General features: G+C 71.6%; 102 protein-coding genes and 1 pseudogene (2 of these 103 cut by a window edge). 57 read left to right on the forward strand and 46 right to left on the reverse strand.

Going from position 1 to position 113,954, the window contains the following annotated elements; genetic code table 11:
- The 4 genes in view from I4J89_RS14580 to I4J89_RS14595 are tightly spaced (each overlapping or abutting the next) and all read right to left on the reverse strand, a layout consistent with a single transcriptional unit that may run on beyond the window.
- Positions 1-247, reverse strand: the 5' portion of a protein-coding gene (locus I4J89_RS14580; RefSeq protein WP_196414485.1) for a VOC family protein. The gene continues 695 nt to the left of window position 1, outside the view; the window shows 247 of its 942 coding nt (coding positions 1-247); it begins with the start codon at positions 245-247; the stop codon falls past the left edge of the window.
- Entirely contained in the window at positions 240-1,292 is a 1,053-nt protein-coding gene (locus I4J89_RS14585) for a 4-oxalomesaconate tautomerase (RefSeq protein ID WP_196414486.1), read from the reverse strand. Before I4J89_RS14585 ends, I4J89_RS14580 begins: the two co-directional genes overlap by 8 nt.
- On the reverse strand, positions 1,289-1,972 hold the full coding sequence (locus I4J89_RS14590) for a 4-carboxy-4-hydroxy-2-oxoadipate aldolase/oxaloacetate decarboxylase (RefSeq protein ID WP_196414487.1): 684 nt from the start codon (positions 1,970-1,972) through the stop codon (positions 1,289-1,291). The genes I4J89_RS14585 and I4J89_RS14590 overlap by 4 nt, the downstream gene beginning before the upstream one ends.
- Entirely contained in the window at positions 1,969-2,691 is a 723-nt protein-coding gene (locus I4J89_RS14595) for a PIG-L deacetylase family protein (RefSeq protein WP_196414488.1), read from the reverse strand. The genes I4J89_RS14590 and I4J89_RS14595 overlap by 4 nt, the downstream gene beginning before the upstream one ends.
- 93 nt (positions 2,692-2,784) lie before the next feature.
- On the opposite strand from I4J89_RS14595, the gene I4J89_RS14600 reads away from it, so the two are divergent.
- Complete coding sequence (locus I4J89_RS14600) at positions 2,785-3,546, forward strand: NAD(P)-dependent oxidoreductase (RefSeq protein ID WP_196414489.1); 762 nt, start codon at positions 2,785-2,787, stop codon at positions 3,544-3,546.
- Here I4J89_RS14600 and I4J89_RS14605 read toward each other — a convergent pair.
- The 3 genes from I4J89_RS14605 to I4J89_RS14615 are packed head-to-tail and all read right to left on the reverse strand — an operon-like array spanning position 3,535 to position 5,947.
- Complete coding sequence (locus tag I4J89_RS14605) at positions 3,535-4,593, reverse strand: amidoligase family protein (RefSeq protein ID WP_196414490.1); 1,059 nt, start codon at positions 4,591-4,593, stop codon at positions 3,535-3,537. The two genes, I4J89_RS14600 and I4J89_RS14605, sit on opposite strands and share 12 nt — an antisense overlap.
- Positions 4,590-5,432 (reverse strand): hypothetical protein, encoded by an 843-nt coding sequence (locus I4J89_RS14610; RefSeq protein ID WP_196414491.1) that lies wholly within the window; start codon positions 5,430-5,432, stop codon positions 4,590-4,592. Before I4J89_RS14610 ends, I4J89_RS14605 begins: the two co-directional genes overlap by 4 nt.
- A complete protein-coding gene (locus tag I4J89_RS14615) occupies positions 5,429-5,947 on the reverse strand; it encodes a SigE family RNA polymerase sigma factor (protein WP_196414492.1) in 519 nt (172 codons plus the stop codon). The genes I4J89_RS14610 and I4J89_RS14615 overlap by 4 nt, the downstream gene beginning before the upstream one ends.
- A 115-nt stretch (positions 5,948-6,062) precedes the next feature.
- Between I4J89_RS14615 and I4J89_RS14620 the strand changes: the two genes are divergently transcribed.
- From I4J89_RS14620 to I4J89_RS14630, 3 genes are read left to right on the forward strand one after another with little or no spacing between them, the layout of a single operon-like run.
- On the forward strand, positions 6,063-6,395 hold the full coding sequence (locus I4J89_RS14620) for a PadR family transcriptional regulator (protein WP_196414493.1): 333 nt from the start codon (positions 6,063-6,065) through the stop codon (positions 6,393-6,395).
- Positions 6,392-7,210, forward strand: coding sequence for an ATP-binding cassette domain-containing protein (locus I4J89_RS14625; protein ID WP_196414494.1), 819 nt, complete (start codon positions 6,392-6,394; stop codon positions 7,208-7,210). The genes I4J89_RS14620 and I4J89_RS14625 overlap by 4 nt, the downstream gene beginning before the upstream one ends.
- Positions 7,207-7,881: an ABC transporter permease gene (locus tag I4J89_RS14630; protein ID WP_196414495.1), complete on the forward strand. Its 675-nt coding sequence runs from the start codon at positions 7,207-7,209 to the stop codon at positions 7,879-7,881. Before I4J89_RS14625 ends, I4J89_RS14630 begins: the two co-directional genes overlap by 4 nt.
- A 22-nt stretch (positions 7,882-7,903) precedes the next feature.
- On the opposite strand, the gene I4J89_RS14635 is transcribed toward I4J89_RS14630, so the two are convergent.
- Both I4J89_RS14635 and I4J89_RS14640 read right to left on the reverse strand, forming a co-directional pair.
- Entirely contained in the window at positions 7,904-8,350 is a 447-nt protein-coding gene (locus tag I4J89_RS14635) for a sporulation protein (protein WP_196414496.1), read from the reverse strand.
- A gap of 50 nt (positions 8,351-8,400) precedes the next feature.
- Positions 8,401-9,387, reverse strand: coding sequence for a LacI family DNA-binding transcriptional regulator (locus tag I4J89_RS14640; protein WP_196414497.1), 987 nt, complete (start codon positions 9,385-9,387; stop codon positions 8,401-8,403).
- A gap of 192 nt (positions 9,388-9,579) precedes the next feature.
- On the opposite strand from I4J89_RS14640, the gene I4J89_RS14645 reads away from it, so the two are divergent.
- From I4J89_RS14645 to I4J89_RS14660, 4 genes are read left to right on the forward strand one after another with little or no spacing between them, the layout of a single operon-like run.
- Entirely contained in the window at positions 9,580-10,449 is an 870-nt protein-coding gene (locus I4J89_RS14645) for a carbohydrate ABC transporter permease (protein WP_196414498.1), read from the forward strand.
- Complete coding sequence (locus I4J89_RS14650) at positions 10,446-11,351, forward strand: carbohydrate ABC transporter permease (RefSeq protein ID WP_196414499.1); 906 nt, start codon at positions 10,446-10,448, stop codon at positions 11,349-11,351. Before I4J89_RS14645 ends, I4J89_RS14650 begins: the two co-directional genes overlap by 4 nt.
- 31 nt (positions 11,352-11,382) lie before the next feature.
- A complete protein-coding gene (locus I4J89_RS14655) occupies positions 11,383-12,726 on the forward strand; it encodes an ABC transporter substrate-binding protein (protein ID WP_196414500.1) in 1,344 nt (447 codons plus the stop codon).
- A complete protein-coding gene (locus tag I4J89_RS14660; RefSeq protein ID WP_196414501.1) occupies positions 12,723-14,717 on the forward strand; it encodes a beta-galactosidase in 1,995 nt (664 codons plus the stop codon). The genes I4J89_RS14655 and I4J89_RS14660 overlap by 4 nt, the downstream gene beginning before the upstream one ends.
- 111 nt (positions 14,718-14,828) lie before the next feature.
- Here I4J89_RS14660 and I4J89_RS51945 read toward each other — a convergent pair.
- A pseudogene (locus tag I4J89_RS51945) lies at positions 14,829-15,134 on the reverse strand (AbfB domain-containing protein); the annotation flags it as partial.
- Positions 15,135-15,174: 40 nt separating this feature from the next.
- On the opposite strand from I4J89_RS51945, the gene I4J89_RS49530 reads away from it, so the two are divergent.
- The 3 genes from I4J89_RS49530 (at position 15,175) to I4J89_RS14675 (ending at position 17,652) form a co-directional block, all read left to right on the forward strand.
- Positions 15,175-15,609, forward strand: a complete 435-nt coding sequence (locus I4J89_RS49530; RefSeq protein ID WP_230858957.1) for a hypothetical protein — start codon at positions 15,175-15,177, stop codon at positions 15,607-15,609.
- Between the two features lie 247 nt (positions 15,610-15,856).
- Entirely contained in the window at positions 15,857-16,984 is a 1,128-nt protein-coding gene (locus I4J89_RS14670) for a hypothetical protein (protein ID WP_196414502.1), read from the forward strand.
- A gap of 62 nt (positions 16,985-17,046) precedes the next feature.
- A complete protein-coding gene (locus tag I4J89_RS14675; RefSeq protein WP_196414503.1) occupies positions 17,047-17,652 on the forward strand; it encodes a class I SAM-dependent methyltransferase in 606 nt (201 codons plus the stop codon).
- Here the strand turns inward: I4J89_RS14675 and I4J89_RS14680 are convergent.
- Positions 17,645-18,220, reverse strand: a complete 576-nt coding sequence (locus tag I4J89_RS14680; protein WP_196414504.1) for a TetR/AcrR family transcriptional regulator — start codon at positions 18,218-18,220, stop codon at positions 17,645-17,647. The genes I4J89_RS14675 and I4J89_RS14680 overlap by 8 nt on opposite strands.
- An 85-nt stretch (positions 18,221-18,305) precedes the next feature.
- On the opposite strand from I4J89_RS14680, the gene I4J89_RS14685 reads away from it, so the two are divergent.
- Complete coding sequence (locus I4J89_RS14685; RefSeq protein ID WP_196414505.1) at positions 18,306-18,677, forward strand: nuclear transport factor 2 family protein; 372 nt, start codon at positions 18,306-18,308, stop codon at positions 18,675-18,677.
- Positions 18,678-18,839: 162 nt separating this feature from the next.
- On the opposite strand, the gene I4J89_RS14690 is transcribed toward I4J89_RS14685, so the two are convergent.
- On the reverse strand, positions 18,840-20,042 hold the full coding sequence (locus I4J89_RS14690; protein ID WP_196414506.1) for a WD40 repeat domain-containing protein: 1,203 nt from the start codon (positions 20,040-20,042) through the stop codon (positions 18,840-18,842).
- 59 nt (positions 20,043-20,101) lie between these two features.
- Between I4J89_RS14690 and I4J89_RS14695 the strand changes: the two genes are divergently transcribed.
- Genes I4J89_RS14695 through I4J89_RS14705 form a run of 3 tightly spaced genes read left to right on the forward strand, consistent with a single transcriptional unit; the run spans position 20,102 to position 22,458 of the window.
- Positions 20,102-20,674 (forward strand): RNA polymerase sigma factor, encoded by a 573-nt coding sequence (locus I4J89_RS14695; RefSeq protein ID WP_309238317.1) that lies wholly within the window; start codon positions 20,102-20,104, stop codon positions 20,672-20,674.
- On the forward strand, positions 20,667-21,404 hold the full coding sequence (locus I4J89_RS14700; RefSeq protein ID WP_309238318.1) for a hypothetical protein: 738 nt from the start codon (positions 20,667-20,669) through the stop codon (positions 21,402-21,404). Before I4J89_RS14695 ends, I4J89_RS14700 begins: the two co-directional genes overlap by 8 nt.
- A 40-nt stretch (positions 21,405-21,444) precedes the next feature.
- A complete protein-coding gene (locus I4J89_RS14705; RefSeq protein ID WP_196414508.1) occupies positions 21,445-22,458 on the forward strand; it encodes a glycoside hydrolase family 6 protein in 1,014 nt (337 codons plus the stop codon).
- Between the two features lie 7 nt (positions 22,459-22,465).
- Here I4J89_RS14705 and glxA read toward each other — a convergent pair whose 3' ends face one another.
- Both glxA and I4J89_RS14715 read right to left on the reverse strand, forming a co-directional pair.
- Complete coding sequence (gene glxA / locus I4J89_RS14710) at positions 22,466-24,415, reverse strand: radical copper oxidase GlxA (RefSeq protein ID WP_196414509.1); 1,950 nt, start codon at positions 24,413-24,415, stop codon at positions 22,466-22,468.
- Between the two features lie 5 nt (positions 24,416-24,420).
- The gene (locus tag I4J89_RS14715) at positions 24,421-26,157 is read right to left on the reverse strand and encodes a glycosyltransferase family 2 protein (RefSeq protein ID WP_196414510.1); all 1,737 of its coding nucleotides are present in this window, start codon (positions 26,155-26,157) and stop codon (positions 24,421-24,423) included.
- A 366-nt stretch (positions 26,158-26,523) separates the two neighbouring features.
- Between I4J89_RS14715 and I4J89_RS14720 the strand changes: the two genes are divergently transcribed.
- From I4J89_RS14720 to I4J89_RS14730, 3 genes are all read left to right on the forward strand, one after another.
- The gene (locus tag I4J89_RS14720; RefSeq protein ID WP_196414511.1) at positions 26,524-28,131 is read left to right on the forward strand and encodes an SLC13 family permease; all 1,608 of its coding nucleotides are present in this window, start codon (positions 26,524-26,526) and stop codon (positions 28,129-28,131) included.
- A gap of 19 nt (positions 28,132-28,150) precedes the next feature.
- Entirely contained in the window at positions 28,151-29,197 is a 1,047-nt protein-coding gene (locus I4J89_RS14725) for a tartrate dehydrogenase (protein WP_444876222.1), read from the forward strand.
- A gap of 141 nt (positions 29,198-29,338) precedes the next feature.
- On the forward strand, positions 29,339-29,623 hold the full coding sequence (locus I4J89_RS14730) for a hypothetical protein (protein ID WP_309238319.1): 285 nt from the start codon (positions 29,339-29,341) through the stop codon (positions 29,621-29,623).
- A gap of 45 nt (positions 29,624-29,668) precedes the next feature.
- Here the strand turns inward: I4J89_RS14730 and I4J89_RS14735 are convergent, their stop codons facing one another.
- The 3 genes from I4J89_RS14735 to I4J89_RS14745 all read right to left on the reverse strand — a co-directional run bounded on the left by I4J89_RS14735 (position 29,669) and on the right by I4J89_RS14745 (position 32,127).
- A complete protein-coding gene (locus tag I4J89_RS14735) occupies positions 29,669-30,406 on the reverse strand; it encodes a hypothetical protein (RefSeq protein WP_196414513.1) in 738 nt (245 codons plus the stop codon).
- 105 nt (positions 30,407-30,511) lie between these two features.
- A complete protein-coding gene (locus I4J89_RS14740) occupies positions 30,512-31,720 on the reverse strand; it encodes an MFS transporter (RefSeq protein ID WP_196414514.1) in 1,209 nt (402 codons plus the stop codon).
- 38 nt (positions 31,721-31,758) lie between these two features.
- Positions 31,759-32,127 (reverse strand): DUF2203 domain-containing protein, encoded by a 369-nt coding sequence (locus I4J89_RS14745; RefSeq protein ID WP_196414515.1) that lies wholly within the window; start codon positions 32,125-32,127, stop codon positions 31,759-31,761.
- A 164-nt stretch (positions 32,128-32,291) separates the two neighbouring features.
- Here I4J89_RS14745 and I4J89_RS14750 point away from each other — a divergent pair, with 164 nt between their 5' ends.
- Entirely contained in the window at positions 32,292-34,286 is a 1,995-nt protein-coding gene (locus tag I4J89_RS14750) for an acyl-CoA dehydrogenase family protein (RefSeq protein ID WP_196414516.1), read from the forward strand.
- Between the two features lie 12 nt (positions 34,287-34,298).
- Here the strand turns inward: I4J89_RS14750 and I4J89_RS14755 are convergent, their stop codons facing one another.
- From I4J89_RS14755 to I4J89_RS14765, 3 genes are all read right to left on the reverse strand, one after another.
- The gene (locus tag I4J89_RS14755) at positions 34,299-35,240 is read right to left on the reverse strand and encodes an RNA polymerase sigma-70 factor (RefSeq protein WP_196414517.1); all 942 of its coding nucleotides are present in this window, start codon (positions 35,238-35,240) and stop codon (positions 34,299-34,301) included.
- Positions 35,241-35,281: 41 nt separating this feature from the next.
- Positions 35,282-36,442, reverse strand: a complete 1,161-nt coding sequence (locus I4J89_RS14760) for an NAD(P)/FAD-dependent oxidoreductase (RefSeq protein ID WP_196414518.1) — start codon at positions 36,440-36,442, stop codon at positions 35,282-35,284.
- Between the two features lie 120 nt (positions 36,443-36,562).
- Positions 36,563-37,495 carry an isocitrate lyase/PEP mutase family protein gene (locus I4J89_RS14765; RefSeq protein WP_196414519.1) on the reverse strand — a complete coding sequence of 311 codons (933 nt, stop codon included), beginning with the start codon at positions 37,493-37,495 and terminating at the stop codon, positions 36,563-36,565.
- Between the two features lie 56 nt (positions 37,496-37,551).
- On the opposite strand from I4J89_RS14765, the gene I4J89_RS51495 reads away from it, so the two are divergent.
- Together I4J89_RS51495 and I4J89_RS14770 are read left to right on the forward strand one after the other, a co-directional pair.
- Entirely contained in the window at positions 37,552-37,680 is a 129-nt protein-coding gene (locus I4J89_RS51495) for a hypothetical protein (RefSeq protein WP_309238320.1), read from the forward strand.
- Positions 37,655-38,284 (forward strand): DUF2461 domain-containing protein, encoded by a 630-nt coding sequence (locus tag I4J89_RS14770; protein ID WP_196414520.1) that lies wholly within the window; start codon positions 37,655-37,657, stop codon positions 38,282-38,284. Before I4J89_RS51495 ends, I4J89_RS14770 begins: the two co-directional genes overlap by 26 nt.
- A gap of 60 nt (positions 38,285-38,344) precedes the next feature.
- Here I4J89_RS14770 and I4J89_RS14775 read toward each other — a convergent pair whose 3' ends face one another.
- Positions 38,345-38,557 (reverse strand): hypothetical protein, encoded by a 213-nt coding sequence (locus I4J89_RS14775; RefSeq protein ID WP_230858959.1) that lies wholly within the window; start codon positions 38,555-38,557, stop codon positions 38,345-38,347.
- Between the two features lie 61 nt (positions 38,558-38,618).
- Here I4J89_RS14775 and I4J89_RS14780 point away from each other — a divergent pair, with 61 nt between their 5' ends.
- The 3 genes from I4J89_RS14780 to I4J89_RS14790 all read left to right on the forward strand — a co-directional run bounded on the left by I4J89_RS14780 (position 38,619) and on the right by I4J89_RS14790 (position 43,286).
- Positions 38,619-39,269 carry a TetR/AcrR family transcriptional regulator gene (locus I4J89_RS14780; protein ID WP_196414522.1) on the forward strand — a complete coding sequence of 217 codons (651 nt, stop codon included), beginning with the start codon at positions 38,619-38,621 and terminating at the stop codon, positions 39,267-39,269.
- A gap of 198 nt (positions 39,270-39,467) precedes the next feature.
- The gene (locus tag I4J89_RS14785) at positions 39,468-42,032 is read left to right on the forward strand and encodes a M14 family zinc carboxypeptidase (RefSeq protein ID WP_196414523.1); all 2,565 of its coding nucleotides are present in this window, start codon (positions 39,468-39,470) and stop codon (positions 42,030-42,032) included.
- 303 nt (positions 42,033-42,335) lie between these two features.
- Positions 42,336-43,286: a lamin tail domain-containing protein gene (locus I4J89_RS14790; protein ID WP_196414524.1), complete on the forward strand. Its 951-nt coding sequence runs from the start codon at positions 42,336-42,338 to the stop codon at positions 43,284-43,286.
- A 30-nt stretch (positions 43,287-43,316) separates the two neighbouring features.
- Here the strand turns inward: I4J89_RS14790 and I4J89_RS14795 are convergent, their stop codons facing one another.
- The 4 genes from I4J89_RS14795 to I4J89_RS14810 form a co-directional block, all read right to left on the reverse strand.
- The gene (locus tag I4J89_RS14795) at positions 43,317-43,988 is read right to left on the reverse strand and encodes a thymidine kinase (RefSeq protein WP_230858960.1); all 672 of its coding nucleotides are present in this window, start codon (positions 43,986-43,988) and stop codon (positions 43,317-43,319) included.
- Positions 43,989-44,108: 120 nt separating this feature from the next.
- On the reverse strand, positions 44,109-45,500 hold the full coding sequence (locus I4J89_RS14800; protein ID WP_196414525.1) for an NAD(P)/FAD-dependent oxidoreductase: 1,392 nt from the start codon (positions 45,498-45,500) through the stop codon (positions 44,109-44,111).
- Between the two features lie 86 nt (positions 45,501-45,586).
- Complete coding sequence (locus tag I4J89_RS14805) at positions 45,587-46,084, reverse strand: MarR family winged helix-turn-helix transcriptional regulator (protein WP_196414526.1); 498 nt, start codon at positions 46,082-46,084, stop codon at positions 45,587-45,589.
- Positions 46,081-46,953: an alpha/beta hydrolase family protein gene (locus I4J89_RS14810; protein WP_196414527.1), complete on the reverse strand. Its 873-nt coding sequence runs from the start codon at positions 46,951-46,953 to the stop codon at positions 46,081-46,083. Before I4J89_RS14810 ends, I4J89_RS14805 begins: the two co-directional genes overlap by 4 nt.
- A gap of 148 nt (positions 46,954-47,101) precedes the next feature.
- Between I4J89_RS14810 and I4J89_RS14815 the strand changes: the two genes are divergently transcribed.
- Positions 47,102-47,542 (forward strand): Mth938-like domain-containing protein, encoded by a 441-nt coding sequence (locus I4J89_RS14815; RefSeq protein WP_196414528.1) that lies wholly within the window; start codon positions 47,102-47,104, stop codon positions 47,540-47,542.
- Between the two features lie 235 nt (positions 47,543-47,777).
- On the forward strand, positions 47,778-48,116 hold the full coding sequence (locus tag I4J89_RS14820) for an L-rhamnose mutarotase (protein ID WP_196414529.1): 339 nt from the start codon (positions 47,778-47,780) through the stop codon (positions 48,114-48,116).
- A gap of 7 nt (positions 48,117-48,123) precedes the next feature.
- Here I4J89_RS14820 and I4J89_RS14825 read toward each other — a convergent pair whose 3' ends face one another.
- On the reverse strand, positions 48,124-49,428 hold the full coding sequence (locus I4J89_RS14825; RefSeq protein WP_230858961.1) for an HNH endonuclease signature motif containing protein: 1,305 nt from the start codon (positions 49,426-49,428) through the stop codon (positions 48,124-48,126).
- 651 nt (positions 49,429-50,079) lie between these two features.
- On the opposite strand from I4J89_RS14825, the gene I4J89_RS14830 reads away from it, so the two are divergent.
- Positions 50,080-50,625: a DUF4142 domain-containing protein gene (locus I4J89_RS14830; RefSeq protein WP_196414531.1), complete on the forward strand. Its 546-nt coding sequence runs from the start codon at positions 50,080-50,082 to the stop codon at positions 50,623-50,625.
- A 347-nt stretch (positions 50,626-50,972) separates the two neighbouring features.
- Here I4J89_RS14830 and I4J89_RS14835 read toward each other — a convergent pair whose 3' ends face one another.
- Positions 50,973-51,788: a PaaX family transcriptional regulator gene (locus I4J89_RS14835; protein WP_230858962.1), complete on the reverse strand. Its 816-nt coding sequence runs from the start codon at positions 51,786-51,788 to the stop codon at positions 50,973-50,975.
- 117 nt (positions 51,789-51,905) lie between these two features.
- Here I4J89_RS14835 and I4J89_RS14840 point away from each other — a divergent pair, with 117 nt between their 5' ends.
- The 14 genes from I4J89_RS14840 to lexA all read left to right on the forward strand — a co-directional run bounded on the left by I4J89_RS14840 (position 51,906) and on the right by lexA (position 65,970).
- A complete protein-coding gene (locus I4J89_RS14840) occupies positions 51,906-53,108 on the forward strand; it encodes an ABC transporter substrate-binding protein (protein WP_309238321.1) in 1,203 nt (400 codons plus the stop codon).
- Complete coding sequence (locus I4J89_RS14845) at positions 53,105-54,058, forward strand: ABC transporter ATP-binding protein (RefSeq protein WP_309238322.1); 954 nt, start codon at positions 53,105-53,107, stop codon at positions 54,056-54,058. The genes I4J89_RS14840 and I4J89_RS14845 overlap by 4 nt, the downstream gene beginning before the upstream one ends.
- Positions 54,055-54,852, forward strand: coding sequence for an ABC transporter ATP-binding protein (locus I4J89_RS14850; protein WP_196414532.1), 798 nt, complete (start codon positions 54,055-54,057; stop codon positions 54,850-54,852). Before I4J89_RS14845 ends, I4J89_RS14850 begins: the two co-directional genes overlap by 4 nt.
- On the forward strand, positions 54,849-55,709 hold the full coding sequence (locus I4J89_RS14855; RefSeq protein WP_196414533.1) for a branched-chain amino acid ABC transporter permease: 861 nt from the start codon (positions 54,849-54,851) through the stop codon (positions 55,707-55,709). The genes I4J89_RS14850 and I4J89_RS14855 overlap by 4 nt, the downstream gene beginning before the upstream one ends.
- Positions 55,706-56,677 carry a branched-chain amino acid ABC transporter permease gene (locus I4J89_RS14860; RefSeq protein WP_196414534.1) on the forward strand — a complete coding sequence of 324 codons (972 nt, stop codon included), beginning with the start codon at positions 55,706-55,708 and terminating at the stop codon, positions 56,675-56,677. The genes I4J89_RS14855 and I4J89_RS14860 overlap by 4 nt, the downstream gene beginning before the upstream one ends.
- A 19-nt stretch (positions 56,678-56,696) precedes the next feature.
- Positions 56,697-57,770: a maleylacetate reductase gene (locus I4J89_RS14865; protein ID WP_196414535.1), complete on the forward strand. Its 1,074-nt coding sequence runs from the start codon at positions 56,697-56,699 to the stop codon at positions 57,768-57,770.
- A gap of 113 nt (positions 57,771-57,883) precedes the next feature.
- Entirely contained in the window at positions 57,884-58,777 is an 894-nt protein-coding gene (locus I4J89_RS14870; protein ID WP_196414536.1) for a hydroxyquinol 1,2-dioxygenase, read from the forward strand.
- A 204-nt stretch (positions 58,778-58,981) separates the two neighbouring features.
- Positions 58,982-60,001, forward strand: a complete 1,020-nt coding sequence (locus tag I4J89_RS14875) for a hypothetical protein (RefSeq protein ID WP_230858964.1) — start codon at positions 58,982-58,984, stop codon at positions 59,999-60,001.
- A 161-nt stretch (positions 60,002-60,162) separates the two neighbouring features.
- The gene (locus I4J89_RS14880) at positions 60,163-61,008 is read left to right on the forward strand and encodes a hypothetical protein (RefSeq protein WP_196414538.1); all 846 of its coding nucleotides are present in this window, start codon (positions 60,163-60,165) and stop codon (positions 61,006-61,008) included.
- A gap of 287 nt (positions 61,009-61,295) precedes the next feature.
- The gene (locus I4J89_RS14885) at positions 61,296-61,484 is read left to right on the forward strand and encodes a hypothetical protein (RefSeq protein ID WP_196414539.1); all 189 of its coding nucleotides are present in this window, start codon (positions 61,296-61,298) and stop codon (positions 61,482-61,484) included.
- Positions 61,485-61,501: 17 nt separating this feature from the next.
- Positions 61,502-62,857, forward strand: coding sequence for a hypothetical protein (locus I4J89_RS14890; protein WP_309238323.1), 1,356 nt, complete (start codon positions 61,502-61,504; stop codon positions 62,855-62,857).
- 64 nt (positions 62,858-62,921) lie between these two features.
- Positions 62,922-63,491: an ArsR/SmtB family transcription factor gene (locus tag I4J89_RS14895; RefSeq protein ID WP_196414540.1), complete on the forward strand. Its 570-nt coding sequence runs from the start codon at positions 62,922-62,924 to the stop codon at positions 63,489-63,491.
- A complete protein-coding gene (locus I4J89_RS14900; protein ID WP_196414541.1) occupies positions 63,488-64,849 on the forward strand; it encodes an MFS transporter in 1,362 nt (453 codons plus the stop codon). Before I4J89_RS14895 ends, I4J89_RS14900 begins: the two co-directional genes overlap by 4 nt.
- Positions 64,850-65,346: 497 nt before the next feature.
- The gene (gene lexA / locus I4J89_RS14905) at positions 65,347-65,970 is read left to right on the forward strand and encodes a transcriptional repressor LexA (RefSeq protein ID WP_196414542.1); all 624 of its coding nucleotides are present in this window, start codon (positions 65,347-65,349) and stop codon (positions 65,968-65,970) included.
- On the opposite strand, the gene I4J89_RS14910 is transcribed toward lexA, so the two are convergent.
- The 5 genes from I4J89_RS14910 to I4J89_RS14925 all read right to left on the reverse strand — a co-directional run bounded on the left by I4J89_RS14910 (position 65,967) and on the right by I4J89_RS14925 (position 70,974).
- Positions 65,967-66,797: a formylglycine-generating enzyme family protein gene (locus tag I4J89_RS14910; protein WP_309238324.1), complete on the reverse strand. Its 831-nt coding sequence runs from the start codon at positions 66,795-66,797 to the stop codon at positions 65,967-65,969. The genes lexA and I4J89_RS14910 overlap by 4 nt on opposite strands.
- The gene (locus I4J89_RS51500; protein WP_196414543.1) at positions 66,776-68,032 is read right to left on the reverse strand and encodes an O-antigen ligase family protein; all 1,257 of its coding nucleotides are present in this window, start codon (positions 68,030-68,032) and stop codon (positions 66,776-66,778) included. Before I4J89_RS51500 ends, I4J89_RS14910 begins: the two co-directional genes overlap by 22 nt.
- On the reverse strand, positions 68,029-69,327 hold the full coding sequence (locus tag I4J89_RS14920) for a lipopolysaccharide biosynthesis protein (RefSeq protein ID WP_196414544.1): 1,299 nt from the start codon (positions 69,325-69,327) through the stop codon (positions 68,029-68,031). Before I4J89_RS14920 ends, I4J89_RS51500 begins: the two co-directional genes overlap by 4 nt.
- A complete protein-coding gene (locus tag I4J89_RS50865) occupies positions 69,314-69,442 on the reverse strand; it encodes a hypothetical protein (RefSeq protein WP_255521640.1) in 129 nt (42 codons plus the stop codon). Before I4J89_RS50865 ends, I4J89_RS14920 begins: the two co-directional genes overlap by 14 nt.
- A gap of 77 nt (positions 69,443-69,519) precedes the next feature.
- Positions 69,520-70,974 (reverse strand): tyrosine-protein kinase domain-containing protein, encoded by a 1,455-nt coding sequence (locus I4J89_RS14925; protein ID WP_309238325.1) that lies wholly within the window; start codon positions 70,972-70,974, stop codon positions 69,520-69,522.
- A 190-nt stretch (positions 70,975-71,164) separates the two neighbouring features.
- On the opposite strand from I4J89_RS14925, the gene I4J89_RS14930 reads away from it, so the two are divergent.
- On the forward strand, positions 71,165-72,997 hold the full coding sequence (locus I4J89_RS14930; RefSeq protein WP_309238326.1) for a polysaccharide biosynthesis protein: 1,833 nt from the start codon (positions 71,165-71,167) through the stop codon (positions 72,995-72,997).
- On the opposite strand, the gene I4J89_RS14935 is transcribed toward I4J89_RS14930, so the two are convergent.
- From I4J89_RS14935 to I4J89_RS14945, 3 genes are read right to left on the reverse strand one after another with little or no spacing between them, the layout of a single operon-like run.
- A complete protein-coding gene (locus tag I4J89_RS14935; protein ID WP_196414546.1) occupies positions 72,962-77,896 on the reverse strand; it encodes a DUF4011 domain-containing protein in 4,935 nt (1,644 codons plus the stop codon). The genes I4J89_RS14930 and I4J89_RS14935 overlap by 36 nt on opposite strands.
- A gap of 56 nt (positions 77,897-77,952) precedes the next feature.
- Positions 77,953-78,576: a TetR/AcrR family transcriptional regulator gene (locus tag I4J89_RS14940; protein WP_196414547.1), complete on the reverse strand. Its 624-nt coding sequence runs from the start codon at positions 78,574-78,576 to the stop codon at positions 77,953-77,955.
- Between the two features lie 14 nt (positions 78,577-78,590).
- Positions 78,591-80,159: an MFS transporter gene (locus I4J89_RS14945; protein WP_196414548.1), complete on the reverse strand. Its 1,569-nt coding sequence runs from the start codon at positions 80,157-80,159 to the stop codon at positions 78,591-78,593.
- A 151-nt stretch (positions 80,160-80,310) separates the two neighbouring features.
- Between I4J89_RS14945 and I4J89_RS14950 the strand changes: the two genes are divergently transcribed.
- Positions 80,311-81,321, forward strand: coding sequence for an aldo/keto reductase (locus I4J89_RS14950; RefSeq protein WP_196414549.1), 1,011 nt, complete (start codon positions 80,311-80,313; stop codon positions 81,319-81,321).
- 213 nt (positions 81,322-81,534) lie between these two features.
- Here the strand turns inward: I4J89_RS14950 and I4J89_RS14955 are convergent, their stop codons facing one another.
- Positions 81,535-81,954, reverse strand: a complete 420-nt coding sequence (locus tag I4J89_RS14955; protein WP_196414550.1) for a MarR family winged helix-turn-helix transcriptional regulator — start codon at positions 81,952-81,954, stop codon at positions 81,535-81,537.
- 128 nt (positions 81,955-82,082) lie between these two features.
- Between I4J89_RS14955 and I4J89_RS14960 the strand changes: the two genes are divergently transcribed.
- From I4J89_RS14960 to I4J89_RS14975, 4 genes are read left to right on the forward strand one after another with little or no spacing between them, the layout of a single operon-like run.
- The gene (locus I4J89_RS14960) at positions 82,083-82,961 is read left to right on the forward strand and encodes an SDR family NAD(P)-dependent oxidoreductase (protein WP_196414551.1); all 879 of its coding nucleotides are present in this window, start codon (positions 82,083-82,085) and stop codon (positions 82,959-82,961) included.
- The gene (locus I4J89_RS14965) at positions 82,958-83,833 is read left to right on the forward strand and encodes an amidohydrolase family protein (protein WP_196414552.1); all 876 of its coding nucleotides are present in this window, start codon (positions 82,958-82,960) and stop codon (positions 83,831-83,833) included. Before I4J89_RS14960 ends, I4J89_RS14965 begins: the two co-directional genes overlap by 4 nt.
- Complete coding sequence (locus tag I4J89_RS14970; RefSeq protein ID WP_196414553.1) at positions 83,830-84,291, forward strand: MaoC family dehydratase; 462 nt, start codon at positions 83,830-83,832, stop codon at positions 84,289-84,291. Before I4J89_RS14965 ends, I4J89_RS14970 begins: the two co-directional genes overlap by 4 nt.
- A gap of 52 nt (positions 84,292-84,343) precedes the next feature.
- Positions 84,344-85,762 carry an acyl-CoA synthetase gene (locus I4J89_RS14975; protein WP_230858965.1) on the forward strand — a complete coding sequence of 473 codons (1,419 nt, stop codon included), beginning with the start codon at positions 84,344-84,346 and terminating at the stop codon, positions 85,760-85,762.
- On the opposite strand, the gene I4J89_RS14980 is transcribed toward I4J89_RS14975, so the two are convergent.
- Positions 85,749-86,504, reverse strand: a complete 756-nt coding sequence (locus tag I4J89_RS14980; protein WP_196414554.1) for an SIR2 family NAD-dependent protein deacylase — start codon at positions 86,502-86,504, stop codon at positions 85,749-85,751. The two genes, I4J89_RS14975 and I4J89_RS14980, sit on opposite strands and share 14 nt — an antisense overlap.
- Before the next feature lie 131 nt (positions 86,505-86,635).
- Here I4J89_RS14980 and I4J89_RS14985 point away from each other — a divergent pair, with 131 nt between their 5' ends.
- Positions 86,636-86,842, forward strand: a complete 207-nt coding sequence (locus I4J89_RS14985; protein WP_196414555.1) for a hypothetical protein — start codon at positions 86,636-86,638, stop codon at positions 86,840-86,842.
- Positions 86,843-86,914: 72 nt separating this feature from the next.
- On the forward strand, positions 86,915-87,823 hold the full coding sequence (locus tag I4J89_RS14990; protein WP_196414556.1) for a class I SAM-dependent methyltransferase: 909 nt from the start codon (positions 86,915-86,917) through the stop codon (positions 87,821-87,823).
- Here the strand turns inward: I4J89_RS14990 and I4J89_RS14995 are convergent.
- Positions 87,719-88,558 (reverse strand): alpha/beta fold hydrolase, encoded by an 840-nt coding sequence (locus tag I4J89_RS14995; RefSeq protein WP_196414557.1) that lies wholly within the window; start codon positions 88,556-88,558, stop codon positions 87,719-87,721. The genes I4J89_RS14990 and I4J89_RS14995 overlap by 105 nt on opposite strands.
- A gap of 119 nt (positions 88,559-88,677) precedes the next feature.
- On the opposite strand from I4J89_RS14995, the gene I4J89_RS15000 reads away from it, so the two are divergent.
- Both I4J89_RS15000 and I4J89_RS15005 read left to right on the forward strand, forming a co-directional pair.
- Positions 88,678-90,348 (forward strand): GMC oxidoreductase, encoded by a 1,671-nt coding sequence (locus I4J89_RS15000; protein WP_196414558.1) that lies wholly within the window; start codon positions 88,678-88,680, stop codon positions 90,346-90,348.
- Positions 90,345-91,844: a flavin-containing monooxygenase gene (locus tag I4J89_RS15005; RefSeq protein WP_196414559.1), complete on the forward strand. Its 1,500-nt coding sequence runs from the start codon at positions 90,345-90,347 to the stop codon at positions 91,842-91,844. Before I4J89_RS15000 ends, I4J89_RS15005 begins: the two co-directional genes overlap by 4 nt.
- A 35-nt stretch (positions 91,845-91,879) precedes the next feature.
- Here the strand turns inward: I4J89_RS15005 and I4J89_RS15010 are convergent, their stop codons facing one another.
- On the reverse strand, positions 91,880-93,286 hold the full coding sequence (locus tag I4J89_RS15010) for a glycoside hydrolase family 43 protein (RefSeq protein WP_196414560.1): 1,407 nt from the start codon (positions 93,284-93,286) through the stop codon (positions 91,880-91,882).
- Between the two features lie 9 nt (positions 93,287-93,295).
- A complete protein-coding gene (locus I4J89_RS15015; RefSeq protein ID WP_196414561.1) occupies positions 93,296-95,791 on the reverse strand; it encodes an alpha-L-arabinofuranosidase family protein in 2,496 nt (831 codons plus the stop codon).
- Positions 95,792-96,127: 336 nt separating this feature from the next.
- On the opposite strand from I4J89_RS15015, the gene I4J89_RS15020 reads away from it, so the two are divergent.
- From I4J89_RS15020 to I4J89_RS15030, 3 genes are all read left to right on the forward strand, one after another.
- Positions 96,128-98,236: a PhoX family protein gene (locus tag I4J89_RS15020; RefSeq protein ID WP_196414562.1), complete on the forward strand. Its 2,109-nt coding sequence runs from the start codon at positions 96,128-96,130 to the stop codon at positions 98,234-98,236.
- Between the two features lie 179 nt (positions 98,237-98,415).
- Positions 98,416-99,933, forward strand: coding sequence for a glycosyltransferase family 39 protein (locus tag I4J89_RS15025; RefSeq protein WP_196414563.1), 1,518 nt, complete (start codon positions 98,416-98,418; stop codon positions 99,931-99,933).
- A gap of 5 nt (positions 99,934-99,938) precedes the next feature.
- Complete coding sequence (locus tag I4J89_RS15030) at positions 99,939-100,877, forward strand: phosphoglycerate dehydrogenase (RefSeq protein ID WP_196414564.1); 939 nt, start codon at positions 99,939-99,941, stop codon at positions 100,875-100,877.
- A gap of 5 nt (positions 100,878-100,882) precedes the next feature.
- On the opposite strand, the gene I4J89_RS15035 is transcribed toward I4J89_RS15030, so the two are convergent.
- Positions 100,883-101,464 (reverse strand): helix-turn-helix domain-containing protein, encoded by a 582-nt coding sequence (locus I4J89_RS15035; protein WP_196414565.1) that lies wholly within the window; start codon positions 101,462-101,464, stop codon positions 100,883-100,885.
- 68 nt (positions 101,465-101,532) lie between these two features.
- Between I4J89_RS15035 and I4J89_RS15040 the strand changes: the two genes are divergently transcribed.
- A complete protein-coding gene (locus tag I4J89_RS15040; protein WP_196414566.1) occupies positions 101,533-103,110 on the forward strand; it encodes a bifunctional NAD(P)/FAD-dependent oxidoreductase/class I SAM-dependent methyltransferase in 1,578 nt (525 codons plus the stop codon).
- A 127-nt stretch (positions 103,111-103,237) separates the two neighbouring features.
- Complete coding sequence (locus I4J89_RS15045) at positions 103,238-108,556, forward strand: DUF3320 domain-containing protein (protein ID WP_196414567.1); 5,319 nt, start codon at positions 103,238-103,240, stop codon at positions 108,554-108,556.
- 3 nt (positions 108,557-108,559) lie between these two features.
- Here the strand turns inward: I4J89_RS15045 and I4J89_RS15050 are convergent, their stop codons facing one another.
- From I4J89_RS15050 to I4J89_RS15070, 5 genes are all read right to left on the reverse strand, one after another.
- Entirely contained in the window at positions 108,560-109,075 is a 516-nt protein-coding gene (locus I4J89_RS15050) for a DUF6879 family protein (protein ID WP_196414568.1), read from the reverse strand.
- A gap of 108 nt (positions 109,076-109,183) precedes the next feature.
- Positions 109,184-109,987, reverse strand: a complete 804-nt coding sequence (locus tag I4J89_RS15055; protein ID WP_196414569.1) for an SDR family oxidoreductase — start codon at positions 109,985-109,987, stop codon at positions 109,184-109,186.
- Between the two features lie 17 nt (positions 109,988-110,004).
- Complete coding sequence (locus I4J89_RS15060) at positions 110,005-111,216, reverse strand: acyl-CoA dehydrogenase family protein (RefSeq protein WP_196414570.1); 1,212 nt, start codon at positions 111,214-111,216, stop codon at positions 110,005-110,007.
- Positions 111,217-111,259: 43 nt separating this feature from the next.
- A complete protein-coding gene (locus tag I4J89_RS15065) occupies positions 111,260-112,114 on the reverse strand; it encodes a MaoC/PaaZ C-terminal domain-containing protein (RefSeq protein ID WP_196414571.1) in 855 nt (284 codons plus the stop codon).
- A gap of 1 nt (position 112,115) precedes the next feature.
- A complete protein-coding gene (locus I4J89_RS15070; protein ID WP_196414572.1) occupies positions 112,116-113,456 on the reverse strand; it encodes a 3-oxoacyl-ACP reductase in 1,341 nt (446 codons plus the stop codon).
- A 52-nt stretch (positions 113,457-113,508) separates the two neighbouring features.
- On the opposite strand from I4J89_RS15070, the gene I4J89_RS15075 reads away from it, so the two are divergent.
- Positions 113,509-113,954: the 5' end (the start) of an acetyl-CoA C-acetyltransferase gene (locus tag I4J89_RS15075; RefSeq protein ID WP_196414573.1), read on the forward strand. Its footprint extends 832 nt past the window's final position; the window shows 446 of its 1,278 coding nt (coding positions 1-446); it begins with the start codon at positions 113,509-113,511; its stop codon lies beyond the right edge, outside the window.

Raw genomic sequence — 113,954 nt, forward strand, 5'->3', positions numbered from 1 at the left:
GCCGGTCCAGGGCCTGCGGGCTGCGGGCCCGCAGCCAGGTCCGGCCGATCCCGGAGGTGTTCCCGCCGGTGATCTTGACGGTGAACCGCTCGTAGTCGTCCCACGCGTGCAGGTAGGCGCTGTCGCCCCGGCGTTCGACGACCTCCATGGCCATCTGGTCGGTGAAGAACCGGACCGTGTCGTCGAGGACCGGCGTCAGCAGCTCCACCGCGGAGACGTGTGCGATGTCCCGGATCTTCTCAGCCATGCGTGATGGCCCCTTCCACAGTCAGACGGGGATGGACCCGCCCCTCCAGGAGCAGGCGGGCGGTGCTGACGATCGCCGAGCGGCCGGCGTCGAGGTCGATGACCACGTCGGAGAAGCCGGTGGGATGCTCCACCCGGATCGTGCCCTCCGCTGCGGTGTGCGCGACGCTGCCGGGCATCGCCACCGCCGTGCCGACGGTGACCGCCGCCAGCACGCCGATCGAGGAATGCACGCGATGCGGGATGAACATCCGCGTGCACAGCGTGCCGCCCTGAGCGGGCGGCGCGATCAGACACATTTTCGGTACGGTCGTCGCGCTCACATCCCCCAGACCCATGAGCCTGCCCGCGGCGAGCCGCAGCTCCTCGACCCGGCGCCGGAGCCGGCCGTCGGCCTCGAGCTGGTCCGGTGTCTCGTAACCGGTGACGCCGAGCGACTCGGCGGTCATGAGCACGACCGGCATGCCGTTGTCGATCAGGGTGGCCGGCACGCCGTCCAGGTCGTCCCGGACCCGGCCGGTGGGCAGCAGCGCCGGTGCGACCGAGCCGGCCGTGTCCTGGAACTCCACCTGGATCCGGGCGGCGGTGCCGGGCACGCCGCTGAGCGCGGTGTCGCCGGCGTAGACCGGCCGGCCGTCGCGCACGGGGACGTGCACTGTCGCCAGCGCACCGGTGTTGACCATGCGGACGCGTACCGGGGTGGTGTCGCCGGCAGCGGCCACCAGGCCGCGCTCGATGGCGAACGGCCCGACCCCGGCCAGGATGTTGCCGCACGGCTGTTCGGCGCTGACCCTCGGCCGGTCGACCTGGACCTGGAGGAACAGGTAGTCCACTTCAGCGGCCGGGTCCCCGGACCGGCTCACCACGGCGACCTTGCTGGTCAGCGGGTGGCCGCCGCCGATGCCGTCGACCTGCCGCGGATCCGGCGAACCCATGACGGAAAGGAGCAGCGCGTTCCGTTCCGTCTCGTCGTCCGGCAGGTCCTCGCGCCGGAAGTAGGCGCCCTTCGAGGTGCCCCCGCGCATGATCATGACCGGGATGCTCATGGCTCGTCCCGGTAGACGACGCCGAGCTCTTCGAGCAGCGGCCGCAGGTGGTACATGTCCAGGCCCAGCTCACCCGCGGCGAGCCGCGCGCGTTTGGTGTCCTCGTTCGCGGTACGCGCTCGCGCCGCCGCCAGGACCGTCGCGGCCCGCTCGTGCGGCACCACCACGACACCGTCGTCGTCGGCGACGATCGCGTCTCCCGGGTTGATCAGCTGGCCGCCGACCACGATAGGCACGTTCACCGACCCGGGGCTGGCCTTGACCGTGCCCTGCGTACTGATCGCCCGCGACCACACCGGGAAGCTCATCGCCCGCAGCTCGGCCACGTCCCGCACGCCGGCGTCGAGGACCACGCCGATCGCGCCGTGGGCCCGCAGCGAGGTGGCGAGCAGGTCACCCAGCATCCCGTCGGTGGACGGCGACGTCGTCGTGATCACCACGATGTCGCCGGGCCGGACCTGCTCCACGGCCGCGTGGATCATCAGGTTGTCGCCCGGGTGGCAGGAGACGGTCACCGCCGAGCCGGCGATCCGCGTACCCCCCTGGATCGGCTTCAGGCCGGGGGAGACCGCGCCGCGCCGCCCGTCGGCCTCGTGCACCGTCGAGGCACCCGCTTCCGCCAGCCCTCGCAGAACGTCTGCGGGAACCCGCTTCCCGGTCCGTACGATCACGTGGCTCACGACAGCTCCCGGGTGACCTGCGGGTAGAGCCGCATGTACGCCTCGGCGTACGTCTCGTTCGGCAGACCCAGGTTGGGCCCGGAGTTGCGGGCCGCCTGGAGGCCGCGCCGGCTGCCCAGCTCGGTGTAGTACCTGTGCAGGTGCTTCTGGGCGGCCAGGATCCGCATCGCCTCGGTCTTGCGCTCCCACACCTCGGTGATGTCCAGCAGTACGTTCGGGATGAACCCGCACTGCTCCGGCTGGTGCGGCTCGAAGCAGAAGACCGGTGGTGCCCCGATGACCTCGCCCGGCCCCTCGACGCCCGGGGCCTGCGCCAGGATCCGCGACTTCAGCGCGATGGCGTGCGCGAACGGGTGGTCGAAGTTGTACGGGTCGGCCGCCGCATGGGTCAGCACGACCGCCGGCTGCACCTCCCGGTACAGGTCGATCAGGCCGCGCAGCAGCTCGGGAGTCTCCACGAGTGGGTAGTCGTCCGCGTCGAAGAACCGGATCTCCGCGCCGAGAACCTTGGCGGCCTGCTCGGCCTCGCCCCGGCGGTGCGCCTTCACCTCGTCGAGCGTGTAGCCCTTGCGCCACAGCGAGGCCGACTCGCCGCGCTCACCGAAGCTCATGCAGCCGATCACCACTCGTCGCCCTCGGGAGGTGGCCAGGGCGATCGCACCGCCGGCACGCCAGACGAAGTCTCCGGGGTGAGCGGTGAGTACCAGGGTCGCGGTCATCGCGTCTTCCCCTCCGCATTACCTACGATATTGTCAACAATCTGCGGACGTCGCTCAGCCTAGGCGACAGCTACCGGTGAAACAATTGGCTCCATGACGACGCTCATCGCCGTGCTCGGTCTCGGGGAGGCGGGCAGCCTGATCGCCGCCGACCTGGTCGCCGCCGGCGCGACCGTGCGGGGCTTCGACCCGAAGGTGCCGCCGCCGCCCGGCGTCCGGGCCGCGGCGAGCGACGCCGAGGCATGCGCCGGCGCCTCGATCGTGCTGAGCGTCAACAGCGCGGCCGACGCCACCGAGGCCCTGCGGGCCGCGCTGCCGGCACTGCGGCCGGCCACCATCTGGGCCGACCTCAACACCGCCACCCCCGGCCTCAAGGAGAGTCTGGGTACGCTCGGCGCCGGCGTGGTACGCGTGGTCGACGTCGCCCTGATGGCCCCGGTACCCGGCCGCGGCCTGCGCACCCCGATGACCATGAGCGGCCCCGCCGCCGGTGAGCTGGCCGCCGTCCTGCGGGGCTTCGGCGCGACCGTCGACGTGCTGGACGGCCCGGTCGGCGCCGCGGCCACCCGCAAGCTGTTGCGCAGCGTCTTCTACAAGGGTCTGGCCGCCGCCGTGGTGGAGTCCCTGGCCGCGGCGAAGGCGGCCGGCCTGGAGGAGTGGTTGCGTGGCAACATCCGCGACGAGCTGATCCGCGGCGACGCCGACACGCTGGACCGCCTGGTGGACGGTTCCCGCAAGCACGCCGTACGCCGCCGCGACGAGATGGCCGCGGCCGCCGAACTCCTCGGCGACCTGGGGGTCCCGGCCCGGATCGCCGGAGCGAGCCGCGACTGGCTGGGCGATCTAATCCCGTAGTGCGAGCATCTCGGCGGCCATCTCCAGCAGCGCGGCCCCCGCGTCGGCCGGCGGGGCCGGGATCGGCTCCGGCTCCAGGCAGCGGTCCAGCAGCAGCTCGACCAGCCCGGCCCGGTCCACGATCTCGCCGGCGTCGATCGCGCCCGGCAGGATCCGGACCTCCACGGTGTCCCGGACGGGTGGGGTGTCGGTCAGCACCTGGGTCAGGTTGACGTCGAAGAACTTGGTCAGCTCGCCCGCCCGCGCCGCCTGCCGCAGCTCGTCGGTCGTGGGATTACCGGACACCGCCGCCACCAGCTGCTCCGGCAGCGGAGCCAGGCGGCGGCAGGCCGGATTGGTGGCCAGCAGCGCCCGCAGCGGCTCCCGCCAGTACGCGAACAGCCGCACCAGGTTGGCCAGCGCGGCCGGCGCGCGGAACGGGCCGCCGTCCAGGTGCAGATGCACGGCCGCCTCGCGGGGCACGGTGAAGCCCAGCTCGCGGGCCGGTTCGAGCAGTTCGGCGAGGGCTTTGTGATGATCGGCGGCGAGCGGCGGGGTGATCAGCTCACACGGCCGCTCCCGCTCCCCGGTCAGGGGCGCCGCCAGGGCGATCGTCGCGCCGCCCGGGTCGTCCAGCCGGTAGACCGACCCGTGCCGCTGTACCTCGGTGCCCCAGAGCCGTGCGGCCGGCTCGAGCACGCCCGCCAGGCTGCCGCCCGGGTCGCACTGGGCGGCGAGCAGCCGCAGCAGCCGCCGGTCATCGGTCAGGAGCCGGAACCAGCCCGGTACGGCGGGAGCGCTCGGGGAGAGCCCGGCGAGCAGGGTGACGTCGTCGACCAGGGTGCAGAGCGGGGTGCCGTCGGCCCGGCGTACCTCGAAGCCCTGGGTGAGATGCAGAAACCGTCCCAGGCCGGGGACCAGGGACGGTTCGCTGTCGTGGTGCCAGACCGGCCGGACGGTGCCCCCGCACCGTCCGGCCAGGTCGAACGCGAGCGTGCGCCGGCTGACGCCGGGTGGCGCCATCAACTCGATCTCGAAGCCGATACGCCGGCGCAGGCGGGCCGTCACGGCTGGATCGGCAGGGTTTCGCCGGCCAGGAGCTTCGCTCCCGCCATGACCTTGGCCTGGTACGTGTCGTCCAGCTTCCAGAGCTTCGCCAGCTTCTCGGCGTCCTCGTAGTCGTACCCGGCCTCCCAGAAGGCGTTCGCCTTCTGAGCCTTCTTGGCCTCCGCGACGTTCTTCGGGTCCGGACGCACCGGCAGCTTCTTGCCGTCCAGCAGCCGCTTGCCGGCCTCGAACTTGGCGCCCGAGGGGTCGTCCAGCTTCCACAGCTTCGCGAGCTCGACCGCGTCGTCCCAGGTGTAACCGGCGTTGAAGAAGGCGTCGAGCTGCTTCTCCTGCTCGGCGGTGAGGTCCGGATTGTCGTCCTGCTCCACCTCCACCTCCGGCAACGGCCGGAGCGGCAGGGTCTCGCCGGCCAGCAGTCGCCGCCCGGCCTCGGCCTTGACCAGCCCGATCTCGTCGGGGTTCATCTTCCAGAGTTTCGCCAGCTCCACCGCGGTCGTGTAGTTGTACCCGGCGCGGAAGTAAGCGTCCCACCGCTTCTGCAGCTCCGCGTCCGTCGACGGAGTCGGGGCCGCGACCGACGGTGAGGCGGGAGCGGCGGCCGGGAGGACCGCGACGGGTACGGTCGCGGCGGGGTCGCCGGGAAGGATGGCGGGCAGGTTCGCCACGCCGGCGATCAGGCCGGCGCTGAGTACCGCACCACCGGCCGCCGTGGCGCTACGGCGGCGCCACTTGTGCTTGCGCGCCAGCACCTCGACCCGGGCGTAGACCAGGGCCGGATCAGGTGTCTGGTTCTCGTGTGTCTCGAAGGCTTCGCGCAGCCGGTTTTCGTGCTCGGTCACGACCTCTCCTCGGCGTATTCCCGCTGCTCCCGCTCGGAGGTGAGCCGGAGTGTCTTGAGTGCCTTCGACGCGTGGCTGCGTACCGTGGCCGCGCTGCAGCCGAGCAGATCGGCGATCGCGTCGTCCTCCAGCTGCTCGTAGTAGCGCAGGACCAGGACGGCCCGTTGCCGCCGGCCGAGCAGGGCCAGGCGGTTCCACAGCGCGTCGGCCTCGACCACTCCGTCGGCGTGGTCGCGTACCCCGCCGCGGGCGTCGTCGATCTCGACCAGCTTCTCGCCGGCGGCGTGCACGTGCCGGGCGGCCCAGCTGCGCCGCCAGGAAAGGTACTCGTTGAGCACCATCCGTCGCACGTACGCCTCCGGTGAGTCGGCGTCGCTGATCCGCCGCCATTTGACCTGGGCCCGGGCCAGCACCTCCTGCACCACGTCCTGCGCCAGGTCGCGATTGCCCGTCAGGACGACCGCGTACCGCAGCAGGCTCGGAAGGCGGGCCACCGCGAATTGCTCGAAGGTCACACCTGAATCGATGCGGCCCGGCCATGGATTGTGCACTCGGACTCCGAACTATTTTCCAGCCGCTTCAGAGTAGCCCCGCTAGGTAGGCGGGCTGCTATGCAGTTAGTCTGCCTACATGACCCCGCGACCGTGGCTGCACGGATTCCTCGACCTCTGCCTGCTCGCCATGCTGCGTGACCAGCCCGATTACGGGTACGGGCTGGCGCACCGGCTGGCCGTGGCCGGCGTCGCCGACGTGCCCGGCGGCACGCTGTACCCGGCCCTGCTCCGGCTGGAACAGCAGGGCCTCGCCGAGCCGAGCTGGGCGCCGTCCGACACCGGCCCGCGCCGCAAGTACTACGCGATCACCCCGGCCGGCCTCGACCTGCTCGCCGCCCAGGCCGACGAGTGGCGCCGGTTCCGCGACGGCGTCGACTCGCTGGTCGGCTCACCCGAGGTGGCCCGATGAGTGACTGGCCGGCTCGTTTCGAGGAGGAACTGGTCCGGCTCGGCCTCCAGCCCGCCCGGGCCCGCCGCCTCAGCGCCGAGACCGCCGAGCAGGCCGGCGAGCACGGCACCGACCCGGATCGTCTCTTCGGCCCCGCCCACCTGTACGCCCGGCACCTGGTCACCGAGTTGCGGGCCCCGGCTCTTGTCTCGGAGCGGCACGTGTCCGGCCCGGTCATGCTGCGGCTGGCCGGCGTCGGCAAGCGTTACCGGCGCCGGACCGTCTTCTCCGGTGTCGACCTGACCGTCCGCGGCGGTGAGGTGGCCGCCATCGTCGGCGCCAACGGCTGCGGCAAGTCCACCCTGCTGCGCGTCTGCGCCGGCCTGATCCGCCCGGACGCGGGCACGGTACACCGGACCCGCCGGGTCGGCTTCGTGCCGCAGGACGGGGGTACGGCGAGCTGGCTGACCGCCGACGAGCACTTCACCCTCTTCGGTGCGGCCGCCGGGATGGTCCCGCGCAAGGCCCGCTCCACCGGTACCCACCTCGCCGCCCGCCTCGCTTGGCGGCCCGCTCCCGGCCAGCCCGTCCAGCAGCTCTCCGGCGGCACCCGGCAGAAGCTGAACCTGGTGCTCGGCGAACTGCACGGCCCCGACCTGCTCCTGCTCGACGAGCCCTACCAGGGTTTCGATCAGGGGTCGTACCTGGACTTCTGGCAGCAGGTCCGGGCGTGGCGGGAGGCCGGCCGGGCGGTCGTGGTGGTCACCCACCTGCTGCACGAGCTGCAGAACGTCGATCACGTGCTCGACCTGGGCGCGGCGGGAGGAAACCGATGACCGCACTGGTGGTGGCCGGGCTGTCGGCCCGGGAGATGAGCCGGCGCTGGACCGCGCTGCTCCTGCTGATCTCGTTGCCGCTCTGGTTCTACCTGGTCCGCCGGGATCTGACCGGGCAGTCGATCCGGATGCTGGCGCTCGGCATCGGCTGGGCCGTCTCCACGCTCACGCTGTTCGTGGTGAACGCGTCCCGGGGCGTCGACCCCCGGCTGCGGCTGTCCGGTGCGTCGGTGACGAGCATCATCGGCGGGCGGCTGATCGCCATGACCGGCGCCGGAGCGATGCTCGCCCTGGGTTACTGGGCGCTCGCCGGGTTCGACCAGGACCTCCCGCACCCCTGGGCGGCCGGGCTGATGATGCTGGTCACCGCCGTGGTGGCGGCGCCGTTCGGCAGCCTGGTCGGCGCGCTGCTGCCGCGCGAGCTGGAAGGCGCGCTGGCCCTGCTGAGCGTCTGCGCCGTGCAGATGCTGGCCGACCCGGCCGGGCTGGTCGCCAAGTTCATGCCGTTCTGGTCGACCCGCGAGATCGGCACGTACGCGGTCGACGGCGGCTCCACCGACATGGTCTGGCGCGGCCTCGCCCACGCGGCGGTGGTCTGGCTGTTCTGCGCCGGCCTGACCCTCGCGGTCTTCGCCCGCCGGCTCCGGGTAGCCCGCTACCCGGAGCCCTGACCTGCTCCGGTCCGTGCCGGGCTCAGCGGTGCCGGCGGCGGCCCCGGCGCTTCAGGATCGAGCGGGTCACCAGCAGTGCGGCGACCAGGACCAGCTGGCCGCCCAGGACGATCTTGTTGACGTCGACGGCCGGCTGCCAGGACACCTGGCCGTTCTTCAGCACGTAGACGCCGGCCGGCCGGGCGGAGTAGCCGAAGCCGCCACCGGAGCCCTCGCCCTCCGGTTCGGAGCCGGCGGAGCCGGTGCCGAAGGACTCGTCGCCGGTCTGCTCGCCGCGGGCCTTGATGCCGGCGGCGCCGGAGCCGCTGCCCGAGCCACCGCCGCCGCCCCCACCGACCACGGCCACCGGCAGGATCAGGACACCGTCCTTCTCCACCGGGGTACCGAACACCCGGCCCACCGTGGCGTTGTCGGTGGCCGCCCGGGCCTTTTCCAGGATGTCGCTGCTGCTGTCGGTCTTGCGCGTCATGGAGATCACCCTCCGTGTCGAGGCCATCCCCCTCAGCCTCCTCCTCCGGGTCAAGCCGGTGCCGGTGCGGTGCTCCCGCGCACGATCAGCCGGGTCGCCACCAGATCGGTGCCCGGGCCGGCCGGCCCGTCGTGGATCTGGTGCAGCAGCGACCGCACGCAGCGCCGTCCCACCTCGGCGAAGTCCTGGTGCACCGTGGTCAGCGGCGGCAGGTAGGAGCCGGCGTCCGCGATGTCGTCGAAGCCCACCACGCTCACCTCGTCCGGCACCCGGCGTCCCCGCTCGTGCAGGGCCCGCAGAACGCCGAGCGCCATCTGATCGTTCGCCACGAAGATCGCCGTGCACTCCGGCACGCCGGCCAGCCGCAGCCCGGCGTGGTAGCCGGAGTCGGCGGACCAGTCGCCGTGCTCGACCGGTGGCACCGGCCGGCCGGCCTCCTCGAGGACGGCACGCCACGCGCTCGCCCGGCGCTCGGCGGCGAACGACTCGGCCGGCCCGGACAGGTGCCACACCGTCCGGTGCCCCAGGCCGAGCAGGTGGCGGACGGCCTGACGGGCCCCGTCGGCCTGGTCGGTGTCGACGACCGGGTAGCGGTCACCGGCGTCGGAGTCCACGACGACCACGTGCACGCCGGGCGGCAGGGCCACCGCGGTGGCGTCCAGCAGGTGCACCTCGATGATCACGATGACGCCGTCGACGGCGAGCTCACCCATCCTGGTGAACGCGCCGAGCACGTTGTCCTGGGTGGGCATGCCGACCGGGATCAGGGTTATCGCGTAGCCCTCGGCGGCGGCGTGGGTGGCTATCGCCTCGACCGTACGGCTGTTGCCGGTGGAGGAGAGACCGAAAAGGATCACGCCGATGGTGTTGAACCGGCCGTACCGCAGCGAGCGGGCCGCGCTGTTGGGCCGGTAGCCCAGCTCGCGCATGGCGGTGAGCACCTGCTCGCGGGTGGACTCGACGACACCGGGCTGGCCGTTGGCCACGCGCGAGACGGTCTGCGAGGAGACCCCGGCGAGCCGGGCCACGTCGGCCATGGAGACGCGCTGTTTGCGGCGCCCGCCCGGGACGTCCGAGCCGGCGCGGAGTCGCTGTGTTTCGATGCCTGGCTCCCTGCGAACCTTGACCGCCCTGGTGACGCGTGCCACTATACGGCACACACGTTTACGTAAACATCTCGTCACGTGTCCGAAATTGTTAACGTAAACATCGACGGAGGGAGCGGCGGTTTGACGCGGCGTTCCTGGATCGGCTGGGGGTTCACCGGGCCGTTCCTCGCGGTGTTCGCGCTGGTCTTCCTCGCGCCGATCGCCTACTCGGCGTACCTCAGCGTGTTTCGCACCCAACTGGTCGGCGGGACCACCTTCGTCGGCCTGGAGAACTACACGAAGGCGCTGAGCGACCCGCAGTTCTGGGAGGCGCTCACCCGGGTGGGGCTGTTCCTGGTGATCCAGGTGCCGATCATGCTGTTCCTGGCACTGCTCATCGCACTGGCCATCGACAGCGGGCGGCTCTACGGCGCGGCCTTCTTCCGGATCTCCATCTTCCTGCCCTACGCGGTGCCGGCCGTGGTGGCCACGCTGATGTGGGGCTTCATGTACGGCTCCCGGATCGGCCTGGTCGGCAACCTCAACGAGTCCTTCGGCTGGGCGATCCCCGACCCGCTCGCCCCCGACCTGATCCTCACCGCCATCGGCAACATCGTGACCTGGGAATTCGTCGGGTACAACATGATCATTCTGTACTCCGGGCTGCGGGTGGTGGACACCGCTCTCTACGAGGCGGCCGCCATCGACGGCGCCGGCCAGTTCCGGATCATCCGGGCGATCAAGCTGCCGGCACTGCGCGGGCCGCTGGTCGTCGCCACCATCTTCTCGATCATCGGCAGCTTCCAGCTCTTCAACGAGCCGCAGATCCTGGACACCCTGGCGCCGAACTCGATCACCACCTACTTCACCCCGAACGTCTACGCGTACCAGCTGTCCTTCGCCGGGCAGCAGGTCAACTACTCGGCGACCATCGCCCTGATCATGGGCGTGGTGACCATGCTGGTCGCGTACCTCTTCCAGCGCCGTGGCATGCGGGGAGCGGAACGATGACCGACACCCTGACCATCCGCCCGGCGGCACGCGGCGCGCAGCGTGACGGCTCGGTGAAGAGACGTCACCGCAGCATCACGCTGACCGTGATCACCGCCCTGGCCCTGATCTACAGCCTGCTTCCGGTGGTCTGGCTGCTGATCAGCTCGACCAAGACCCAGGAGGGGCTGTTCAGTTCCTTCGGGCTCTGGTTCTCCGGCGACTTCGCGCTGTTCGGCAACATCGCCGACACCTTCGCCTATCAGGACGGCATCTTCGCCCGCTGGCTGCTCAACACGTTCCTGTACGTGGTGGTCGGCGCCGGTGGCGCGACCCTGCTGAACGCGCTGGCCGGGTACGGGCTGGCGAAGTTCAACTTCCGGGGCCGCGCCGCGGTGTTCGCCGTGGTCCTCGGCGGGGTCGCGGTGCCGCCCACCGCGCTCGCCGTGCCGACCTTCCTGATGTTCGCCAAGATGGGGCTCACCGACACGCCCTGGGCGATCATCATCCCCGCGCTGGTGTGCCCGTTCGGCCTCTACCTGATGTGGACGTACGCCACCGATGCGGTGCCGGACGAGATCCTGGAGTCGGCCCGGGTGGACGGCGCCGGCGAGTTCAAGATCTTCTTCTCGCTGGCGACGCCGCTGCTCGCGCCCGGCCTCGTGACGGTCCTGCTCTTCAACACCGTCGTGACCTGGAACAACTTCTTCCTGCCGCTGATCATGCTGAAGGATCCCGATCTCTATCCGCTCACCCTGGGCCTCTACTCGTGGGCCGAGCAGGCGAGCACGGTCGGCGGGGACGTCGTCTACAACCTCGTGATCACCGGCTCGCTGCTCACCATCGTCCCGCTCATCGCGGCGTTCCTGCTGCTCCAGCGTTACTGGCAGTCGGGTCTCGCCGCGGGAAGCGTCAAGCAGTAGCACCCTCCCCCATCCCGAAGAAGGGAAGCCCATGATGATCACCCGCCGGCGCGCGCTCCTGGGTGCCGCCTTGTCGATAACCCTGCTGGCCGCCGGTTGCGGTGGCTCCGACGACTCCGACTCCGGCGGCGCGGCCGCCGAGACCACGGTCTCCGAGGCGGACGTGCAGGCCGCCCTGGACGCCGGGGGCGCGATCAAGGTCTGGGCCTGGGAGCCGACCCTGAAGCAGGTCGTCGCCGACTTCCAGAAGAAGTACCCCAAGGTGAAGGTGGAGCTGGTCAACTCCGGCACCGGCAACGACGCGTACACCGCGCTGCAGAACGCGATCACGGCCGGGACCGGGGTGCCGGACGTGGCACAGATCGAGTACTACGCGCTGCCGCAGTACGCCCTCGCCAAGAACCTGACCGACCTGAACACGTTCGGGGCGTCCGGGCTGGACGGCACCTTCACCCCGGGCACCTGGAACTCCGTCCACGCCGGCGAGGCCGTCTACGGGCTGCCGATGGACTCCGGACCGATGGCGCTCTTCTACAACAAGGAGGTCTTCGACAAGCACGGGATCGCGGTGCCGGCCACCTGGCAGGAGTACGCGGCGGCCGCGGAGAAACTGCACGCCGCCGACCCGAAGGCATACATCACCAGCGACAGCGGCGACGCCGGCTTCACCACCAGCATGATCTGGCAGGCGGGGGGAAAGCCGTACACCGTGGACGGCACCAACGTCGGCGTCAACTTCTCCGACCCCGGCACCCAGAAGTTCACCGGGCTCTGGCAGCCGCTGATCGACAAGAAGCTGCTCAACCCGGTACCCGGCTGGAGCGACGGCTGGTACCAGGGCCTCGCCGACGGCACCATCGCCTCGCTGGTGATCGGCGCCTGGATGCCGGCCAACCTGGAGTCCGGTGTGAAGGCCGGCAACGGTAAGTGGCGGGTCGCGCCGATGCCGCAGTGGGAGGCCGGTGGCAAGGCCACCTCCGAGAACGGCGGCAGCTCCATCGCCATCCCGGAGAAGGCCGCCAACAAGACCCTCGCGTACGCGTTCCTCAAGTACGCGACGGTCGACGAGGGAGCGGCCACCCGCGCCGCGAACGGTGCCTTCCCGGCCACCACCAAGGAGCTCGGCTCGACGGAGTTCCTGGGTAAGGAGTTCCCGTACTTCGGCGGGCAGAAGGTCAACGAGGTTCTCGCCGCGTCCGCCGGGCAGGTCGTCCCCGGCTGGTCATACCTGCCGTTCCAGGTCTACGCCAACAGCATCTACGGCGACACCGTGGGTAAGGCGTACCTGGGGCAGGGAACCCTGCAGGACGGACTCAAGTCCTGGCAGGACGCATCGGTCAAGTACGGCCAGGAACAGGGCTTCACGGTTAAATGACATCGAGCAACGTTCAACCGCTCCGGCGCTGGCTCCGCCGCGCCGGAGCGGCGCGTCTGGAGTTCGGCGCCGACTACAACCCCGAGCAGTGGCCGCGCGAGGTCTGGGACGACGACGTACGCGCCATGCGCGAGGCCGGCGTCACGATCGTCTCGCTCGCGATCTTCTCCTGGGCGCGGATCCAGCCCCGCGAGGGCGAGTACGACTTCGCGTGGCTGGACGAGGTGATGGACCTGCTGCACGCCGGCGGTATCGCGGTCGACCTGGCCACGGCCACCGCCTCACCGCCGCCGTGGCTGACCGCGAAGCACCCGGAGATCCTGCCGGTCAACCGGGACGGCAACACGGTCTGGCCGGGTGCCCGGCAGCACTGGCGGCCCACCTCGCCGGTCTTCCGTGCGCACGCGCTGACGCTGGTCCGCGCCCTCGCCACCCGGTACGCCGAGCACCCGGCGCTGGTCGCCTGGCACGTCAACAACGAGCTGGGCTGCCACAACATCTACGACTTCTCGGACGACGCAGCGGCCGCGTTCCGTGACTGGCTGCGGGCGCGTTACGGCACGATCGGGTCCCTGAACGACGCCTGGGGCACCGCGTTCTGGTCCCAGCGCTACGACTGTTTCGACGAGATCCTGCCGCCCCGGATCGCCGCGTCGCATCCCAACCCCACTCAGCAGCTCGACTTCCGCCGGTTCTCCTCGGACGCGCTCAAGGAGCACCTGCGCGCCGAGACCGCGGTGCTGCGTGAGCTGACCCCGCAGGTGCCGGTCACCACCAACTTCATGGTGATGGGCCTGCAGAAACCGATGAACTACGCCGACTGGGCCGCGGACGTCGACTTCGTCTCGAACGACCACTACGTGGTGCCGGGCCCGCAGGCCCGTGACGAGCTCTCCTTCTCGGCCAACCTGACCGGCAACCTCGCCGGTGGCCGGCCGTGGTTCCTGATGGAGCACTCGACGAGCGCGGTCAACTGGCAGCCGGTCAACCTCGCGAAGAAGCCCGGCGAGCTGGCCCGGGACTCGCTCACCCACGTGGCGCACGGCGCGGACGCGGTCTGCTTCTTCCAGTGGCGGCAGTCCAAGGCCGGCGCGGAGAAGTACCACTCGTCGATGCTGCCGCACGCCGGACGCGACAGCGCGGTGTTCCGGGCGGTCACCGAACTCGGGGCGCGCCTGCGGGACCTGGCCCCGGTCGCCGGCTCGTCGCGGCGCCGGGCCGAGGTGGGCATCGTCTTCGACTGGGAGTCCTGGTGGGTGTCCGAGCACGACTCGCACCCGACCGACCGGCTGCGCTACCGGCAGGAGGCCCTGGACTGGTACACGGCGCTGCTCAACCACGGCGTACGCGCCGACGTGGTGCCGACCGGCGGGCCGCTGGAGGGTTACCGGATGCTGATCGCCCCGATCCTGCACGTCGTGCCGGCCGCTCTGGCGCAGCGGCTGCGGGAGTACGTGGCGGGCGGCGGGCACCTGGTCACCACGTACTTCTCCGGGATCGTGGACGAGAACGACCACGTGTGGCTCGGCGGGTACCCCGGCGCCCTGCGTGATCTGCTCGGGATCCGGATCGAGGAGTTCGCGCCGCTGCTCGACTCGGAGAGCGTCGAGCTGGACAACGGCACCACCGGCACGGTGTGGACCGATCGGGTCGACGTCGCCGGCGACACCGAGATCATCGCCCGCTACAAGACCGGTGAGCAGGCGGAACGAGCGGCGGTCACGCGCCGGGTGGTGGGGGAGGGGTCGGCGGCGTACGTCTCCACCCGGCTCGGCGCGGACGGCCTGACCACCCTGTTGCCGGCCCTGCTGGAACCGGCCGCGGTCGGCAGTGAACTGCCGCCCGGATTGCGTGGCCCGGTGGAGCTGGCGATCCGGGGCGACCACTGGTTCCTGATCAACCGCACCGACCGTCCGGTCGATCTGAGCGAACTGTCCGGAGCGCCGGAGACGCTCGAGCCGAGAGCCGTGCTGGTCCTGCGCCGGGACTGATGGGTGGTGGTCCGGCCGGAGGGCCCCGGCCGGACCACCCACGCCAAACGGCGACCCCGGCCGGAACCCGGTGGCCCACTCCGCGGTGCTCTCGCGGAGGAGGAGCCGGTCGCCGTCGGCGACCACGTGCCGGTCCGGAAAATTGACCGAGCGTAACGCCAGTGCGGTGCCCTGACGAATTGTCACCGTGCAGAATGTGGCGTCCTGGTCGAACAGTTCCGTACGCTCGGGCCGATCGATCCGGATTTCGAAGTTCCGATGCCGGAGAAAATAGCCGGGGTAGTTGACAGATTCGAAAGAGAAGCAGTTCGCATTCGCCCGCCCGGTGCGAACCGTGAAGCGCGCGTCGGCACGGTCCAGCTCGCTGCTGGTGGGCCCGACCGGATCGAGCCGGCCCCGGAAGTCGCGATGCCGCACCCGGAAGCCGGGCCGGTCGGCCGCCTCCAGGCCGACGCCGGTGCCAGCCGCCAGTGCGGGTGCCGCCGGTCGCGCGCTCCGGCTCGCTGGCGGCCTGGCCGCACTCGGCTTCCGGGACCGGCTGTGCGCCGCGGTGGCGGCCCGGGAGACCGGCTTCGACGTGCTCGTCGCACTCGGGTTCGGCAGCAGGGAGATCGTCCCGGTCGGAGCGACCGGCTCGTCCGGCGTGGCCGGCCACACGAACTCGCCCGGCGCCGCGACCGGCGCGGCGCTCTCCTCGTCGCCGAGCGCGAACGTCACCGCAGCCGCCGTGGCGCACCCGATCGCCAGCGCGGCGGCCAGCAGGAGGCGGCCGCGCGACTGCCCCGGACGGGTCGGTCCGGCGCCGAGTGCGCGGCGTTCGGCGCCGCGCGGAAGTGCCGGTCGCCGCGCCGGACGGATGCGTGGGGAAGGCGCGGAACCGTCCGGGGAATAGGGCGGAACCCAGCCTCCGACCCGGAGCCCGTCCCGGGTTTCGTCTTCCGGCATCAAATTCGCTCTCTGCAGACCACTTAATGTTTTGATAATGATCTACCGGTATCGGTGACCGAGGGCAAGGGGTTACACGTGGACAATTGATCTGGGAGCGATCCCAGTCGAACCGATCGGGCCTCGGGTCCGTATCTCGTTGCGTAACCCCCGCTCGCCCCCGGCGGCGGGTGGCCGCATCGAGGAGAGCGCGCGTGGACAGTCCAGTTGTTGCCGGAGCCGAGACCGCAGCCGAGACCGCAGCCGACACCGCAGCCGCGTCCGAGGCCGGCGCACCGCGGTTGCCGGACATCTCCGACTACTGGCCGGACGCACCGCAACGCCTCGGACCGCCCGCCGACCACTACGAGCTGCCCGGGGCCGACCCCGACCGGACGACTCCGGCCTGGCACAACCTGGCCGGCCCGGATCCGGCCGGCCCGCCGGCGGGCGGCTACCGGCCCGCGACCGGCCGCACCACCGCGCGCGACCGTGCCACCGTCGACCGTGCCACCGTCGACCGTGCCACCGTGGAGATTCCGGTGGGCGTGCGTCCGCACCGGTCGTTCTGGAGATCCGCCGTGGTCCTGGCCACTCTGCTGGGTGTGGGCGGCACCCTGGCGTGGGCGATCGCGCGGCCGGACCCCGAGCCGCCGGGCCCGCCCACCTTCGCCGGCGGTGCGGCCTCCCCGGTCCCGTCCGCGGCCGTGACCAATCCGCCGGTCGCCATCGGTACACCGCCACCGAGCCGGCCGGCCCCGCCGCCGGTGGTGCCGGCGGCCGCCACCTTCGAGTTCGTCGACAACACCACCGAGCTCAATGTGACGATCGGGGAGGTCGCCGGCGGCTGGTTCCGGGTCACCTCGCCACGGGGGAGCGGGGTGGTGCCGAGCACCGAGGTGGACGGCACGACGCTGCGGGTCGGCATCGAGCCCACCGGGACGAGAGGCTCGGCCCGGGTCGACGTGCTGCTCAGCGAGGAGGTCGACTGGACGGTACGGACGCGCGGCGGCTTCCGGACCGCGGCGCTCGACCTGAAGGACGGCACCGTCGACCGGGTCGACCTGCTCGGCGGCATCGGCCGGCTGGACCTCACGCTGCCCCGGCAGCGGGCGGCGCTGCCGATCGTGCTGGCCGGGGGCGTCGAGCGGTGGCGGATCACCACCGCCGGCGAGGTCCCGGTCCGGGCGGCCTTCCGGCGCGGCGCTGGCACGGTGACCGTCTACGGCGACCGGGACAGGGGCGTGCGGCGGGGCGACGAACTGACCGTGGGAGCCGGTTCCGGCGGGTTGGACCTCAACGCGGAGGAGGGCGTGGGCACGCTGACGGTGTCAGCTCGCTGAGGGTGTTGGGTCGCCGAGCACCCGGTTGGCGCGGCTGCCGGAGCGTTCGGCACAATTCCGGCGTGACACGAGCAGAGGGCGACGCCGTACCGCCGGAGACCACGGTCTCGCTGGACTACTTCACCGGGCTCTACCTGGCGAAGGACGATCCGTGGGACGTCGCGTCCAAGTGGCACAACCAGCGCAAGTACGCGGTCACCCTGGCCAGCCTGCCGCGCGAGCGGTACCGCCGGTGCTACGAGCCGGGCGCCTCCATCGGCCTGTTCACCCGGATGCTCGCCCCGCGCTGCGACGAGATCCTCGCCGTCGACAGCGTCGAGGAGGCCGTCCAGCAGGCCCGCGAGAACACCGCCGACCTGCCGAACGTACGCGTGGAGCGGGCTTTGCTCCCGGCCGAGCTGCCGGACGGTACCTTCGACCTGATCGTCATCGGCGACCTGCTCTACTACCTGTCCGCCGCGGACCTGGAGACGTTCCTGGCCGGCGTGGTGGAGCGGCTCGAACCGGGCGGTGACATCGTCGCCCTGCACTTCCGCGACCGCCAGAACCCCGGCAACTACGACGGCTTCAACGTGCACGCCGCCCTGGCCGCCCGCCCCGGCCTGGAGCCCGTCGTCCACCACGAGGACGACTGGTTCCTGCTGGACACGCTGCGCCGCGCTACCTGACGGCGAGCCGCAGGACGCTCTCCCGATACGCCGCCCCGGCCTGTTCGGGGGTCATCCGCCCGGCTGCCACCTCCTGGCCCGCGGTGTGACCGAGGCTGATCGTCGCGGCCACCAGCCAGCCAGCGGGATGGCCGGTGGTGAACTCGCCGGTCGCCTGTCCGCGCCCGACGATCTCGGTGAGCCGCTCCATGATCGGTAGGTGCCGGTCGTGCTCGCCGGCGGCGTCCCCGGCCGGCAGGGGCACCGTGAGCAGCATCCGGTAGCGGCCGACGACTTCCCAGCTCACGGTCAGCCACTCGCGCAGGGCCTCGATCGCCGGGCCGCCCGGATCGATCGCGTTGAGCGCCGCCACGGTCTCACCGGTGATCCGTTCGACGATCGCCCCGAGTAGTGCCTCCCGCGAGGAGTAGTGGGCGTACACGGTCTGCCGGGCCACGCCGGCCGCCGCGGCGATCTCTTCCATGCTGGCGGCGGGCCGCCGGCCGAGCAGGTCGATAGCCGCGTCGATGATCGCGGCCCGGCTGCGCTCGGCGTCGGCCCGTCGTCGTCGTCCCGGACTCCCGGTCATCTCTGACACGGTTGTCAAGGTTAGCCCATCGGCTTATCTTGGACAGTGCTGTCAGACTTGTAACCGATCATCGCCGGAGGAACCGATGTTCAGCTTCACCGACTATCTGCTTCGCTATCCCGACGAGATGGGCCTCGGCACGGAGCCCGCCGAGGCGGTCTTCGACCGCTACCACGTCCCGGACTTCGTGCTTCACAACGACGGGCTGCCGATGGACCGGGACCGGCTGATCGCGCACGCCCGTCCCGCCCGCCGCAACGCGACGGCGGTCTCCGTCGACATCCACGAGGTGCTGACCGCCGGCCAGCAGGTCGCCGCGCGGTACACGCTCACCGCCCGGCTACGGCAGGGAAGAACCGTGACGACGGAGATCTACACCTTCGGAAGCCTCGCTCCGGACGGGCGACTTGCCCGGCTCGACCAGATCACCCGCACGCCGCGGGCCGGCGCCGAGTGATGCGGCCGGCGCACCACGTGCCCGGGCCCGGCTGGCGCGCTGGGGCGCGCAAGCGGGCAGTCGATCGCGGGCAGGGCGGGACGGGCGGAAAGGATGGGTACGGCCGGAGCGCGTACCCCGAAGGATCGGGACCGGGCAGCGGAGCTTGACCCGGAACCGGGGTCAGAGGACCTGCTTGACCGCGGTCAGGCCGATCACCTCGCGCTGGCCCGCGCGTTTGCCGGAGGTGGCGTCGAGCCAGATCAGGCGGCGCTCCGCGCCGGCGTAGAGGCGGGCGCCGTCGCGGCTCAGCGCCAGGCCCTTGATCGGGGCCGGTAGTTCCCAGCGCGCGATCGGGGTGTGCGCGGCGGTGTCCAGGACCGTCACCGCGTCGCCGCCGCCGATCAGGGTGCGGCCGTCGGTGGTGAGGATCAGGGCGGCGGTGGCGCCGGCGGCGGGGCGCACGTCGACCACCTGCTCGACGGTCAGCGACGACGGGCCGGCGTAGGCGAGCTTGCCGGAGTTGAGGTCCACCACCGCGATGCGGTGCTGGTCGGCGGCGAGGGCGTGCCCGTCCATCCCGCCCTCGCCGAACGGGTGCGGCAGGTCCAGGCAGTACGCCCATCGCTCGGTCAGGTGCAGCACGTGCACGAAGGCGTGCGCGTTGCCGGGCCGGCCGGAGACCAGGTCGCGGGTGTGCCGGTGGCCGGGCTGGTGGGTGTAGAGGGTGAACAGCATCTGCCGGTCGGCGGAGAGCACCGCCTGGCGGCCCTCACCGCGCATCTCCTCCTCGGCACCGGCTGGAACCGGGACCTTGTTGCGGGTGAGCAGCGGTTGCAGCTCGCCGGTGGTCAGGTCGAGCAGGCGCACCCGATAGGTCTCGGGTGCGTTGGCGGGCAGCCAGTCGAGCACGAACAGTCCCTGGCCGTCGGTGGTGAAGGCGTCCGGTTCGATCACGCCGGGCAGGTCGTACTCGCGATCGCCGTCCGGTCCGGTGATCAGCAGCGGGGTCCGGGCGCGCGCCACCGGCCGGACCTCGGCCGGTGTTCGGCCCAGTGCGCACGCCCGGCCGTCCGCGGAGACGGCCCGGGGCAGCCACCCACCCCCGAGCGCCGTACTGCGGGTGGTTGCCCCGGTCGCCGGATCGAACCGGACCAGGTCCGCGTCCTGGCGCGCGTAGACGTGCGCGCCGTCGAAGGCCACCACCGCCGACCCGAGCCGCTGCTCGCCGCCGGGGAACAGCCGCAGCAGGCCGCGGGTGCTGTCGGCGAGGACCACATCGGGCAGGGCGGCCTCGGTGGCCTTGGCGGCGGGTTCGCGGCAGCCGGTGGCCGCCGCGGCGAGGCCGGATCCCGCGAGGAGCAGAAGAGTGCGCCGGGTCGTCATGTAGTGGTGACACCGGCCGGTGGGAACCGGTTCCCGCCGGGCGGTGTCAATAGGGTGTGGTGAGGGGGGCGGCCATCGAGAACGACGAGGCGACCGCTGTGGCGAGAGCCCGTGCGGGCGATCTGGACGCGTACGAGGTCCTGGTCGTCCGGTTCACCGCGCCCGCGCATCGGGCGGCGACGCTGCTCGGCGCGGGTGCGGACGCGGATGACGTGGTGCAGGAGGCGTTCGTCAAGGCGTACCGGCAGCTGGGGCGGTATCGGGGGGAGTCCGGTTTCCGGCCGTGGCTGCTGGCCATCGTCGCGAACGAGACCCGCAACCTGCTCCGGTCGCGCAACCGGCGGGCCGGGTTGCTGATGCGGGCCGCGGTGCGGGAGGACCCGATGCCGCTGGAACCGGATCCGGCCGAGTCGGCGGAGGCGACTGAGCGGCGCCGGTTCCTGGTCGAGCAGTTGCGCGCGCTCGACGTCCGGGACCGGGAGGTGCTGGTCTGCCGCTATCTGCTGGACCTGTCGGAGGCGGAGACGGCGATGACACTCGGGCTGCCGAAGGGGACGGTGAAGTCGCGGACCGCGCGGGCGCTGACCCGGCTGCGCGACCGGCTGCCGGTGAAGGAGGTGCCCGGTGCCTGAGCACGACGACCTGATCGGCGAGCTGCGTGAACTCGGGCGCGCTCTGGCCGTACCGCAACCGGTTGATCAGAGAAATGCGGTCCGGGCGCGCCTTGCCCGGCCGGCGCCCCATCGGCCTCGCGTGCGCCTCTGGCTGGCGGCCGCGGTGGCCGCGCTGACCGCGACGGTCACGCTTGTCGCACCGGCGCGCGCCGCGGTGGTCGAGGTGGTCGGTGACCTGCTGCGGGTCGCGGGCATCGAGGTACGCCGAGAGCACCCGCGCGGTTCTCTCCCGGCCAACCCGAGCCCGCTGCCCTCGACGCGCACCGCCGATCTGGCGGAGGCGGAACGGGCCGCCGGTTTCCGGGTGCTGGTGCCGGAGCTGCTGGGTCCTCCGGAGGAGGTCCTGCTGGCCGACCCGGACCCGGGTGGCCGTCCGCGTGTGGTGACCCTCGTGTTCCGCGGCGGAACGGTCCGGTTCGACCAGTTCGCCGGGAACCTGTCTCCGCTCTTCCGGAAGACCGCGCCGGACGCCCAGTGGGTGGAGCTGGCGGGCGTGCCGGACGGCGCGATCTGGATGGCCTCGCCGCATCCGCTGACGTACGCCGATCGGACCGGGACTGAGTACACCGCGACGGCGCGTCTGGCGGGACCCACGCTGATCTGGGACACGTCCGAGTTGATCACGTACCGGCTGGAGGGATTCGCGACCTTGGAGGAGGCGGTTCGCGTCGCACAGTCGGTGCGCTGAGGATGTAGTGATAAATCCTGATCAAGTAGCGTTGCTGGCGATGAGAAGTCTTCCCGCGCTCCTGATCGGCGGCCTGGTGGCGTTCGGCGCCGCCGGCTGTTCGGCCGGCGGCGACAACCCCGCTCCGACCCCGACGCCCTCGGCCGTCCCGAGCACTCCCGAGGTGATCGGCGCCGGACCGTTCTACGTGGAGCCGGCCGGCCCGGCCATGAACCAGGTCGCGCAGTGGGAGGCCGCCGGGCGCTCCGCGGACGCCGAGGCGGTACGCCGGATCGCCACCTCCCCGGCCGCGGTGTGGTTCGCCGACGCCAACCCCGGCTACGCCGACCGGGCGCGCGGCCTGGTCGCCGCGGCGGCCGCGGCCGGGCGTACCCCGGTGCTGGTCGCCTATCACGTGCCGGACCGCGACTGCGGCGGTCACTCCGGTGGCGGCGCCCCCGACGCGGCCGCCTACCGCGCCTGGGTGAGCGAGCTGGCCACGGCGGTACGCGACTCCGACGCCATCGTCGTGCTGGAACCCGACGCGATGACCCACGTGCTCGAGGGCTGCGTGACCGGCTCCGGCGCCACCGAGCGGTTCGCGCTGCTGGACGCGGCGGTGCGCGAGTTCAAGCAGGGCCCGCGGGTCCGCGTCTACCTCGACGGCGGCAACCCGAGCTGGGTGAAGGACGTCGACCGGGTCGCCGACGCGTTGCGGAAGTCCGGTGTGGAGCGCGCCGACGGCTTCAGCCTGAACGTGTCGAACTTCGAGACCACCGAGGCGAACATCGGGTACGGCGAGCAGATCTCGGACCGGCTGGACGGCGCCCACTTCGTGATCGACACGAGCCGCAACGGCAACGGCCCGGCGAAGATCGGTGCGGGTGACGCGCACTGGTGCAACCCGCCGGGCCGGGCTCTCGGCGAGGCGCCGACCACCGAGACCGGGCATCCGCGGGTGGACGCGTACCTCTGGGTGAAGCGGCCCGGTGAGTCCGACGGCGCCTGCGGGAACGGTGCCCCGCCGGCCGGTCAGTGGTGGCCAGAGTACGCACTGGATCTGGCCACCAACTGACGCCTGCTCAGGCCACCTGGACCCAGCGTGCCGGTGACGGCACCCCGGAGTCGTCGGTCACGAACAGCATGTACCAGCCGGACGGCAGCACGCCGCGTTCCTTCGGCACGGTCACGCGTACCCCGCCCGGAACGGCCGACGCGGTCAGCGCCACCGAGCGCTGGTCGACGTCCGTGCCGTGGGTGACCGCGCTGGGCCGGACCAGCCGGGCGGACCGGACCCGGCCGGCGTCCGGCGAGGTGAAGGTGTACTTACCGCCGTGCTTCACGACGGTCGGACCGCCGGTCACCGCCGGCCGCTCGCCCTTGCCGAACAGGTAGGGCGGGCTGTAGATCTCGATCCGCTGCTCGAAGGTGCCCGGGTCGCGCCCGTTGCGGGCGTAGATCGGGTCGCTGCCCATGGTGAGCACCCGCCCGTCCGGCAGCAGCAGCGCCTCGGAGTGGTAGTTGCGGCCCACCGTCGGCGCGGCGGCGGTGCGGAACTCGTTGCTGTCCGGGTGGTAGATCTGCGCGGTCAGCAGGTCGCTGCGCTTGGCGCCCTGGTACGAGCCACCCCGGTAACCGGACGAGCCGTGGCTGGTGAACACGGTGTCGTCGGGCAGCACCACGGTGTTCAGGTACCGGGTGGGATGCGGCAGGTCCGGGCCCGGCTGGTAGGCCAGTTGCGGCACGTCCAGGTCGACGATCGCGGTCCGGGCCGTGGAGACCGGGGAGTCGCCGACCCCGCCACCGCCGAGGATCATCACCTTCTGCTCCTGGGCCGGCGGCAGCAGCACGGACGCGCTGGTCTCGGTCATGGCCGGATCCCGCAGGCCGGGCACCACCTGGAACTTGTTGGTGCGGGTGTTCCACAGGCCCGGCGTACGGCCCTCGGTGTCCGAGCCGTAGCCCGCGTTGGAGCCGGAGAAGAACAGCCGCTCGTCGCGGGTGACGAACAGCGCCGGGTAGGTGGGGAAGACCCGGGTCAGTTCCGGCGAGGCGACCCAGCGCTTCTCGGCGGTGCGGTAGGTCTCGTTCAGGCCGGGCAGCATCCGGCCGAACTCGTCCAGGCCGGAGACGGCCAGGATGTCCCCGTTCGGCAGCGGCGCCAGCGTCGGGTACCAGCGGTGCTCCACCATGTCGCCGGTACGGACGTAGCGCTCGGTCTCCGGGTCGAACTCGTACGACGTCTTGTCGCCGCCGTACTCCTGCTTCTCGCGGGTGATCTTCTCGGCGACGCCGTACAGGTTGCGGGCGTCCAGGCCGGTCAGGCCGGCGATGGAGTACTGGGCCGGCTCCTTGACGATCGCCGCGTCGCCCGCCTCCTCGGCGTCCACCCAGACCTCGGCCTCACCGGCGTGCACCATGGTGTGCGCGCCGTGCTGCATCTTGGTGGCGGCCGGCACGGTGAGGTCGGCCCGGGTCGCGTACCTGCGGCCGTCCGCCGAGGTGAGGACCGTGCTCTTGGGGAAGGTACGGGCGCCGTGGTCCGGCGACTCGTTCTTGATCTTCATGACCCCGGCCGCGTGGGTGATGTCGGCCTCGAGCACCTCGTACGACTTGGTGCCGCCGGCGACCAGCAGATTGCCGTTCGCCAGGAAGGTGTGCCCGGCGCAGAACAGGTCGGTCGGCGTCGGCACCAGCGAGAACTTGTCGGTGGCCGGATCCCACAGGACGGTCTGGAAGGTGCCGGCCTCGAAGTTGTCCCGGTTGTTGCCGGAACCCGCGATGATCAGCACCTTGCCGGTCTTCAGCAGGGCACCGTGGATCGCGTTGACCCGGAAGCCGGCCGGCACCGGCAGCATCGACCAGTGGCCGTACTTCTCCTTGTAGGCCTGCCGGTTGATGTTGAAGTCGTGGTACTTGTCGGCGGCGAACACGACCATCGGCCGGTTCACCACCACGACGGCCGCGGCGGCGAGCAGGGCCACGACCGCGGTGAGCAGCCGGCGGGCCGGGCTGGGCTTTCGGGGGGTCATGCGGGTCATGCGTACGTCTCCACGGGTTCTTCAGCAGCGGTGATCGGCTCCACCGGCGGCTCGGGCCGGCGGGTGAGCGACTGCAGCGCCCAGATCGCCGGCGGGGTCAGGCAGAGGGTCAGGTTGAGCGCGGGCCACAGCCACATGAAGCCGTGTGCGTGACCGGTGAAGACGGCCACCACCAGCAGCACCGCGAAGAAGGCCGCCCAGCGCAGATGGGTACGGAAGGTGAGCAGGTGATCCGGGCTGGCCGAGTCACCCTTGGGCGTCACCACGAACCCGGCCCGGCGGCGCAGTACCGCCTGCACGAACGAGGTGACGTAGATCGGGGCACACAGGGTGGAGAGCAGCATGCCGGTCAGGCCGGACGAGCCGACCTCCTCGTGCGGGCTCACGTTGTGCCGCCGGTTCCACAGGTAGAGACCGACCTGGAAGAGCGCGGCGTCCACATAGAGCATCAGCCACACCTCCTGCGGCACCTGCACGCCCTTGGCGCCGAGCACGATGTGGCAGACGGCGGTCGCCGCGCCGAGCACCCAGGAGATCGCGGTGAGCGGGTAGTACGCCATCAGCAGCGCGTAGTGCACGGTCCGGCGGAAGCCGAGCCGCCGCACGGTCCGGGCGAAGTTCGCCACGACCACCTCGTCGGTGCCGCGGGACCAGCGGTGCTGCTGGCTGAAGTAGTCGGTCCAGGAGGACGGGCCCTCGCCGACGGCGAGCACGTCCGGGGTGTAGACCGACTTCCACCGCCGGGTGGTGGCCTTGTTGCGGGCGCCGTGCACGGCCAGGCTGGTCGCCATGTCCTCGGTGATCGAGTCCTGGAGGCCGCCGATCGACTTGAGGGCGGCGATGCGTACCGCGTTGTTGGTGCCGACCAGCATCGGGATGCCGAGCCGGTTGCCGGCGCGCTGGAGCAGCGAGTGGAACAGGTACTGCTGCGACTCGGCCCAGCGGGTCACCACGTTGTCGTAGTTGCCGTAGATCTGCGGGCCGATCACGAACGCCACGTCCGGGTCGCGGAAGTAGCCGAGCAGGCGCTCGCAGAAGTTCGGCAGCGGCACGTGGTCCGGGTCGACCGAGACGAAGACGTCGTAGCCGGTCCCGTGCTTGTCCACCCAGGCGTTGTAGTTGCCGTGCTTGGTCCTGGCCTTGAACGCCCCGGCCGGGGTGTTGTACTTGTCGACGCCCTTGCGGCTGAAGTGGTTCACGCCGATCCGCGCGCACATGGCCTTGACGTCGGGATCGTTGCCCTCGTCGAGCAGCCACACGTCGTAGCGCCCGCCGTGCCGGATCTTGCGGGCGGCCCGCAGGGTCTTCTCCACCATCTCGATCGGCTCCTTGCCGGGGACGATCGTGGTGAGGAAGGCGACGCGCAGCCGCTGCTGCGGCCGCACCGGCACCGGATCGCGGGCCCAGAGCGTGGCGAGGCAGAGCGTCACGACGTTGACCAGCCGGAACAGCTCGATCAGCGCGGTCGCGCCGATCATGAACACGGTCGCCGCGAAGAGCCAGGCGTGCATGCGGCGGTCCGGCAATTCGATGGAGGAGAGCAGCCACCCGAAGAAGGTGGCCTCGAAGGCGAACGCGAAGAGCGCGATGAGCAGCGACCGTACCGGGCGGCGGGCGGAGAGCGGCCGCAGCTCGACCCGGTATTTGCCGTCCGGTACGGGTTCCGCCGGGCCGGCGATGCGGCTGAAGCCGTCGTAGTCGTAGTGATGGCTGCCCGGTTGCTGGCCTGTCATCGGACTCCCCTGCGACGGTCTGTCGCTCTAAGTAATTTGGACGGTCGTCATCACCCTGGTGCCGGCAATGCCTGGCGTCACTCTGCTTTCGCTAAGACAGCACGTCAGAGTAGGTATTGGCGATCGATTATGTGATCTTGCGTGGGCAAGGTCACGAATGGCTGGAGTGGCGGGCGGTTACTTTCCGTTTCCTACCTCACTCATTGCACGACAATGGCCGCGCAGTGTAATTAATTCGCTTACCGGGCACAGTGGAACAATAGCTATATTCCCCTAATATCGGGCATACCTCGTACCCGATCGTGTCGGCGAGCCTAAGATCGAGCCAAGCGAATAAGTGATCGGGACCACAGATGGGAGGCCGGCATGTCCACGACCGAGGGTGCGCCCCCAACGCGTACCGATGTCGAGCGCCGCCTGCTGGGCGGCGGCACCTACCGGAGTCTCGGCGAGCAACGGCTCTCGCCCGCGGAGGAGCGCTTCGAGCGCGGCCGCCGGACCATCGGGCTGTTCCTGGCGCCGGTGGTGACGCTGATCTTCGTGGCCCTGCCGTTCGGCCTGCGGCCCAGCCAGCACGTGCTGGCCGGGATCCTGCTCGGCGTCATCGTGCTCTGGGTGACCGAGGCGGTGCCGATCCCGATCGGCGGCCTGATCGGCGTGAGCTGCATTGTGATCTTCGGCGTGGCATCCGCGTCCGACGTCCTGGCACCGTTCGGGTCGTCCACCGTGTTCACCTTCATCGGCGCGTTCATCCTGGCCCAGGCGATGCTCAAGCACGGCCTGGCCCGCCGGTTCGCGTTCCGGATGCTCTCGCTGCCCGGCGTCGGCCGGTCCACGCCCCGCGTGATCATCGCCTTCGGCCTGATCACCTGCGGGCTCTCGGCCTTCGTCTCGAACACCGCGACGGTGGCGATGCTGCTGCCCACCGCGCTGGGCATCCTTTCGGTCATCGCGAAGATGATGCAGGACCGCGGCCTGGTCAGCGCCGACTTCGATCCGACGCGGCTGCGGGTGGGTGCCGCGCTGATGTTGATGCTTGCGTACGGTGCCAGCGTCGGCGGCCTGCTGACGCCGGTGGGCAGCCCGCCGAACCTGATCGGCCGGGGACTCATCGAGGAGGCGACCGGCGAGAAGATCTCCTTCGCCGCGTGGATGGCCATGGCCGCGCCGATCTGCCTCTCGATGTTCGTCGTGCTGGCGGTCGTGCTCCTGCTGCTGAACAAGCCGGAGATCCGCAAGATCGAGGGCGTCGAGGAGTACGTCGCCGCCGAGCGCGCCAAGCTCGGCAAGTTCTCCGTCGCCGAGCGCAACACGCTGATCGCCTTCGTCACGACCGTCACGCTCTGGATCGTGCCGGGCATCGTCGCCGTCATCTGGACGACCGATTCCGAGATCTACGACGTCGTCAGTGGACGGCTCAACGAGGGCATCGTGGCAGTCCTCGGCGCCTCGCTGCTCTTCCTGCTGCCCACCTCGTGGCGCGACCGCGAGTTCACCCTCAACTGGAGCGACGCGGCGCGCATCGACTGGGGCACGATCCTGCTCTTCGGCACCGGCATCATCTTCGGGTCGCTGCTCGCCGACACCGGACTTGCCGAGACCATCGGCACCTCCAGCGCTGACGCCCTCGGGCTGACCAGCACATTCGCGATCTCGGCGTTCGCCGTCGCCCTGGCGATCCTGGTCTCGGAGACGACGAGCAACACGGCGTCCGCCGCCGTGGTGGTGCCGATCATCATCCCGATCGCGGTGGCGGCCGGGGTCAATCCGCTCGTGCCCGCGCTGGCCGCCACCTTCGCCGCGTCGTTCGGCTTCATGCTGCCGGTCTCCACGCCGCAGAACGCGATCGTCTACGGCTCCGGCGTCGTGCCGATCACCACGATGATCCGCTCCGGGATCTCCTTCGACGTGCTTGGCGCGATCCTGATCCTCCTGCTCCTGCCGCTGATGGTCGCCGTGGTGGGGCTCGGCTGATGGACGGGCTCAGCTGATGGTGCAGCGGATAGCCGTCATCCCCGGCGACGGCATCGGGATCGAGGTGACCGCGGCCGCGCGTACCGTGCTGGACGCGGTCACCGCCGGGCACGGCATCGAGCTGGCCTACGACGAGTTCGACTGGTCCTGCCGGCGGTACGCGCGGGACGGGGCGATGATGCCGGCGGACGGGATCGAGCAGCTCCGGGCGTACGATGCCATCCTGCTCGGCGCGGTCGGCTGGCCCGGCGTGCCGGACCACGTCTCGCTCTGGGGCCTGCTCATCCCGATCCGCCGGGCCTTCCGGCAGTACGTCAACCTGCGCCCGGCCCGGGTCTTCGCCGGAGTGCCCGGGCCGTTGCGGGCCGAGCCGGGCAGCGTCGACCTGGTGGTGATCCGGGAGAACGTCGAGGGCGAGTACAGCGAGATCGGCGGCCGGCTCAACCGCGGCTTCCCGGACGAGGTCGCGGTGCAGGAGTCGATCTTCACTCGGGCCGGGGTGAGCCGCATCGCCGACTACGCGTTCGAACTGGCCCGCGGCCGCCGCGCCTACCTGACCTCGGCCACCAAGTCCAACGGCATCGTGCACACGCTGCCGTTCTGGGACGAGGTGGTGGCCTCGCGCGCCGAGCGGTTCCCCGACGTGCGCTGGGACTCCGAGCACATCGACGCGCTGGCGGCCAAACTGGTCCTCGAGCCGGGCCGGTTCGACGTGATCGTGGCGTCGAACCTCTTCGGCGACATCCTCAGCGATCTGGCCGCCGCGGTCGCCGGGAGCATCGGGATCGCCCCGTCGGCGAACCTCGACCCGACCCGTACGTACCCGTCGATGTTCGAGCCGGTGCACGGATCCGCGCCGGACATCGCCGGTCGCGGTGTCGCGAATCCGGTCGGCGCGGTCTGGTCGGCGGCGCTGCTGCTGGAGCATCTGGGTCATCCGGCCGCCGCGGCGCGGATCGTGACGGCGATCGAGGCGACCCTCGCGAATCCGGCGAGCCGTACCCGGGATCTGCACGGCACCGCCGACACCGCGACGGTGGTGGACGCACTGGTGGCGGCGCTCTGATTGCGGACAGTGAGGTTCGGTCGTCGCACACGCGGTGCGTATCCCGAGGTGAGGCTAGGAATATGCCGCAGTGACGTAGAGCGTCGAACCGATACGCGCTGTGAGCCGTTCTCTCTGTCAAGCGGGGCACGACGTCCCGCGGTGACCGACAAGGCGGTGGCGATGCTGATCCTGTCCCTGCTCATCCTGGTCCTGGCCGCCGCCTGCGTGTTCGCGGTGCGCGGGGTGCGGGCGGACGCTCGGGCCGAGGCGGAGCCGCTGAACGTCCCGGAGGCGTTCTTCGGCCCGCAGAGCCTCGAAGGAGTCCTCTGTGCCCAGCTGCTGGAGGGCGACATCACCCAGCGTCAGTACCTGCGGTCCATGGCCGGGATCGCGGCACGCGATGAGGAACGGCACCCGCTCGTGGTGCCCTGGCGCGAGGACTGAATTGTTCCCCGCCTTTGTGTAGCCCGGCACCCGATGGTGCCGGGCTTACTCGTGCGCGGTCGCCCGCCGGGCCGGGGTGGGATCGATGACCCGCAGGCGGGGATGGCCGGCCGGGTAGCCGAGGCGCTTCACCAGGTCGGCGGTGCCGTCCGGGCCGTCGCCGGGGCGCCCGTCCCAGACCACGATCGCGTACGGGTCCGGGTCCAGTTCCCGGGCCAGCTCCACCATCCACGCGTTGGTCCGCGCGAACATCTCGCCGTCCGGTCCGTGCGGCAGCACCTCGACCACCAGGGCGAGCCGCAGCAGCCGGCGGAACCGGGCGGTCCAGACCGTACCGGGCAGGTGCACGGAGACACGCTCGAACTCCTCGGGCGGCAGGGCGAGACACAGGTGCAGGGCGGCACCGCGCGAGTGCGCCTCCTCGGCGATGATGATGTCCGCGCCGCGGGCACCCCCGGTGACCACGGTGGTACCGGCGCCGATCCGCCAGTCGTCGAGGGCGTCCCGGATCCGCTGGGTCACCCACGGCACCCGGCTCTGCGGGAAGCGGGGCGCGGGACGGTCCGCGGGATCGACCAGATGGCCGTAACCCAGCAGGGATCGCGTCCGGTTCACCCGGCCCGCGGTCTCGGACCAGGCCTCCGAGCCGGCCGGTGGTTCGGCGTCCGCGGAGACCTGGGTGCGTCGCCGGGAGGGCTGTGAACGCCGGACGACGTCGGGCAGATCCTCCGGTTCGGGGTCCCGGCCGTGACGATGCGAGCGGCCGGCAGCGCTGGAATCCATCGTGGTCTCCACGGGAGGGGGTCACGAACGACCCGCGGGCGCGGGTCTTGACGCGGTTCGATTGTGGCCATTGGAAGGCCCGCGGTCGAGCCGCCGCGGTTCTAGTCATGTTCGAGGTGGCCGGCCGCTCAGATGGGCGACGGGTGTGGGGAGCCAGCGGTACAGCAGGGTGGCGGCCAGCAGGCCGGCCGAGGCGACGGTCAGTGCGGCCGCGGCCAGGGACAGGGCGGCGGTGACGGCGCCGATCAGCAGTGGACCGCCGCCGTTGCCGATGTCGGCGCACAGCCGCCAGGCGCCGAGGAACTGGGCGCGGCCTTCGGCCGGGGAGACGTCGGAGCCGATGGTCAGGACCAGGCCGGCGCTGAGGCCGTTGCCCAGGCCCATCAGCATGGCGGCGGCGGCCAGGCCGGGCCCGCCGGTGGCCAGCGGCAGCAGCGCGTGGGCGAGGCCGAGCAGTGCCATCGCCGGTACCGCGGCCCAGCGCCGGCCGTGCCGGTCCATCAGGCGGCCGGCCGGGTAGAACAGCAGCATGTCCACCGCGCCGGAGCAGCCGTAGATGAGGCCGATGGTGGCCGGGTCGAGTCCGAGCGAGGCGCCCCACAGCGGCACGATCGCCTGCCGGGAGGCGCGCAGCGCTCCGACCAGCAGTACGCCGAGGCCGAGAGTGCGCAGCGTGCGCCGGTTGTCGCGGATCACCGTCCACAGGCGGGCCGGGGCACCGAGGGTGTGCGCCGGACGGTCGTGCGGCACCGGCGGCAGCAGGGCGAGGAGCGCGGTCGCCAGGCCGGCGCCGGCCATCGCGACCAGGTAGGCACCCCTCAGGCCGGTGAGGTGCATCGCCGCGGCGCCGAGGAACGGCCCGATGAACGTACCGATGCGGGCCACCCCGCCGAGCGTGGACATCGCCCGGGCCCGCAGGGTCGGGTGGACGGCCTCGGTGAGGTACGCGTGCCGGGCCACGATCCAGGCCGCGCCCGCCACGCCGAGCAGGCCGACCGCCGCACCGAGCATCAGCACGTTCCGGGCCAGCATGCAGGCGCCCAGTGCGGGCACGGCGAGGGCGGTCGCGGCGACCATCGTGCGCTGCTCACCGAATCGGGCGATCAGCACGCCGGCCGGCAGCGATCCGGCGATCTGACCCAGCCCGATCATGGCCGCGACCAGCGCCGCCGTGGCCAGCGAGGCGCCCAGACCGGTCGCCGAGAGCACCACCACGGGCGCCACCGCGCCGAGGGCGGTCGAGTAGACGCCCGACGGCAGGTACACACTCGGCCCGAGCTGGCGCAGGGTCAGACCCTCGGCGGTTCCGGTCATCCCGGCACCGTATCCGCCGCCGCAGATCTATTCCGCGTCTATTCCGCGGGCAGCCTTCGGCGGCCGGCGAAGCCGAGGTCGGCGCGGTGATACCAGGCCAGGTCCTGGTCGCCTTCCAGCCAGCAGAACAGCACCGGTACGCCGTCCAGATCACCCGGGAAGTCGACGAGCAACGGCGCCACGCCTTTGAGCTCCGCGCCGGTCTGCTGCACCTCGGTCATCAGCTCGTTGAGCCGGGCCTCGGCGGCCTTGCGTTCCGGCAAACCGCCGAGGTCGGTGGGGGTGCCGCCGGGGGTGAGCGCGGCGGAGAGTTCGACCATGTCGGCCCGGACCGTGACGATCTCGTCGAGGACCGGCCGCAGCCGTGCCAGCTCCGCCCGGGCCTGTGGCAGCGTGAACAACCCCATGAACGCAGTCTGTCACCCACGTGCCGCCGGCTGGTGCTCGGCCGGTGCGCCGAGGTCGCGCTAACTCATCTGTCCGGGGTGATGAGGGCCGGCCGCTCGCCGGTCAGGCTGCCGGCATGGGCGTTCCTGGTTCGGCTGAGGTTACTGATGGGTAATATGGGGGCATGACCCGCGAAGTTGATCCGGCCCGTGTTCAGGAAGTGCTCGACGGGCGTTGGGCGCACATCCGCCAGGCGGTGCGTGACCGGCTGGGCCCCGAGTTCGTCACGGTCCCGGGAGAGACCGGCGACCAGGCACGGGAGCGGATCAGCCGGCTGATCCGCGAGCTGCCCACCGACGTCGGCGTCGCCTCCGCCTTCCCGGCCGCGTACGGCGGGTCCGGCGACCCGGGCGGCTCGGCCGTCGCGGCCGAGATGCTGGCACAGGTCGACCTGTCGCTGATGGTCAAGGCGGGCGTGCAGTGGGGCCTGTTCGGCGGTGCCGTGGTGGCGCTCGGGACGGCGAAGCACCACGACGCGTACCTGCGGGACATCATCTCGGCCGACCTGATGGGCTGCTTCGCGATGACCGAGACCGGTCACGGCTCCGACGTGCAGCAGTTGCGCACCACCTGCACGTACGATCCGGTCTCGCAAACCTTCGACCTGCACACGCCGCATCAGGCCGCCCGCAAGGACTACATCGGCAACGCGGCGCGGGACGGCCGGATGGCGGTCGTCTTCGCACAGCTGATCACTGGTGGGCGGCGGTACGGCGTACACGCCTGGCTGGTGCCGATCCGCGACGAACAGGGCAACCCGATGCCCGGCGTCACGTTGGGCGACGCGGGCGCGAAGGCCGGCCTGCTCGGCGTCGACAACGGGCGGATCTCCTTCGACCACGTCACGGTCCCCCGGGAGATGCTGCTGGACCGGTACGGCCAGGTCGCCCCGGACGGCACGTACAGCAGCTCGATCGAGAACGACACCCGCCGCTTCTTCACCATGCTCGGCACCCTGGTCCGCGGCCGGGTCACGGTCGGCGCCTCCGCCTCGGCGGCCACCCGCAGCGCACTGACCATCGCGGTCCGGTACGGCGACGCCCGCCGCCAGTTCACCCGGCCCGGCGACGACCGTGAGGTGGTCCTCAACGACTACCTCGCCCACCAGCGCAAACTGTTGCCGGCGCTGGCCACCACGTACGCGTACGCCTTCGCCCAGGAGGAGCTGGTCGCCACCCTGGCCGACGTGCAGGGCGGTGTCTCCGGTGGCACCTCCGGTGACGCGGTCGATGAGCACCGCCAGCGGGAGCTCGAGTCCCGGGCGGCCGGCCTGAAGGCGGTGCAGACCTGGCACGCCACCCACACCATCCAGATGTGCCGCGAGGCCTGCGGCGGCGCCGGATACCTGGCCGAGAACCGGCTGCCCGGGCTGAAAGCGGACACCGACGTGTTCACCACGTTCGAGGGTGACAACACGGTGCTGCTCCAGCTCGTCGCCAAGGGTCTGCTCACCGGATACCGCGACGCGTTCGGCTCGCTCGACGGCTGGGGCCGGGCCACCTTCGTCGCCGAGCAGGTGCGCGAGATGGTTCTGGAGCGGACCGCCGCCCGCTCACTGATCCAGCGGCTGGTCGGTGCCGTACCCGGCCGGGACGAGGAGGTCGCGGTCACCGACCGCGGCTGGCACCTGACCGTCTTCGAGGACCGCGAGAAGCATCTCCTCGACGGCGCGATCCGCCGGCTGCGCAAGGGCGCGGCCACCAAGAAGGATCGCCCGTTCGACATCTTCAACGACGTGCAGGACCACGTGCTGAAGACGGCCACCGCGCACATCGACCGGATCACCCTCGAAGCGTTCGTCGCCGGCATCGAACGCACCACCGACCCGGCGGCCCGCGAGTTGCTCTCCCGCGTCTGCGATCTGTACGCGCTGAGCGTCATCGAAGCGGAGAAGGGCTGGCTCATGGAACACGGCCGGCTGACCCCGGCCCGCTCCAAGGCGGTGACCGCGGTGGTCAACGACCTGCTGCGCGAGTTGCGCCCGCACATGCGCACGCTGGTCGACGCCTTCGCCATCCCGGACGCCTGGCTGAACGCGGCGATCCTCCGCGAGGAGCCGGGCCGCCAGGACGCGATGGCGAAGGAGGATGACGCGGTCCGCGCCGTACCCGTCGGCTGACGAGATAGGGGTTTACCTGCGCAGCGTGTGCACCGTTCCGGCGGTCACCGCCGCGAGCTTTTCCGGGTTCGCCACGTTGTGGACCGCCGTGATCCGCCCGTCCGCGCCGAGCTCGACCGTCATGGTGGCCAGCACCCGCCCGGCGCCGTGGAAGACGAGCCCCGGCGCGCCGTTCAACTCGGCGATCTCCACGCGCATGTCGGCCGGCGCGACCCCCTCGTACGCCCGGCCGGCGACCCCGGCCAGCCACGTCGCCACCCGTTCCGCGCCGATCACCGGGCGCAGCGCCTGGCGTACCCGGCCGCCGCCGTCGGTCCACAGCGTCACGTCCGGCGCGAGCAGCTCCATCAGCGTGTTGATGTCGCCGCCCCCGGCGGCGGCGAGAAACCGTTCGGTCACCTGCCGGTGCCGGGCCGGCGTGGCCGGGAACCGGGGGCGCCGGTCCCGCACATGCCCGCGGGCCCGGTGCGCCGCCTGCCGCACGGACTCCTCGGACCGCTCCACGGCCGCCGCGATCTCCCCGTATCCGAAGCCGAACGCCTCCCGGAGCACGAACACCGCCCTCTCGAGCGGGCTGAGACTCTCCAACAGCATCAGCAGCCCGGCCGACACCGACTCGGCCAGGGCGACGTCCTCACCCGCGTCCCCGCTGGTGACGCCATCACCGGTCAGGATCGGCTCCGGCAGCCACGGCCCGACGTACGTCTCCCGCCGCGCCCGCGCCGACCGCAGCCGATCCATCGCCACATTGGTCACGATCCGCACCAGGTACGCCTTCGGCTCGGCCACCTGGGAGCGGTCCGCCGCGGACCACTTCATCCAGGTGTCCTGCACCGCGTCCTCTGCGTCCACGGCCGTGCCCAGAATCCGGTAGGCCACCGAGAAGAGCAGGTTGCGGTAGTCCTCGAACGGTCCGGCCGGGGCGCGGTGCGCCGGGTTCTCTGCGCTGGTCATGTCTGCGCTGGTCATGTCTGCGCTGGTCATGTCTGCGCTGGTCATCGGGTGTACTGGCCGCCGCGGCGCCAGGAGAACAGGCCGGCTGCCGGTGTCCGGGTCAGGCGCTGGAAGGTCTGCCACGGCGATGAGCTCACCGTCTCCTTGTACCAGACGGCCGCCCGGCCGGTGAGGGCCAGCCGCTTGGCGGCGCCGTCCGGCCGGGTGAACTGGATGACCGCGTCCCGGCGGCCCAGGCTCACCGGCAGGTGCACGTAGCCGAACCGGAACCGGCCCGGCTCCCGCCCGTCCAGCTCCCGCATCAGCGAGTACGCCGCGTGCACCGCGCTCGGTATGCCGCCCTGGCAGGTGCCGTGCATGACGCCGTAGTTCTGGCGGATCGCGGCCGCGTCGCCGATCGCGTACACGCCGGGGTGCGAGACGGAACGCAGCGAGCCGTCGGTGACGATCCGGCCCCGGTCGTCGACGGTGAAGCCGGCCGCGGCGGCCAGCGCGGGGACGCGTACGCCACCGGTCCAGACCACGACGTCGGCCGCCAGGCTCTCCCCGTCACTCGTCGTCAGCGAGTCGGGCAGCACCTTGGCGATCCGGGTGCCGGTGCGTACGCGTACGCCGAGCCGGTCCAGCGCCCGGTCCAGGTATGCCCTCGCCCGCCGCCCCATCGCCGCGCCCGGCTCGGCGTCGCCGACCAGCAGTACGTCCAGTCCCGGGTGCCGCTCGGCGATCTCGGTCGCCGCCTCGATCCCGGTCAGCCCGGTACCGCAGACCGCGACGGTGCCGCCGCCCAGCCCGGCCAGGCGCCGCGCGAGCGCGTCCGCTGCGTGAGCGCTGTCCAACGTGTACGCGTACTCGTCCGCCCCCGGGACAGCGGTGGTGTCCGCCGTCGCGCCGAGCGCGAAGACCAGCCGGTCGTACCGGATCTCCCGCTCGTCGTCGATCCGGACCGTACCGGACTCCGGGTCGACGGCGGTGACCCAGCCGGTGACCAGGGCGGCGTTGGTGCCCGCCAGCATCTCCGGGATGCGCAGATCGGCCAGCTGCTGGCCGGTCGCCGTCTGGTGCAGCCGGAGCCGCTCGGTGAAGCGGTCACTCGCGTTGATCACGGTGATCCGTACGTCGTCGCGGCCCTTGGTGCGGCCCGCGAGGACGGTCGCCGCGGCCATTCCGGTGTAGCCCCCGCCCAGAATCACGATCTCGTGCATCGTCCCGTTCCTCTCTCCGCGCCGGTCTCCCCGCCGGCTTCTATCCCGCCGGTTGTCATGCACGAGACGGGGACGGCGCACGGGACGTGAACCGCAGTGGTCCACGTCACAGGATGCGGGTCACGTCTGGAGTCCCCCCGGTACGTAGCGGGCGTCCGGGTCGAGCGCCTCCTCCTGGCCGACCAGCGCGGTGAACGCGGCCCACGGCATCCGGTCGACCGGTTCCGCCGAGCCGCTCTCGGCTATCGCGCGGTAGACCAGTGACGCCGCGCGCATGGCGGCGAGCAGCGCGGAGACCGGGTGCAGGACCAGACGGACGCCGACGGCGGCGAGATCGGCGTCGGTGATCGCCGGGTGGTTGCCGCCGGCCTCCGAGCGGCTGATCACGATCGGTACGCCGGGCATCGCCCGGTGCATCTCGGCCAGCTCGTCGAGGGAGTCGACACCCTCCGGGAGGACCGCGTCGGCTCCGGCTTCGGCGTACGCCCGGCAGCGGACGATCGTCTCGGCGAGACCGTGTGCGGCGTACGTGCTGGTCCGCGCGATAAGCGCGAGCTCCGGCACCTGATCGGCCAGTGCGGAGATCTTGGCGGCCGCCAGGCCGATCCCGGCGATCTCCCTGCCGGCGATCTCTCTGCCAGCCACCGCCCGGCCGGCCCGCTCTCTGCCGCCTACCTGGTTGCCGACCGGTTGTCCGCGGTGATCCGGGTTGACCTGGTCATCCAGGTGCAGCCCGGAGATGCCGGCCCGGGCGTATGCCAGACCGGTCCAGACCGCGTGCAGCGGATCGTCGTATCCGGTGCCCGCGTCGGCCAGCAGCGGCACCCCGCCGAGCGCCGGGATCAAGGTGGTCGCCCGGTCGGCGATCTGGGTGCCGTGCGCGAAGCCGAGGTCGGCGCCGCCCAGTGCGATCGCCGTGACCGCGGCGCCGGACAGATGCACGGCCCGGTGCCCGGCCCGCACCGCGAGCGCGGCCGTCACCGGGTCGTAGACGCCGGGCACGTGGGTGACATGGTCGGAGGCGAGCAGCGCGCGCAAGGCAGTGGCGGTCATGATTGATTGTGCAGCGCGTCGCTTCAGCGATGCGAGGCGCATGGTCGGCCTGGCCGGTGGCAGACTTTCCGAGTGACCTCAGCTTCCAAGTCGAGTTCAGCTTCCCAGTCGAGTTCAGCTTCCCGAAAGCGCTCGGCTTCCTCACCGACGAGCTCGGCAGTGACGTTTCGCGGCTGGCCGAGTGAGGCCCTCGAGTTCTACGACGGTCTCGCCGCCGACAATTCGAAGACCTACTGGGCCGCGCACCGCGACTTCTACGAGACCCAGGTGCGCGCGCCGATGGAGCTACTGCTGGCCGAGCTGGAGCCGGAGTTCGGTCCGGGGCGGATCTTCCGGCCATACCGGGACGTGCGGTTCAGTAAGGACAAGAGCCCGTACAAGACGCACATCGGCGCGTGGCTGGAGTCCGGCGGCTACCTCCAGCTCTCCGCCGACGGCCTGGCCGCCGGCTGCGGCATGTACCAGATGGCCCCCGACCAGGTCGACCGTTACCGACGCGCGGTCGCCGGGTCGTCAGCCGGGCCGGAACTGATCGAATTGATCGCGGCCATCGAGAAGGCCGGCATCGGCGTGCACGGCCACGGCAGCTTGAAAACCGTGCCGCGCGGCTACCCGAAGGACCATCCGCGGGTCGACCTCCTGCGCCACAAGGGCCTGACCACCTGGCAGGAATGGCGGCCGGCCGCGTGGATGGGCACCGCGGCGGCGAAGGACCGCGTGGTCAAGTTCCTGCGAGCCAGCCGCCCGTTGCGCGACTGGCTGGACCATCACGTGGGCCCGTCTCACTAGCTGTCCGTTCCCCCAGCTGTCCGTTCCCCCAGTTGTCCGTTCCCCCAGCTGTCCGTTCCCCTAGCTGTTCAGGTAGACCTCCACGTCGTAGAGCAGGCGGACCGGCTCGCCGTTGGTGACGCCCACGAAGACGGGTTCGCCGGCCGGGGTGCGCCCGTGCCGCCACACCGCCTCGCGGGCCGCGTCCACCGAATCGCGGTCCGACCGGCCGTCCAGGTGCAGAGCCATCACCCGCTTGGCGGTCTTCCGGTCGCTCTCCAGCTGTATCCGCATCAGGGCCATGATGGCTCCCCTTAACGTCGGCAAGCTGACTTACCAACGTTAACCTAACGCTGTGACGTCTTCCATCTGGCTTCGTGACGAGGAACCCCGCCGGCGCCGGGCGCCCCAGCTCACCCGCGAACGCATCGTCGGCGAGGCGGTCGCGCTGCTCGACGAGGACGGCGTCGACGGGCTCACCATGCGCAACCTGGCACGGCGGCTCGGCGTCACGTCGACCGCGCTCTACTGGCACGTCGCCACCAAGGACGACGTACTCGACCTGGCCGTCGACCAGATCTTCAGCGAGGTGCCGATCCCTGAACCGGGGCAGGATTGGCGTGCTGACGTGCGTACCCTCGTGCGGGGTTGGCGGGCTGCCATGCTCGCGCATCCCTGGGCGCCCGCCCTGATCGGGCGTCCGCTGCTCGGGCCCAATGTGCTGGCTCGCACCGAGTTCCTGCAGGCCGCGCTGGTCCGCGGTGGCCGCACCGGCATGGACCTTGCGGTGACCACCCGGCTGCTGGCCAACTACGTGATCGGCGCGGCGGTCACCGAGGCCACCTGGCGGCGCGCCTCCGATGCGCGGGCGCGGGCGGAGACCCGGCGCCGCATCGCGGCGTATCCCACCCTGGACGCGTCCGGGCACCTCGACGCGTCCCGCTGGGACGACGACCTTCTCTTCGACGGCGGCCTCGACGCGATCCTCGGATCAGGCACGCATTGAGGACGCGGTGTGTAAGCCTGAGGCGCTGGTCAGCTCTGGTCAGCGCTGGTCGGCGCTGGTCAGCGCTGATTGAAGGGCAGAAGCGCTGATCAAGCGAGCCGCGATGACCCGAACGATATGGTCAACGGTCCATATAGATCCTTGCGCATCGGTCGGTGATCCGGAGAGGGTTCGAGGGGATCCCAACGGAGGTGCTTTGTGGACTTGTCACGAACGCTGACCGGACTCGGCGCCGCGCTGCTGACCGCGGCGTTGCTCGCCAACCCCGCAGCGGCCGCGCCCGGCGACTCGCCATCCCCGTCGACTCGCGATTTCGGCAACGGGCCGGAACGCAACGAGGTGGCCGCGGCCGCTCCGGAGAACGCCGCCGCGCTACTTCGCGCCGCCGGTGAAGCGGCCGGTGACCCGCAGGCCCGGTGGACGCCGAGACCGCGCGGTTACCCGAGACAGACGACGCTGCCGGTCTACCCGGAGAACCCGGCCGACTCGTCGATCAAGCTCGGGCTCATCCCGTACCACGCCATCGCGCCCACGCTGAATGCCCTGCAGGCGGCCTCCGACAAGGTCTCCGCCGAAGTGATCGGGAAATCGGCCGGAGGCCGCGACCTCTACCTGGTGACCGTGACGGCGCCGGAATCGGCCGCGGAAGCGGCCCGGCAGGACCGCTGGCGCGAGCAGATCGAGGACGACCCGCGTGCCGCGAAGCGGGACAGGTCGCTCGCGCGCGGCTACAAGACCCCGGTCTGGATCAACGCGAACATCCACGGCAACGAGTGGGAGGGCACCGACGGATCGCTGCGCGTCATCGAGCGCCTGGCCACCGCGACCGACGCCGCCACCGCCGCCTTCCTGAAGCGCAGCCGGGTCTACGTGACCGTCACCAACAACCCGGACGGGCGGGTCGCCGGCACCCGGGCCAACGGCGCCGGCTTCGACATCAACCGTGACCACGCCACCAGTTCGCAGCCCGAGTCGCGCGCGGTGCGTGACGTGGTGATCGGCACCCAGCCGTTCGTGATGCTCGACGAGCACGGATACACCGGCACCACGCTGATCGAGCCGGCCACGCCGCCGCACGGGCAGAACTACGAGTACGACCTCTACATCAAGCACGCCCTGCCCAACGCGCTCGGCATGGAGGCGGCGATCCAGCGGCTCGGCTACCCGGAGACCACCCGCGCCGACATCCCGTTCCGGGACTACGCGCCGGGCGACTGGGACGACTGGCCGCCGATCTTCACCCCGATGTACGCCATGTACCAGGGCGCGGTGGGGCACACCGTGGAGATCCCGCTGCAGGTCAACAACAACGCGTACACCACGCTGCCGGTCGAGGAGCTGCGCCGCCGGTCGGCGATCAACACCGATGTCGCGGCCGCGACGATCGAGGCCGCGCTGGCGTACGCCGACACGAACCGCGCCTCGCTGCTCGCCGACCAGATCGAGCAGTTCCGCCGCGGCTGGGCCGGGGAGCCGTCACCGACGATCCCGGACGGGTACGTTCCCGGGTTCGGCCCCGAGGACCGGTACACCACCGAGTTCCCGCGGGCGTACGTGATCCCGTCCGGGACGCCCGCCGCCGCCCGGCTGGTCAACCACCTGGTGGACCACGACGTACGGGTCACCAAGGCCCGGCACACGTTCAGCCTGAACGGCAAGCGTTACCCGGCCGGCACGTACATCGTCGACATGCACCAGCCCAAGCGCGGCCTGGCCAACGTGATGCTCGAGGCCGGCCGGGACATCTCCGACCTGGTCCCGCAGATGTACGACATCTCCGGCTGGAGCCACCGCCTGCTCTGGGGCGCCGCCGTCGACATCAGCCGCAACGCCGCGCCGCGGGTCGCCACCTCCCCGGTGCGCCAGGCCGCGTCCACCGGCTCGGTCGACGCGCCGCGCGGCAAGGATCTCGCCCTGTCGCTGCGCGACGGCAACGACGTGCGCGCGGTCAACGAGTTGCTCAGGCTGGGCGTCAAGTTGCGGAGCGTCGCATCGCAGGGCACCGACGCGGGCACCGTTGTGGTCCCGGCCGAGGCGCGACCCCAGGCTGCCTCGGTGGCACACCGGTTCGGCGTACGCTTCACCGCCGCGCCTCGCGGAGCCCAGGGTGAGGTGTTCGACCAGCCGGTGATCGCCGCAGCGGTCTCCGCCGACGAGCTCTTCGCGCTGAACGAGATGGGGTTCCAGGTCCGGACAGTCTCCACGGCGGTGCTGAACGCCGGCGCGGACCTCTCCGACGTCGACACCCTGCTCGTCTCGTCCGGCCTCTCCTACACCGCGCTGAACGCCACCGGCCGCGCCGCGGTCGACGCGTACCTGGCCCGCGGCGGCGGAGTGGTCACCCGCGGCGCCACCGGTGCCGCGTTCAACGCCGCGGCGGGGCTGCTCCCGGCCACCGCGGTCGCGGCCCGTGGTGACGCGAACGGCGTGGTCAACGTCGACAACGTCGGTCCGGTCGTGGGCGCCGGTTCGCTGCCTCACTCGTTCGTCTACTCGCCGCTGTGGTTCACCGGCAGCGGGTTCACGGTCGAGCAGCGGTACGGCGCGGATCCGCTCGTGGCCGGTCACTGGCTGCCCACCGCCGCCGGCACCAACGGGCAGGCCCAGGCGGCGGGTCAGGCCGCGGTCGTCTCCGGGATTACGGCGCGGGGCGGCAAGACCGTGTTGTTCGGGACTGAGCCGCTGTTCCGGGCGCACCCGAAGGGGCTGTACGCGCAGTACGCCAGGGCCCTTTTCTGGACGGCGGGCGGGTTAGGAATCTGACCCGGTGCACGGCGGGCGTCCGGCCTTGTCCGGATGCCCGCCATCCGGGTCTCTGACCTGCGCTGCTTTCTGACCTGCGCTGCTTTCTGACCTGCGCTGCTTTCTGACCTGCGCTGCTTTCTGACCTGCGCTGCGCCGCCGGTTCGCGGGACGGGCACGTCTGCGTGGTAGGTGAGTGTGCCGGGCCACTATTGGCACTGTCGGCGGCGTCGATCCGGGCCGTGGCGGGAGAGGATGCGGGCAGGGAGTCCGTGACCCGGCAGGACTTCTCATGTGTGCCCGGTCCGGGGCGATGGATGGTGCATGTTCCGCCGTATCGCAGCCACCGCCGTGACCACCACCATGACCGCCGCCCTAGCGTTGGCCGGACTTCCTGCCGCGGCACAGGCGGCCACCGTCGCGTGTTCGCCGGCCGCTGGTAGCCCGCGCTGCCAGGTGTGGACCGGCAAGGTCTCCTGGGTGGCCGACGGCGACACGCTGCGCGTCGACCTCGCCGGGGACGGTACGAAGACACTGAAGTCCATCCGGCTCGTCGGCCTGCAAGCCATGGAACAGACCGTCTACTCACCCAATCCGGCGAAACGGCGCGGCGACTGCCACAGCCTGGCCGCGACCGCGCGGGTCGAGCAGCTGGTCAAGGCCGGTGGAGGCACCGTACGCCTGACCGCACTCCGCTCCTCCAGCTCGAGCGGGAACCGGCCGCTCCGCTCCGCCGCCGTGAAGATCAACGGTAGGTGGCAGGACATCGGGCTGGACCTGATCCGCCGCGGACACGGCCTCTGGCTGCCGTTCTCCGGCGAATGGGCGTGGGACGAGGCGTACCGGGTGGCCGCACAGGCAGCCGCCCGGGAGCGCCGGAACCTCTACGACACCGACAAGTGCGGCAGCGGGCCGGCCCAGAGCGCAGGTCTCGCCCTCTCGATCAACCCCGACCCGGACGGCGCGGACCAGCAGAACCTCAACGGCGAATGGTTCCGCGTCGACAACCCGTCAGCACAGGCCGTTTCGCTCGCCGGCTGGTGGGTGCGTGACTCCGCGCTCCGCCGTTACACGTTCCCGGCCAGCACCGTGGTGCCGGCCGGCGGTTCCGTCCACGTCCACGTCGGTAAGGGCGAGAACACCGCGATCCGCAAGTACTGGGGGTTGAGCTCGCCGATCTTCACCAACTTCGACCCGGCCAACCGCGGTTACGGTGACGGCGGCTACCTCTTCGACCCGAAGGGTGACCTGCGCGCTTGGCGGATCTACCCGTAAGCGGATCTACCCAAAGCAGCGCTGCGCCCGTCACTCCGGGCCGAGCTCGCCCTCGCGCCAGTGCCGTCGGCACAGCACCCGGTATGTGACGTCGGCCGCGTCGGACGTGTCGCCGACCGCGACCTGAGCGCCGAACCGGGCCACCCGGCCGTCCTCGATCCGGGCGTTCTGCCGGCCGGGTCGCCCGCACCAGCAGGTCACCTCTACCTGCAGCGCGACGGTGTGGTCGGCGAGTTCCAGCAGTCGTTGCGAGCCGGGGAAGAGCAGCGACTGGAAGTCAGTGGCGATCGCGTAGCAGTCGACGTCCACGCAGAGTTCGTCGACCGCCCAGGCCACCTGCTCGACCTGCTCCACCCTGAGGAACTGCGCCTCGTCGACGATGACGAACCCGCCGGACGGGACCTCCCCGGCGATCAGCGTGATCAGGTCGGTGCTGTCGGTCACCTCGATGGCGTCGGCCATCACACCCAGCCGCGACGACAACACCCCGCTACCGGCCCGGTCCATGCTGGTCAACAGAATCCCGGGACGCCCCGCCTGCCGCCGGTTGTACGCGTTCTGCAGCGCGAGCGTCGACTTGCCGGCGCCCATGCTGCCGTGGAACAGCGTCAACTCGTGGAAGACCGGCGCCATGGTCCGGGCGCGCGGCGCGATGGACGCGGCGGCGCGGTTCGTCGGCAGCGGACTCGTTACCGGGACCAAGGTGAGCCTTCCTCGGGACTTCAGCGGGCCGGTACACGCTACCTGGCCCGGTCACGGGGTTTCGCACGCCGTGGCCGGGCCGGTACCCGCGCCCAGTGATCAGGAACCCGCGCCCGCTAATCAGGGAACCCGCGTCGCCTCGCCGTCGCCGGCCGGGCCGCTCTCCATGGCTGCTCGGTCGGCTGTCTCTCGGCGGAACGGATCACCGTACGCGCGGATCGCCTGCCGGGCGAACGCCTGCTGCTGCGTCGCCACCCGCTCCGACCTGCCCCGGCCCAGGAAGCTGACCGCCCAGTGCAGCACCGCGGTCACCCGGTTCTTGAACCCGACCAGGTAGAACAGGTGCACCGCGACCCACACCACCCAGGCCGTGAATCCGGACAGGCGCAGCTTGCCGATGCTGGCGACCGCCGAGAACCGGGAGATCGTCGCCAGGCTGCCCTTGTCGAAGTACTTGAACGGCTGCCCGGTCTCCTTGCCGGCGAGCCGGCGTTTGATCTGGTCGGCGGCGTGCCGCCCGCTCTGGATGGCGACCTGCGCCACGCCGGGCAGCGGCCGCCCGTCCTCGCCGGCCAGGTTCATCATGTCGCCGAGCACGAAGATCTCCGGATGGCCCGGGAGCGTGGTGTCCTTCTCGACGAGCATCCGGCCGGCCCGGTCGGTCTTCGCGCCGGTCGCCTCGGACAGCTTGGTGGCCAGTGGCGGAGCGGCGACACCGGCCGCCCACACCTTGGTCATCGATCCGATTCGCTCCCGGCCCCGTTCGGATTCGACCTCGATGCCGGTGGAGTCGACGCCGACCACCTTGGTGTTCACCCGGACCTCGACGCCGATCTTCTCCAACTGCCGCTGTGCCCGCGACGAGAGCCGATCACCGAACGTGTTCAGCACCGCGCCGAGCGCGTCGATCAGGATGATCCGGGCCTTGTGCGGGTCGATCCGGCGGTACTGGCCGGGAAGCGTACGGTGCGCCAGCTCGGCGATCTGCCCGGCCATCTCGGTGCCGGTCGGCCCGGCGCCCACGATCACGAAGGTGAGCCAGCGCTCCACCGCCTCCGGGTCGGTCTGCAGATCGGCCACCTCGAACGCGCCGAAGATGCGCGCCCGCAGCTCGAGGGCATCGTCGATGCTCTTCATGCCCGGCGCGTGGTCGGCGAACTCGTCGTTGCCGAAGTACGACTGGGAGGCGCCGGCAGCCACGATCAGCGTGTCGTACTCCACGGTGTAGTCGATGCCCGGACCGGCCACCGACACCGTCTTCGCCTCGACGTCCACGGCCTGCACCCAGCCGAGACGGACGTCCACGTTCTTCTGCCGCTTCAGCACCTCACGGATCGGCGGCGCCACCTCGCCCTCGGAGAGGATGCCGGTGGCGACCTGGTACAGCAGCGGCTGGAAGAGGTGGTACGCCGTACCGTTGATCAGGGTGATGTCCACATCCGCCCGGCGCAGCGCCTTGATGGCGAACAGACCTCCGAATCCGGCTCCCACGACTACCACGCGATGTCGCATGCTGCACTCCTCCGCTAGGGCACCCAGAAACCACACTGGTATGCCCCGCGCCGATAGGGAAGTACACGCGACCGGAGTGTGGGGAATCAGCCACCTTGTATGGGGGCGGATTGCGTTGTGGCTGGGGATTGAGCGGCGGCGGGTGGGATATTGGCGGGCTGGATAGCGGCGGGTTGGATAGCGGCGGTGTGCGCCAGCCAGCGCACCACCGTGCGTAACTCCTCTGGAGCGAAGCCGTCCGTCAAGTGGGCGTTCAGGTCGCGCACCACCGTGCGAGCGGTCGCCACAGCGTCGCGCCCGAGCGGGGTGAGACCGAGCCGAACAGCGCGGGCGTCGGCCGGATCCGGCGACTTGGTCACGAAACCGCCCTTCTCCAGCCGGCTGATCAACCCGCTCATCCCGGACGGAGACGCGCACAGAGCGGCGGTCACGTCACCCACCAGCGCGTTGTCGTGCGTGGCCAAGTGAAAGAGCACCCCGGCGCCGGCGGCACCGATGCCGGTGCCGCCCGCTCGGGCGTCGATCCACCGCCGAATCGAGCGCTCCGCGCTCATCAACTCGAAGACCAGGCGCGGTTCCGTCATCGTGCGACGCTCGCGGCCTGCTTGTTCAACCAGCCGAGCACCTCGGGCCAAAGCGTGTCGCGTACGCCGCTGCGCAGGAACCCGTGGTGCCCGATCTTCGTGACCCCGCCGTCCGCCGGCGAGTAGGTCCGCCGTTCCACGCTCGCCGCGACGAGCTGGCCGGTCAGCATGTCGATCTGGCCCGGCGTCGCCCACGGGTCGTCGCTGAAGCCCAGCGCCAGGACCGGTTGAGTGACCGTGGCGGCCCGCTCGCTCGCCCGCATCGACGGGTCGTCGAAGAAGTAGCGGGGAAGACGGGCCCACCCACCCCACTGGGTCATCGCGGCCGCCGGAATGTCCTCGCCAAGTCCGAGACGGCGGGCCGGGACATAGCCGAGCGCGGCTCCGAGGGCGGGCCCGAGCAGGTGTAGCACCATGCGTACGCGGAACCGCTCCATCGGATCGGGAATCGCGTTCACGGTGCCGGCGTGTGAGGCGAGCAGCGCGAACGCGGCCAGGCTGGCGGTGCCGTTGCCCAGCGACAGCGCATGCCCGCCGAGGCTGTGGCCGATCGCCAGCTGCGGAAGAGCCGGGAACCGTTCGGCCGTCCAGGCCGCGACGGCCGGCACGTCGCCCTCCATCCAGTCGCGCATTCCCAGGGCGCGGTGCGCGCGCGGCGAGCCGGACCGGCCGGTGCCGCGATAGTCGTACGTGACCGTGGCGAGCCCGTTGTCGGCGAGGAAGCTGGCGAAGCCGGCATAGAACCGCTCGGGCGTCGCGGTGGCGGGGTGGATGACGAGGGCGGCGTGCGGCTCGTCGGCCGGCTCCCGGAGGGTGCCGGTGATCGTGCCGCCATCGCCGACCGCCAACTTGATCTCGCTATTTCGCATGCGAAATAAACTAGCATCGGCGTTCGAGGGAGGGGTAGACGGTCACGCCCGCGGAGATGCTCAGGGTTGAGATGCCAGGCTGGAGATGCCCTACGGTCGAGGCGTGTACAGAGGTATGTCCAGAGTCGTGTACAGGGAGGACGGCGGCATGGAGCGATCCCCGAGAATCGAGTCGGTCTCCTGGGGGCGGATGGAGGTGGAAGGCCTCCCCGCCGGGAAGGACTTCAAGCTGTATCCGGGCGGCGGCCGGGAGTGGGACTGGAACGAGACCGGCACCCGCCACGACCCCGGCATTCAGCCCGCCGACGTGCAGGAACTGCTCGATCGCGGCGCCACGACGGTCGTTCTGTCCAAGGGCATGGAGGGCCGGCTCCGCGTCGACCCGGCCACGCTCGAACTGCTCCGCCAGCGGGACGTGACCGTGCACGAAGCAGAGACGACCGAGGCGGTGCGCATCTACAACGAACTCGCCAACAACGAACCTGCCGACGCTGAGCCGGCGAACGCTGCACCTGCCAACTCTGGCTCCGGTGGCCCTCGCGCCGCGAAGCCTGAGCGAGTCGGTGGCCTCTTCCACTCCACCTGCTGAGCCCGTTCATCACCGCCGTGCCTTGTGGCTGTGCGGTTAGTCGCGTTGCGCCCGTGACAATGCGGCGCTGCGGGTGTGCCAGTCACGGCGCCGCCCGTGACGGTGCGGTCGTGACGGTGTTGCCCCCGACCGTGCGGTCGTGACGGTGTCGCGCCGATGGCGTGGCCGTGGCGGTGCGGGCTGGGGATCGGCATGATGGCCCGCGCAGCGCACTGCCCCGAGCAGAGGAGTTTCGTTGACCCACGTCTGTTTCACCCTTCAGGTCGATCCGGCGAAGCTCGACGCCTACCGCTCCGCCCACGCCGCTGTGTGGCCGGAGATGCTGGAGGCGCTCGCAGCCACCGGGTGGCGTAACTACCGGCTCTTTCTCCGCGCCGACGGGCTTCTTGTCGGCACGTTGGAGACCGACGACTTCGCTGCGGCGCAGGAGGCGATGGCGCGTACTGAGGTGAACGCGCGGTGGCAGGCGGCGATGGCGGAGTTCTTTCCCTCGCTCGGTGAGGCCCGGCCGGACCAGGGCATGGTCGTCCTGGACCAGGTCTTCCACCTCGAGGAGCAGCTGTCCGCCCCCTGAATGGCCCTCATGTCCGCCGGTGGTACGGATTGCGGCGAGGCACCTGCTCCGGGTCGATCCAGGCGGGCGGCATGAACTCGGGGTGACCGTCGGCACCGATGCGGACCTGCCAACCGTTCACGTCGTGGACGGCGCGGTGGTGATGTTCGCAGAGGAGCGCCACGTTCGTCAGGTCGGTCGTCCCGCCGTCGGTCCAGGGGACGATGTGGTGGGCGTCGCACCAGCCGGCGGGCCGATCGCAGCCGGGAAACGTGCAGCCGCGGTCGCGGGCGTTGAGCGCTCGGCGCAGCGGTCCGGTGACGAGCCTGCGACTGCGGCCGGCGTCGAGGATCTGGCTGTCGCCGCCGAAGACGAGCGGCAGGATGCGGGCGTCGCAGGCCATCTGACGTACGGCGGCAGCTGACACCGGCTCACCGGTATCCGTCGTTCCGCCGCCGAGTCGCTGCCGGAGCACGTCGTAAGAAGCCGTGATCACCAGTTGCGGCCGGTCGCCGCCGTTGTCCGGCAGCAGTCCGCCGGCGAGCAGCAACCGGCTGACGTCGACGAGCGCGTCAGCGCGACGCTGCCCGGGTGTGCGCAGGTCTTCGCCTCCGTCGATCCCTGTCGCGTCGGCCCTTTCTGCGTTGGGTCCGCCTCGGTCGGCGATGGGCGGCGCTGTGCCGGGGCGGCACAGGGGATCGATAGCGGCGGTCACGGTGGCGGCTGCCCGTGCATCGAGGATGCCGCGTACCCGCACGCGGCCGTCGCCGATCGGGCTGAGCGTCAGGAAGCGCTGCTCGTAGGCCGCGCGTTCGGCGCGACGAAGGCGCTCCTCCTCGGCGGCGTCGTCGAGGTCTGGCGCCACGTGCATCTGGATCCGTTTGCCGGCCTTGCGGAGTTCAATCGGGTCCAAGTGGGACGTCCACGACATCAGCGTGGTGGTGGCCTTGTTACGAACGTCCGGCTCGAGGTCGCTCGGCAGGTCACCCACGGCTTTGACGATCGAGTCAAGTTGCTCGGCGTTGATCCGGCCGGCGGTGACGGCGGCGTCCAACTCCGGAACGGTGTCCAGGAGGCGGGCCTGTGCAAGCATCCGCAGCGCGGAGCCAATGCCTATGCGCAGTCGTCCGCGGAGCCACACCTGTGGGGAGGTGGCCTGATGTTTGGCCGGGATGGCCCTGCCCTCGACTTCTCGCACCGCGTGCAGCATTGCCGCGTGCAGCATTTGCTGTGCGGTGTGCACCCGGTCGATGAAGGTCAGGAGTTCCTCCTCGGACAGCGGCCACATCGAGGCCGCCGCAGCCTCTGCCGCGACGCTGGTCAACTCCCGCAATGCGTCCTGCATGCCAGCATCATCGAACACATGTACGACAAGAAACGGCGTGCACCGAAGAGGTATGCCCTCTCTTGCGAATGGCGAGGGACGAGCGGCGACGGACGGAGGGCGGCGACCGCGAGGGGCGACGCGCGGAGGACGGGGATCGGACGGCGACCGGGCGGACGGGGAGGGGCGACTGGCGAACGGCGAGGGGCGGACGGCGACCGCGGAGGACGGGGGCCGGACGGCGGCGGGCGGAGGGTGAAGGGCGGTGGGCGAGGGCGAAGACGAACAAGGGGAGAGGAGTACGAAGGGCTGAGGGCGGACGGAGGGCTGAGGGCGGACGGAGGGCTGAGGGCGGACGGAGGGCTGAGGGCGGACGGAGGGCTGAGGGCGGACGGAGGGCTGAGGGCGGACGGAGGTCAGGGTGGAGACAGCGGGCGAAGAGCGAACGGCGAGCAGGCGGCGAAAGTCGGCGTGAGGGGCGGCGGGCGCAGGGCCATGTCGGTCGGAAGGTCAGGCATGGCGGGGCAGGGCGCCAAGGGCCGCGCGCGCCGGAGGCGGGCTGCGCGGGGAACGGGAAACCGCGCACCTGCAGCTGCGAAAACGCGAAAAGTTGTTGTTTATCGTAGATAAGCTGCAATTCCGACCTAAGGAGAGAACAGCATGTTTTTGCGACGAATCGCAACCACCCTCGCCGCCGCTGGGTTGATGGTGCTGCCGGCGACTGCCGCCGTCGCTGCGCCTTCCGCCCAGGACGTCGGGTTCCTGCGGGCTGCGCACCAGGCCAACCTCGCCGAGATTGCCAGTGGGCGGATCGCCTGGGTGAAGAGCACGGATGAGACGGTGAAGAACTTGGCTGCGACGTTCATGCGGAACCACATCAGGATGGATGCGGATCTCACTGAAACGGCGCGGCAGCTGAAGGTCAGCCTGCCGTCGCAGCCGACCGAGGAACAGCAGGCGCTTACCGCGCGCTATGTGGCGGCCGACCCGCAGGCGTTCGACGAATACTTCATCTCCACTCAGTTGGCGGCGCACCGGGACGCCATGCGCCGGGCCGAGGAGCAGGCAAAGAACGGCGCGGATTCATCGGTGTCGGAGCTCGCTGAGAACGCCACGCCGATCATCGCCTCGCACCACGAGCTGCTAGTCGCGGCCGCAGCGGACGCGGGCCTGCCGGGCTACATGAAGCCGGGTGCCCGCACGTAACGAAACCGCCAGAACGAAGTCTGCCAGCACTGCGATTGCCGCCGCGAGCTCGCGGCAAGATCGCCGCACCTACTGCGGCAGCGGCAAGATCGCCGCGCCGAGCGCGGCAGCGGCAGCGGCAAGATCGCGGCACGGAGAACGGCAGCGGCAAGGCCACCGCGAGCGGCGGCGGCAAGGTCGCGGCACGGAGAGCGGCGGCGGCAAGGTCGCCGCACGGGAAACGGCGGCCGCGACGTCGTGGCACCGAGATCAGCAGCGGCAAGATCAGCGCTACCAAGATCGACAGCCGCGCGATCCAGCAGGCAGAACGTCCTGAGCACCCGGCATCAGACGCAAAGAGATCTGGCTCAGGCCTGCTCGTCAGGTTGAAGGTCGAGCAGGCCCGCAGCCACCTCACGTGACGGCTCAAGATATGACGCCTCAAGCTCACGAAACAGCTTCTGAGCCCGCACCGCCGGCCACGCCGCCGGCAGGTGCTCCACCGGCAACCGCGGATCGCGCCGGATCGCGCCGAGCCATTCGGCTATCAAGCTGAGGCGGGCGGCAAGGGGATCCGCCAGCGGCGCGGGGCCGTCCCACCGGTTCAGGAAATCCTCGTAGCGGGCGGCCAGCCCGGCCAGATCGTACGCGTCGCGCACCATCCCCCCGATGTCGGTGAGCTCGTCAGCCCGCGCGTGAAAGACCCGCGCGTGCGCCTCCAGACCGAGGCCGGTGACGATGTCCTGAGCCGCCACCGCGCCCGGCGCGATCCACAGGCCACCCTGGATCGGCCCGAACCCGGCCCATGCGAGCTGGGACCGCAAATCGTGGCGTTGCCGCTGCCAGGACTCCGGCAGTGAGAAGCAGAGCAGCGTCCAGCTGCCGTCCCACCGGTCGTTGACCGCGCCGCTCTGCCAGATGCGCGCCCGGCCGTCGTGCAGGATCGCCGTGGACCGGCAGGTGAGCCCGTAGTACATCCGGCGGCCGTGCCGCTGCCGGCGCAGCAGGCCGCGGTTGACCATGCGGGTCAGCGTGGAGCGGGTGGCGTGCGACGAGACGCCGAGCCGTGCGAAGACGTCGATCACGCTGCCGGAGAAGACGCACACGCCTCGGTCCAGCACGAAGTCGCCGAACAGCATGAGCATCAGCGTCTGAGGACGAGTCGAGTTCTCGGTGTCGGTCAACGGCAGGGCCTCCCGGTGAGCAGCATGAGGAAGATGTTAGGCAGTTCGTTGACGGCTGTGTATAGAACGCCTAACTTCGATGTCTCAGCCCCGGTCCACCTCATCGAGGAGGTCGTCGTGCGCGGAACCGGGCAAGGCCTCAGAACGCTCAGCAGAACGCTCAGCATCGCCACACTCTCTCTCGCGATAACACTTGCCGCGTGCGGCGGCGACGAAGGCAGCGGCGCAGGCGGTGACGACCCGATCCGGGTCGGCCAGATCGTCTCGCTCACCGGCAACTACTCGCCGCTCGGCACCGAGAACCAGAAGTCGGTCGCCCTGGCGGTCGACAAGATCAACGCAGATGGCGGCGTCGGCGGCCGCAAGATCGAGCTGACCGTACGCGACGACAAGAGCCTCCCCGACCAGGCCGTCCTCGCGTTCAACGAGCTGAAGGACGACTCCGACGCCATCATCGGCTCGCCGTTCAGCAACTCGGCGCTGGCCACGATCCCGCTCGTGGACCGGGAGGAGATTCCGTACATCTCGCTCACCCCGGCGGACGAGCAGATCAACCCCGTTCATCCGTACGTCTTCGTGGTCCCGGCGACGTCGGCCACCTATGCCGAGGCGGCGCTCCAGTACTTCCAGGCGAGCAAGCTGTCCAAGGTCGCCCTGGCCTACGACACGAAGAGCAGTTACGCGGTCGCCGGTGCGAAGGGGCTCCAGGCCAAGGCCGGGCAGTACGGCGTGACCGTCAACCCGATCGAGGAGTTCCAGACCACCGCCACCGAGTTCAGCGCGATCTTCACGCACGTCCGCTCGTCCGACGCGCAGGCGCTGATGGTCTGGGCGACCGGCGCACCCGCTGTCGCGCTGACCAAGCAGTACGCCGCCTCCGGCCTGAAGATCCCGCTGGTCCTGACCGGCGCCCAGGCCAGCAAACTGTTCCTGGATCCGGCCGGACCGGCCGCCGAGGGCGTCGTCATCGCCAGTTCCGTCGGCGTGGTCGGCGAGTACCTACCGGCCGGTGAGTTGAAGACCGCGGTCGACGAGCTGACCACCGCGTTCACCGCGAAGTACGGCTACCCGCCGCCGCAGTTCGCGCAGGACGGCTACAGCGGCGTCAAACTGCTCGCCGCCGCGATCGAGAAGGCCGGCGGCACCGACCGGGCCAAGGTCCGTGACGCCCTGGAAGGACTGAGCCTCACCACACCGAACGGCACCTACGCGTATTCGGCGGCCAACCACAGCGGGCTCACCACCGACTTCATCGCGATCAACATGGTGCAGGCCGGCAAGTTCGTCCCGACCGAGTTCTCCCAGGAAAAGCTGAAGTGACGAACGGGGCCGAGCTCACGGTCACCGGCGTGGACCGCGCGTTCGGCGGGGTCTACGCCGTCCGTGACGTCACCCTGAGCGTGGCACCCGGCGAGCTGCGCGCGGTGATCGGGCCCAACGGCGCCGGGAAGTCCACCCTGTTCGCGCTGATCGGCGGCCAGCTGGCACCGCAGGCCGGCGAGGTGCGACTCGACGGCGCACGCATCGACCGGCTGTCCGCGCACCGCCGCGCCCGGCTCGGGATCAGCGTGGTCTTCCAGGCCGCCCGGATCTTCCACGGGATGACCGCGCTGGAGAACGTGATGGTCGGCGCGCACGCCACCAACGGCGCCGGGTTCCTGGCCGGGGCGCTGCGGCTGCCCGTACATCATCGGGAGGAACGCCTGATCCGCGAACGCGCGCTGGAGTGCCTGGCCCGCGCCGGCATCGCGGATTGGGCGGACCGCCCGGCCGAGGAACTGCCGCTCGGCCAGCAGCGCGCGCTTCAGCTGGCGCGGGCGCTCTGCGCCCAGCCCCGGCTGCTCCTGCTCGACGAGCCGGCGTCGGGCCTGCGCGCCGGCGAGCGCGAGCGGCTGGCCACGCTGATCGGCGAACTGCGCGCCGAGGGCCTGACCATGCTGCTGGTCGAGCACGACGTGGCGTTCGTGATGCGCCTCGCCGACCGGGTCACGGTCCTCGACCTGGGCGGCGTGATCGCCGAAGGCACCGCGGCCGAGGTGCGCGCCGATCCCCGCGTCATCGCCGCCTACCTGGGGGCCGCGCCGGAAGAGACAGGCCCAGAGGCAGCGGCAGCGGCAGCAACAGCAACAGCAACAGCGACAGAGACACAGACCGCGACCGGCGGCGAGCGCGACGCGGGCACGGCGGCGCGCGCCGCCGAGGATCAAGGACAGCAAAACGCCGGGGTACGCGAGGACAGCGCATCCGCACGGAAGGGTGCCGAGCCGTGAGCCGCCCGGTCGTCGAGGTCACCGGGTTGACGGTCCGCTACGCCGGTGCGACCGCGCTCGACGGTGTCGACCTGGCAGTCGGCGAAGGCGAGCTCGTCGCGCTGATCGGCGCCAACGGGGCGGGCAAGTCCACCCTGGTCAAAGCGCTTTCCGGCCTGCTCCGCCCGCACGCCGGGACGATCACCGTGCGTGGGCGCCTGGCCCAGGTCCCGGAGGGCCGCGAGATGTTCGGCGACCTCACCGTCGACGACAACCTGCGCCTGGGTGGCTGGCGCAATCCCGAAGGCCGCCGCGGCCGGGACACGAGCCCGATCTACGAACTGCTTCCCGAGCTGAGCGACCTGCGCCGCCGCCGGGCCGGTTCGCTCTCCGGCGGCCAGCAGCAGATGGTCGCCATCGGCCGGGCGCTGATGGCCCGGCCGGACATCCTGGTCGTCGACGAACTCAGCCTCGGCCTCGCGCCCCTGGTCGTGACCACCCTGGTCGGGCATCTGCGCACGCTCAACACCGAGCGGGGACTCGCCGTGCTGCTCATCGAACAGAACGCCCGCCTCGCACTCGACATGTGCGAGCGCGCCTACGTCCTGGAGACCGGCCGGATCGCCCTGCACGGCGCCGCGAAAGACCTGGCCCGCGACCCGCAGGTGACGGCGGCCTATCTGGGCGGCCACGTAGAAGCCGGCGGCGGCCTAGAAGCGGGCGGCCACGTAGAAGTCGGCGGCGGCCAAGAAGCGGGCGGCCGCCTAGAGGCGGGCGGGCACGCATCGGGCGGGCACGTGGAGGCGGCCACATGAGTGACCTGCTCGGCTACATCGTCACCGGGCTCGGCATCGGGGCCGGCTTCGCGCTGGTCGCCAGCGGTCTGGTCGCGATCTACCGGGTCACCCGGGTGGTCAACTTCGCGCAGGGCGCGTTCGCGGTGCTGGCCGCCATGCTGACCGCGTCGCTGCTCGGATCGGGCGTGCCGCACGGTGTCGCGGAACTCGGCGGGGTGGCGCTCGGCGCGATCACCGGGCTGCTGGTCGGTGTCGTGGCGATCGGGCGCCCGGGCACCAGCCCCGGAACGTCGCTCATCGTGACGCTGGGGCTCGGCGTCCTCGCGTACGCAATAGAGATCTTGATCTGGGGTGACCAGCCACGTTCCTACCCGGGCGTGCCCGGGGTGGCCGAGGTGGGCGGCGCCCGCCTTCAGGCGCACTACCTGCTGATCGTCGCGGTGACCGGGCCGGTGTTCGCCGTGATGGCGTGGTTCTTCGCCCGCACCGACCTGGGCAAGGCGCTGTCCGCCTGCGCCTCGAACCGGTACGCGGCGCAGGTCGTCGGCATCGACGTGCGCCGGATGGGGTTGCTCGCGTTCGCGATCGGCGGCGCGCTCGGTGGTCTCGCCGGGGTACTCACCACCCCGGTGCAGCAGGTGACGTTCGACAGCGACGTCGCGCTGATCGTGAACGGTTTCGCCGCGGCGGTCCTCGGCGGTCTCACCCGGCCGGGTGTCGCGCTCGCCGGCGGGCTGCTGCTGGGCGTCGCGCAGACGCTGGTCGCCGGGTACGGCGGCGGTGCCTACCAGGTGGAGGTCGCGCTCGTGCTGATGCTCACCGTGATGATCGTCCAGGCCGCACGCACCGGCCCGGTCGCGGAGACAGCCCGATGAAAAGGCTCGGTTTCGGCGTGCTGGCGCTGCTGCTGGTTGCTCTGCCGCCGCTCCTGCCGGAGCGGCATCTCGCGACGTTCGTGCTGCTCACGCTGGCAGCCGCGGTCACCGTCGGTGTCTCTCTGCTGATGGGGTACGCCGGACAGGTCTCGCTCGGGCAGGCGTCCTTCTACGCGATCGGGGCGTACACGGCCGGCCTGCTCGCCGTGCACGGAACACCGCCGTTGCTCGGACTGCTGGCCGCGCCGGTGATCGCCGCGGTCGCCGCCGTGCTGCTCGGCGCGCCGCTGCTCCGGCTCCGCGGCCACCACCTGGCGTTCGCCACCCTCGCCGTGCAGTTGATCCTGCTGTCGCTGCTGGCACAGGCCGACTGGGCGGGTGGCGCCATCGGGCTGCAGGGCATTCCCCGGTTCTCGGTCGGCGGGTTCGAGCTGCGGAACGACCTCGGGTACGCGTACCTCTCCTGCGGTGTTCTTGCCATCGCACTGCTGGTCGCGCGCAACGTGGTCGCCTCCCGCGCCGGTCGCGGCCTGCGCGCCGCCGCGACGAGCGAGGTCGCCGCCGCGGCCAGTGGTGTCGCGGTCGGCGGCTACCGGCTCGCGGTGTTCGCGCTCTCCGCCGCCTTCGCCGGGCTGGCCGGCGGGGTCTACGCCTTCTACCTGGGCTATCTGGCGCCGGGCTCGTTCCCGGTGCTGCTCTCGATCGAGTACGTGGTGATGGCCGTCGTGGGCGGCCTCGGGACGATCGCCGGCCCGGTCGTCGGAGCGACGGTGATCGTGTTGCTGGTGCAGGTGCTGAACACACTCGGCACCCAGCCGGGAATGCCGGACTACGCGCCCACCGTCCTGAACTACGCGGTGTACGCCCTGCTGCTCGTGGTCTGCGTGCTCTTCCTGCCGAAGGGGCTGGTCCCGGCGCTGGACAGGGTTCGCCGGGGTTCGCTGGACAAGGCGCGCTCGATTAGATAAGCCGGTGGGGGAGGCGCGCATGCCCACTAACTCGTTCGTTCACGACACGCTCGGCCAGCGGGTTGTCCTGGAGGCCGGCGGAGCGGCGAAGAACCTCGCCGCCGAGGTGTCCCGGCTCGGCGCGGACCGCATCATGCTCATCGCGTCCGACGCCGAGGCCGATCTCGCCGACCGGGTCGCCGCGGGCCTGCCGGTCGCGCTGCGCTGGACCGAGGTGATCCAGCACGTGCCGGTCGAACTGGCCGAGCGGGCCCGGGAAGCGGCGGCTTCCGCCGCCGTGGACCTGCTGGTCCCGGTGGGTGGCGGGTCGACGACCGGGCTGGCCAAGGCCATCGCCCTGAGCGCCCGGGTGCCGATCGTCGCGGTGCCGACGACGTACGCCGGGAGCGAGGCGACCGCCGTGTGGGGCCTGACCGAGGGCCGGCACAAGACGACCGGTGTGCACCCCTCGGTGCTGCCGGTGACGGTCGTCTACGACTCGACGCTGACGCTCTCGCTGCCGGTCGGCCTGTCGGTGGCGTCCGGGTTCAACGCGCTGGCGCACTGCGTCGACTCGATGTGGGCGTCCGGCAGTGACCCGATCAACCGGACGCTCGCGCTGGAGGGAATCCGGGTGCTGGCCGCGGGCCTGCCCAAGGTCGTGGCGGACCCGTCCGGCATCGAGGGGCGCGACGAGTGCCTGTACGGGGCGTACCTCTCGGCGGTGGCGTTCGCATCGGCCGGTTCCGGGCTGCATCACAAGATCTGCCACGTGCTCGGCGGCACCTACAACCTGCCGCACGCCGAGACCCACGCCGTCGTTCTGCCGCATGTGCTGGCGTTGAACGCTCCGGCCGTACCGGAGATCGGTCTGCGCATCGGCCGGGCCCTGGGCGGCGATGAGCCGGTCGCGGCGCTGGAGCGGCTGCGTGCGTCGGTGGGAGCGCCGCGGGCGCTCAAGGATGCCGGCTTCGACGAGGCCGACATCCGGGACGCGGCCGCCCGCATCCTGCCGGTCGTGCCGCCGTCCAACCCGGGGCCGGTCGATCGGCGGGTTCTGGAGGCTCTGCTCCGGGCGGCGTGGGCGGGCGAAACGCCGGTGGGTGCCGCATGACCGCTTCGTCGAGCCCTGTCTCTTCGTCTGGCGCTGTCTCTTCGTCTGGCGCTGTCTCTTCGTCTGGCGCTGTCTCTTCGTCTGGCGCTGCTTCTTCGTCTGGCGCTGCTTCCGTGGGGTCCGCCGTCTCTCCTGAGCAGGTCGCTCGTGAGGAGGCTCTCGTTCGCGAGGTGGTGGCGTCGTTCGGCGGTGCCTCCTCGGATCGGCTCCGGGAGTTGCTCACCTCGCTGACCCGGCATCTGCACGGGTTCGTGCGAGAGACCCGGCTCACCGGGGCGGAGTGGGAGGCGGCCATCGGGTTCCTGACCCGGTGCGGCGCGATCACCGACGACAAGCGGCAGGAGTTCATCCTGCTCAGCGATGTGCTCGGCGTGTCCATGCAGACGATCGCGATCAACAACGCGGCCCAGAGCCAGGATCATGCTGACGCGACGGAGGCGACCGTGCTTGGGCCGTTCTTCGTGGCGGACTCACCGGAGGTGCCGCTCGGCGGTGACATCGCCGGCGGCGCGGCGGGCCGGCCGTGCTGGGTGGAGGGGACGGTCACCGACACCGGCGGCAACCCGGTCGCCGGGGCGCGGATCGAGGTGTGGGAGGCCGACGAGGACGGGTTCTACGACGTCCAGTACGCCGACGACCGGGTCGCGGCGCGGGGGCATCTGTTCAGCGACGCGGACGGGCGGTACGCGTTCTGGGGTGTGACGCCGACGCCGTACCCGATCCCGGACGACGGGCCGGTGGGCGACCTGCTCAGAGCGGCCGGCCGGTCGCCGATGAGGGCCTCGCACCTGCACTTCATGGTCACCGCGCCCGGTCTGCACACGCTTGTCACGCACATCTTCGTCCGGGGATGCGAGCACCTTGCCACCGACAGCGTGTTCGGCGTGAAAGAGTCGCTGATCAAGGACTTTGTCGGGCAGCCGGCCGGCACGCCGGGGCCGGACGGGCGGGTCGTTGACGGGCCGTGGACGCGTACCCGCTTCGACATCGTGCTGGCGGCGTCTTGATGAGGGCCCTTTTTTGGGCACAGCCGGCGCTGATCCGAGCTAACGGTCAATCTCCTCTTTTCGGACCCGGCGGCTCTTTTCCGATGACCGGGTCCGATGTCGGATCGAATTATGTAACAGCGGCGATGTAGGTTACCGATCGCCGAATCGATCAGGGGAGTGGTAATCGTGACGACGTCCGTGGAACGGACACAGTCCACGGCGATGGGGACCGTATCGTTCACCGCGCGCGAGCGGTGGGTGCTGCTGGTCGCCAGCGCCTGGCTGGTCATCGGGTTGCAACTGGACGCGTACGCCCACGCCACCATGCCAGAGCTGGAAACCTTCTGGACGCCGTGGCACGGCGTCCTCTACTCCGGCATCGCCGCCTCCGGGTTCACCCTGCTCTGGATCATGCGGTCCCGGCTGCCCGGCATCCCGACGTACCGCTCCCTGCTGGCCCTGCCGAACGCGTTGCGCATCCCGCTCGCCGGCATGGCGTTCCTGCTAGTCGGCGGCGGCGTGGACACCCTCTGGCACAACATCTTCGGCATCGAACGTGACATGGAGATCTTCGTCAGCCCCAGCCACGAGTTCATCATCCTCGGCATGGCGCTGGTCGCGATGGGCCCGACGCTGATGCTCGCCACCGGCCCCGAGCGCCGGCTCGGCATCGGCGGAAGTCTCCTGGTCGGCGTCTCCACGCTGTTCTCGGTGCTGCCGGTGCACATCTACTCGCTGCACGCCTCGTCGATCGGCTTCCGCCACCTGGGCAGCGGCCAGGACCCGGTACCGGTCTTCTCGCCCGACGCGCAGCTCATCCACGGGTACGTCTTCAGCACGATCCTCCTCCTGCTGCCATTCGTGATCATCGGCCGGCGCTGGCCGTTGCCGGTCGGCCTGCCCGCCATCCTCGTCGCCGTCATAGCCGTGCTCATGCACCTGATGTTCGACTCGCAGGACGCCTGGTGGCCGGCCCTCACCGTGGCCGCCGCAGCCGTGGCGATCGAGATCGTGCTGCGCCTGGTAACACCGCTGATCAAGACGACGGCCAACGTCCATTGGATCCTGCTCGGCCTGATCGCCCCGCCCGCGATATGGGGCGCTGTGCTGCTGGTCGGCAAGATCCAGACGGGCAGCACCGGTTTCAACATCCACATGGTCACCGGCTTGCTCACGCTGACCGCGATGACCGGCGTAGCGACCGTACTCGTAGCCCGCAGCGTCCAGCACTTGCCGGAGTGACCACCCTGCACAGACCCGGCCCGCGTCAGCTCGGCGGGTCGCAGCTCGGTCCGTCTCGGCTCGGCCCGTCTCGGCTCGGTCCCAGTCAGCTCGCCTCGCTGGCTGCTCGCCTTCGGCGTTTGCTGGGCCGGATCGGTCTGACGCTGCTCGTAGCAGGCGGCATGCTGGTCGCTACCTCGGCGCCGGCCGCTGCCCACGCGGGTGGTCTCACCGCCACCGACTCGCGCGGCCGGATCGTGGCGGTGACGCCTGCGGTGAGCGGTCTGGAGGTGACCGCGATCGAGGGCGGCGCCCGGCTGCGGCTGCGCAACGGCACGGCGGGCCCGGTCACCGTGGGCGCCGGTGGAGGAACGGCGACGCCGGCGACGGTCTCGCCCGGTGACGAGCTGACCTGGATCGACGAGCGGGCCACGCCGGACGGGCGTACTGTCGCGGCCGGCGAGACCGTGCCGTGGACGGTCCCGCTCGACGTGAACGGCGGGACGGTCACGATCACCGGGGAGCTGATCGGCGAGCGACCGCCCGTACCAGCGCTGTGGTGGGCGGCGACCGCGGTCATCGCGGTGGCGCTGGTGCTGCTGGCGCGGCGGCTGCGTCGCGCGGATCTGCTGCTCGCGGCCGCCGGGGCCGTCGCCGCAGGGGCCTCCATCGCGCACGTGGCCGGCTCGACGCTCGCGGTGGAATCGGCGCCGCTCGCCGGGACGTTCCTCAGCGCTGCCGGAATCAACCTCCTGGCGTGGCCGCTGATCATCGGCGGTGCCGTCACAGCGCTGCGTGGCCGGGCGGCCGGGGTGCTGGCCGTCTGCGGGGGAGCGGCCCTGACCGCGGTCTTCGTGCTGCCCGACGTGACGTCCTTCCACCGCCCGGTACTGCCGTTCGCCGGCCCCGCAGACGCCGAGCGCCTCTTGGTGGCGCTCGCGCTCGGCCTCGGCGCCGCGGTCGCGGTGGCCGGCGCGGGCGTCCTGCGCACCTTGGCGGGCGAGGCCGCCAAGCAGGAGCAGCGGTGACGAGACCCGCGTCCCACGTCAGGCCTGCCAGGAGCGCTTCCGCCCTGCGTGTCCGGGCTTTGGGTGTCGGGGCTTTGGCTGTCAGGGCTTTGCGTGTCCTGGATTTGCCTGTCCGGGCTCTGCTTGGCGCGCTGCTTGCCGGCCTCTCGCTTGCGGGCTGCGCCCAGCCTGACCCCACACACTCCGCGCCCGCCGCCTGCGGCTCCGCCGCGCCGAACGCCGTCCCGGTCGACGCCGCTTTGCGGAATGGGCGTGCCGACCCGGAGCCCCACCGGGTCGAGATTCCGGTGAACAGCCCGGTCCTGCTCGGGGTCACCAGCGACGTAGCAGCGGAGGTGCACGTCCACGGCTACGACCTGGTGTATCCCGTGCGACCCGGTAGCCCCGCCTGCGTACTCTTCGTCGCCGGCCGAACCGGTGTCTTCGACGTCGAGGCGCATCCCGAGATCCTGCTCCTCCAACTCGAGGTCCGGTGACGGCGGCGCGAGGTCCGGTGCAGGCTGGATCGCTGGGCGAGGCCGATGCGACGGGCGTACTCGCTCATGGTGTCGGCAGCTCCGCCGACCTGCCGCTGCCGCTCGACCTGGTCCTCCAGGCCGGGGCCGCCACTGTCGTGCTGTCCTTTCTCGTCTCGGCCCTCTGGTGGCGCGAGCCGCGGCTGGTGGCCGCCGAGCCGCGGCCGCCGCGGGCGAGCCGGTGGGTGCGATTCGCCGTGCTCGCCCTCGCCCTGTACCTCGTCGGCAACGCGTTCCTCGGACCGCGAGGACCGGAGAACCCAGCGGCGCACGCGGTGTTCGTCTGGCTCTGGGTGGGCCTGATCCCGCTCAGCGTCGTGTTCGGCCCGGTGTGGCGGACGATCAACCCGCTGCGCACCCTCTACGCCCTGCTGCGCGGGCTTCTCGGGACCCGTCTCTTCGGCGGTAGGCGGCTGCCGGCGGGCGGGCTGCGCCCGCTGCCGCCGGGCAGCTCGGCGGGGACCTGGCCGGCCGCGGCGTACCTGCTGGGCTTCGTCTGGTTCGAGCTGGCCGCGCCCCATCATGGCGATCCGGTCGCGGTGGGCGTTTTTCTTTTGGGGTACGCCGGTACGCAGCTCGCCTTCGCCACGGTACGCGGGGAGGAGTGGTTCGCCCGGGGCGACTGCTTCGAGGTCTACTCGGAACTGGCCGGGCGGCTCAGTCCACTCCAGCCCAGCCCAGTGCAGCCCAGCTCAGTGCAGCCCAGCTCAGTGCAGCCCAGCCCGGCTCGGTTCGGCCCCGCCCGGTTCGGCGCGGTGCGGTGGCTGAGGCCGCTCTCCGGACTCGCCGCGCCCCTGCCGGCGGGGGCGGGCGTGGCCGCCTTCCTCGCCATCTGGTGGGGTTCGACGGTCTTCGACAGTGCTTCCGCGTCGCCGTTCTGGGCGGGATTCGTGCAGCGTGCCGGTCTCCCGGTGCTGTGGGCGACCGCCGGACTCGTCGGGTTCTGTGCGCTGGTGTTCGCGGCGGTCCGATGGACGGCGGGCCGGCTGGACGTCACCGCGTCGCTGATTCCGATCGCCGTCGGGTACACCCTCGCCCACTACCTCTCCTTGTTGCTGGTGGAGGGTCCGCGCGGCGTGTTGCTGCTGCTCCAGCAATGGGGGATCGGGGCCGGGGCGCGGTGGGATGTGGTACCGGTCCCCGAGGTGATCGCCGGAGCTCAGATTGCGCTGATCCTGATCGGACATGTCCTCGGCGTGGTGATCGCGCACGACCGGGCTCTCGCCGCTGATCCAGGTCGGCCGCCGCTAGCCGTTCTGGCGGACGAACTGCCGATGGTGCTGTTCATGATCGCCTGCACCTGGGCCGGCTTGTTCCTCCTGTTCGTCCGCTGAAACTCGCCCCTTCCCGCTTCCGGATGGGATTGAGAAGAACTCTTTGCATTGATATCTTCTCATCATGCCGGAACCTGAGCCGCGCCTCCTGACCGACGTCGACTCGCTCAAAGCTCTCGCCCACCCGCTGCGCCAGCAGATGCTGGCCCAGTTGCAGCGCCACGGATCAGCCACGTCCGCCGACCTGGCCGCCCGGTTCGGCGCGGATCGCGGCGCCACCAGCTATCACCTGCGCCAGCTCGCCCGCTACGGATTCATCGAGGAGGACACCGGACGCTCGGCCGGGCGCCGCCGGTACTGGCGGGCGATCCCGCAGGATCTGCGGCTGCCGCGCGGCCCGGCCGATCCCGAGGTGGCCGCCGTGGCGGACGAGATCGGCCGGCTGTGGCTGGAGCGGTCCGAGCGTGACCTCCGTGGCTACCTCGCGGACCGGCCGGCCTTCGGTGAGTTCGCCGCCGCGGCCATGCACTCCTTCGGTACCACCGTGCTGACCGCCGAGGAGCTTGCCCGGTTCGGCGAGGAGTACATGAGCTTCCTGAAGCGCTGGAACCGCACACCCGCCGAAGCGCCCGCGGACAGCCGGACCATCACCGTGGTCTTCCATGCCTTCCCGGCGCCGGGCGCGGAGTCATGACCGCCACCACGGAGCGGCCTTCGCTCTGGCGCAACCGGGACTTCACCCTGCTCTGGAGCGGTCAGGTCATCTCCAACCTGGGCGCCGCGATCAGCGGGACGGCGATGCCGCTGCTGGTCCTGGGCATCACCGGCTCGCCCACCGACGCCGGTCTGGTCGGTGCGGCCGGCACGCTGCCGCACCTGATCGCCAGTCTGCCGGCCGGCCCGGTCGTGGACCGCTGGGACCGCCGCCGGCTCATGATCGTGGCCGAGGTGGTCGCCGGGTTCGCGCTGCTCATCGTGCCGCTCGCCCTGTGGTCCGGTTTGCTGGGTGCCGAGCCCGCCAGCGCTCACCCGTTCAGCTCCCCATCGCTTAGTACCGCGTTGCTGTGCCTGGTCGCCTTCGTCCAGGGGCTCTGCTTCGTCTTCTTCGGCCTGGCCGAACGCGCCGCCCTCCCGCTGATCGTGCCGGTCGCCGTGCTGCCGACCGCGATCGCGCACAACGAGGCCCGCGGCCGGGGCGCCGCTCTGGCCGGCCCACCACTCGGCGGCCTGCTCTTCGGTATCGACCGGTCCCTCCCGTTCCTGGCCGACGGATTCTCCTACCTGCTCGCCGCGGGCGCGCTGGTCTTCCTGCGCAGAAACCTGAATCCGCGCAGGGACCCGCACAACGACCTGAGCCAGCGTGACCCGGACGTGCGCGACCCGGGGCTGGGCGTTCCGGGGCTTCGAGAGCCGGAGGCCGCGAGCATGGAAGCGGCGGAACCGCTGTGGAAGGCGGCTGTCACCGGCCTGCGGTGGATCTGGCGGAATCCGCTGGTCCGTGCCGCTATCCTGCTGCTCGCGGTCAGCAACCTGGTCTTCCAGGCCCTGGTGCTGGTGATCGTCGTGCTGGCCCGCCAGCAGGGTGCGACGGCCGGCGGGGTCGGCCTGATGCTGGGTCTCTACAGCGTCGGTGGCCTTCTCGGCGCGCTGGCCGCCGGCCGGTTCCACCGGAACTTCACGCCCCGCACGGTGATCGTCGGGATCAACTGGGTCTGGGTCGCGCTGCTGCCGCTGATCGTGCTCACCACGCATCCACTGCAGATCGGGGTGATCGGCGCCGCCTGCGCGTTCGTCGGCCCGCTCTGGAGCGTCGTGATGGTCACCTACGCGAGCGTCCTGGTCCCCAACCAGCTGCTCGGCCGGGTGATGAGCGCTTCCATGATGCTGACCTGGGGAGTCATGCCGATCGCGTCGCTCGGCGCTGGTCTTCTGCTCAGCGCGGTCGGCCCGATCGGCTCGGTGTGGGTGCTCGCGGCGGTGATGCTGGCCGCCGCGGTCGCCGGAACGGCCAGCCGGGCTGTCCGCCGTGCGCCGCCCATGCCTGCCGGATAGCGGTCAGACGATCGCTGGGCCGAAGGTGCGGCGGCGCGCAGCAGGACGGCGAGGTCGTCCTGCTGGCGTCGCACCGCGGCTGTGACTCGCGAGGCTTCGGCGGCGGAGGGCGGTGTGCACGGGATCGTGTGGTCGGCGGCCCAGGCGGCCAGTTCCATGCTGGTCACCACGTGCCCGGGTGTGCGGGTGGCCAGCGCGTGCACGATCAGTGCCGTCGTCTGCACCAGTACCTGGTGTACCGGCAGCCCGTGGGGCAGCGCGAGCACCGAGTGGGTCGGCGCGAGCAGGATCGCGGCGCGGCGGGTGGCGGCGTGCCAGCGGCCGGTGTCTCCGGCGGCGACCTGCTCGGCGTACTCCCAGATGGTCGGCATCGGACGATCGCACCAGTGCGGATGCCGCACAGCAATCCGTCGCAGGGGTGTCGGGGCCGTCCCCCGAACGTGCGGTTTCGGTCGCGATTAGTACACCTGATCGAATCTTGCGGTAGGGTGCGTGGCATGAGTATCGACAGCGGTGAGGGTGCCCCTCGTCCCATCACCGTGAGGCAGGAACGCATCCTCGCCGTGATTCGTGATTCGGTCCGTGACCGCGGCTATCCGCCTACCGTGCGGGAGATCGGGGCGGCCGTCGGCCTGGTCTCGCCCTCCTCGGTCTCCCACCACCTCAAGGTCCTGGAGCGGCACGGCCTGCTGCGCCGCCGGCCCAACGAGTCGCGTGCGGTCGACGTGCGGCCCAGCCCCGCCGAGCGCACGGTCACCGTTCCGGTCCTCGGCGACATCGCGGCCGGCGCCCCGATCCTCGCCGAGGAGCACGTCGAGGATCACCTGACCGTGTCGCGGGAGATGGTCGGCTTCGGCACCTTCTTCGCTCTCAACGTCAAGGGCGACTCGATGATCGACGCCGCGATCTGCGACGGTGACGTCGTGGTGGTGCGCCGCCAGCCGGTCGCGGAGAACGGCGACATCGTCGCTGCGATGATCGAGGGCGAGGCCACGGTCAAGGTGCTGCGCCGGCGCGGCGGGCGGGTCGAGCTGATTCCCCGCAACCCGCTCTACCAGGTGATTCCCGGCGACGACGCGGTGGTGCTGGGCAAGGTCGTCTGCGTGATGCGCCGGGTCTAGCCGCGCGCCACGCGGAAGCTGACGTCGTCGATGCGCAGCGACGGGTGGCTGCGGCGGCGCACCGAGGCGCGGCAGCTCCACTGCTCGTCGAACCATCCACCGCCGCGCAGGACGCGGTAGGTGCCGTACACCTCGGCGTCGTAGACGTCCCAGCACCAGTCCCAGGCGTTTCCGAGCATGTCGTGCAAGCCCCACGCGTTGGGCAGCTTGCCGCCCGGTTCGTGGATCCGCTCGCCGGAGTTGCCGCGGTACCAGGCGATCTCGTCCAGCGGGCCGTAGCGGGCTTCGGTGGTGCCGGCGCGGCAGGCGTGCTCCCACTCGGCCTCGGTCGGCAGCCGGTAGCCGTCGGCGGACCGGTCCCACAGCACGCCGGGTTCGTCGTCGGAGGGGAGCAGGTCACCGTCGGCGAGCAGACGCCCCTCGTTGTCGACGCGGCCACCCGCGGAAAACCGCCCGTGCGCGGGACGAGAGCTGTGTGCGGGACTAGAGCTGTGCGCGGGACTAGAGCTGTGCGCGGGACTAGAGCTGTGCGCGGGGAGCGAGCTGTCGGCCGGGAGCAGGCGATACGCCGGGGTACGGCCCTCCCGCGCGGACAGGGCGTTGCAGAACTGAAGCGCGTCCCACCAGGACACGCCCTCCACCGGGAGCAGGTCACCCCGGGTGTTGCTCGGCCGTTCGCCGGTCACCTCGGCGTACAGGGCCTGGTTGACCGGGGCGGCGGCGAGCCGGAACGCGGCCACCTCGACGGTCCATCGGCGGCTGGTGCGCCGGTCGGACAGGGCGATCGAACCCGCCGGAACGGTGATCAGGTCGAGGTTCGGCTCCACGGATAGGCGATGCTACCGGTTGCGGACAGCGGGGCCGGCGGGGCGGGGCGTACGACGGCCAGGAGCAGGAGAGCCCACATCAGCCGGGCGTCGAAATAGTCGCCGGAGAACAGGCAGGTCGCCCCGATGTAGATGCCGCAGTAGGCGGCCGTGCGGGCTTCCGGGCTGCGCTGGTCGCGGGGCGTCCGGGCGTACGCGTGCCAGAGGGTGAACCAGGCCAGGCCGAGCAGGATCAGGCCGGTGAAGCCGCCCTCGGCCGCGATCGAGAGGGGCAGGTTGTGCACGTACAGGTCCTCGCTAATGCCGGCGAAGGCGTTGAACCCGTTGACGCCGGTGCCGAATAGCGGCCGCTGCCAGAACAGCCGCAGCGCATAGGCGAACAGCACGTCCCGCTCCGAGGTGTAGCCCTCCTCGAAGGTCGCCTTGAAGAACCGGTTCTGCACGAACTCGGCGATCGTCGGGCCGGCGGTGAGCGCCAGCATGATCGACAGCACCACCAGCAGCCCGACGGGTTTGGCGAGCTGGTTCCAGCGAGGCCGGGGGCGGCTCGCGGCCAGCAATATGAAGATCGTGATGCCGAGCGCGACCATCCCGCCGCGGGATCCGGAGGCGATCGCGCCGAACATGAAGACCGGGATCGGCACCAGGCAGCGCAGTTTCCCGCCACTGCTGACGTACAGGTAGATCGACGTGATGACGCCGAGCATCATCACCCGGACGAACACGTTGGGGCCGCCGCCGAGCGCCGCCCATCGGCCGCCGGCCGCGTGGCCGCGCCCGGTGGAGGCGGCCAGGAAGTACACCCAGGCGGCGGCGTGGAAGCAGCACAGCGTGATCCGGGTGACGTGGTCGCGGTCCCACTTGGCCAGGGTGTAGTACACGACCACGAAGAACACCACCGCGAACAGGTCACCGATCACCGGTGCGATGGCCGCGCCGGGCGGGGTCCAGGTGGCCGAGAGCACCTGGTACCCGTGCAATCCGATGATCGGCAGGACGCAGTAGCCGCCGACCGCCGCGCGCGGGCCGATCCGGTGCGCCTCCAGCAGCAGGCACATGAGAACGGCCAGGAGAAGCGGCACGCGTACGTCGTTGAACACCGGGACGTCCATGCCGACCCGGTCCAGGGTGAACCGCCCGGCGAGCGCGGCGATGAACACGACGACCACCACCATGCCCGGGCGGGGTGGGCCGGTTTCGGAGCCGGGATCCTGGCCGGCGGCGGGCGGGGTCACGACGGCGCGGTGCGCAGGGCGCGCACCACCAGCCGTTCCGAGCAGACGCCGAGGACCGTGGCGGCGGCACAGAGGGCAACGACGGCGGCGTACGGCGCGGCGAACACGTTCTGTGCCGCGTGCGTCACGAGGACCTCGATGGCGAGGCAGACCAGCAGCAGCCGGCTGATCACCGGGGTCTCCAGCAGAGCGTCCAGGGTGGGGCGGGCGGCGTAGAACATGGCGAGCGGGATCGCGGCGAGCACGCCGGCGCGCAGCACTCCGGCGGCCGCGGCGAACTCCGGACCCAGGAAGCCTCGGACCAGCACCGGCGCGAGCAGCGCGAACACCGCGGCGGGGACGCTGGCCAGGCCGGCGGCGAAGACCGGCAGCGTGGTCAGCATCCGCACGGTGGCGCCGTCCCGGCCGGGCCGGTGGAAGAGCCGGCTCAACCGGGGCAGCAGCACCGGGGTGAGCATCCCGAAGAACGAGCAGATCAGGGTGACCGCGGAGGTGGCGAAGCCGACGTACCCGGCCTCGGCGCCACCGGGCAGCACCGCCGCGACCGCGAACGTCGGGTAGGTGAAGAGCGCGGGCAGGGCGATGTCGCCGGGCAGGCGGCGTACGCCGTACCGCAGAAGGGTCCGCATCGTCGGCTCGGAGTGGTGATGGGGAGCCGGCGGAGCCGGCCGCTGACGGCGGATCGTGACCGCGCCCCATGCCGCGACCAGCGCCATGCCCGCGCCCTGGAGGATGAGGAAGTCGTCGATCCGGTCGGCGAGCGCGAAGGCCGTCAGCGGTACCAGGCCGAAGCCGACCATGGAGACGGTGTTGGAGCGGGCGACCTGGTGGGTGCCGCGCAGCGCGGCGACGGCGAGGGCGCACAGGGAACTGCCGGTAAGCATGATCAGCACCGCGCCGACGGCCGCGGCGCCGCCGCCGAGTCCGAGGAACCGGGCGAGCCAGGGGCTGAGCGCCACACCGCCGAGCGCGAACACGCCGGCCACGCAGGCCTGGCTCAGGATGGCCCGACGGGCCAGGCGCTCGGTCCCGGTGTGCGATCGCGGCAGGTAGCGCTGCAGCGCCTGGCCGAGGCCGACGAGGACCAGCGGCTGGAAGATGCTCACCGTTCCGCGGGCGATCTGGTAGTACGCGAACCCGTCTACGCTGCCGCGCTCCGCGACCAGGTGGAACAGGAGCAGGCCGGAGCCGAGGACGAACCACTGCGCGAGCAGGGTTCCGGCGTAGTCGCGCCGGACGGCGGCCGGGACGGCCAGCAGCAGCGACCGGAACGAGCGGTGGTCACCGCCGGACATTCGCCAGGTCGACCGGGACCACGCGTCGCGGTGGCGCGGGTGTGCCGGCCGCGATCACGGCCATCGCGGCGAAGTCCATCGCCCGGTTGTTCAGCTCGTACCGTGGTGCGACCATTTGTCCCCCTTGCCTTCGCAGCGTAACCAGCGAAGATCGCCCGGGTGGGCGGATCGCGCACGGCGGGCGAACGGCGTTCACAACCCGGCGCCGATCAGCTGCGTCCCGATCAGCTGCGTCCCGATCAGCTGCGTTCCGATCAGCTGGGTTCCGATCAGCGCGAGACCCGCTCCGATCAGCTCGGGTCCGATGAGCGACCGCGTCCACCACCTCGGCCACAGGCCCGGCCGGCGTTCCGGCGGCGGGGCGACGTACTCGTCGAAGTGCGGGAAGGCGTCGGTGTTCTTGCGCGGCACCATGTTGAGCACGCAGCCGATCAGCGACGCGTTCACCCCGTGCAACGCGCGCACCGCGGCGCTGACCTGCGCGCCGGTGGTCCGGCTGAACCGGACGACCAGCAGCGTGCCGTCCGCGCGGGCGGCGATCACCTCGCCGTCGGTCACCGGCAGCAGCGGCGGGCAGTCGAAGATCACCACGTCGAAGCGGCGGCGCACCTCGTCCACCAGCTCGGTCATCCGCTGCGAGCTGAGCAGCTCGCTCGGGTTCGGCGGCGGACGCCCGCCGGCCAGCAGCCACAACCCGGCGCCCCAGGGCTGCAGCGCCTGGTCGACGGTGGCCGAGCCGTTCAGTACGGTGCTCAGCCCGGCCGAGTCGTCCCGGCCGAGGAACTTGGCGAGGCGGGGACGCCGCAACTCCGCGTCGACGACCAGCACCCGCTGACCGGTCTCGGCGAACAGCAGCGCGAGGCTGCACGCGGTCCCGGAGCGGCCCTCACCGGGAACCGCGCTGGTCACCGCGAGGGTCTTGAGCGAGCTGCCGGCCGCAGTGGTCTGCAGGAGGGTACGGACCTGGCGCAGCGCCTCGGTACGCGCGGAGTTGCTCGCCGACACGAACGGCCCGACGGACGGCGCACCCGCGTCCGCCGGAACCCGGGCCAGTACGGGCGCGCACGCCAGGGCCTGTAGCGCGTCGGCGTTGCGGACGGTCGCGTCGGAGACCTCGCGGAGCACGGCGGAACCGGCGCCGACGATCAGGCCGGCCATCACGGCGAGGGCGAAGTTGTCCAGTGGGCGGGGGGCGACCGGCTCCTCCGCCAGGTGTGGCTGGTTGACGACTTCCACCCGTACCGCCGGGCCGTCGGCCTCGGGGTTGCGCTCCAGGCCCTCCACGGTCTCCTTGAACAGGGTGGTGAGTGCGGAGATGAGCACCATCGCGCGTTCCGGCGACGGGTCCTCCACGGTGACCTCGAGCATCACCGTGTCGGCGATGGGCTCGGCGCTGATCCGTCCCCGCAGCTGGTCCGGGGTGAGACCGGTCCGGGTGGCGGCCGTCAGCGGCACCACGATCTCGTCGCTGGTCAGCAGCTCGGCGTAGGTGGCCATCCGGCCGGTGGAGAACATGCTGCCCGGATAGAGGTCGGCCGCCATCTGTGAGGGTGTGGTGAAGAAGAACGTGACGTGGGCCGCGTACAACGTCGTGGTGCGGAGGTTCACCACGAGGGCCACGCCGAGCGCGAGGAGAACCGAGGTCACCACCAGCCACCAGTGTCTCTTGGCAACACGGAGGTAATCCCGTAGGCCCATGCAGACCTCCCCGTTCCGTGGCTACTGCCACGATATGGCGTGATCGGGCGTTCACCGGCGATATCAGAAAAGTCCTCTTTAGGAGGATATTGGTCGGTAGAGTGGCCTCGACCGGGCTGGGCGTGGTTGGAGGACGAGCGTGTTCTCGTGGGACGACGTACGGGCCCGGGCGAGACGCCATCGCCACCTGGGCTTCCTCCTGGTGGACAGCGCCGCCTGGGCGGCAGGTCTGTTCGCCGCCGTGCTGACCCGGTACGGCTCGGCCCCGGACCGGGACCGGCTCGCCGGGACGGTCGCCGCGGTGCTGCTCGCCGTGTTCCTCCAGGCCGCCATCGGACACACCCGGCACCTCTACCGGGGCCGCTACCGGTACGCGAGCTTCGACGAGATCCGGGCGGTCGCGGCCACCACCGGCGCCACCGCCGCGGGACTTTTCGTGGTCGACGTGCTGCTCTCCCGGCACCCCGTCCCGGCGAGCGCCCCGGTGATGGGTGGCGCGGTGGCGATGCTGCTCATGCTCGCCGCCCGGTACGCCCACCGCTCCCGTGCCATGCGCCGCCGGCGTCCGGACGTGCGCACCGCCGCCCCGGTCGTCCTCTTCGGCGCCGGAGAGGCCGCGACCCTGCTGCTGCGCTCGATGCTGCACGACCCGGGCGGGCGGTACCTGCCGGTGGGGCTGATCGACGACGACCCGCACAAGCGGCGGCTGCACGTGCTCGGCGTACCGGTGCGGGGTTCTCGTCAGGACATCGCGTCCGTGCTCACCGCGACCGGTGCCTCCATGCTGGTGTTCGCGGTGGCCAACGCCGAGGCCGAGCTGGTGCGCGACATCCGCGACCGCACGGTCGCGGCCGGCGCCACCTTCAAGGTGGTGCCGTCGGTGAGCGAGCTGATGGACCATTCGGTGGCCGTCGACGACATCCGTGACGTGCAGGTCACCGACCTGCTCGGCCGGCACCAGATCGAGACCGACCTGCACGCCATCGCCGGGTACCTGACCGGCAAACGCGTGCTGGTCACCGGGGCCGGCGGGTCGATCGGCTCCGAGTTGTGCCGGCAGATCCACCACTTCCAGCCGGCCGAGCTGATGATGCTGGACCGCGACGAGACCGCGTTGCAGGCCGTGCAGCTGTCCCTGGACCCGCTCGGCCGCCTCGACGACCCGGCGGTGATCCTGGCCGACCTGCGCGACGCCGAGCAGATCCGGGCCGTCTTCCGCACCCGGCGGCCCGAGGTGGTCTTCCACGCGGCCGCGCTCAAGCACCTCGCGCTGCTCCAGAAGTACCCGGGCGAGGCGATCAAGACGAACGTGCTCGGCACCCAGAACGTGCTCGACGCGGCGGAGCACGTGGAACGGTTCGTCAACATCTCCACCGACAAGGCGGCCGACCCGACAAGTGTCCTGGGCTACTCGAAGAGGATCACCGAGCGGCTCACCGCCTGGACCGCGGGGCGCCGCCGCGGCAGCTTCCTGAGCGTGCGCTTCGGCAACGTGCTCGGCAGCCGCGGTTCGGTCTTCACCACGTTCAGCGCGCAGATCGCCGACGGCGGCCCGGTCACCGTCACGCATCCGGACGTGACCCGCTACTTCATGACCATCCCGGAGGCGGTGCACCTGGTCATCCAGGCCGCGGCGATCGGCCGGGACGGCGAGGCGCTGGTCCTGGAGATGGGCCACCCGGTGCGGATCGCCGAGGTGGCGCAGCAGATGGTCCAGCTCGCGCCGGAGCCGGTGGAGATCCGCTACACCGGGCTGCGGCCGGGGGAGAAGCTCGCCGAGACCCTGTTCGGTGCCGGCGAGGTGGACCGGCGCCCGTTCCACCCGCTGATCTCGCACGTCGAGGTGCCGCCGCTGGCCGCCGGCGAACTGCGTCGCCTGCGCCCGGACGGCGAGCCGCGCGCGGTGATCGCGCAGCTCGCCGCCCTGTGCGCGGCGCTACCCGCCGACCGCTGGGAGCGCGCTGCTTCCTGACACGGCGGGGCCCGTGCCGTGTGGAGCTGTGCCGTTTTGCGGCGTGCCGTTTTGCGGCGTGCTGGTCGGTGCCGCCGAGAGATGCCGCTCCGGCAGGGCCCGGATGCTGCCGGTGGCCCGCTCCAGGGCCGCCCGCAGCCGGGCCTCCTCGCCGTCCCGGTCCCGGTACCAGGCGATCGACCAGATCCGGTGCAGGGTCCAGCCGAGGCCGAGCAGCACCTGCTCGCTGAGCCGGTCCCGGTCCCGCGCCGCCGGGCAGTCCCCGTACGCCGGGCCGTCGCACCGGACGCCGAGCGCGTACCCCGCCTCCGGCCGGTCCGGCGGCCGCACGCCCAGGTCGACCCGGCCACCCGCCCAGCCCAGCGCCGGGTGCACCGGGTAGCCCCAGGAGCGGATGGTGGCCAGCACCGACTCGACGAACGGCCCGTCCGGCTCACCGGCGGCCCGCTCCGGGATCGACGTCTCCAGAGCGGCCGGGCCCCGCTCGGCATAGTCGAGGTACGACGCGAGCAGGCGTACCCCCTCGTTGTCGGTCTCCGGCACGTCCCGTGCCGTGATCGAGGTGACGATCTCCACCCGGTAGCGGGCCCGGGTGATCGCCACGTTGAGCCGGCGCCACCCGTTGGGCCGGTTCAGCGCACCGAAGTTGGAGCTGATCTTGCCGTCCTCGTCGAACCCGTAGCCGATCGAGAAGATCATCACGTCCCGCTCGTCGCCCTGCACCGCCTCCAGGCTCTTCACGAAGAAGCCGTGCAGCCGGTCGTCGTCGAGGATCCGGGACAGCTCCGGCCGGCCGGCCGCCACCTGCTCCACGGCCCGTTCGATCGCCTCGGCCTGCGCCATCGAGAAGGTGACCACGCCGAGCGACAAGCCGGGCCGCGTGGTGAAGTGGTGCACGATCCGCTCGGCGACCCGCGCCGCCTCCACCGGGTTGTCCCGTCCGCCGCTGCGCCGGTAGACGCCGCCGGCCGGCAGCAGGGCGACGCCGGTGTCCGGCCCGCCGGCGCTGGCGCTCGGGAAGACGCTGAGCCGGCCCTGGTAGAACTGGTGGTTGGAGAAGGCGATAAGCGCCTCGTGCCGGCTGCGGTAATGCCAGTTCAGGCCCAGGCTGGGGAACGCTCCGCAGCCTTTGGCCAGCTCCAGCACCGACTCGAAGTCGAGCACCGCGAGCTCCGGCTCGTCGTCGTCGACGGCGCTCAGCGCCCGGTCGAAGAACGAGGTCGGCGGCAGCTGCCGGTCGTCCCCGGCGGTGATCAGCGCGGTGCCCCGGTAGATGCAGTTGACCGCGTCGGCCGGGGTCACCTGCGACGCCTCGTCGAAGATCACCACGTCGAAGCGGAGGTCCGGCGGCAGCGACTGGCTCACCGTCAGCGGCGACATCAGGAAACACGGCCGCAGCCCGAGGACCAGCTCGCGGGCCCGCCCGATCAGCTCACGGACCGGCAGGTGCCGGCTCGCCTTCATCGCCTCCCGGCGTACCAGGTCCGCCTCCGGGCTGTCGGTCGGTGGCCGGCGGGCGGCGACGGCCTCGGCGATGTCGTCCACCGCCGAGGCGGTCAGCCGGCTGTCCAGACCGCGGAACTCGGCGACCAGGCGATCCCGGTCGGCGGCCCGCCACGGCCGCAGCCGCTGGTCGCTCTGGATCACCGCGTCCGCCCAGGCCCGGAACAGGGCCCGCTCCACGGCCGGCCGGATCTGCTCGGCGGCCACCCCGCGGTCGGCGCAGAACTCCACGACGCCGTCCAGGCCGTACCCGCTGAGCACGGCCCGGGCGTCCTGCGCGGCGAACCACTCCTCCTGGCCGCCGGCGTCGTCGCGGATCCGCTGCAGGAACGCCCGCGCCCGCTCCGGATCGGCGAGTTCCTCGCCGAGGGCGGCGCGCCGGGCCGGCGCGAACGCCTGGAGCACGGTCTGCCGAGCCGCGGCCCACTGCTCGGCGAGCTTGGCCAGCCCGGCGACCGGCCGCAGGTCGCGCAGCGCGGCCACCTGCGGACCGGTCAGCGGCTTGTCCGACCCGGTGAGCAGGGCGCGGGTTTCGCCGGCCCAGGCGACTGCCGCGGCCAGGGCCGCCTCGTCGGTCTCCGCGCCCCGGTACGCGTCCCCGAACACCTCCACGTACTTCGCGGCGCTGGCGGCCAGTCCCGCCTCGGCGTCGGCGACCTCCTGCCGGAGCCGGCCCAGCAGGCTCACCTCGGCGAAGTCCAGGGTGCGGCCGGTGGCCACGTCGTAGGCGTGCACCACGGCGGCCACCGCAGCCAGGGCGGTGGCGTGCGCGCGCAGCCAGGCCACCGCGATCTCGATCGGGCCGGCGACCAGCTCCGGGCGGTCCGCGGTGTACGGGCCGGGCTGCTTGCCGAGCACGGCGTCGCGGGCGGCGGTGGCCTGGCGGATCAGTTCCGGATCCGGTGAGGGCGCGCAGGCGTACGCCGCCACAGCCGGAACCGCCGCCGGCGGCGCGGCCCGTAGCCCCTGGTCGACGACCTGCAACGCCTCCTCGACCGCCGAGAAGTCGGTCCCCGGCCCCTGCCAGTACCGGCCCAGCGCCGGCCCGTACGCCTGCTCCGCCGCCGCCAGGTCCTGCCGGGCCCGCTGCCAGGCCACCGCGGTCTCCAGCCGGGGCAGCGCGTCCCGTACCGCGGCCGTGGGCAGCACGAAGGCAGAGACGATCCGCCGGTCGTGCCGGTACGCCCCGAGCAGCTTGCGCCACCCGCGGTGCACCCGGGCGAAGCGGTCGGCCAGTTCCTCGACCGGCTGGGTGAGGATCGCCTCGGCGAAGAACGGCCGGGCCCGTACCTCGGCCGCGACCAGGTTCTCCAGGGCCCGCCGCAGGGTCTGCACGCCGGTGGCGACGGTGGCCGCCGCGCCCGGGCCGAACCAGAACGGCTCCGGCTTGTGCGTCCGCGACCCGAGCTCGGCGATGTCCGCGATCCGCCCGATGTCGGCGACCGTCACCGCCTTCGGCAGGCCCAGCTTCGCGGTCACCTTGTCGATCGCCGCCCGGTGCCGTTCCAGCTCGTCGGCGGCCTCGGTGCAGGCCCGTGCCTGCCGGTCGGCCTCGGCGGCGGTCAGCGGCGCCAGGTCCACCGGCTCCGGGACCAGCGCGCTCAGGTCCGGCACACCGGGCAGGTCGGCCGGCACCGGAAGCGCGGACCAGGTCGCCCCGGCCCGTTTGGTGGTCGACTCGCGGGCGGCGCGCACCGTGGTGAGGTCGCGGCCCAGCGCCTCCGCGGCCTGCCGGACCGGATCCAGGGTGGGCGCGGTCAGCCACTCGTCGCGGACCGGCGGCGGCCGGTGCCCGGCGTGCCCGGCGAGCCGGGCCAGGGTTCCCGCGTCGTCCGGGCTGCCCAGCCCGAAGGCGGCGGCCGGCGCCCGGTCGTCGCGTACCGCCCGGGTCAGGCCGGTCAGCGCCCGCTCCGCCTTGGACAGGATCGGGTCCAGCGGCTCCCGTTTCGCCACGTCACGCCAGGGCAGCACGTCGCGTTCCACGGCGGTACGCCAGGAGGCGGCGAGACGGTTGGCGGCCTCCCGGATCCGGCGTACCGACTCCGGTGTCACGGTGGCCGGCGGGATCACCGGCACCGGGGCGGCCGGCGCGGTGACGAGCTGCGCGCAGAAGCCGAGGATGTCGTTCAGGCTGCGGTTCAGCGGCTGGCGTACCTCGTTCATCGCCTCCGCGTACGTGCTCAGCTGCTCCCGGCGTTCCCGGGTGCCGCGCCGGTCCGGTGCGGCCGCCTTGGACGAGGCCCCGGCGCCGCGCGGTGCCGGCCCGTCGTCCAGGGCCGCGGCGACGGCGGTCGCCACCTCCTTGCGCCCGGCCTTGTGCCCGTGCAGCTCCAGCACGTACCGGTCCAGGCCGGCCTCGACCAGCCGGTGGTGCACCACGTCGAGTGCCGCCGCCTTCTCCGAGACGAAGAGCACCCGCTTCCCGGCGTGCAGCAGGCAGCCGATCATGTTGGCGATGGTCTGCGACTTGCCGGTCCCGGGCGGGCCGTCCATGACGAAGCTGTGCCCGGCCACCGCCGCCGCGATGCAGGCCCGCTGCGAGGCGTCGGCGTCGAGCACCAGCGGCACGTGCTCGGGACCGGCCACCCGATCGATGTCGGCGGCCGGGATCGGGTGGAACCGGAACGCGTCGGTCTGCCGGCCGGTGCCGGTGACCGCGAGCGCCTGGACTATCGGATCGCCGAGGATCCGGTCCTCGTTGACCAGCAGGTCCCGGTAGATCGCCTCCTTGTGGAAGGTCAGGCAGGAGAGCGCCACGGTCCGTTCGACGTGCCAGCCGCGGCGGCGGGACACCGAACTCTGCAGGTCCGACCAGATCCGGGCGACGTCCAGCTCGGAGCCGATGGCCGGCGGTTCGATCCCGAGGCGGCGCAGCCGGATGGCGAGGGCCGGGTTGAGCACCGCGTCGTCGTCGCGCAGCCGCAGCCGCGGCGGGTCGCCGGGGCCGGACGCCACCAGCTCCACCGGCAGCAGCAGGACCGGGCTGGCGTACGGCTGATCGGCCTCGTCCCGCCAGCGCAGTAGCCCGAGCACCAGGTGCAGCACCGACACACCCCGGTCCAGGTACTCCTGCCGGGCCTTCTTCATCATCCGCCGCAGTGCGGCGTCCAACGACGGGTCGGGCAGCTCGGTACGCAGCACCTGATCCGCAGCCGCGTACCGCTCGGGGTCGGCGCCGGTGCCGACCAGGGCGCACTCCCGGCCGTGGTGCAGGGCGGCCACCACGGCCTCCGGGTCCGGGCCGACGATCTCCACCGTGTCGGGGTGGTCGGACGGGAAGCTGATCAGCCGGTTGGTGTCGCCCAGATCGACGAGGCTGTCCCGCCACGCGTGCAGCGCCGCGCGAACCTCGGCGCGGGCTGGTGCCGATGATGTTTTACCCGGACGGTCTCTCATGTCCCGATTGCACCAAAGCGAACACTTTTTCGCTGGCGTTTCGGGATGCGCGAGGCTCAGGCAGCCGCGCCGCGCAGTAGCGCGTCGACCAACTTCTCGGCGAAGCCCTCGTCGGGCACCCGCGGTGACCACGGCAGCATGGCCTGCACCATGGACGGGGCGGACAGCATCAGCAGGGTCAGCTCGACGTCCAGGTCGGCTCGCAGCTCGCCGGACTCGATCCCGCGCCGCAGCACCTGGCGCGTCACGTCGCGGCGCGGCTCGACGACCGCCTGGTGCATCCGGCCCAGCTCCTCGTCCTTGATGAACTCGGGCAGCAGGCAGGCGGTGATCTTGCCGTTGCGCTGGGCGTTCGGAGTCCGGTTCGCCTCCACCAGGGCGATCAGGTCGTCGCGTACCGATCGGCCCGCCAGCTCCGGCAGCGGCCCCTTCATCGCGCGCACCGCCTCGATCAGCAGGGCCTCCTTGTTCGGCCAGCGGCGGTAGATGGTCGCCTTGCCGACGCCGGCCCGCGCCGCCACCGCCTCGATGGAGATCGCGGCCGCGCTCTGCCCGTCGGAGAGGAGCGCCAGCACCGCGTCGAGGATGGCCTCGTCGGCCTGGGCGTTGCGGGGCCGGCCAGGAGCTTTGCGCTCCTGGCCGGTCTCGGGTGCGGCGTCAGCGACGGTCATGTCGTTCATTGTCGCCGAGCGGTTTACGCGCCGACCAACTCGGCGTCCGGCTGATCGGCCGCGGCCGGTGCCGGCGTCCCGGTGCGCCGCCGGCCGGGCAGCCAGATCGCCGCGACCAGCGTGCCGAGCAGGGCGAACACCGTGGTGCCGACGGCGGCGTAGTGCATCGCGGTGATGAACGCCGCGTTCGCCTGGCTGATCAGCTCGGCACCGGCCGGGCCGGCCTGGGCGGCCACCGCGTACGCGCCGGCGACCGACTCGCGGGCCGCCTCCTCGGCGGCGGGCGGCAGGGCCGAGGCGGCCTCGCCGAGATGTCCCCGGTACGCCGACGACACGACCGCGCCCAGCACCGCCACGCCGAGCGCCCCGCCGAGCTGGCGGATCGTGTTGCTGACCGCCGAGCCGACGCCCGCCTTCTCCCGGGGCAGCGCTGCCATGATCGCCTCGGTGGCCGGCGGCATCACGTTGGCCATGCCGACGCCCTGCACGAAGAACGCCACCGCGACCACCCAGATCGGGGTCTCGGCGCCGATCAGCAGCCAGGTGGAGAGGGCCGCCGCGACCAGAAGCAGGCCCACCGTGCTGACCGCCTTGGGGCCGAACCGCTTGACCATGTTCGCGCTGAGCGGGGCGAAGATCATCTGGCCGACCGCGAACGGTACGAACAGCGCGCCCGAGGCGAGCGGCCCGTAGCCGCGGACCAGCTGGAGGTAGAACGCGCCGAAGAACATCGCGCCCATCGCCGCGAAGAAGACCAGGCCGACGATGCCCACCGAGGCGGAGAACTGCCGGTTCTTGAAGAGGCGTACGTCCAGCGACGGGAACTCGATCCGGCTCTGGTAGAGCACGAACCCGGCCAGCACCAGCACGCCGGTGGCGATCGTGCTCCAGGCCGCGGTCTCGCCGAAGCCGTCCTCGCCGCCCTTGATCACGCCGTAGGTGAGCAGGGTCAGGCCGATGATCGACAGCAGCACACCGAGCACGTCGATCCGGTTCGGCTTCGGGTCACGCGACTCCGGCACGAGCACCAGCACCAGGACCACGCCGGCGATCACGATCGGCACGTTGATCAGGAAGACCGAGCCCCACCAGAAGTTCTCCAGCAGCAGGCCGCCGATCACCGGGCCGACCGCCACCGCGAGGCCCACCGCGCCGGCCCAGACGCCGATGGCGCGGGCCCGCTCGCGCGGGTCGAAGACGTTGGCGATGATCGACAGGGTGGCCGGCATGACGGCCGCGGCGCCGAGACCCATTACGGCGCGGGCCGCGATCAGCTGGCTGGGCGTGTCGGCGTACGCCGAGATCAGCGACGCGACGCCGAAGACGACCAGGCCGGCGATCAGGGTGATCCGGCGGCCCAGCCGGTCGGCCAGGATGCCGGCGGTGAAGAGCAGGCCGGCGAAGACCAGGGTGTACGAGTTGATCGCCCACTCCAGCTCGCTCTGGGTGGCGCCCAGCCCGCGCTCCGGGTCGGAGATGGTGCTCAGCGCGACGTTGAGCACGGTGTTGTCGAGCACGACCACGATCAGGCTGATCACCAGCACGCCGAGGATCGCCCAGCGCCGGGGATGCCCGGCTTGCGGGTTGTCCATGTTGAGTAGCCCCCGATTTCGAAACGGAACTGTTTCGTATTCCTCGATGACCCTATGCCCGGTGTCGGGGAAACGGAACGTCCTCGTATCGAAATGTGCCCGCGGTCACTGGGTTGACCTGGAGCGCGCTCCAGCTCATAGCGTCGGGTCCATGGACACGATCGAACTGGGACGCACCGGTGAACAGGTCAGCAAGCTCGCGCTCGGTGCCATGCAGATGGGCAACGCCACCGACGAGCAGTCGTCCTTCCGCATCCTCGACCGCTACTTCGAGGCCGGCGGCTCCTTCGTGGACACCGCCGACTGCTACGAGTGGTGGGCGACGCCCGGCAGCCGGGGCGGGGAGAGTGAAGAACTGCTCGGCCGCTGGATGCGGGCCGGCAATCGGCGGAACGACGTCTTCCTCGCCACCAAGGGCAGCGCCCTGCCGCACTACTCGCCGGACCTCTGGGCCGCCGACGGGACGGCGAACTGGGAGCTGGCCCGGCGTACCTTCGCGGGGGCCGGCGCGGACACCCTGCGGCACGCCCTGGACGGCAGCCTGCGCCGGCTCGGCACCGACCACGTCGACCTTTACTACGTGCACGTGGACGACCGGAACACCCCGCTCGAGGAGACCCTGGAGGCCCTGGCCGGGCTGGTGACCGCGGGCAAGGTACGCCACCTCGGCTGGTCCAACGTGCGTACCTGGCGCCTGGAGGCGATCCGGCAACTCTGCGACCGGTACGGCTGGCCGGCGCCGGTCGCGGTCCAGCAGCAGCACACCTACCTGCGGCCCCGGGCCGGCCTGGACCACGCCTCGATCGTCGGCACCGAGCAGTGGGACTACCTGGCGTCGCACCGGGACCTGACCCTGGTCTCCTACTCGCCGATCCTCAAGGGCGTCTACGACGACCCGGCGAAGCGGACCGGCCACTGGGCGATGGAACCGTACGCCGGCGAGGACAGCGAACGCCGCCTCGCCGTCCTCACGTCGCTCGCCGACGAACTCGGCGTCAAGCCGAACCAGCTGGTCCTGGCCTGGCTGCTGCACCAGGCCACCCCGCCTGTCCTGCCGCTGATCGGCCCGCGCACCTACGGGCAACTCGAGGACGCCCTGCCGGCTCTCGACATCAAGCTCGACGCCGAGCAGCTGGCCCGCCTCGACGCGGCGGGAGCCTAGACGGCGACGCCGGCCGGCATCAGCTCCAGGATGCCGGCGACATCGAGGCCGCCTTCCCGGCCCGGACCCCGGTCGACCCCGCCTGAGGATCGGCGATTTGCGCGGTACCGGACCGCCGCCGCGCGTGTGAGGCTCTCCCCGTGCTGTTTCCCGGCGGTCGCGCTGGGGCCCGGGGTGGCGCGAAGCTCGCGCGGCGGAGGCGGGACTGTGCGGTTACACGTACCTCGAAAGGGCTTGCCAGGCGGTGATCAGGGAGTGGCGGAAGTCGGCGGCCTGGGCCGCCGTCAGCTTGCTGATCATGCGTTCCTCCAGCTCGCGGACCGGGCCGGCGACCGAGGCCAGCAGGGACCGGCCCTCGTCGGTGAGGCGGATGAGCAGTTCCCGCCGGTTGCCGGCGTTGCGTTCGCGGCGAATCAGGCCGCGGGTCTCCAGGGCGCGCACCATGTCGGCCATCGACTGGGCGGTGACGAACGAGTCGCGGGCGAGCTGGGCGGCGGAGAGGCCGTCGTGGCGTTCCAGGACGGTGAGCGCGGTGTATTGCAGCGCGGTGATCCCGGCCGAGCGGACCAGCTCGTCCAGGTGGCTGCGTACCGCCAGTTCGAGCTGTTTGACCAGGTACAGCAGGGACGGCATCACGACGCTCCTCGGTTTCGCACGGGCCGCCAGATTACCCCATTGACAGGAAACCTGATCCTCCTTGAGGATCAGATCAACAGGATTCCTGTTAATCTCGGGCGGCATTCTGTGAGAGGTTGATGAGCATGGATCTGACTGGCAAGGTCGCCATCGTGACCGGTAGCGGGCGCGGGCTGGGTCTGGCCTACGCGAAGGCGCTCGCCTCCACCGGCGCCTCGGTGGTCGTGAACGACGTGGACCAGGCCGTGGTGGATGCCGCGGTCGCCGAGATCCCCGGATCGGTCGGCGTCGCCGCCGCGGTCGGCGGCACCGAGACCGCCGAGCGGCTGGTCGCCGCGGCCGTGGAGAACTTCGGCCGGCTCGACGTGCTGGTCACCAACGCCGGCATCCTGCGCGACCGGGTGCTCTGGAAGATGTCCGACGAGGACTTCGACGCGGTGATCGACGTGCACCTGCGCGGCACCTTCACCTGCGCCCGCGCGGCCGCGATCCGGATGCGTGAGCAGGGCGACGGCGGCCGGCTGATCCTGATCTCGTCGCCGGCCGGGCAGCGCGGCAACTTCGGGCAGACCAACTACGCGGCCGCCAAGGCGGGCATCGCGGCGATGGCGCGGACCTGGGCGCTCGAGCTCGGGCGCGCCGGGATCACGGTGAACGCCGTGGTGCCGGTCGCGGCCACCGAGATGACCAAGACCATCCCGGCGTTCGCCCCGGTGATCGAGGAGGCCGAGCGGACCGGTCAGCCGTTCCCGGCCTGGCTGCGCCGCGACGAGGGCCTCGGGACCGTCGAGGACGTCACCGGGCTGATCACCTTCCTGGCCTCGGACGCGTCGAAGGACGTCACCGGCCAGGCGATCGGCATCGGCGGCGACAGGCTGGCACTCTGGTCGCATCCGGCGGAGAAGGCGGTCAAGTACGCCGACGGAGGCTGGACGGCCGCCGCGATCGCGGCCGGGTGGGACTTCGTCCCGGAGACCTACGGCATCCCGGCGCCCCGGTCATGAACCTCGACCAGCTCACCGCGATCGACGTGCACACGCACGCCGAGGTCAGCAGGGACGGGCACACCTCGCTCGACCCCGCGCTGCTCGGCGCCTCGGCCGACTACTTCCAGGCGCACGGCCACCGGCAGCCGACCATCGACGAGATGGCCTCGTACTACGCGGAACGCCGGATGGCCGCGGTGGTCTTCACCGTCGACGCCGAACACGCCACCGGGCACCCGCGGATCGCCAACGAGGAGATCGCCGAGGGCTGCGCGGCGCACCCGGACACGCTCATCCCGTTCGCCAGCGTCGACCCGCACAAGGGCCGGGCCGGCGTCCGCGAGGCCCGCCGGCTGGTGAACGACTACGGCGTACGCGGCTTCAAGTTCCATCCCAGCATCCAGGGTTTCGCGCCGGACGACCGGATGGCCTACCCGCTGTACGAGGCGATCGAGGAGCTCGGGGCGGTGGCCCTGTTCCACACCGGGCAGACCGGCATCGGTGCCCGGGTCCGCGGCGGTGGTGGGATCCGCCTCAAGTTCTCCAACCCGATGCTCGTCGACGACGTCGCGGTGGACTTCCCGGACCTGCGGATCATCCTGGCCCACCCGTCCTTCCCGTGGCAGGACGAGGCTCTCGCGGTCGCCACGCACAAGGAGCACGTCTACATCGACCTGTCCGGCTGGTCACCCAAGTACTTCCCGCCCCAGCTCGTCCGCTACGCGAACAGCCTGCTCCAGGACAAGGTGCTGTTCGGCTCGGACTATCCCGTCATCACCCCGGACCGCTGGCTCGCCGACTTCGCGGCCCTCGACATCAAGGAAACGGTCCGGCCAAAGATCCTTCGCGACAACGCAGCCCGCCTTCTATTCAGGGAGAACGACAAATGACCACGACCACCGTGAACGGCCTCGACGGACTCAAGTCGCTCGTCGGCCAGGAGCTCGGCCCCTCCGAGTGGCTGGAGATCACCCAGGAGCGGGTGAACACCTTCGCCGACGCCACCGGTGACCACCAGTGGATCCACGTGGACGTCGAGCGCGCCAAGACCGGACCGTTCGGCGGCCCGATCGCCCACGGCTACCTCACCCTGTCGCTGGTCATCCCGCTGTTCGCCGGCCTGCTCAAGGTCGAGGGCATCAAGATGGGCGTCAACTACGGGCTGGAGAAGGTGCGCTTTCCCACCCCGGTCAAGGTCGGCGCCAAGATCCGGCTGACCGCCAAGGTGGTGAGCGTCGAGGACGTGGCCGGCGGTGGGGTGCAGAGCACCTTCGACTTCACCGTCGAGGTGGACGGGTCGTCGAAGCCGGCCTGCGTGGCCCGGCCCGTCTACCGGCACTATGCCTAATCAAGGCCTGCGTAATCGAGGTCTCGGATCGTGGCCAGCGCGCCGGGCGGCCATGTCGCCCGGGCGCACCGCGCTGATCTTCGAGGACCGGCCGGTCACGTACGCCTCGCTCTACCAGCGGATTCTCCGGCTGGCCTCGGCTCTGCGCGGTGCCGGGGTGCGGCGTGGCGACCGGGTGGCCTATCTGGGGCAGAACCATCCGGCCTTTGTGGAGACGATGTTCGCCACCTATGCCCTGGGTGCCGTTTTCGTCCCGTTGAACTTCCGGCTCACCCCGCCGGAGATCGACTACCAGTTGGGCCACAGTGGGGCGGTGGCGCTGATCCACGCTCTTCCGGTGCAGACCGACATTTCGCCTAAGGTCGATTTATCGAGCTACGACGCGTTTCTGGCGTCGGGCGAACCGGTCGAGGTCGACGAGCCGGTGGACCACGACGACGTTGCCTGCATCCTCTACACCTCGGGGACGACCGGCAATCCCAAGGGCGCCATGCTCACCCACGGCAACCTGATCTGGAACTGCTACAACCTGCTGGTCTGCGTGGACGTGGCGAGCGACGAGGTCACCCTGGTCAGTGCGCCGCTCTTCCACGTCGCGGCGCTGAACCAGTGCCTGCTGCCGACGTTCCTGAAGGGCGGCACCTCGGTGATCATGCCGGGCTGGAACGTGGACGGCTGCTTCGACCTGATCGCCCGGCACCGGGTGACCTGGATGTTCGGCGTCTCCACCATGTTCGCCGGCCTCTCCCAGTCACCGCGCTGGCCGGACGCCGACCTGTCCTCGGTCCGCAACCTGATGACCGGGGGCGCGTCCGTGCCGGAGGCGCTGATCCGCACCTACCAGGAGCGGGGTCTGGCCTTCTGCCAGGGCTACGGGATGACCGAGACGGCGCCCGGCGCGACCTTCCTGGAGGCCCGGGAGAGCCGCGAGCACGTCGGCTCGGCGGGGCTGCCGGTCTTCTTCACCGACGTCCGTGCCGACGCCGAGCCCGGGGAGCCCGGCGAGGTGCTGGTCCGGGGCCCCAACGTGACACCCGGCTACTGGAACGATCCGGCGGCGACCGCGGCCGCCTTCGTGGACGGCGACTGGTTCCGCTCCGGCGACCTGGCCGTGGTCGACGAGCACGGCCACTTCCGGATCGTCGACCGGACCAAGGACATGTACATCTCCGGCGGGGAGAACGTGTACCCGGCCGAGGTGGAAGCGGCGATCTTCGAGCACCCGGCGGTGGCCGAGGCCGCGGTGGTCGGCGTGCCGGACGAGAAGTGGGGCGAGGTGGGCCGGGCGTTCGTCGTACCGGTGCCGGGACAGCGCCTGGAGCCGGGTGAGGTGCCGGCGTTCCTGGCGGGGCGGCTCGCCAAGTACAAGATCCCGGTCTACGTGGACGTGGTGGACGACCTTCCGCGTACCGGCTCCAACAAGGTCCGCAAGGGGCCGCTGCGCGATCTCCCGCTCCCTAGGACCAGGTAGCGGCCACCAGGTCGGGCAGTGATCGGGCGGCCGGCCCGTGCAGGTTGACCGCGGCGATCCGGTCCAGCGGGGTGGGCCGCGGGTTCACCTGGATCACCGCGGCTCCGGACCGGGCCGCCAGCCGGGGGATCTCGGCGGCCGGGTAGACCAGCCCCGAGGTGCCGATGGTCAGCAGCACGTCACACCCGGCGGCGGCGCGGCAGGCGGTCTCCAGCGCCGCCTCCGGCAGCGCCTCGCCGAACCAGACCACGCCCGGGCGCACGAGGCCACCGCAGCTCACGCACGCCGGCGGCGGGAGGCGGCGGCCGCCGTCCGGTTCGCCGGTCGGCTCGGGCAGCGCGGCCGGCTTCTCGCAGACGACGCAGCGCGGCGCGAACAGGCTGCCGTGCAGGTGGACGGTCCCCGCCGACCCGGCGCGTTCGTGCAGGTCGTCGACGTTCTGGGTGATGACGGTGGTGTGCGGGGCGTGCGTCTCGATCGCGGCCACCGCATCGTGCCCGGCGTTCGGGCGGGCGATGCCGACCCGGTGGCGGCGCCACTCGTACCAGCCCCACACCAGATCGGGATCCTCGTGGAAGGCCTGCGGCGTGGCCAGCGACTGCGCGTCGAACCGTTCCCACAACCCGGTGAGCGCGTCCCGGAAGGTCGGCACGCCGCTCTCCGCGGAGATGCCGGCGCCGGTGAAGACCGCCACCCGCTGCGCCTGGGCCAGCAGCTTCGCGGCCTCCCGCAGGTGTTCCATGCGATCCCCTTCCGCATTTGATCCATACCTCGGCACGCAGAGTGTGGCAGTGCCGCACCCGGCGCCGCATCACTGTTCCGCCCATGGCTCGTTGACCGGTCGAGCGAGGCGGTGCGCGGAGGTGTGGTCATATGTCCGGAGTGGACCAGGTCCACGTCTGGGTCCGGCGGCTGCGCCATGCCGGTTCGCGTGTCCTCTCCACCGTCGGCAACCTGGCCACCCCGGTCGACCGCCCCGCGCGCTCCGAGGACGGCGTCAACACGCTCGTCGCTACGGTCACCCTGGCCGCGGGCCTGATCTTCCTGCTGGTCATGCTGGTCACCTGGCTGACCCGCTGAGGTACGTACGGCCCTTGTTCGAGAAGGCATTTTGTGGTATGATGTCCGGATTGCGGGCTAGCGTTGCGAACCATGACGCACCCCCTCAGCATCACCGCACTCCAGGCTGCCGCCGCCCGCGCCGCGCACCCGCTCGTCGACGGCGCACCCACCATCTTCACCGACCCGCTCGCCGAGACGCTGCTCGGTGATCGGGCCCGCGAGCTGATCGGTTACCACCACGCCTACGGCGCCCACCCGATTCTGGCCGGCGCCCGCGCCCAGACCCTGTGCCGCAGCCGCTACGTCGAGTCCCGGGTGGCTCGGGCCGATCTCGGTCAGTACGTGATCCTCGGGGCCGGCCTGGACAGCTACGCCTACCGCTCGGATGCGCCGCCGCGGGTCTTCGAAGTGGACGATCACGGCATGCAGGAGTGGAAACTCCGGCGCATCGGCGAGGCCGGCGTCCCGGTGCCGCCGGCGGTCCGGCACGTGCCGCTGGACCTGGAGACCGGCTCTCTGGTGGACGGACTGCGCCAGGGCGGCTTCGACCCGGCGTCGCCGGCGCTCGTCAGCTGGCTCGGCGTCACCATGTACCTCACTCCGGACGCCGTGGGGCGGACACTGGAGGCGATCGGTCGCTGGGCGCCTGGCACCGAGGTCGTCCTGGACTACCTGGTCCCGGAGCGGATGCGCGACGAGGCGGGCCGGGCCTACGCGTCCGCGGTCGCCGCGGTCGCCGGCGAGCAGGGCGAGCCGTGGCGAACCTTCCTCACCCCGGAGCAGGCGGCCGGCCTGCTGGCCCGGCACGGGCTGGAGGTCGTCGAGGACCTCCCGCTGGGGCGGACGATCGAGGCCGAACTCTGGGAACGTGACGACGCACTGCGCCCGGCCGAGCTACTGCGGGTGGTCCGGGCCCGGGTGTCCGGACGTGCCGGCGAGGAGCAGCTCGGCGCAGCGGGACGGATCGTCGGCGAACGGGAGGTGGCCGCAGCCGGGTAGGCGGACGTGCCGGGCGGTTGGCAGCACGACCCGGGCGCGGCGGGCCTGGCTGCGGTGCGGGAGGACGGCGTCGCGCGTACCCCAGGCGATGGTGACCGGGATGCGGGTCAGGTCGCCGGTTCTGGCATAGGTCCATGGGCGCAGGTGGGCGAAGGCGCGGCGCGCCTCGGCGAAGCCGGGCGCGCCGGCCAGGGCGCGGGCCGCGGCCAGGCAGTCGGCGGCGTGCAGCCGGCCCGGGTGCGCGTAGAAGACCGAGCAGAACGCGGCCCGGCCGGCCCGGGACGCCATGATCTGGGGTAGTGCGGGGCCGAGGCGGACCGCGCCGGTGCGGGCGGCGCCGACGACGGCCTGGCACCAGCGGCGGCCGGACCTGTTCCAGAAGCCGACCGGGGCGAACGCGGTGACGGTCCGGGCCAGGCCGCGCCGTCCGAGTTCCAGGGCGATGCCGCCGCCGAGGGAGCTGCCGGCCACCTCGGGGGTGCGCACGCCGAGCCGGTCCAGGAAGGCGGTGACCAGGTCGGCGAGGTGGGTGACCGAACCGGGTGGCCCCCCGCCGGGCGGAAGGTCCGGCCAGGGCGGGGAGTCGCCGAATCCGGGCAGGTCGAGGGCGATCACGTCGCGGTGCCGGCTGACTTCGCCAAGGATCGGCGACCACACCCGCCAGTGACTGCCGATGCCGTGGATCAGCACGAGCGGCGGGCCGTATCCGCGCCGGACGTAGGACAGCTCCGTCATCGCTCCACTCTCCCGCCGGGCGCGATCAAGCAGGGGCGCGGGCAACAGGATTGGCACTGCGAGCCAAGACCGGAAGCCCGTTGTTGACATGTTGCCAATAGCGGTGTGATGGTACGGCGATGTCGTACGACTACGACGTTCTCGTCATCGGCTCCGGCTTCGGCGGGAGCGTGACCGCGCTGCGTCTGACCGAGAAGGGTTACCGGGTCGGTGTGCTCGAAGCGGGCCGCCGGTTCACCGACGAGCAGTTCGCCAAGACCTCCTGGCGGCTGCGTGACTACGTGTACGCACCGGCCCTCGGCTGCTACGGCATCCTGCGGCTGACCCTGCTCAAGGACGTGCTGGTGCTCTCCGGCGCCGGCGTGGGCGGCGGCTCGCTCGGATACGCCAACACGCTGTACGAGCCGCCGGACCCGTTCTACGCCGACCCGCAGTGGGCCGCGATCACCGACTGGAAGTCCGAGCTCGCCCCCTACTACGCCCAGGCGAACCGGATGCTCGGCGTGACGGTCAACCCCGTGGAGACGGCCGCCGACCACGCCCTCAAGGCCGTCGCGGAGGATCTCGGGGTCTCCGAGTCGTATCGGCGTACCCCGGTGGGGGTGTTGTTCGGCGACCGGGCCGGCGCCGAGGTGCCGGACCCGTTCTTCGGCGGGGCCGGCCCGGCCCGGCGCACCTGCACGTTCTGCGGCTCGTGCATGACCGGCTGCCGCACCAACGCGAAGAACACCACGGTGAAGAACTACCTGTATCTGGCCGAGAAGGCGGGCGCGGTGGTGCATCCACTCACCACGGTCCGCACGGTCACCCCGCTGCCCGGCGGCGGCTACGCGATCGACACCCGGCGCACCGGCGGCCGGAAGAAGCGACGGTTCACCGCCCAGCAGGTGGTGTTCGCGGCCGGCGCGCTCGGCACACAGCGGCTGCTGCACCGGATGCGCGACGGCGGCACCCTGCCCCGGATCTCCGCCCGGCTCGGCGAGCTGAGCCGCACCAACTCCGAGTCCATCCTGGGCGCGCGCACCCGGCGCCGGGACCGCGACTACAGCCACGGCGTCGCGGTCACCTCGTCGATCTACCCGGATCCGGTGACCCACGTCGAGCCGGTCCGCTACGGTCCCGGCAGCAACCTGCTGGGTCTGCTCGGCACGGTCCTGGTCGGCGACACCGGCGGCCGGTCCCGCTGGGCGTACGCCGCACGCACCCTGGCCCGAGCCGGCCGCGACCTGCGGCTGTACCTGTCGCCGCGGGACTGGTCGCGGCAGACCGTGGTGCTGCTGGCCATGCAGCCGCTCGACAACTCGATCACCGTCTACCGCAAGCGCGGCCGGCTGACCAGCAAGCCCGGCATCGGCGAGCCCAACCCGCTGTGGAACCCGGCCGCCCACGACGTGGCCCGGCGCACCGCGGAGAAGGTCGACGGTGTGCCGCTGGGTTCCTGGACAGAGGTCGCCGGACGGCCGGTGACCGGGCACTTCATCGGCGGTTGCGCCATCGGTTCCGATCCGGACAGCGGCGTGGTGGATCCGTATCAGCGACTCTTCGGATATCCGGGGCTGCACGTCGCCGACGGCTCGGTGGTCGCGGCGAACCTGGGCGTCAACCCGTCGCTGACCATCACCGCCCTCGCCGAGCGGGCGATGTCGTTCTGGCCGAACGCCGGCGACCCCGACCCCCGTCCGGCGATGGGGCTGGCCTATCGGCGGGTGACCCCGGTGGCGCCGAGGAACCCGGTGGTGCCGGCCGGCGCACCGGCGGCGCTGCGGCTGAACACGGAGGTGCGGCCATGACCCGGGTGGCGATCATCGGGGCCGGGTTCGGCGGGGTGGCGGTCGCGGCCGAGCTGCTCCGGCAGGGCTTCCGCGACATCGTGCTGCTGGAGAAGGCGGATCGGATCGGCGGGGTGTGGCGGGACAACACCTATCCGGGGTGCGCCTGCGACGTGCCGGCGCCGCTCTACTCCTTCTCCTTCGCGTTGAACCCGGACTGGTCCCGCCGCTACCCGCCGCACCAGGAGATCCTGACCTATCTGGAGCGCTGTGCTCGCGAGCTGGGCGTGACCGACCTGGTCCGGTTCGGCGTCGAGGTGGCCGATGCCGGCTGGACGGGTGATCACTGGCAGATCACCACGACGGCCGGTGAGCTGATCAGCGCCGACGTGCTGATCCCCGCGATGGGTCAGCTCTCCCGGCCCAGCATCCCGGTGCTGCCCGGCGCCGAGACGTTCCGGGGCCGGCAGCTGCACACCGCGCACTGGGATCCGCACCTCGCGATCGACGGCCGGCGGGTCGCGGTGATCGGCACCGGCGCCAGCGCCATCCAGCTCGTCCCGGAGATCGTCGGCACGGCCGCCCGGGTCACCGTCTTCCAGCGCACCGCGCCCTGGACACTGCCCAAACCGGACCGCCGCTACGGGCCGGTGCGCCGGGCGGCGTACCGGCGGATCCCCGGGCTGATGCGGCTCTCCCGCGCCGCCACCTGGGGGCTGACGCTCGTCCAGGGTGCCGCGGTGGCCGGCAACCGGGTCGTCAACCCGCTGGTCCGGGGCTACTCCCGGGCCCAGCGCCGCTGGCAGGTGCGCGATCCGGAACTGCGCTCCAAGGTCACCCCGGACGATCCGCTGGGCTGCAAGCGGGTGCTGTTCACCAACGCCTGGCTGCCCGCTCTGGCCCGGCCCGACGTCGACCTGGTCATCGAGAAGATCATCGCGGTCACCCCGGACGGCATCCGGACGGCGGACGGGGTGGAGCACCCGTGTGATGTGCTGATCTACGGCACCGGGTTCGCGGCGACCGAGTTCCTGGCGCCGATCCGGGTCACCGGGCGGGACGGGGTGCGCCTGACCGACGAGTGGCGGGACGGCGCGCACGCGTACCTCGGCATGACCGTGCCCGGCTTCCCCAACCTGTTCCTGATCTACGGACCGAACACCAACACCGGCAACACGTCGGTGATCTACTTCCATGAATCCCAGGCGCGATACATCGCGCAGGCGGTGCGGCGGATCGCCGCCGGCGAAAGCCCCTTGGAGGTACGCGAGGAGCGCGCGACCGCCTACGACCAGGAGATCCAGGGGCGGCTCGCCGGCAGTGTCTGGACCGCCTGCCGGAGCTGGTACCGGACCGCCTCCGGCCGGGTCGTCACGAACTGGCCGGGCAAGGCCGCCGAGTACCGCCGCCGCACCGCCCGCCTGGACCCGGCCGACTTCCGGCCCGTCGTCATCCCGCAGCCCAGCCCAGCGCTCCATGATTCGGCTGACGCTCACCATCGTCTCCAGCGCGGATAGGACGGTGAGCGTCAGCCGGAAGCACGGCCGGACGATCAGCTGAGCTTGAACACCGTGGCCTTGTCGCCGGCGGTGATCTGCCCGGCGGCGTGCCGCAGGTAGGTCCCCGGTGAAGCGGCGACCCGGATGGTCACCCCATCCCGGGCGGCGGTCCGGACCACCGGGGTGCCGGTGGCGCCCAGCGACACGGTGCTGCCGCTGACCGTGACGAACTTCGCCGGCTGGTCCACCGACTGGATCGTCTCGGTGCCGCCGGCCGCCGCGACGAACCGGAACTGGGTCAGCTCCAGCTCCCGCGGCGCCCGCTCGGCGACCACCGCGTCACCCACGTGCTTGACGAACGAGCGCGGCGAGTCGCTGGGGGAGAGCCGGACGATCGGCCCGCCCTCACCGACCGGGATGCCGAACAGCGGCGTGCCGTCCTCGTGCCAGTACAGCTTCTGCACCCGGGTGTGCCGGTTCGGGTCGTACAGCGGGTCGCCGGTGATCGCCTCGTAGTCGCGGGCGTGGTAGACCAGCACGTCAGTCTTCCCGTCCTCGGCCACGGTGAACGAGTTGTGCCCCGGCCCGAACCGTTCCGTCGCGCGGTTCGTCACGAAGATCGGGTCCGGGGTTTTCGTCCAGCTCGCCCGCTCCAGCAGGTTGTCGGACGCGTCGGCGGTGAGCAGGCCCATGCAGTACCGGGCGTCGGTGGCGCTCGCCGAGAAGGCGATGAACACCTTGCCGTTGCGGATCAGCACGGCCGGGCCCTCGTTCACCCGGAAGCCCTGGATCTCCCAGCTCTTCGTGGGCGTGGCGATCCGGGTGGGCTTGCTCTTCAGCGTCCAGGGGTTCGCCATCTCGGCGATGTAGAGGCTGGTGTTGACCGCGATCTCCGGCTCGCTCTGCGCCCACACCAGGTACTGCTTGCCGCGATGGGCGAAGGTGGTGGCGTCGAGCGTGAAGCCCTCCCACTCGGTGACCAGCTTGCCCTTCAGCGTCCAGCCGGACGCGTCGCGCGGGTCGTCGAGCGCCGACTCCATCACATACGTCCGGATCCGGAACACGTCGTCGGAGTCGCCCGCGGCGAAGTAGATGTACCACTTGCCGCCGATGCGGTGCAGCTCCGGCGCCCAGATGTGCCCGGCCATGGTGCCGGTGGCCGGGCGCCGCCAGATCACCGTCTCCTCGGCGCCGGCCAGGCCGGCGATGGTCGGTGCGCCGCGCACGACCAAGCGGTCGTACTCCGGCACCGAGCCGGTGAAGTAGTACATGCCGCCGACCGGCCGGGTGATGAACGGGTCGGCGCGCTGGCTGATCAGCGGGTCAACGGTGGGCACACCGTAGATTTCAGCATCGCTGCGCAGCTGAGGCGCGCCTTCCGCTCCGCTGGCGGCGAGCGCGCTGAGCGCGCCGGCCGCGCTTACCCCGAGAGAACCCCGCAGCAGGGTACGACGATTCATGAGCTCCACCTATCGGGTCTTGATGCGCAGGAAGGTGACCGAGTTCGCCGGGAACTCGCGGGTGAAGGTCGAGCCGATGCCGCTGACCGTGCTGGTGACCGGCTGGATCGGCTCGGCCGAGCGGGTGTTCTGCTCGCCCGGGTCGCCGGTGATCACGGTCATCCGCGCGGTCCGGGCCACCTTGCGCCCGGCCAGGTCGATCTTGGTCACCGCGGCGGTGTCCTGCGCGTTGACCACCTTGACGATCAGCTCACCGGCCTTGGTGTCCTCGGTGATGACCTGCGCGAACGGCTCGCTGACCTTGTTGTCGTCGAAGCTGGCCCACTCACTCCCGTCCAGGATCAGGGTGACCTTCGTACCTCGTACCTGAATTTTGAGGTCGTAGGTCTGGCCCGTGGTCACCGTGTTCGGCTTGGTGAGGATCTGCTCCTTGGCGCTGGTGATGCCCTTCTCCACGGCGCCCTGGGTGTTGTTCCAGCCGCCCAGGTTCCACCAGTAGAACTGGCCGGTCTCCTGGATGCCGAAGGCGACCAGGAAGCCCTCCGCGCCGGCCGTCTTGGTGGCCTTCAGCGTGTAGTCGTAGTCGGTCTCACCGATGGTGGCCGCCTTGACCATGGTGTCCTCGGACGCCGTGTCGGTCTGGGCGTACGCGTTGTTCGTGACCGTCCACGTGCCGCGCGGCTGCACCGGGGTCCAGCCGTCCGCGTTACCGTCGTTGAAGTCGTCGCTGAACAGCACGGTGCCGTCCGGGCGGGTGACCTTCACGTCGTCGTAGACCGCTGCGGTACGCCAGGTGGAGAGCCCGATCGCGCCGGTGATCGGCTTCGGCTGAAGCACGTTCCCGGTGGCCGTCGACGGCACCACCCGGTCACCGACGTTGTTCATGAACAGCTTCTGCACCAGGTAGCTGGTGGAGCCCCACGACTCGTCGTTGTCGAACCAGATCATGTCCGGCCGCCACTGCACGTTGTCGATGTTGGCCAGCAGCGGGGCGTACGACGCCATCTTCACGACGTCGGCGTTGCGCTCCAGACCGGTCATGTACGCCGCCTCGGCGAGCGAGTTGAACAGCTTGTTGTCCAGCGACGCGTACTCGCCCAGGAACACCTTCGGCCCATTGCGGTCGTAGCTGTCGTAGCGCGCGTTGTTCTGCAGGAACCAGCTCGGGCTGTTGTAGTAGTGCTCGTCGACCATGTCGGAGCCGTGCGCCCGGTTCTTCGCCCACAGGTTGTCGAAGGTGGCGCCCTGGTCGTCCGGCCCGGAGTTGCTGATCACGGTGATGCTCGGGTACTTGGCCTTGATCGCCGCCTCGAACTTGAGGAACGCCGCCCAGTACTCCTCCGGCAGGTTCTCCTCGTTGCCGACCCCGAGGTGGGTCAGGCCGAACGGCTTCGGGTGGCCCATCTCGGCGCGCAGCTTGCCCCAGGTCGAGGTGACCGGCCCGTTGGCGAACTCGATCAGGTCCAGGGTGTCCTGGATGTGCTTCTGCAGCAGCGCCTCGTCGTCGGTGGCCCGGTTCTGGCCGCAGCCGACCACCATGGCCGGCACCACCGGCAGCGGCATGGCGCCGATGTCCTCGGAGAATTGGAAGTACTCGTAGTAGCCGAGGCCGTACGACTGGTTGTAGCCCCAGAAGTTCGCGTTGGTGGCCCGCGTCTCGACCGGCCCGACAGTGTCCTTCCACTGGTAGGACCGGGCGCGCGGGTAGTTATTCGCCGCGTCGTACGGGTAGTGGCTGCCGGTGTTGACCAGGCAGCCGCCGGGGAAGCGGACGAAGCCCGGCTTCAGCGCGGCGACCTTCTCGGCCAGGTCCCGGCGCAGGCCGTTGTCGCGGCCCTTGTAGGTGTCCTGCGGGAACAGCGAGATCTCGTCGAGCCGCACCGTGCCGGTCCCGGCCGTCTGCACGCTCAGCCGGGCCGCGTCGCTGGTGGCCGTGGCCCGCAGCGTGCCGGTGTACTTCGTCCAGGTGTCGCTCTTGACCGTGACCGTGATCGGCGCCGCGAGCGCCGTGCCGTCCGTGGTGTGCAGCGAGACCTTGAGCGGGACGCCGGCGTCGGCACGGGCCCACACCGAGAAGTCGTAGCGCTCGCCCTTCTCGACGGCCAGGCCCGTGTTATAGCCGGAGTTGGTGATCCCGGCCGGGCCGGTGAGCCGGAGATAGGTGCGGTTGCGCTCGTTGAGCCGCTGATCGTCGTTCACGGTGGTGGCCGTGCCGTTCACGGTCCAGCCGGTCAGCCCGGTGTACGAGCGGTTGTCGGCCGGCAGGAACTCGAACGAGCGGTTGCGGACCAGCTCGGCGTAGAGACCGCCGTCGGCCGCGTAGTTGATGTCCTCGAAGAAGACGCCGTACATCGACTTGGGGATGGCGGCGCCGGTCGCGCCCGGCTTCACCGTGACGGTGTAGTCCGGCTCGACCGCCGCGGCGGAGACGGGCGGGGCGACCGCGAGCGGGAGCGAGACCAGGACAGCGGCCACGCCCGCGAGGCGGGTGGGGATTCTGGGCATGCGGGATCCTCCGGTGCGGATCTCGGGTGGTGTGTCGGGGACGTTTCGGGTGCAGAGACTCTGCAATGTGTACGCAAACATCCACGGCCCTGTCAAGAGGCCTGCGTCGATGTATTTGCTGCTAAAGAGGCTTGATGATCGCGGATTCCGTTTGTTGTTAACGTTCACCAGCGACAACGCGGACCGGGTCGGCGTGATAATTTTGCAGCGCTGCACTGCACGGACGTTCATGTCTCGTTCACCTCGCCGGCACCTCGCCTGGGTGGAAGCCACATCTGCGCTGCTTAGCGTCCGGGCAACCCGTCACCACCGGTGACGTGAGACCGAGGAGATTTGATGCCCGACAAGATTCGTCGTCTGTTACCGCTGCTGGGCCACAGTGGCGGCAGCCGGGACGCGATGACCTGTCTGTACCGCTGCGGCAACGCGTGTGACCACCCGGTACCGAACGTGTCCGCGAACCCGTACCTCGGGGACGTGGTGAACGTCGAGATGAGCCGTCGCGGTGTGGTCCGCGCCGGCGCGGTGGGTGCGATGGTTCTCGGCTTCGGTGGCGCGGCGGCAGCGGCGGCGGGGCCCGCTGCGGCCGCGGCACCGGTCGAGACCGCCGCCACCCTGGGCGGCCGGCCGCACGGCAAGGCCGGCAAGCTGACCTTCGAGACCGTCGCGCCGAACACCCTGGACGCCGTCACCATCCCGGCCGGTTACCAGACCGAGGTGGTGCTGCGCTGGGGTGACCCGGTCGAGGCCGGCGCGCCCGCGTTCGACCTGCACAACCAGACCGCCGCCGGCCAGTCGAAGCAGTTCGGCTACAACAACGACTTCGTCGGTGTGCTGCCGATCCCGGGCAGCAAGGACCGCGCGCTGCTCGTGGTCAACCACGAGTACACCAACGAGGACCTGATGTTCCCGGGCTTCACCGGCCTGGACAACCTCTCGGTCGAGCAGCTCAAGGTCGCGATGGCCGCGCACGGTCTCTCCGTGGTGGAGATCGAGCGGGTCGGGCGTACCGGCCGGTGGAAGCCGGTCAAGAGCCGTCGCCCGCACTTCAACCGGCGGATCACCGCGCTGGAGACGAAGTTCGAGCTGACCGGGCCCGCGGCCGGCACGCCGCTGCTCCGGACCGCTGCGGACCCGTCCGGCCGGGTCGTCATCGGCACGCTGAACAACTGCGCCGGCGGCGTCACCCCGTGGGGCACCGTGCTCTCCGGCGAGGAGAACTTCAACCAGTACTTCGTCGGCGGCGACCAGGCTCCGGCCGACGCCAAGCCGAAGCTGGCCCGGTACGGCTTCTCCACCACCGCCCGCTACCCCAGCGGCAACCGTAAGTGGGACCGCGCGCAGGAGCGCTTCGACCTGGCCAAGCACCCGAACGAGGCGAACCGGTTCGGCTGGATCGTCGAGGTCGACCCGTTCGACCCGGACGCGCCGCCGCGCAAGCACACCGCGATGGGCCGGTTCAAGCACGAGGGCGCGAACGTCATCGTGGCCCGCAGCGGGCACGTCGTCGCGTACATGGGTGACGACGAGCGGTTCGACTACCTGTACAAGTTCGTCTCCGACAAGAAGTACATCGACAGCAAGGCTCCGTGGGCGCGCAAGCACAACCTCTCGCTCCTGGAGTCCGGCACCCTGTACGTCGCCCAGGTGGCCGGCGACAGCCCGGCCACCGAGATCGACGGCAGCGGCAAGCTCCCGTCCGACGGCAAGTTCGACGGCAAGGGCAAGTGGATCAAGCTGGTCTCCGGCAACAAGTCCGAAGTCCCCGGCATGACCGCGGCGGACGTGCTGACCTTCACCCGGCTCGCCGGTGACGCGGTCCTCGCCACCAAGATGGACCGGCCCGAGGACGTGCAGCCGAGCCTGCGCACCGGCAAGATCTACGCGGCGATGACCAACAACACCAACCGCGGTGTCGGGACCAACGCGCCGGCCGACGAGGCCAACCCGCGCAACGCCAACAAGCACGGCCACATCTTCGAGATCGTCGAGGACCGCGGCGACCACACCGGTACCAGCTTCACCTGGTCGCTGCCGATCGTCTGCGGCGACCCGAAGGCCGCCGACACCTACTTCGGTGGGTACGACAAGAACGCCGTCTCGCCGATCTCCTGCCCGGACAACGTCGCCTTCGACAGCGCCGGCAACCTCTGGATCTCGACCGACGGCAACGCGCTGGGCAGCAACGACGGCCTGTTCGCCACCGCGATCGAGGGCCGGGAGCGGGGCCACCTCAAGCAGTTCCTCACCGTGCCGAAGGGCGCCGAGACCTGCGGCCCGTTCATCACCGGCGACGACCGCTCGGTCTTCGTCGCGGTCCAGCACCCCGGCGAGATCACCGGCGCGTCGGTGGAGAAGCCGGCGTCGGTCTGGCCGGACGGCGACTACGCCAAGCCGGCCGTGATCGTCACCTGGCGTACCGACGGCGGTCCGATCGGTAGCTGACCGGACTCCTGCTGAACGGCCGCGGCGTAGCACGCCGCGGCCGTTCTATTTGCGGGCTTTGGGACCGAATCGCGGCATCTTGTCACCTGTGCGCATGGTGAAGTTCGCCGAGGGGCTGATCCGGAACAGGCGGGTAATCGTGTTCTCAACTGTTGACGTGCGTCGGCAGGGGGTGACAGGTGACCGAAGTGCAGACCAGGACGCGACCGGCCGCCCGCCGGACGGGGACGCCGCGTCCGGCGCCACCGCCCGGGCATCGGCTCGTCCACGCCCTGCCCGCACTGGTCCCCGGGGCGATGATGCTCGGGTTCGGGCTGATCCAGGCCGGCCGTCCCAGCCTGAGCTGGGACGAGGTGACCTCCGCCGAGGTCTCGCAGCGGACCGTCCCGCAGATCTGGGAGCTGGCCCAGAACGTCGACGCGGTCTTCGCCCCCTACTACGTCTTCCTGCATTTCTGGAGCGCCCTGGTGGGCACGTCCGAGGTGCAGCTGCGGCTGCCGTCGATCATCGCGATGGCGGCCGGTGTCGCCGTCGCGGCCGAACTGGGCCGGCGCCTGTTCACCCCGATGATCGGCCTGATCACCGGGATCATCCTGGCCGTGCTCCCCAACACCTCCCGGTACGCGGCGGAGGCACGCCCGTACGCGTTCGCCTGCTTCTTCTCGATCCTGGCCCTGCTGCTCCTGGTCGGGGCGGTGCGGCGCGGCGGTCCGTACCGATGGGCCGGCTACGGCCTCAGCGTGCTGCTCCTCGGCCTGTTCCACCTGGTCGCCCTGACCACGCTGGTGGCGCACGCGGTGCTGGTGGGTCTCTTCGTCTGGCGCACCCGGCGCCGGCGAACCGCCGTGGTGTGGGCCGGTACGGTGCTGGCCGCGCTGCTTCCGCTGCTGCCCTTCGCCGTTCTCGGCATGCGCCAGGAGGACACCCAGCTGCACTGGGTGCAGCCGATCACCTTCGGCGGCATCCGCGGCATGCCCGGGCAGATCGTCGGCTCGCCCGAGGCGGCGTGGCTGCTGATCGGTCTCGTGGTCCTGGCGTCCTGGCGGCCGCTGCGCCGGCTGGCCCCGATGGCCGCGCTGGTGGCCGGGCCGCTGAGCGTGCTCGCGCTGGTGTCGGCGCTGATCTCGCCGATGTGGGTGGCCCGGTACCTGCTGGTGGTCCTCGCCCCGCTCGCCATGCTGGCCGCGGTGGCCCTGGCCGGCGGGCGCGACGGATGGAGCAGGTTCGGCGCGGTCCGGATCGTCGCCGTGCTCCTGCTGCTCGGCGCCGTGGTGATACCCGCACAGCGGGCCGTCCGGTCGCCCACCGCGAAGAACGGTCCCGACTACCGGGCCGCCGCGCAGATCGTCGGCGAGCGGCGGCTGCCCGGCGACGTGGTCGTCTACCCGCCGCGGAGCCGGGCCATCCGGGCCGGCATGGACTACTACCTCGACCGGCTGCCGGACCGGCCCGCCGACCCCCTGGTCCGGGTGCCGTCCGCCGAGACCGGCCGGCTGATCGCCGAGGAGTACGCGGACGACACCGTGCACCTGTCCGGTGCCCCGCGGATCTGGCTCGTGCTCGGGGCCGAACGCGACGACCCGATCACCGCGCGGCCCACCCTGCGCCGGTTCCTCGGGGCCGAGTACCGGCGGGTCGGCATCTGGCAGCCGGAGCGGGCGACGGTAGCGCTCTACGAACGGACTCGGGCAAGCTGACCTCCATGAAGGTCCTGCTGCCCGACACCGTTGAACTCGACCCGGAACTGCCGGCCGGCACCATCGCGGTCGTCTACGACGTCCGGCGACCCGTGCCCGACGAGCACACCGACGCCGAAGTGCTCGTGGTGTGGGGCAATCCGCCGGACACGCTGAGCGACGCGGCGACCCGGCTGAAGAGCCTGCGGTGGGTGCAGACCCTCGCCGCCGGTCCGGACGCCGTGCTGGCCGCCGGCTTCGCCCCCGACGTGCTGATCACCGCCGGTCTCGGCCTGCACGACCAGACCGTCGCCGAGCACACCCTCGCCCTGGTGCTGGCCGCGGCGCGACGGCTCAACCTGCTGGTCCGGGCGCAGATCGGGCGCCGCTGGGCGGAGGAGCTGGGCGGCCTCCAGCCGGTCCGGCAGGCGAACTCGTTCCGTACGCTGCGCGACGCCAACGTGGTGATCTGGGGCTTCGGCGGCATCGCGGCGACACTCGCACCGCTGCTCACCGCCCTCGGCGCGCGGGTGACCGGGGTGGCGCGCAGTGCCGGCACCCGGCACGGCTTCCCGGTGGTCACCGAGGACGCCTTCGCCTCCCTGCTGCCGGCCACCGATGTGCTGATCTCGATCCTGCCGGCCACCCCGGCGACCGAAAAGGCCCTGAACGCCGGCGTCCTCGGCCAGCTCCCGTCGCACGCCTGGGTGGTCAATGTCGGACGCGGCAGCACCCTCGACGAGGCGGCCCTGTGCACCGCGGTCCGTTCCGGCCGCCTGGCCGGCGCCGCGCTCGACGTCTTCGACACCGAGCCGCTGCCCGCCGGCTCGCCCCTCTGGGACGAGCCGAACATCATCATCAGCCCGCACGCGGCCGGCGGCCGCCCGGTCGGCGCGTCCACCCTGATCAGCGAGAACGTGGCGGCCTTCCGGGCCGGTCGCCCATTGCGCAACGTCGTCTCCTAGCGGCCTCAGGTGGAGCGCGCGCGGACGTGCAGGCGTTCACCCTGCGGGCCGAAGATGTTGAGCACCTCGGCCGGCTCCGGGCCGGGGTTGAGGATGAGATGCGGCAGGCGGGTGTCGAATTCGGCGGCCTCGCCCGGGGTGAGCACGATGTCGTGCTCACCGAGCAGCAGCCGCACCTTGCCGGAGAGGACGTAGAGCCACTCGTAGCCCTCGTGGGTCTTCTGTTCCTGGTCGCAGGCGGCCGGCGGGTCGGGTGGCAGGATCTGCTTGAAGGCCTGGAGACCGCCGGGCCGGCGGGTGAGCGGGATCCACGTGCGGCCGCCGCGCTCGATCGGGCGGGCCCGCACCCGCGGGTCGCCGGTCTCCGGTGCGTCCACCAGTTCGTCGAGCGTGACCTGGTACGCCTCGGCCAGCGGCAGCAGCAGCTCCAGCGTCGGTCTGCGCGTCCCGGACTCCAGCCGGGACAGGGTGCTCACCGAGATGCCGGTGCTCTCGGCCAGCTGGGTGAGCGTCATCTCCCGCCGTTGCCGCAGCTCCCGCAACCGGGGTCCGACGGCGGCGAGCGCACTGTCCAGGTCTTTTGCCATAACAGCAACGATAGTTGCTGTCTGGCGAGAGCGTGCGGCACGGTGGGCGGGAACGAAAGGGGAGACCAGTGGAGCAGACGTACGACGTGGTGGTGATCGGCGGCGGCGCGGCCGGACTGAGCGGGGCCCTCGCGCTGGGCCGCTCGCGGCGGTCGGTGCTCGTGGTCGACAGCGGCGAGCCGCGCAACGCTCCGGCGGCGCACATGCACAACGTTCTCGGGCACGACGGGAAATCGCCGGCCGAGCTGTACGCGGCCGGGCGGGCCGAGGTGGCCGGCTACGGCGCCGAGCTGACCGACGGCCGGGCCGAGTCCGCCGTCCGTGACGGTGACGTGTTCCGGGTGACGCTGGACGGCGGCCGGGAGGTACGCGGACGCCGGCTGCTGGTGACCACCGGGCTGGTGGACGAGCTGCCGGACGTGCCGGGACTGGCCGAGCGGTGGGGCCGGGACGTGGCGCACTGCCCGTACTGCCACGGCTGGGAACTGCGGGACCAGCGGATCGGCGTGCTGGAGTCCGGCCCGCTGAGCCTGCACCAGGCGCAGATGTGGCGGCAGATCAGCCCGCACGTGCTGTTCCTGCTGAACGGCCGGCCGGAACCCGGCCCGGAGCAGGCCGAGGAGCTGGCCGCCCGGGGCATCCCGGTGGTGGCCGAGCCGATCGCGTCGGTGGAGGTCGCCGGGGATCGCCTGACCGGGGTGCGGCTGGCGTCCGGTGACGTGGTGGCGCTGGACGCGATCGCGGTGGGCCCGCGGTTCGTGGCCCGCTCGGCGGTGCTGGAGTCCCTCGGGCTCAAGCCGGCCGACTTCGAGATGAACGGGGTCTCGCTGGGCAGCCACATCCCGGCGGACGGGATGGGAGCCACCTCGGTGCCCGGCGTCTGGGTGGCCGGCAACGTCACCAACCTCGGCGCGACCGTGGCCGCGGCGGCCGCCGCCGGGCAGATCGCCGGCGCGGCGATCAACATGGATCTGATCGCCGAGGACACCCGGGTCGCGGTGGCCGACTACCGGCACCGGATCTCGACCATCTTCGAGGAGGAGGCCTGGGAGGAGCGGTACCGCGGCAAGCCGGCGGTGTGGAGCGGCCGGCCGAACCCGCAGCTGGTGGCGGAGGCGGAGGGCCTGACCGCCGGGCGCGCCCTGGACGTCGGCTGCGGCGAGGGCGCGGACGCGGTCTGGCTGGCACGTCGGGGCTGGCAGGTGACCGCAGTGGACATCTCGACGGTCGCGCTGGACCGGGCGGCCAGGCACGCCGCCGACGCCGGGGTGGCCGGGCAGGTCACCTTCCAGCACGCCGATCTGCGCCGGGAGGCACCGGAGCAGCGCGCGTACGATCTGGTCTCCGCGCAGTTCATGCACCTGCCGCCGGCGGCGCGGCGCGAGCTGTACGCCCACCTGGCCGGCGCCGTGGCGCCCGGCGGCACGCTGCTGATCGTCGGCCACCACCCGTCGGATCTGGCCTCCGGTGCCGGCCGGATGCACTTCCCGGAGATGCTGTTCACGGCCGAGGAGATCGCGGAATCGCTGGACTCCGGCGACTGGGAGGTGCTCGTGACGGACGCCCGGCCACGCCCGTCCACCGATCCGGACGGCCGGCCGATCACCATCCGCGACGCCGTCCTGGTCGCCCGCCGCCGCGTCTGACGCGACCCGCCCTCGGCGGGCCGCGAACGGGACGAGGGCCGCGCCGTGAGCGCCGGGACAGCGGGGCTGTGCGGGTGATATGGGCGAATCGCCCGCATGGCCCCGGTCACCTTGCTGGAATGGGCACATGCGGCCGGATGATGCTGATGGACACACCGGCCCGGGTGACGACGCCCGGGCGGCGCTCGCGGCCTGGCGCGACGGGATCGCCGGCGCCGGCGCCGCCAACCGCCTCCTCGATCTGCCCCGAGGCGGTGCCGACCTGGTCGAGATCGTCGCCCCCGACCCGTCCGGCGTCGTCGAGGCGTTGCGGCAGGGACGGGACTGCGCGCTGACCGGGCCGGGAGGCAAGGCGAAACAGCGGGACAGCCTGCGTACCGAGCTGGCCGACGAGGTGCTGCATCCGCTGCTGCGCCGGCTGCGCCGGCACACCGACCAGGAGCAGGCCGACCGTGGGGTCGACGTGCTGCACCTGGCGGTCGGCCTGCTGCACTGGGAGGACCCGGACGGCACCGGGTACGCGAGCCCGCTGCTGCTCCTGCCGGTCGACCTGGTCGCGCTCGGCCCGGACGACGTGCCACGGCTGCGGGCCGGCGCCGGTGATCCGTCGGTCAACCCGGCGCTGGCCGCCCGGCTGCGGCGCTCCGGCGTCGAGCTGCCGCGGGTGGACGCGCTGGCCGGGCTCGACCCGGCCGCCCTGCGCGCCCGGGTGGACGCCGCGATCGCCGGGCGCCCCGGCTGGCGTACCGCCGACGTCGTCGTGCTGGCCCGGCTCGACCCGGCGACCGAGGCGATCCGTGACGATCTGCTGGTCAACGAGGAACTGATCGCCGAACACCCGGTGGTCCGCGCGCTGGCCGCCGCCGACGGTACGGCCGGCGCGTTCACCTTCGAGTCGCTCACCCCGGCCGAGATCGACGTGCTGGCGCCGCCGGACGACATGCCGCTGGTGCTGGAGGCCGACGCGGGACAGCGGGCCTGCGTCGCCGCCGCCCTGGAGGGACACAGCTTCGTGGTCGACGGGCCGCCCGGCACCGGCAAGTCGCAGACCGCCGCCAACATGATCGCCGCGCTGGCGCACGCCGGGAAGCGGGTGCTGTTCGTCTCCGAGAAGGCCGTCGCCCTGGACTCCGTTCAGCAGCGGCTCGCCGCCGTCGGCCTCGGCAACTACCTGCTCGACCTGCACGGCGCGAAGGCCGCCCGGAAGCCGGTGGCGGGTGCCCTCGCCGCGGCCCTGGAGGCGGTGCCGCTGCCGGCGTCCCGGATGGACGAGACCGATCGCGACCTGCTCCGGGATCGGCGGGCGCGGCTCAACGCGTACGCCGAAGCGGTTCTCGAGGTCCGCGACCCGCTCGGCCGCAGCCTGCACGACGTGATCGGCGAACTGGCTCGGCTCGCCGACGTGCCGGAGGCACCGGCGCCCGGGTTGCAGGCCGGCGCGCTGACCGAGGCCGCGCTGGAGCGGATCCACGAGGCCACCGGCCGTCTCGCCCAGGCCTGGCGGCCGGCCACCGAGCGCAGCGGCTACCGCTGGCGTGAGGTGGCCGAGCGGGAGTCGCTCGACGACGCCCTGTTCCTGGCCCAGCTCACCCTCGAGGACCTGGCCGAGGCGGCCGCGCCGAACGCCGCCCTGGCCGCCGCGTTCCACGTGCGCCTGCCGGCCGACGCGGCCGCGCTCTCGGAACTCGCCGCGCACGCCACCCGCCGTCCGGCGGAGGTCGCCGACAGCTGGCTCACCGGGCCCACGCTGCGGCCGGTCCGGCAGGCCGCCGACGACCTGGCCGAGCAGGTGGAGGCGGTACGCCAGGCCGTCGACCACGTGCAGACCCGGATCGGCGTCGCGTTCGAGGCCCTCGCCGGGCCACTGGAGTCGGAGGACGTCCCCGAACCGCCACGGCTCGACCCGCCCGCGGTCCGCCTGGAGCCGCTGACCGCCGCCGAGGCCAAGGCCCTCGCCGGCCGGTTCGCCGCCGACGCCGACGAACTGGAGCACCAGCAGCGCAACCTGGACCGGGTGACCACCCGGCTCGGCCTGCCCGACGTGGTCACCTTCTCCGACGTCGAGCTCGTGCACCTGGTCGCCGAACTCGGCGGCCGCACGGACAAGCCGGAGCCGGCCTGGTTCGCGCCCGGCGCGCAGAGCGCCGTGCACAACGCGGCCGCGTCGCTGCGCCGGCACGTGGAGGCGGTCACCGCCGCCCGGGCCGAAGCGCGGGATCTCTACACCGACGCGGTGCTCCACGAGCCGGTGGACGACCTGGCCGAGCGGTTCGCCACCGTGCACCGGGGGGCCCGGAAACTGCTCGCACCGCACCGCCGGGACAAGGAGACGGTGGCCGGGCTGGCGGCGCCGGGGATCGGCGTGGAGGAGGCCGTCGCCAACCTGCACCTCGCGGTGGCGTGGCGGCGGGCGTACGAGGGGCTGCTGGCGGCCGAGAAGCAGCACGCCGGACACCTCGGGCACTACTGGAAGCGGCTGGACACCGACTTCCCGGCGATCGGCCGGGCCCTGCAGACGGTCGACGAGGCGCTGCGGGTCACCCCGCCGGAGGCGCTGCCCGCGGTCGTCGAGTACGTCAGCACCCGGCACGCCGACGACCGGCTGCGCCAGACGGTCACCGAGGCGCGTGACGTGTTCCGGCACTGGCGGTCCACGCTGCGCCCGGAACCCGAGCCGGCCGCCCGCCCGGAACTCGGTCAGGGCAGCGTGCAGGCCGCCGTCACCTGGATGCGTGCCCAGCTCGCGCCGCTGCGCGCGGTGGCGGCACTGCTCCAGCAACTGGACGACGCGCTGGGCCGGGAACTGAACGCCACCGAGGCCGGGACGGTACTCGCCGCCCGGCGCGCCGCGATCGAGGCCGAGGAGGCGTTCGCCGCGGCCGGCCCGATCTACGAGTCCATCCTGGGGCCGGTGTACCGGGGGCGGAACACCGACCAGCGGGCCCTGGCCGAGGCGATCGAGTGGGCGGCGCGGGCCCGGGCCCTGCGTACCGGCACGGACGCCGCGCTCACCAGCGAGCAGGCGCAGGCCCTGGCCGCCGGTCGCCCGGCCGCCGACCTGAGGCCGCTCATCGAGGCGTGGGAGGATGCCCGGGGGCGGATCATCGACGCGTTCGGCCCGGCCCGGCAGGTCCGCCTGGCCACCGCGCTGGATCGCTACGAGACCGCCCGGGACCTGCTGCGTGACCTGCGCGACGACGCGGGCGGGCAGCAGGAGTGGTTCGACTACCTGGCCGCCCGCGAGGTGCTCACCGGGTACGGCCTGGACACCGCCGTCGACTACTGCGCCGACCACGGCATGCCGGCCCGGCGGGTGGGCGACGTGGTCGCGCGGACCGCGTACCGGGCCTGGGTGGACGAGGTGATCGCGGCTGACGAGCGGCTCCAGCCGCTGGCCGCGGCCGAGCGTGCCGAGCTGGTCGACGAGTTCCGCCGCCTGGACGCCGACCTGCTCCAGGACGCGGCGGCGGCCGTGATCGGCGCGGTCGACGCCCACCGCCCGGCCGTCACCGCCGACGGCGGCCCCGCCCTGATCCGGGCCGAGGGGCTCAAGGCGTCCGGCCATCTGCCGGTCCGCGAGCTGTTCGCCGGGGCCTGGGAGACGGTGGCCGCGCTCAAGCCGTGCTTCGTGATGCCGCCCGCCGCGGTCAGCCGGCTGCTGCCCGCCGAGGCGCGGTTCGACGTCGTGATCATCGACGAGGCGTCCCGGATGACCCCGGCCGCCGCGGCCGCGTGTGCCTATCGGGGCACGTCGCTGGTCGTGATCGGCGACGACGCGCAGCTACCGCCGGCCGGCGACCAGCCGTCCGTGCTGGTGGTGGCGAACGACTGCGGCGCCTTCTCCCGCCTCTGCCTGACCTGGCACTACCGCAGCCGGCACGAGAGCCTGATCCGGTTCGCCAACGATGCCTTCTACCAGGGCCGGTTGATCACCTTCCCGGGCGCGCACCCGGTGGGCGAGGACATCGGCGTGCGGCTCTACCCGGCCGGGGACGCGGCCGCCGAGGCGGAACTCGTCGCCACCCGGGTGATCCACCACCTCACCACCCGGCCCACGCTCTCGCTCGGCGTGGTCACCCTCACCGCGGCTCAGGCGGACACGGTCGCCGACGCCGTCGAGGTGGCCCTGGCCGGCCGTCCCGACCTGGAGGGCTCGCTCGGCGGCTTCTCGGTCCGGTGCGCCGAGGCCGCGCAGGGCGACGAACGCGACGTGGTGATCCTCTCCACCGGCGCCGGCCTGGCCGCAGCCGGCGGGCCGGCCGGAGCGCGCCGGCTCGACGTGGCGATCACCCGGGCCCGCCAGCGGATCGAGGTGGTCACCGGCATCCCGGCCGGCGGGCGCGAGGAGCCCGCAGGGGAGGGCGAGAGCCGGCTCGTCGCGTACCTCGACTTCGCCGAACGCGCGGGCGACGGCGACGCCGGCGGCGAACCTCGCGGCCCGGCCACCTCCTTCGAGGACTCCGTCCTCGACACCGTGCGTGGCTGGGGCTATCAGGCGGACGCCCAGGTGGGCTCCGGTCGATGCCGCATCGAGATCGCGGTACGCCGGGACGTCGGCCCCTACGCACTCGGCATCCGCTGCGACGGCCCCGGATACCAGCTCTCGCCGGTGGCCAGGGACCGGGACCGGGTGCACGACCAGGTGCTGCACGGCCTGGGCTGGCATCTGCACCGGATGTGGAGCGTCGCCTGGTATCACGACCGGACCGGCGAGGAGGCCCGCCTGCGCGTCGCGATCGAGAACGCCCTGGCCACGCCGGACGTGTTCGCCGCACCCGACGAGGAGCAGCTCTCCGTGCGTCCGGCGCAGGTCCCGGAGTGGGCGCTGCCGTACGAGCGGGCCCAGGTGGAGCCGCTGCCCGACTCCGCCCGCGTCAACGACGGCGTGGCCCGGGAGCTGCTGATCCGCACGGTCGGGCGGATCGCCGAGGTGGAGGGCCCGGTGCACATGGCGACCGTGATCCACCGGATCCGCGACGCCTGGCGGATCAACCGGGTCACCCAGCCGATCCGCACCGCGATCGAGGAGGCGGTCCGGCAGTCCGGCGCCGGTTTCGACGGGACCTTCGTGACCGCGGCCGACGCGCCGATCCCGGCGGTACGCGTACCCGGCGACGGGGTGACCCGCAAACCGGACCACATCGCCGACTCCGAGCTGCAGCTGGCCCTGGAGTACCTGGTGCTGGACGCCGGCCTGGTGGAGGGCGAGGACCTGCTGGCCGCCGCCGGCCGGTTGTTCGGGTGGAGCGGTAACAAGGCCGGTACGGCGCGGCTCGCCGAGATGCTGGACGACCTGGTGTCGGCGGGCCGCCTCATCGCGCACCGCAACGGGCTGATCGCCGCACCAGCCGACGACGACCTGCTGGATCTGCCGGACCCGGCGACGCTGCCGCACCGGGCCGACGCCGGGGCCCGCCGGCCGGCCGCGGAGCAGGTGAGCCGCTGAGGATCACCGGACGTAGTCGGCGTGCGGGACCGCGACCGGCCACAGTTCGTCGCGCACCCGCCGGCAGTGCGCGACGATCTCCCGGTCCTGGGTCGCCGCGCCACCGGCGAACGACCCGTCCGCGGCGAACAGGGTGAACACCACCCGGGTGCGGTCGAAGAGCCAGAAGTCGTCGGCGGCCAGGGCCAGCCCGTTCACCGCGTCCCGGCGGAGCCAGCGGATGTCCTCGCCGGCCTGGATGTTCAGCGCCGAGATGGTCAGCAGCCATCGGGTGTAGTCGCCGTGCGGCACCGAGACGACCCGCAGGCGCTCCACCCGGCGGCCGGCCGCGGTCGCCCCGCGGATCAGGTCCAGCCAGGGCTTCTGCCACGCGTAGTCGTCCGGTTCACCGGCCAGGAAGCGGCGGATCGGCTCGGACTCCTCGGGCAGGTCGTACTCGTCGGAGACCTCCAGGTGGAACGCGGAGGACTCGAACGTCTGGAACAGCTCGTCGAACGCTCCGTTCAGCAGTAGTCGCATCCCGGAACCTCCCACACCGATCAATACACCGCGTATCACGATGGTCACTATCGGTGCGGGAGGTCTAGCCGTTGGCGCGAAAACGTGCAAGTTGCGGAAAACTCGAGATCAACCGTTGCGCCACTCGTCGTCCGGCAGGTGCGAACCGGCCTGCGGGCCCATCAGCAGCATGCCGCCGTCGATCACCCAGGACGATCCGGTGACGTACGCCGCGTCCGGCCCGGCGAGCATCGCCACCACCGCGGCGACCTCGTTCGCGTCGCCCGGACGGCCCACCGGCACCCCCGGCCGCTTCACCGTGTGCGGGTCGACGTCCTCGTTGCCGGTCATCGGGGTCGCGATCTCACCCGGCGCCACCGCGTTGACCGTGATCCCGGCGGCCGCCAGCTCCTGGGCCATCACCTTGGTGAGCAGGCCGAGCCCGCCCTTCGCCGCGCAGTACGCGCCCGAACCGACCCGGGGCGCGTGCTCGTGCACGCTGGTGATGTTGATGATCCGGCCGCCCCGGCCGGCCCGCAGCATCCGGCGGGCGGCGCGCTGTGCACAGAGGAACGGGCCGTCCAGATCGACGGCGAGGACCTCACGCCACTGGTCGTACCCGGTGTCGACGACCGGGGTGGAGATCCCGGTGCCGGCGCAGTTCACCAGCACGCCCAGGCCGCCGAGCGCCTCGGCCAGGTCGTCGATCACGTCGGCGGCCTGCGGCAGGCGGGACAGGTCGATCTGGCGTACCTCGGCGGTGCGGCCGGTCTCGCGTACCTTGACCGCGGTCTCCTCGGCGCCGGCCTTGTCGGACCGGTAGGTGATGCCCACGTCGAACCCGGCCTTGGCCAGCGCGACAGCGCTGGCCTCGCCGATACCCGAGTCCGAGCCGGTCACGATCGCGATGCGGTCATAGCTGTCGAAGCGCATGCGCCGTGGTTACCCCGTCAGCGGATCTGCATGCCGGAGATGGCGCGGGCGATGACCAGCCGCTGGATCTCCGAGGTCCCCTCGAAAATGGTGTAGATCTTGGCGTCCCGGAACATCCGCTCCACCGGGTGGTCCCGGAGGTAGCCGGCGCCGCCGAGGATCTGCACCGCCTTCTCGGTGACCGCGACGGCCACCTCGCCGGCCTTCAGCTTCGACATCGAGCCCTCACCGGCGGTGAACGGCCGGTCGCTGCGGCCCATCCACGCGGCCCGCCACACCAGCAGGCGGGCGGCGTCGATCTCCATCCGCATGTCGGCGAGGGCGAAGGCGATCGCCTGGTTCTCGATGATCGGACGGCCGAACTGGACCCGGGTCTTCGCGTACTCCAGGGCGTACTCGTACGCCGCCCGGGCGATGCCGATCGCCTGCGCGCCCACCGCGGGCCGGGACAGCTCGAAGGTACGCATCGCGGCCTGTTTGGTTGCCCGCTGCCCCTCCCGGGCCTTCGCGAGGCGCCGGTCCAGGGTCTCCTTGCCGCCGAGCAGGCAGCTGCCCGGCACCCGCACGTCGTCGAGGAAGACGTCCGCGGTGTGCGAGGCGCGCAGGCCGAGCTTCTTCAGCTTCTTCGTGCCGGCCAGGCCCTTCGTGCCCGGCGGGACGATGAACGCCGCCTGCCCGCGGGATCCCAGCGACGGGTCGACGCTGGCGGTGACCACGTGCACGTTCGCGATGCCGCCGTTCGTCGCGTACGCCTTCTGCCCGCTGAGCACCCACTCGTCGGTCGCCTCGTGGTAGACCGCCCGGGTCCGCATCGACGCCACGTCCGACCCGGCCTCCGGCTCGGTGCTGCAGAACGCCGCCACCTTCGGATCGCCGGCGTCGCCGAAGCACTGCGGCACCCACTCGACGAGCTGGTCCGGCGTACCGGAGCCGTAGATCGCGGCGACCGCGAGCGAGGTGCCGGAGATCGCCATGCCGATCCCGCCGTCACCCCAGAAGAGCTCCTCGTTGGCCACCGGCAGGGACAGCCCACTCGTGTCGGACCAGGTGTTTACCAGGAACTCGAAGCCGTAGAGCCCGATCTTCGCCGCCTCCTGAAGGACGGGCCAGGGTGTCTCCTCGCGCTCGTCCCACTCGGCGGCGGCGGGCCGGATCACCGACTCGGCGAAGCCGTGCACCCACTCGCGCAGGTCTTGTTGTTCTTCGTTGAGGTCGAGCCAGAACTCCACGGCGGATCAGCCCTTCCGGCGGCTGGTTAACTCGCCGGTAACTTTAGGAGTGCGCCGCCTCACTGACAAGCCCGTCGATGTGCAGACGATTCGACCGGACCGCGAACTGCCAGCCCGCACCGGTCCGGGCCGCGGTGAACGTGACCCTCGCCGGCAGCAGGACCGGCTGCTTGAAGGTCACGTCGACCGAGTAGGCCTCCGGGAGGCGACCCTCCAGAGCCGCCAGCGACCGGGCCTTGGTCCACATGCCGTGGGCGATCGGGCGGGGGAAGCCGAAGAGCCGGGCACCCAGGCGGGACGTGTGGATCGGGTTGCGGTCGCCGGAGACGGCGGCGTAATCGCTGCCGACCCGGGCCGGCACCCGCCAGACCGCGCCGCCGGGCAGGGCGGCGGGCTCGGCCGGGCGGTCGCCCTTGGCCGCGGCCGGGCCCGAGATGCGCAGGTACGTCGAAACGCCACGCCAAACCTCCTCGCCGTCCACCGAGGCCGTGGCGATGGCGTCGAACTGGCGGCCACGCGGGTGATCGCGCAGGTCGGCGACGCGGACGGACAGGTCCAGGGGAGTGTCCGCGGAGAGGGGACGGCGCACCGTGATCCGGTTGGTCACGTGCACCAGGCCGATCAGCGGGAGCGGGAAGTCCGGCGCCGTCATCAGCCGCATGGCGAGCGGGAACGCCAGCACGTGCGGGTACGTGGCGGGCAGCGTGTCGGAGAGGCGGAAGCCGCACACCCGGTCGTAGACCGCCAGGTGGGAGCGGTCCACGACCACGCCGCGCTGCACCATCTCCATGTCGGGCAGAGCGGCGCCCCGCCGGGTGCCGGGCAGCAGGCCGAGGACGGCCCGCGCGTAGGCGGCTCCGGTGCCCGGCCCGGAACTCAGCTCGACGACCGCGACCATGTCACGCCCCCAGCAGGCTCTGGCCGCAGACGCGGACCACGTTGCCGGTGATGGTCGCCGAACCCGGCGAGGCGAACCAGGCGATGGTCTCCGCCACGTCGATCGGCAGGCCGCCCTGCGACATGCTGTTCAGCCGCCGCCCGGCCTCGCGCAGCCCGAGCGGCATCTTCGCGGTCATCGCCGTCTCGATGAAGCCGGGCGCCACCGCGTTGATCGTGATACCGCGTTCCAGCAGCGCCGGAGCGTGCGACTGGACCAGGCCGATCACGCCGGCCTTGCTCGTCGCGTAGTTGGTCTGACCCCGGTTCCCGGCGATGCCGGCGATCGAGGCGACCCCGACGACGCGGCCGCCGGGCGGGATCAGGCCGCGTTCCAGCAGCAGGTCGTTGACCCGTTCCGGAGCGGTCAGGTTGACGCCGAGCACCGAGTCCCAGCGGGAGTCGTCCATCCGCGCGATGGTCTTGTCCCGGGTGATCCCGGCGTTGTGCACCAGGATGTCCACCCCGGCGTGCGGTCCGGCGGCCAGATAGCCGGCCAGCCGTTCCGGCGCGTCGGCCGTGGTCAGGTCCAGCTGGAGCGCCCGCCCGCGGGTCTGGTTCGCCACGTCGGCGAGCGCGTCGCCGGCGGCCGGCACGTCCAGGGCGATCACGTCGGCGCCGTCGCGGGCCAGGGTGCGCGCGATGGCCGCGCCGATGCCCCGGGCCGCGCCGGTGACCAGCGCGAGCTTGCCGTCGAGCGGGCGCTCCCAGTCGGCCGGCGCGGGCGCGTGGCCGGCGCCCACCCGGATCACCTGGCCGGAGACGTACGCCGAGCGGCCGCTCAGCAGGAACCGCAGGGTGGACTCGAGCGCCGCCTCGCCGCCGGGTGCCACGTAGACGAGCTGGGCGGTGACGCCGCGCCCGAACTCCTTGCCGATGCTGCGGGTGAGACCTTCGAGCGCCCGCTGCGCGGTCGCCTCCTTCGGCCCGGCGGTGGCTTCCGGTGGGGTGCCCAGCACGATCACGCGGCCGGAGACGTTCAGGGAGCGGGCGTACGGGTGGAAGAAGTCGAAGAGGGCCCGGAGCTGTGTGGAGTCCCCGATCCCGGTCGCGTCGAAGACGAGTGCGCCGTACCGCGCGCCGTCGGAGCCCGCGTCGGTGACCTCGGTGCCGGCCGCCTCCACCAGCTTGCGGACCGGCTCGGCGAGCCGGCCGCCGGGCGCCGCGCCGAGCAGCACCGGCCCGGTGGTCAGCGGATCCCCGGGCTGGAAGCGGCGCAGCCGGGGCGGATCAGGCAGCCCGAGGCGCTTGACCACGGTCCGGCCGAGACCGGAGTTGGCGAAGTTCGCGTACCTGTCAGCCATGCGAGTAGCCTACCGGTGAGTAGCTTCGATGCCGTCGATGTGGAGGATAGTCGTGCCGAACGTGCGCCGTGTTGCTGTCTTGGGCGGGAACCGGATCCCGTTCGCCCGCTCCAACAGCCGGTACGCCCGGGCCTCGAACCAGGACATGCTCACCGCCGCCCTGGACGGGCTGATCGCCCGGTTCGGCCTGGCCGGCGAGCAGCTCGGCGAGGTGGTGGCCGGTGCGGTGCTCAAGCACTCCCGCGACTTCAACCTGACCCGTGAGGTGGTGCTCGGCTCCCGGCTCGATCCGCGCACCCCGGCGTACGACATCCAGCAGGCCTGCGGCACCGGCCTGGAAGCGGCCATCCTGGTCGCCAACAAGATCGCGCTCGGCCAGATCGACTCCGGTGTTGCCGGTGGCGTGGACACCACCTCCGACGCGCCGCTGCAGCTCAACGAGGACATGCGCCGGGCCCTGCTGGACCTGAACCGGGCCCGCTCGCTCGGCGACCGGCT

Origin of the sequence: Actinoplanes aureus, from assembly GCF_015704865.1 — a bacterium.
GTDB classification, from domain to species: domain Bacteria; phylum Actinomycetota; class Actinomycetes; order Mycobacteriales; family Micromonosporaceae; genus Actinoplanes; species Actinoplanes aureus.

Coding starts and splice junctions, on each gene's coding strand:
- I4J89_RS14585 (WP_196414486.1), bottom strand. CDS start 1,292: ATGAGCATCCCGGTCATGATCATGCGCGGGGGCACCTCGAAGGGCGCC.
- I4J89_RS14595 (WP_196414488.1), bottom strand. CDS start 2,691: ATGACCGCGACCCTGGTACTCACCGCTCACCCCGGAGACTTCGTCTGG.
- I4J89_RS14600 (WP_196414489.1), top strand. CDS start 2,785: ATGACGACGCTCATCGCCGTGCTCGGTCTCGGGGAGGCGGGCAGCCTG.
- I4J89_RS14620 (WP_196414493.1), top strand. CDS start 6,063: ATGACCCCGCGACCGTGGCTGCACGGATTCCTCGACCTCTGCCTGCTC.
- I4J89_RS14625 (WP_196414494.1), top strand. CDS start 6,392: ATGAGTGACTGGCCGGCTCGTTTCGAGGAGGAACTGGTCCGGCTCGGC.
- I4J89_RS14630 (WP_196414495.1), top strand. CDS start 7,207: ATGACCGCACTGGTGGTGGCCGGGCTGTCGGCCCGGGAGATGAGCCGG.
- I4J89_RS14635 (WP_196414496.1), bottom strand. CDS start 8,350: ATGACGCGCAAGACCGACAGCAGCAGCGACATCCTGGAAAAGGCCCGG.
- I4J89_RS14640 (WP_196414497.1), bottom strand. CDS start 9,387: ATGGCCGACGTGGCCCGGCTCGCCGGGGTCTCCTCGCAGACCGTCTCG.
- I4J89_RS14650 (WP_196414499.1), top strand. CDS start 10,446: ATGACCGACACCCTGACCATCCGCCCGGCGGCACGCGGCGCGCAGCGT.
- I4J89_RS14655 (WP_196414500.1), top strand. CDS start 11,383: ATGATGATCACCCGCCGGCGCGCGCTCCTGGGTGCCGCCTTGTCGATA.
- I4J89_RS14660 (WP_196414501.1), top strand. CDS start 12,723: ATGACATCGAGCAACGTTCAACCGCTCCGGCGCTGGCTCCGCCGCGCC.
- I4J89_RS14680 (WP_196414504.1), bottom strand. CDS start 18,220: ATGACCGGGAGTCCGGGACGACGACGACGGGCCGACGCCGAGCGCAGC.
- I4J89_RS14685 (WP_196414505.1), top strand. CDS start 18,306: ATGTTCAGCTTCACCGACTATCTGCTTCGCTATCCCGACGAGATGGGC.
- I4J89_RS14690 (WP_196414506.1), bottom strand. CDS start 20,042: ATGACGACCCGGCGCACTCTTCTGCTCCTCGCGGGATCCGGCCTCGCC.
- I4J89_RS14705 (WP_196414508.1), top strand. CDS start 21,445: ATGAGAAGTCTTCCCGCGCTCCTGATCGGCGGCCTGGTGGCGTTCGGC.
- glxA (WP_196414509.1), bottom strand. CDS start 24,415: ATGACCCCCCGAAAGCCCAGCCCGGCCCGCCGGCTGCTCACCGCGGTC.
- I4J89_RS14715 (WP_196414510.1), bottom strand. CDS start 26,157: ATGACAGGCCAGCAACCGGGCAGCCATCACTACGACTACGACGGCTTC.
- I4J89_RS14720 (WP_196414511.1), top strand. CDS start 26,524: ATGTCCACGACCGAGGGTGCGCCCCCAACGCGTACCGATGTCGAGCGC.
- I4J89_RS14735 (WP_196414513.1), bottom strand. CDS start 30,406: ATGGATTCCAGCGCTGCCGGCCGCTCGCATCGTCACGGCCGGGACCCC.
- I4J89_RS14740 (WP_196414514.1), bottom strand. CDS start 31,720: ATGACCGGAACCGCCGAGGGTCTGACCCTGCGCCAGCTCGGGCCGAGT.
- I4J89_RS14745 (WP_196414515.1), bottom strand. CDS start 32,127: ATGGGGTTGTTCACGCTGCCACAGGCCCGGGCGGAGCTGGCACGGCTG.
- I4J89_RS14750 (WP_196414516.1), top strand. CDS start 32,292: ATGACCCGCGAAGTTGATCCGGCCCGTGTTCAGGAAGTGCTCGACGGG.
- I4J89_RS14755 (WP_196414517.1), bottom strand. CDS start 35,240: ATGACCAGCGCAGAGAACCCGGCGCACCGCGCCCCGGCCGGACCGTTC.
- I4J89_RS14760 (WP_196414518.1), bottom strand. CDS start 36,442: ATGCACGAGATCGTGATTCTGGGCGGGGGCTACACCGGAATGGCCGCG.
- I4J89_RS14765 (WP_196414519.1), bottom strand. CDS start 37,495: ATGACCGCCACTGCCTTGCGCGCGCTGCTCGCCTCCGACCATGTCACC.
- I4J89_RS14775 (WP_230858959.1), bottom strand. CDS start 38,557: ATGCGGATACAGCTGGAGAGCGACCGGAAGACCGCCAAGCGGGTGATG.
- I4J89_RS14790 (WP_196414524.1), top strand. CDS start 42,336: ATGTTCCGCCGTATCGCAGCCACCGCCGTGACCACCACCATGACCGCC.
- I4J89_RS14800 (WP_196414525.1), bottom strand. CDS start 45,500: ATGCGACATCGCGTGGTAGTCGTGGGAGCCGGATTCGGAGGTCTGTTC.
- I4J89_RS14805 (WP_196414526.1), bottom strand. CDS start 46,084: ATGACGGAACCGCGCCTGGTCTTCGAGTTGATGAGCGCGGAGCGCTCG.
- I4J89_RS14810 (WP_196414527.1), bottom strand. CDS start 46,953: ATGCGAAATAGCGAGATCAAGTTGGCGGTCGGCGATGGCGGCACGATC.
- I4J89_RS14815 (WP_196414528.1), top strand. CDS start 47,102: ATGGAGCGATCCCCGAGAATCGAGTCGGTCTCCTGGGGGCGGATGGAG.
- I4J89_RS14830 (WP_196414531.1), top strand. CDS start 50,080: ATGTTTTTGCGACGAATCGCAACCACCCTCGCCGCCGCTGGGTTGATG.
- I4J89_RS14855 (WP_196414533.1), top strand. CDS start 54,849: ATGAGTGACCTGCTCGGCTACATCGTCACCGGGCTCGGCATCGGGGCC.
- I4J89_RS14860 (WP_196414534.1), top strand. CDS start 55,706: ATGAAAAGGCTCGGTTTCGGCGTGCTGGCGCTGCTGCTGGTTGCTCTG.
- I4J89_RS14865 (WP_196414535.1), top strand. CDS start 56,697: ATGCCCACTAACTCGTTCGTTCACGACACGCTCGGCCAGCGGGTTGTC.
- I4J89_RS14875 (WP_230858964.1), top strand. CDS start 58,982: ATGGGGACCGTATCGTTCACCGCGCGCGAGCGGTGGGTGCTGCTGGTC.
- I4J89_RS14880 (WP_196414538.1), top strand. CDS start 60,163: ATGCTGGTCGCTACCTCGGCGCCGGCCGCTGCCCACGCGGGTGGTCTC.
- I4J89_RS14895 (WP_196414540.1), top strand. CDS start 62,922: ATGCCGGAACCTGAGCCGCGCCTCCTGACCGACGTCGACTCGCTCAAA.
- I4J89_RS14900 (WP_196414541.1), top strand. CDS start 63,488: ATGACCGCCACCACGGAGCGGCCTTCGCTCTGGCGCAACCGGGACTTC.
- lexA (WP_196414542.1), top strand. CDS start 65,347: ATGAGTATCGACAGCGGTGAGGGTGCCCCTCGTCCCATCACCGTGAGG.
- I4J89_RS14920 (WP_196414544.1), bottom strand. CDS start 69,327: ATGTCCGGCGGTGACCACCGCTCGTTCCGGTCGCTGCTGCTGGCCGTC.
- I4J89_RS50865 (WP_255521640.1), bottom strand. CDS start 69,442: ATGGTCGCACCACGGTACGAGCTGAACAACCGGGCGATGGACTTCGCC.
- I4J89_RS14935 (WP_196414546.1), bottom strand. CDS start 77,896: ATGAGAGACCGTCCGGGTAAAACATCATCGGCACCAGCCCGCGCCGAG.
- I4J89_RS14940 (WP_196414547.1), bottom strand. CDS start 78,576: ATGAACGACATGACCGTCGCTGACGCCGCACCCGAGACCGGCCAGGAG.
- I4J89_RS14945 (WP_196414548.1), bottom strand. CDS start 80,159: ATGGACAACCCGCAAGCCGGGCATCCCCGGCGCTGGGCGATCCTCGGC.
- I4J89_RS14950 (WP_196414549.1), top strand. CDS start 80,311: ATGGACACGATCGAACTGGGACGCACCGGTGAACAGGTCAGCAAGCTC.
- I4J89_RS14955 (WP_196414550.1), bottom strand. CDS start 81,954: ATGCCGTCCCTGCTGTACCTGGTCAAACAGCTCGAACTGGCGGTACGC.
- I4J89_RS14960 (WP_196414551.1), top strand. CDS start 82,083: ATGGATCTGACTGGCAAGGTCGCCATCGTGACCGGTAGCGGGCGCGGG.
- I4J89_RS14965 (WP_196414552.1), top strand. CDS start 82,958: ATGAACCTCGACCAGCTCACCGCGATCGACGTGCACACGCACGCCGAG.
- I4J89_RS14970 (WP_196414553.1), top strand. CDS start 83,830: ATGACCACGACCACCGTGAACGGCCTCGACGGACTCAAGTCGCTCGTC.
- I4J89_RS14975 (WP_230858965.1), top strand. CDS start 84,344: ATGTCGCCCGGGCGCACCGCGCTGATCTTCGAGGACCGGCCGGTCACG.
- I4J89_RS14980 (WP_196414554.1), bottom strand. CDS start 86,504: ATGGAACACCTGCGGGAGGCCGCGAAGCTGCTGGCCCAGGCGCAGCGG.
- I4J89_RS14985 (WP_196414555.1), top strand. CDS start 86,636: ATGTCCGGAGTGGACCAGGTCCACGTCTGGGTCCGGCGGCTGCGCCAT.
- I4J89_RS14990 (WP_196414556.1), top strand. CDS start 86,915: ATGACGCACCCCCTCAGCATCACCGCACTCCAGGCTGCCGCCGCCCGC.
- I4J89_RS14995 (WP_196414557.1), bottom strand. CDS start 88,558: ATGACGGAGCTGTCCTACGTCCGGCGCGGATACGGCCCGCCGCTCGTG.
- I4J89_RS15000 (WP_196414558.1), top strand. CDS start 88,678: ATGTCGTACGACTACGACGTTCTCGTCATCGGCTCCGGCTTCGGCGGG.
- I4J89_RS15005 (WP_196414559.1), top strand. CDS start 90,345: ATGACCCGGGTGGCGATCATCGGGGCCGGGTTCGGCGGGGTGGCGGTC.
- I4J89_RS15010 (WP_196414560.1), bottom strand. CDS start 93,286: ATGAATCGTCGTACCCTGCTGCGGGGTTCTCTCGGGGTAAGCGCGGCC.
- I4J89_RS15015 (WP_196414561.1), bottom strand. CDS start 95,791: ATGCCCAGAATCCCCACCCGCCTCGCGGGCGTGGCCGCTGTCCTGGTC.
- I4J89_RS15020 (WP_196414562.1), top strand. CDS start 96,128: ATGCCCGACAAGATTCGTCGTCTGTTACCGCTGCTGGGCCACAGTGGC.
- I4J89_RS15030 (WP_196414564.1), top strand. CDS start 99,939: ATGAAGGTCCTGCTGCCCGACACCGTTGAACTCGACCCGGAACTGCCG.
- I4J89_RS15035 (WP_196414565.1), bottom strand. CDS start 101,464: ATGGCAAAAGACCTGGACAGTGCGCTCGCCGCCGTCGGACCCCGGTTG.
- I4J89_RS15045 (WP_196414567.1), top strand. CDS start 103,238: ATGCGGCCGGATGATGCTGATGGACACACCGGCCCGGGTGACGACGCC.
- I4J89_RS15050 (WP_196414568.1), bottom strand. CDS start 109,075: ATGCGACTACTGCTGAACGGAGCGTTCGACGAGCTGTTCCAGACGTTC.
- I4J89_RS15055 (WP_196414569.1), bottom strand. CDS start 109,987: ATGCGCTTCGACAGCTATGACCGCATCGCGATCGTGACCGGCTCGGAC.
- I4J89_RS15065 (WP_196414571.1), bottom strand. CDS start 112,114: ATGGTCGCGGTCGTCGAGCTGAGTTCCGGGCCGGGCACCGGAGCCGCC.
- I4J89_RS15070 (WP_196414572.1), bottom strand. CDS start 113,456: ATGGCTGACAGGTACGCGAACTTCGCCAACTCCGGTCTCGGCCGGACC.